Here is a 112,911-nt window from a genome sequence, read left to right on the forward strand (position 1 = left end):
TGCCGAAGCAGGCCGGGGTATCAACATATCTGGCGTTGACTTTTGGCACGCTGTTGAGTTCTCAAGGAACGGACGCTTCCTTTGTACTCACCCTCAGAACACTCTCTGGGGCTTTCCTCCGGGCTTTTCCCTTCGGTCTTGCGTTTCCGACTCTATCAGACTCTTTCGTGTCCGATTCCCGGTCGAAGCGGGGCTGCTTTCCAGTTCTTCGCTTTCGCGTTTCCCTTTCCGGCGGTTCCAACCTTACCAGACTCTTTTTCGTCCCGTTTCCGGTCCGAAATCAAATTCCGGTGGCCCTTGGAATGGCCTTGCCTTTCGGCGTTCGCTACGTTAACCGATTCTCCTGGCAACTCATAATCGAGTCGATGGGATCGAATTACGGGCATGCCAAATTCGCACCCGTCAGGGTGAATCGTAGGTAGTGGTTGGCCGCTTCGGGATGCTCGGGGCAGTCCGATGGACCGTACCGACAGTAGTACCCGTTTCAAGCGGCTCGGGCCACATTAGGCGGCGCCCAAGGGCGAGTCAAGTTGCGCGGCGGCGTGGCACATGGGCCCGGTAAGGGCTCACCGTGGAATCTCCGTCGATCCAGAAGCGCCAGGGGTGTACGGATCCGTCGCCGCCCACGCCGGTGCGTGGGCCGCTGCGTACCTGGTCGCGCGGTGGTGGGGTGCCGTGCAGTACGACGAGCTGGGCGCCGGGGTGGGCGATGGTGTCGGTCCCGTTGAGCGCGCGGTCGATGTCGAGGGCGGTAGCCAGCCGGGCCGGCCCTTTGGCCAGTTCCTTGTCATTGCGGGCCGAGATTCGACGTTTGCGAGTGAGGTCGGCGCCGACCTGGATGTCTCCGGCCCTCAGCAGTACCCCGCTCGCCCTGCCCTCGGGTCCGCACACCAGGTTGAGGCAGTGCCACATGCCGTAGGTGAAGTAGACATACGCGTGGCCGGGCGGTCCGTACATGACGCTGTTGCGTGGGGTGCGGCCTCTGAACGCGTGCGATCCGGGGTCGATCTCGCCGGCATAGGCCTCCACCTCGGTGAGGCGGAGCTCGATGGGGCCTTCGGACGTGGTGCGTACCAGGGTCCGGCCCAGGAGGTCGGGTGCGACCTCCAGTACGGGGCGGTCGAAGAATGCACGTGTCAGCGGCGTACGGTCCAGGCCCTCGATCATGGCGTTCGAGCGTACCGGGAACCGACTGCGGCCGTCGCGCGTATGTAGGGGTCAGAACCAAGGAGGAGTAAACATGGGCTTCAAGCGGCTGCTCGCGAGCATGGGTGCCGGTGGTGCTTCGGTGGAGACCGAGCTGACCGAGCTCAATGTCGTACCGGGTGGGATCGTCCAGGGTGAGGTGCGGGTCCAGGGCGGATCCGTGGATCAACAGATCGAGGGGCTCTCCGTCGGTCTGCAGGCCCGGGTCGAGGTCGAGGGCCAGGACACGGAGTCCAAGCAGGACATCGAGTTCACCAAGCTGCGGCTCGGTGGCGCTTTCGAGGTACGGGCCGGTGCCGTGCACGTCGTGCCGTTCGGGCTCGAAATTCCCTGGGAGACGCCCATCACGATGTTCGCCGGTCAGCATCTGCACGGCATGAACATCGGTGTGACCACGGAGCTGGAGATCGCGCGGGCGCTGGACTCGGGTGACCTGGACCCGATCAACGTGCATCCGCTGCCGGCTCAGCAGGCCATTCTCGACGCCTTCGGGCAGCTCGGCTTCGGCTTCCGCAGCGCGGACATGGAGCGTGGCCACATTCGTGGCACGCGTCAGCGGCTGCCGTTCTACCAGGAGATCGAGTTCTTCCCGCCGCAGCAGTACCGCGGGCTGAACCAGGTGGAGCTGACGTTCATCGCGGACGACCGCGAGATGGACGTCGTCCTGGAGATGGACAAGAAGTCGGGGCTCTTCAGTGAGGGCAGCGACTCGTACCGCTCGTTCAAGGTCGGGCTGAACGACTTCCACGGGACCGACTGGGCGGCATACCTCAATCAGTGGCTCGCCCAGGTCGGCGGCCGGCGCAACTGGCTCTAGGGTCGGTGGGAGACCTGCCGACAGCAGTACAGCGATCAGAAGAGGTGCTGACGTGACCGAGCGGAAAAGGGCGCCGCTGCCGCACGACTTCCATCCCGAGGTGCCGTCGTTCACGGTGGTGAGCGAGGACCTCGCCCCCGGGGCGGTACTGGCGGACGCCCAGGTGTTCGCGGCCGGGAACACCTCGCCGCAGTTGCGGTGGGAGGGATTCCCGGACCGGACCGGGAGCTTCGCCGTGACCTGTTTCGATCCCGACGCTCCGACGGGCAGCGGATTCTGGCACTGGGTGGTCTTCGACATCCCGGCGTCCGTCACGGAGCTGCCGGCCGGCGCGGGGAGCGGGACGTTCGAAGGGCTGCCCGCCGGTGCCGTGCACGTCCGTAACGACTACGGGTCGAAGGACTTCGGCGGTGCCGCTCCGCCGGCCGGAGAGAACCACCGCTATGTCTTCACCGTGTACGCGGTGGACGGCGAGAAGCTCGGGGTCGGCAGCGATGTGTCGCCCGCGGTCGTCGGATTCAATCTGCGGTTCCACACGCTGGCCCGTGCTCAGCTGATCGGCGAGTACACGGGTCCCGTCCAGTAGCCGGTGTGCCGAGAGTTCGCCTGCCGTTTGCCCTGCCCTGGTCTTGGAGAGACCAGGGCAGGGCATTTTTTATTGCGTTGTCCATCACGGCCTGCCCGGCCAGAGTTGATCCGGGCCTGCCAGCGGGCGGGCGCCACACGGGAGGTGGGCGAGATGCGGGACACGCTGGTACTGAACGCGAGCTTCGAGCCGCTGTCGACGGTGACGCTGAACCGTGCGGTGGTGCTGATTCTGCAGGACAAGGCCGTCGTCGAGCAGTCGCACCCCGATCTCCGTATGCGTGGCGCCGCCGTGGACATCCCGGTACCCCGGGTGATCAGGCTCTGCAGGTACGTACGGGTGCCGTTCCGAAGACAGGCCCCGTGGTCCAGAAGGGGCGTGCTGATACGGGACCAGCACCGGTGCGCGTACTGCGGGCGGCGGGCGAGCACCGTCGACCATGTGGTGCCGCGTGCCCAGGGCGGTCAGGACACCTGGCTCAACACGGTGGCGTCCTGTGCCGAGGACAATCACCGCAAGGCGGCCCGGACGCCGGAGCAGGCGGGGATGCCGCTGCTGCGGCAGCCGTTCGTGCCGTCTCCGGCGGAGGCGATGCTGCTGGCGCTGGGGGCCGGCGAGCGGTCGGCACTGCCGGAGTGGCTGGACCGCACCGCGGCGTAGTCGCACTACGCGTGGTGTCGTACTCCGAAGCCCGTCCCCTCATGGGGGCGGGCTTCCATGTGTCAGCGGAGCAGCAGCTGGACGATGGCGACCGTGCCGACCGCGACGACGAGGACGCGCAGGACGGCGGGGCTGAGGCGGCGGCCGACCTTGGCGCCGATCTGACCGCCGAGTGCGGAGCCGACCGCGATCAGTACGACGGCCGTCCAGTCGAAGTCCGCGACGAAGAGGAAGAAGAGCGCGGCGATGCTGTTGACGACGGCGGCCAGGACGTTCTTGACGGCGTTGAGGCGCTGCATCGTGTCGTCGAGCAGCATGCCCATCAGGGAGAGGTAGATGATCCCCTGGGCGGCGGTGAAGTAGCCGCCGTAGACACTGGCGAGCATCAGTCCCACGAAGAGGAGCGGGCCGCCGTCGGAGCGGGCGGGAGTGCCGTTGTGCTCGCGTCGGCGCCGGACCGCTTTGCTGAGGCGGGGTTGCAGGATGACCAGGACGAGGGCCAGGGCCACCAGGATCGGCACGATCGTCTCGAAGGCCGTGGAGGGCAGGGTCAGCAGGAGGGTCGCGCCGGTGAGCCCGCCGATCAGGGCACCGAGGGCGAGCTTGAGGACGCGGCGGCCCTGCCCTGTGAGTTCCTGGCGATAGCCGATGGCTCCGCTGATCGAGCCGGGAATCAGGCCGAGGGCGTTGGAGACAGTGGCGGTGACCGGGGGCAGGCCGGTGGCGAGCAGTACGGGGAAGGTGATCAGCGTTCCCGATCCGACGATCGCGTTGATCGTCCCGGCGCTGACGCCCGCTGCGAAGACGGCGAGTATCTCCCAGGTGGTCATGGCGAAGCCCCCGTGCGTGATCGGTGGTTGGTGCACTGATCATGCACGAGGGCGTGTACGCGTCAGTCGACCGGGGGCTGTTCCCGGCGTTCCTTGCCGGTGTCGAATCCGGGGGCGCCGTTGCCGAGGTTGCCGAAGGCTCCGCTGAGACCCTTGAGGGCGTCGCCGATCTCGCTGGGCACGATCCAGAGCTTGTTGGCATCGCCCTCGGCGATCTTCGGGAGCATCTGGAGGTACTGGTACGAGAGAAGCTTCTGGTCCGGGTCGCCGGCGTGGATGGACTCGAAGACCGTACGGATGGCCTGGGCCTCGCCCTCGGCGCGCAGGGCCGATGCCTTGGCCTCACCTTCGGCTCGCAGGATCGCGGACTGCTTCTCGCCCTCGGCGGTGAGGATCGCGGACTGCCGGGTTCCTTCGGCCTGGAGGATCGCGGCGCGCTTGTCGCGGTCGGCACGCATCTGCTTCTCCATCGAGTCCTGGATGGAGGTGGGCGGTTCGATCGCCTTCAGCTCGACGCGGTTGACGCGGATGCCCCACTTGCCGGTCGCCTCGTCGAGGACTCCGCGGAGGGCGGCGTTGATGTCCTCGCGGGAGGTCAGGGTCCGCTCCAGGTCCATGCCGCCGATGATGTTGCGGAGGGTGGTGACGGTGAGCTGCTCGATCGCCTGGATGTAGCTGGCGACTTCGTAGGTCGCGGCCCTCGCGTCGGTCACCTGGTAGTAGATGACCGTGTCGATGTTGACGACCAGGTTGTCCTGGGTGATCACCGGCTGGGGCGGGAACGGCACGACCTGTTCACGGAGGTCGATGCGGTTCCTGATCGTGTCGATGAACGGAACGACGATGTTCAGGCCTGCGTTGAGCGTGCGGGTGTAGCGGCCGAAGCGCTCCACGATGGCGGCGCTGGCCTGCGGGATGACCTGGATCGTCTTGATCAGGGCGATGAAGACGAGCACCACCAGAATGATCAGGACGATGATGATCGGTTGCATCGTGTTCCTCGTTGCCCTTCGGTTGCCGACTGATCGCGATGATCGAGGTCGAGATCGCGGGAGGGGCCGTATGCCTGAACGGCCCCGTTCTCATGATGATCGACTTCGAGTCTGACAGAACGTGCTCTGTTATGTGGGTGGTTCGGTCACATGACGACTGCTGTGGCACCGTCGATCTCGACGACGTCGACCTGTTGGCCCGGGTCGAAGCTCTGGTCCCCGTCGAATGCGCGGGCCGACCAGATCTCTCCGGCCAGCTTGATCCGGCCGCCGCTGCCGTCGACCCGTTCCAGGACGACGGCCTGACGGCCTTTCAGCGCGTCGATACCGGTGGCGAGTTGGGGCCGGTCGGCACGGTGTCTGGCGGCGAGCGGCCGGACCACGGCGATGAGCGCCACGGAGACCACGACGAATACCAGTACTTGGGCCACGATGTCACCGCCGAGTGCCGCGACGACCGCCGCGGCGACCGCTCCGACGGCGAACATTCCGAACTCGGGCATCGCGGTCAGGACGAGCGGGATGCCCAGTCCCGCAGCGCCGATCAGCCACCACACCCACGCGTCGATGTCCACGTGTTCATGGTAGGACCGCCGGTGCCCTCGCGGACAGGGCGCAAGCGGGCGTCGTGCCCGACAGGTTCCGGCCAGGCCGACTCTCCGAGTTCCCGCATTCCCGAGTTCTACGGGTTTTGGTGTTCTCGGTGCTCTTGGTGTGTTTGGTGCTCTTGGTGTGCTCGGTGCTCTGCGAGTTCTGGGAGTTCTACGAGAGCGGGAGTCCGTGGGCCGTGTAGCGGTCGCCGGTGTGCTCGACGACGAGCGGCAGGCCGAAGCAGAGGGAGAGGTTGCGGGAGCTGAGCTCGGTCTCCATGGGGCCCGCGGCGAGCACCTTGCCCTGGCGGATCATCAGGACGTGGGTGAAGCCGGGAGCGATCTCCTCGACATGGTGGGTGACCATGATCATGGAGGGGGCGTACGGGTCGCGGGCCAGTCGGCCGAGGCGGCGGACCAGGTCCTCGCGGCCTCCGAGGTCGAGTCCCGCGGCGGGCTCGTCGAGGAGCAGCAGTTCGGGGTCGGTCATCATGGCGCGGGCGATCAGGGTGCGCTTGCGCTCGCCCTCGGACAGGGTGCCGAACTTGCGGTCGAGGTACTCGGTCATGCCGAGGCGGTCGAGGAAGGCGCGGGCGCGCTCCTCGTCGACGGCTTCGTAGTTCTCGTGCCAGGTGGCGGTCATGCCGTACGCGGCGGTGAGTACCGTCTGCAGCACGGTCTGGCGCCTGGGCAGCTTCTCGGCCATGGCGACGCCCGCGATGCCGATGCGGGGGCGGAGATCGAAGACATCGGTACCGACGCCGCCGAGTTGCTCGCCGAGGATCCTGGCGGTGCCGGTGCTCGGGAAGACGTAGCTGGACGCGATGTTGAGGAGGGTGGTCTTGCCGGCGCCGTTCGGGCCGAGGATGACCCAGCGCTCCCCCTCCTTGACCTGCCAGGAGACGTCGTCCACCAGAGCGTGTCCGTCGCGGACCACGGATACGTCCACCAGATCCAGTACATCGCTCATGGCGCGTTGTCTCCCCATGCAGTGTTGAGATCGTCGCGTGCCTGTGGGCACAGCTCCCAGGAAAATCTACGCCACCGCAGGAATGCTTCAGGCGCTGGGCCCGTGTGAGGACAGGCCCCCGGTCCGTTCCCTAGGCTGTTCCCATGCTTTCGGAACCACGCTCAGGGCTGCTGGCCGCTTGGGGAAACGCGCTTCTGGCGGGACTTGTGTCGCCGGACGACGCGGCGCTCGCGATTGTCGGGGAGGACGCGGTCCACCGCGTGGAGGGGCTGCCGGGTGAGGCGGAGCCGGTGGGGCTCACGCTGGCGCTCGGGCGGCTGCGGGGTCTGGGGGTGACCGGTTTCCGGGTCGCGCTGCCTGCGCCCGGGCACCCGTTGGGGCTGAGCGGTCCGCCGGAGTTCAATGCGCGGGCGCTGGAGGCCGAGGAGGCGGTGATCGCGTTCGGTGCGCCGTACGGGCTGGTTCCCGAGGTCCGTGAGGTGGGGCCGGAGGGGGATCTGCACGTCGAGGTGGTGTGGCGTTGTCTGCCGGTACGGGAGGCGCCGCCGGCCGATGTGCCGTCGCTGGGCGAGGCGGAGCGGGAGCTCGCCGAGGCGTTGCGGGACGCGACGGCGGTGCTGTCGCGGTTGGATGTGGCCGGTTCCGGGCCGGTGGCGGAGGCGGCGGTGGATGCCTACCGGGCGCGGGCGGAGCGGGGGCGCGAGGTACTGGCTCCGGGATATCCGCCGCGGGCGGTGCGGGTGCTGGAGCTGGCGCAGCGGGTCGGGCTGCTGATCTCGGTGGCGCACGAGAACGGACACGGCGGTGCGGTGAGCGCGTCGGAGATCGCGGCTCGAGGGGAGGCGCTGAGGCCGGTGGAGCGGGTGGCTCGACGGGCGCAGGTTGCCGCGTACAACGCGTATGTGGAGGAGAGGGAACGGGAGAGGTAGGCCGGGCGGGTTCCCCTGCCCGGGTGCCGTCCTGCGTCCTGGTTCGAGAGATGCTCCGCTACGGTGCCGGTCAGCCCGCCGCCCCGTGCCGGACGGCCCAGAGGGCCGCCTGGGTCCGGTCCGAGAGATCCAGCTTCATCAGGATGTTCGAGACATGCGTCTTGACGGTCTTCTCGGAGAGGACCAGCGCTCGCGCGATCTCGCGGTTGGAGCGACCGTCGGCGATCAGGCCGAGCACTTCCCGCTCCCGCTCGGTGAGAGTGCTCCCCCGGCCCGTACCGCTGCTCCCGTCGTCCTGGGCGAGCAGGGCTCCCGCGACCTCCGGCTGGAGCAGGACGTGGCCCGCGTACACCGAGCGGATGGCGCCGGCCAGGGCGTCCGGGTCGACGTCCTTGTATACGTAACCGGAAGCTCCGGCCCGTAGCGCGGGGACCACGGTGCGCTGTTCGGTGAAGCTGGTGACGATGAGGACCTTGGCCGGGTTCTCCAGCTCGCGGAGCTTGCGCAGGGCCTCGATCCCGTCCGTGCCGGGCATCTTGATGTCCATCAGGACGACATCGGGGCGGAGTTCCTCGGTCCTGCCCACCCCTTCCGCACCGTCGGACGCCTCACCGACCACTTCTATGTCGTCCTGCACCTCCAGGAACGTACGCAGACCGCGGCGGACCACTTGGTGGTCGTCGACCAGCAGCACCCTGATGATCTTGTCAGCCACCGGGTACCTCCATCTCGATCGTGGTGCCCTTGCCGGGCGCCGATTCAACGGTGAGCCTGCCGCCGACCCCGCTCGCGCGATCCCGCATCGACACCAGGCCCAGGTGACGGCCTGCCTGCCGGATCGCCGTGGGTTCGAAGCCGCTGCCGTCGTCGGTGATGCGCAGCCGTGTGCCGCTGCCGTGCCGGGCCAGCGTGACGCCGACGTGCCCGGCGCCCGAGTGGCGCAGTGCGTTGTGCAGGGCCTCCTGGGAGACCCGGAGCAGCGCTTCCTCCTGGGCGGCGGGCAGGGCCCGTACGCCCAGGCTCTCGAAGGTGACCCGGGCGGAGTGGGCGCGGTCCAGAACCTGGATCTGGGTGCGGAGGGTGGCGATGAGACCGTCCTCGTCGAGCGCGGCCGGCCGCAGTTCGACGACGGCGGCGCGCAGCTCCTCCACGGCTTCCGCGGCGAGCGCGGCGACCTGGTGGAGCTCCCCCTTGGCGCGGGCCGGGTCGCGGTCGATCAGTGCGGTGGCGGCCTGGGCCGTCAGCCGCAGCGAGAACAGCTTCTGACTGACCGCGTCGTGCAGTTCATGGGCGAGCCGGGAGCGTTCCTCGGCGATGGTGAGCTCCCGGCTGCGTTCGTACAGCCGGGCGTTGGTGAGGGCGATCGCCGCGTGCTGGGCGAGGATCGACAGCAGTTCCTCGTCCTCGGCGGTGAAACCGCAGCTGCCCTCGGGTTTGGGGCAGCGCTTGTTGGCGAGGAAGAGGGCGCCGATGGTCTCGTCGCCGTCCCGGATGGGCAGACCGAGGAAGTCGGACATGTCGGGGTGGGCGAGGGGCCAGCCCTCGAAGCGGGGGTCCTTGCGGACATCGGCCAGGCGCTCGGGCTTCGTCTCGTGGAGCATCGCGGCGAGAATGCCGTGCTGCCGGGGCAGGGGGCCGATGGCCTTCCACTGCTCGTCGCTGACGCCGTCGACGACGAACTGGGCGAAGCCGCCGTGGTCGTCGGGCACACCCAGGGCGGCGTACTCGGCGTCCAGCAGTTCGCGGGCCGAGGCGACGATCGTCTTCAGGACGTCGCGTACTTCGAGATGCCGGCTCATGGCGAGCAGCGCGGCACTCACCGCTGCGAAGCCCGACGGTGGGCGATGGCTCATGGCCTCACCGTACCGGCGGGGTACGGGTGCCGTATCGGCCTGTGGACGGCTGCTGGATAGGGCGCAGGGACTAGGGCCTCTCGTACGCCTGCGCCGCCGTATGCCCGCACCGCCGATTCGCCGCACGCGTACACCGGTGCCCCCGGCATGAGTTCGGAGGCGTCCATCCGCCGGATCCAGAACCGGAGCCTCACACTCCGAATTGCTTGAGCAACCGTCGGTGAGTTTGTTACCCGGTCGATGTGAGGCCGGGCATAGGACGCACATCACTTACGAAGCCTGCTAGTGGATACATAAGCTCCAGATCAGTAGGCATGAGCGCGGGCCGCCACGTTCGAGCGGGGCCGTGATCCACTACCCGGGATCGTACGTCACACCTTTGCCACGCCATTTTGCTGCCGCTAAGAATTGCACTCGTCCGCGACGGAGATGCGAAAACACCGCCTCCCGTCTTCGTCCTCCGTGAGGACTCCCGCTATTCGAAGAGGTACGTCTGCATGTCCGTGTCCAGCATCCCCGGCCGCTGTCGTCGTCTGAACAAGGCCCAGAAGCTCTCCGTCGCGGGAATCTCCGCCGTCGCCGTCGCCTCCCTCTCGTTCTCGCTCGTCCCCGCCAATGCCGAAGGCAATCCCGAGGCCGCGGCCCCTGTGTCCGCCGCCCCCGTGGTCCTCGCGTCGGCCGCCGGTACTCCGCAGGCCAAGGCGCTGCAGGCCAGCCTCATCGAGCAGCACTCCACCGCCGAGAACCTGGTGAAGGCCGCAGACCTCGCGCGGGCCCAGCAGGCCGCCGCGGTCGAGGCGAAGGCACAGGCCGCCGCGAAGGCCAAGGCCGCCGCCGAGGCCAAGGTCAAGGCGCAGGCCGAGGCGCAGGCCCGGGCGAAGGCCGTCGCCGAGCAGCGCGCCGGCACGCAGGCCGCCAGCCGTTCCGCAGTCCGTACCCCGGTCTACGCCAACAACCTGGACGGCTGGATCAGGGAGGCCCTGGACATCATGAAGGCGAACGGCATTCCCGGCTCGTACAACGGTCTGCACCGCAACATCATGCGGGAGTCCACCGGTAACCCGAACGCGGTCAACGGCTGGGACATCAACGCCAAGAACGGCACCCCGTCCTGCGGCCTGCTGCAGGTCATCCGGCCGACGTTCAACGCGTACCACGTCCCCGGCACCTCGTCGAACATCTACGACCCGGTCGCCAACATCACCGCTGCGGCCAACTACGCCGCCGACCGCTACGGCTCGATCGACAACGTCAACAGCGCGTACTGATCGGCTCCGGGCGTCCTCGGACGGCCCGCGGATCCGCATCCGCACACGCCGAAGGGCGGCACCCCTCGCGGGGTGCCGCCCTTCGGCGTTCCGTGCCGGTGGCCGCGCCTACTTGCGCATGACCTCCGGCTCGTGGCGGCGCAGCAGCCGCGCGACTGCGAAACCGCAGACGATGCCGAGGAACAGCAGCACCGAGATGTTGATCCCCCACTGGCTCGCCGAGTGCTCCCACAGCGGGTCCAGGTCGGTCGGGTTCTTCGGGTCCCACGGCGCCATGAGGTGCGAGAGGTCGAGCGTCGTGCCCACACCGGCGATGGCCCAGCGGGACGGCATCAGCCAGGCGAACTGCTCCAGGCCGGGCGACCCGTACACCTGGAAGAGGATGCCGGTGAAGACGATCTGGACGATCGCGAACATGACCAGCAGCGGCATCGTCTTCTCGGAGGTCTTCACCAGCGAGGAGATGACCAGGCCGAACATCATCGAGGTGAAACCGAGCACGATGATCGTCAGGCAGAGCTCGACGGCCGGCGGCATGATCAGGCCCTCTGCCGGCAGCTCACGGGTGGCGAATCCGATGCCGCAGATGATGACGCCCTGGAAGGCCGTGATCACGCCGAGGACGATCACCTTGGACATCAGATAGGCGGAACGGGAGAGGCCGGTGGCCCGTTCCCGTTCGTAGATGACGCGTTCCTTGATCAGTTCTCGTACGGAGTTGGCCGCACCGGAGAGGCACATGCCGACCGCGAGGATCAGCATGATCGTTCCGGCGGGGCTGTTGAACCGGGACGGCGGCTGCGGCGGGGCCAGGCCGAAGTTGGCCGGGATGACCACGCTGACCGCGCCGAGCACGGCGGGCAGGATCACCATCAGGCCCATGAAGCCCTTGTCGGACGCGATCACCGAGAGGTAGCGGCGCATCAGTGTGAACAGCTGAGCTGTCCAGCTCTGCGGCTTCGGCGGTCGCACCTGCTGGGGAGACGGCAGGTGCACGGAGTGCGCGGCGACGGCATCGATGTCCGCCGCGGACATCTGGTAGTGCTGCGAACCGCGCCAGCGGCCCGCCCAGTCGTAGTCGCGGTAGTTCTCGAACGCGGAGAAGACATCGGCCCACGTGGTGTAGCCGAAGAAGTTGAGCGCTTCCTCCGGCGGGCCGAAGTAGGCGACGGAGCCACCCGGCGCCATGACGAGCAGCTTGTCGCAGATCGCCAGCTCGGCCACGGAGTGGGTGACGACGAGGACCGTACGGCCGTCGTCGGCCAGGCCGCGCAGCAGCTGCATGACATCGCGGTCCATGCCCGGGTCGAGGCCGGAGGTCGGCTCGTCCAGGAAGATCAGCGACGGCTTGGTGAGCAGCTCCAGGGCCACGGAGACGCGCTTGCGCTGGCCGCCGGAGAGCGAGGTGACCTTCTTGTCCTTGTGGATGTCGAGCTTGAGCTCGGTGAGGACTTCGAGGATCCGGGCCTGGCGCTCGGTCTCGGTGGTGTCCGCGGGGAAGCGGAGCTTGGCCGCGTACTTGAGGGCTTTGGTGACGGTGAGTTCCTTGTGCAGGATGTCGTCCTGCGGGACCAGACCGATGCGCTGGCGCAGTTCGGCAAACTGCTTGTACAGGTTCCGGTTGTCGTAGAGGACATCGCCCTCATTGGCGGGCCGGTAGCCGGTGAGCGCCTTGAGCAGGGTGGACTTGCCGGAGCCGGACGGGCCGATGACCGCGACGAGCGACTTCTCCGGGACGCCGAAGGAGACGTCCTTGAGGATCTGCTTCCCGCGGTCGACCGTCACCGTGAGGTGGCGGGCGGAGAAGGAGACCTCACCGGTGTCGACGAACTCTTCCAGCCGGTCCCCGACCAGGCGGAAGGTCGAGTGACCGACGCCGACGATGTCGTTCGGGCCGATGAGCGCGGAGCCGGACTTGGAGAGCGGCTGGCCGTTGACGTAGGTGCCGTTGTGGGACCCGAGGTCACGGATCTCGAAGCGGCCGTCGGGCGTCGCGTGGAATTCGGCGTGGTGGCGCGAGACCTGGAGGTCGGAGACGATCAGGTCGTTCTCCAGCGCACGGCCGATGCGCATGACGCGGCCGAGGGCCAGCTGGTGGAACGTGGTCGGGCTGCGGTCGCTGTACACCGGCGGGGCCCCCGCGGCACCGTCGGCCCGGCCCGCGCCGGGCTTTTCGGCCATGACCTGCTGATGCGGGGCTTGGGGTTGCTGGGGCTCCTGGGCCTGCGCGGACTGCTGCTGCGGCTGGGGGGCCTGCTGCCGGCCCTGTTGCGGAGCGGGGTCGGCCGGCTGCGGGCCGGGGGGCTGCTGCGCAGCCGCGCCCTGCCCGCTGTACGCATCGGCCCCCGCAGCGGCGCCGATGCTCAGCCGCGGTCCGTCAGTGGCATTGCCCAGGTGCACGGCGGAGCCGGGCCCTATTTCCAGCTGGTGGATTCTCCGGCCCTGCACATAGGTGCCGTTGGTGCTGCCGTGGTCCTCGATGAACCAATTCCGGCCCCCCCAGCTGATCGTGGCATGCCGCCACGACACCCGGGCGTCGTCGATCGTCAGGTCGCCCTGCGGATCACGCCCCAGGGTGTACGACCTGGACGGATCGAGCGTCCAGGTCCTGCCATTCAATTCCAGTACGAGTTCCGGCACTCCGCGCCCCACTTGTTGTCCCCCGAGTTACCCCCATCGCAGGGGGTCTAGGGATGCTGAACATCGTGGCGAACTATTCCAGGAGCGGTCCCCGATACGAAAGTCGGGCGGGGCGAAGGCCCCGCCGAGACCTGCGGTGTTGCACCGTCGGCCCGGGAGGAGCCGGCACGGAGACCGGCACGGAGACCGGCAGGCGCGCGCGCATGCTCATGGCCCATGAGCAACCGGATCAATCCAGGGTGTCGGTCTCGTGTGCGGCCGCCCGGATCCGTCCACGATCACCCACCGTGCCGACGCACGCCCCGTCCGTCATCGCATGGTGTTCCTGACGGACGCGAGCGGGGCGGCGAGTGGGAGGCAGGCGGGCGACGCGCTGTCCGGTCCTCGGGACGGACCTCCGATGCCTTGGAGCGGACCGATACGGTGGGAACACCATGAGCGCACCTCAGCCACCTCAGCCTTCCCCGTCTCCTGAGTTCCCTGAGTCCCGTCAGGGCACGGACACACCCACCCTTCTCGTGAAGATCTTCGGGAAGGACCGCCCCGGAATCACCGCCGGGCTCTTCGACACCCTCGCCGCCTACTCGGTCGATGTCGTCGACATCGAGCAGGTCGTCACCCGTGGCCGCATCGTCCTGTGCGCGCTGGTCACCGCCCCGACCGCGGGCGGCACCACCGAGGGCGACCTGCGGGCGACCGTGCACAGCTGGGCCGATTCACTGAAACTGCAGGCCGAGATCATCTCCGGTACGGGTGACAACCGCCCGCGTGGCTACGGACGTTCCCATGTGACGGTGCTCGGGCACCCGCTGACCGCGGAGTCGACCGCCGCCATAGCGGCCAGGATCACTTCGACCGGCGGGAACATCGACCGGATCTTCCGGCTCGCGAAATACCCGGTCACAGCGGTCGAGTTCGCGGTCTCCGGCACCGGGACCGAGGAGTTGCGGACGGCACTGGCGACGGAGTCCGCGGGGATCGGTGTCGACGTCGCGGTCGTATCGGCCGGACTGAGCCGCCGGGCGCAGCGGCTGGTCGTCATGGACGTCGACTCGACGCTCATCCAGGACGAGGTCATCGAGCTCTTCGCCGCCCATGCCGGCTGCGAGGGCAAGGTCGCCGAGGTGACCGAGCAGGCGATGCGCGGCGAACTCGACTTCGAGCAGTCGCTGCACGCACGAGTGGCGCTGCTGGCGGGGCTCGATGTGTCGGTGGTGGACAAGGTGCGCACCGAGGTGAGGCTGACGCCGGGGGCCCGCACCCTGATCCGTACGCTGAAGCGGCTCGGCTACCAAGTCGGCGTGGTTTCCGGCGGGTTCACCCAGGTCACCGACGATCTGAAGGAGCGGCTCGGGCTGGACTTCGCCTCTGCCAACACCTTGGAAGTGGTCGACGGAAAGCTCACCGGCAGGGTCGTCGGCGACATCGTCGACCGGGCCGGCAAGGCCCGGCTGCTGCGCAGTTTCGCCGAGCAGGCCGGGGTGCCGCTGGCGCAGACCGTCGCGATCGGCGACGGTGCGAACGACCTCGACATGCTGAACACAGCCGGGCTCGGGGTGGCCTTCAACGCCAAGCCGGTGGTCCGCGAGGCCGCACACACCGCGGTGAACGTGCCGTTCCTGGACACCGTGCTGTATCTGCTCGGCATCACGCGCGAGGAGGTCGAGGCCGCCGACGGTCTCGTCGACTGACGCGCGTCCCCGTACGAGCGCGGCCCCGGGGCGTCCTGGAAACCGCCCGTCCGCCCGGGACCCCGCTCGTACGGCGGCGGGAACCGGACGGCGGCGGGAACCGGACGGCAACCCCATCAGTCGTTGGGGGTCCAGTACTCGATCAGTTTGCCCACTCCGTGCTCCACGCCCTTCCAGGAGCCGGTGAACTCCACGACGGCGAAGGCGGCGGTCGGGAAGCCGCCGCGGTTCATCCGGGCCAGGGCATCGCCCTCGGCCGATTCCGAGAGGGCGTCGGCGACCGCGTGCATCCCGGGGTTGTGGCCGATGACGAGCAGGTCGTGCACATCGTCGGGGGTCTCGTTGATCAGGGCGATCAGTTCGCCGGGAGACGCCTCGTACAGCCGCTCCTCGTACACGGTCCTGGGACGGTGCGACATCTCGTGCACCGCCAGCTTCCACGTCTCGCGCGTCCTCGCGGCGGTCGAGCAGAGGGCCAGATCGAGGACGATCCCGGAGTCGACGAGTTTGCGGCCTACGACGGGGGCGTCCTTGCGGCCGCGCTCCGCGAGCGGCCGCTCGTGGTCGGAGTCCTGCGACCATTCCGCCTTTGCATGCCTGAGAAGGACGATCCTGCGAGGTGTATCGACGCTCATACACCTCAGCTTCGCACGAAATGTGCCGCCCGGCGCAGGGTGTTGACGGGCTTCCGCGGGCTGCGCGGAAACCGTCAGCCGATCACCAGGGCCACGATTCGCTCAAACAACCGGCCGATCGCGGGGTCGGCCGGCGCGGCATGCGCGTCGTCGGATCCCACGATCATCAGCAGGAGCACGGCGAACGCGACCGCGGGCAGCGCGACGGCCCACCACGGCAGCCGGACCTCGATGCTGCCCGTCGCCGGCTGGGTGGACCGGGTGTGCGTAGGGGCCGACATGCCCGCCTCCGTGAGTCGTAGATTCTGATACCCAGAACCTACGGATGCGCGGCCGCCCGCCCCATCCGGCGGCCCACCCACTTCACCCTGACCCTGTCCCCCTAGGGGACGGTGGTGCTAGCCCCACCACCGGTGGCATCGGCCGTCCGCGGCCGCGTGGTTCAGGAAGGCGGGCGGATTCCGGGAGCGGGCGGGTTTCAGGGGGACGCGACCGAGGCGATCACCCCGATGACCACGGTGACCAGCAGCATCGCACCGAGCACGAGGAGGAGCTTCTTCTGACCGTTCTGGGGATTCGGGTCGAGCACAGGAGACATGGCCCCAGTCTCGCATCTCAAGCCTCGTCCTCGATCGTCCGGTCCCGCCCGGCCAGCACCCCGGCCGCCATCTGCGGCACCATGAGGCCCGCCATCAGCGCGATCGGCAGCCCCCAGCCGCCGCTGTGCTGGTGCAGCACGCCGACGAGCAGCGGGCCCGGGATCGAGATCAGGTAGCCGGTGGACTGCGCGAACGCGGACAGCCGGACCACTCCCGCGCCACTGCGGGACCGCATGCCGATCATGGTCAGGGCGAGCGGGAAGGCGCAGTTCGAGATGCCGAGCAGCAGCGCCCAGGCCCAGGCCCCGCCGGCCGGTGCGAGGTAGAGGCCCGCGTAACCGGTGAGGCCGCAGACACCGAGGACGACGACGATCGGACCCTGGTTCCTCATACGGGCGGCGACCCGGGGTATGACGAACGCGAGAGGCACGCCCATCGCCATGGTCACGGCGAGCAGAACACCCGCCGTACCGGCCGAGACCCCCGCGTCACGGAAGATCTGCGGCATCCATCCCATGGTGATGTACGCGGCGGTGGCCTGCAGGCCGAAGAAACAGGCGAGGCCCCACGCGGTACGGCTGCGGGTGATCCTGAGCTCCGGTGCGTCCCGGTGGTGGGCGGCGGGCCGCCCCGGGGCGTCGCGCCGCTCCCGTACCAGCGGAATCCAGGGCAGGATCGCCGCCGCGGCGAGCACGGCCCACATGCCGAGGCCCGCCCTCCAGCTGCCGCCCAGCGCACTGGTCATCGGCACGGTCACGGCGGCGGCGAGGGAGGTGCCGAGGGCCAGGGCCATCGAATAGAGCCCGGTCATGGAGCCGACGCGGTCCGGGAACCAGCGTTTGACGATCACCGGCATCAGCACATTGCTGACGGCGATGCCCATGAGGGCGAGGGCGCTCGCGGCGAGGAAGCCGGCCGTGCCGCCGACGAGCGGCCGGATCGCCAGACCGGCCGTGATGGCGATCATGCCGACGCAGACGATCGCCCCCGGGCCGAAGCGGCGGGCGAGGCGCGGCGCCATGACGCCGAAGACCGCGAAGCAGAGCGGCGGTACGGAGGTGAGGACGCCGGCGACACTGCCACTCATGTGCAGCCCGTCCTGCACCTCTTCGAGGAGGGAGCCGAGGCTGGTGATGGCGGGGCGGAGGTTGAGCGCGGCGAGGACGAGCCCGATGGCGACCAGCCGGAGCAGCCATGGGGAGGTGCTTGGAGTTGTCTGCATCGTCTGCACGGTCTGCGGGGCCCGCGAGTCTTGCGGGTCCGGGGATTTCGCCGGGGTGTCCACTGTGGCGGTGGGGCTCAGGGTCCGGTTCCGGTTCTGTGGCGGGATCTCGTCATCGGGCATGGGGTCATCATAGAATGATGGGATGATTGATTGTCCAATCCTCCGAGTACCGACCTGAGACCATTCATCACCGGGAGAGCACCCCCTTCCCCCTTCTCCCTTCTTCACCCCCTCACTTCTTCACCCCCTCACTTCACCCAGCAACCCGAGCAAGGAGCACCATGGCGCTGACGTCTCCGCGGCGTTCGGCACTCGCCGACCAGGTGATTGCCCAGCTGAGGAATCAGATCACCTCGGGCGAGTGGCCCGTGGGTTCACGGATCCCCACCGAGCCCGAGCTGGTGGAACAGCTGGGCGTGGCCCGTAACACGGTCCGCGAGGCCGTGCGCGCGCTCGCGCACAACGGTCTGCTCGACATCCGGCAGGGCTCGGGCACCTATGTCGTCGCCACCAGCGAACTGGCCGGGGTGATGCACCGCCGCTTCGCCACCGCCGATCCGCGCCATGTCGCCGAGTTGCGCTCCACCCTGGAGTCGTCGGCGGCACGGCTGGCCGCCGCCCGGCGCACCGAGCGGGACCTGAAGCAGCTGGACGCGCTCATGGCACACCGGGAGGAGACCTGGGCCGCGGGCGACGCCGAGGCATTCATCGCGGCGGACGCGACGCTGCACCTGGCCGTGGTCGCGGCCTCGCACAATGACGTACTGACCGGCCTCTACGCCGACCTGGGCGATCTGCTGCGCGACTATCTCAGGGGCGATGTCGGCCAGGAGCTGCGGCCGGAAAACCACGTGGACCACGGCCGGCTGGTCGAGGCGATCCGGGCGGGGGACGCGGAGACGGCGGCGGCCGAGGCCGCCAGTCATACGTTGAGCTGTCTGGTGGACCGGGTGTGAGGGGACGCGCCGGTGGACCGGGAGTGAAGGGGCGCGTCGCGCCGTGCCGCGGAGTACACCGGAGGAGCGTCGAAGGAGACGTCAGACGGAACCCTGGATCCGGTGGGTGATCCAGACCGAGCCGACTTCCTTCCAGCAGCGGTCGTCGAGCCGCACGGTCCGGCCCGGCCCCACGTCGACCGGGGCGGTGTCCCCGTCTATGTCCCACCAGCGGCCGCACTCGGTGTGCAGCTGCACGCGGTCGGTGGAGGGGTAGGGGTTGTGGCAGTAGGCGACGACCCGGGAGCCTCGGACCGACGTCCGGCATTCGGATCCGGCGGGGCCGGGCACGGGAGCGTCGGGCGCCGATGCCCCGGCCCCGGCCCGCCCCGCCGTGGACAGGGCGGATATGCCCACGGGAGCGACCAGTCCGGCCATGAGCACGGAGGCCGCCGGCAGGGCCCAGGTTCGGCGACGGGTGGAGCGCACAGCGACCTCCTCCCCGCAGCCTGACCGAAAGTCCGGTTCCACCACATTCTGCGGTGAGTCGACCATCTTTTCGACTTGAGCGGGCCGAGGCCGGGCGCAGACGTACGACGGCCGCGTACCGCCTGCTCAGAAGCGGTACGCGGCCGTGTCACAGCCTGTCGTACGGGGTCAGGCACCCATCATGTGCACGCCGCCGTCGACGTGGATGATCTCCCCCGTGGTCTTCGGGAAGAAGTCCGAGAGCAGGGCGACGACGCCGCGGCCGGCCGGCTCCGGGTCCGCCATGCTCCAGGACAGCGGGGAGCGGGTGTTCCACACGTCCGCGAGCTCGGAGAAGCCCGGGATGGACTTCGCGGCCATCGAGCCGATCGGTCCGGCCGAGATGAGGTTGCAGCGGATGTCGTCCTTGCCCAGGTCGCGGGCGAGGTAACGGGAGGTGGCCTCCAGCGCGGCCTTGGCCGGGCCCATCCAGTCGTACTGCGGCCAGGCGAACTGCGCGTCGAAGGTGAGGCCGACGATCGAGCCGCCCTCGCTCATCAGCGGCTTGCAGGCCATGGCGAGCGACTTCAGCGAGAACGCCGAGACGTGCATCGCGGTGGACACGGACTCGAACGGGGTGTTCAGGAAGTTGCCGCCGAGCGCGTCCTGCGGCGCGAAGCCGATGGAGTGCACGACGCCGTCGAGCGAACCGAGCTCGTCCCGGACCAGGCCGGCGAGGCGGTCCAGGTGCTCGGCGTTGGTCACGTCCAGTTCGATGACCTTGGCCGGCTTCGGCAGCTTCTTGGCGATGCGCTCGGTCAGCGTGGGCCGCGGGAAGGCGGTCAGGATGACCTCGGCGCCCTGCTCCTGGGCCACCTTGGCGGTGTGGAAGGCGATGGACGACTCCATCAGCACACCGGTGATGAGGACGCGCTTGCCGTCGAGAATTCCACTCATGGTGATCAGTGACCCATGCCCAATCCGCCGTCAACGGGGATGACGGCTCCAGTGATGTACGACGCGTCGTCGGAGGCGAGGAAGCGCACCGCGGCGGCGATCTCCTCGGGCTGCGCGTAGCGGCCGAGCGGCACCTGGGACACGATGCCCTTGCGCTGCTCCTCGGTGAGCACCTGGGTCATGTCGGTGTCGACGAAACCGGGTGCGACGACGTTGAAGGTGATGTTCCGTGAGCCGAGTTCACGGGCCAGCGACCGGGCGAAGCCGACCAGACCCGCCTTGGAGGCGGCGTAGTTCGCCTGCCCGGCCGAGCCGAGGAGCCCGACGACGGAGGAGATGAGGACGACGCGGCCCTTCTTCGCGCGCAGCATGCCGCGGTTGGCACGCTTGACGACCCGGAAGGTGCCGGTGAGGTTGGTGTCGAGTACGGACGTGAAGTCCTCCTCGGACATCCGCATCAGCAGCTGGTCCTTGGTGATGCCGGCGTTGGCGACCAGTACCTCGACCGGGCCGTGCTTGTCCTCGATCTCCTTGTAGGCCTGCTCCACCTGTTCGGCGTCGGTGATGTCGCACCGGACGGCCAGAACGCCCGCCTCGGTGAGGATCTGAGGGGGCTCGCCCGAGCGGTACGTGATCGCGACCTTGTCGCCGGTTTCGGCAAAAGCGCGGGCGATGGCGAGGCCGATGCCCCGGTTTCCTCCGGTGACGAGAACCGAGCGGCTCAACGGATCACCCTTTCGATAGCGGTCTGGTACCTCGAAAATCTATCGGTACCACCCGCTCCGAGAGCAATCGGCCCCTTACAGCGCCTTCCCCCGGGCGCTGTGGGGTTCCTACAGTCGTGTACTCATCGACCGGTCGCCGGTCCGCCGGGCGCGCTCCACCCGACGGGACAGCAGCGGCTCCCGTCCCACTCGGGTCGGGCGGCTCCCGGACGCACCCACCGTCACACGGCGACGGTCACCGGGGTGGTCGGGGCCACCTCTCTGTTGGTGATGACGAGCAGCAGATCACCGACGGTCGCGTCCGGCCCCAGGCCCAGTGCCGAGACAGGGCGTGCGCCCGGCACCTCGCGTGCGGTGACGGGCGTCAGGTGCAGTTCGTTCTCCCGGCCCTGGTAGGCGAGGATCACCGCACTCTCGTCGCTGCTGATGCGTGCCGCCACTTCGTCCAGCCGGTCCGGCAGTACGGCACAGATGACAGTGAGCCGCTGGCGCTCGGCCCTGGGGAACGCGGAGATCATCTCCAGCACGCCCGGCGCGGAAAGCGTGCCTTCCAGGAGCTGGGCGACGGCGGCACGGTCGCCCGAGCGCTCGTCCTCCGGCACGGCATCGACAAAACGCACGATCGGTAGCCCGTCGTCGAGCACCTGCTGCCAGCGCGGCAGCATGAAGTCGATGTGCAGGGCGTCTTCCCGGGTCGCTCCGGCGTCGCCGACGCTCTCACCGATCCCGGCCAGCCACGCGTTGACCTCGGCCCAGCGCCAGACGAGGGAGCGCCCGACCGTACCTTCCGGATCGGGGAACGCCCGGGCGTCATGACGCCGTTCGCCGTTCACCCATTGGAGGATGTTCTGACGGCTGCGGCCTGTCCGATCGGCGATGTCGGACGCTCCGACCAGATCCGGATCCAGCCGCAGCAGCCGCAGCGAGGGCAGTTCCTGGTGCAGCCGGACCACCAGGCGGTGCGCGGCGTCGATGGCACTGTCACCCGCCTCGGACACATCGAGCAGATGCTTGCCCCGATGGCGGGTGAGCAGCCCGTCGAACTCGTCGAAGATGATGCCGACCGCCACATCGTCGTCCACACCTACGCCGTCCACGACGAAGAGAAACTCGTATTCCATCGCGCCCTCGATCCCCCTTGTCCGTGCCTGCACAAACCTCCGCGCCAGGGTTCGCCACCCTCGTGAGGGCAGACTTACCCAGCACGGGTACGTTGTCAAACGACAACACCACTGCCGAGGGTGCGGCGCGGATCCCCCTCGGGGAGCGGGCAGAGCGCCGCGCGCCGTGCGATCCGGCGTGCCGCGCGACCCGCATTCGCTGCCGTACCGGGCACCGGGATGGTCAGACAGCCCCCTTCGGCACACGGGCAGTACAGCCGGGCCCAGTGCCCCTCCTTGCGCAATGTCCACCCGCCACTCACGAGCCGCTTGAGGACTTCTCGAATCTCTTTGTCCTGGTGATCCGCCGGTGACATATCGCGCCCGACCATCCACCATCTCCCCAACACTCGCCGCCGTCGCGCTAGTTGACTGTCAACTCGGCGTGACCGAGAGACTACCCCGCAGGGCTGACAATCGACGAAATCGCACGTCATTGCGGCAATTGGCCTCACCTTCGATCAATTACAGCCGCCACCGGACCCGCTGCCACCACGGGGCTCACCCGGCAGGGCAGGGGACCCGGCACCGGATCTGCTTGCCGATCGATGACCGGACCACGTGCCAGCCCGGCGCGAGCAGATCCAGCAGTGCGAGGCCACGGCCGGCCTCGGCCTCCGCGTCGTCCAGCGCGATGCCGCGACGGCGTGGAACGGTACGGGGGTCCGGGTCGTGGACATTGACCGCGACCCCGAAGGCCGCGGCGTACACCTCCACCACCACAGGCACGTGATCCCCGCAGGCCCGGACGGCGTTCCCGACGAGCTCCGACACGACGAGCTGCGCGGCGTCGGCCACGTCGCCCTGCACGCCCAGTTCGGCCAGAGCCTTGGCCGTGAGCTCACGCACGGAGCGGAGATTCGGGCCGGAGGCGCTGATGTGCGCCGCGAAGCCGCGACTCCGGCGGCGCACGTAGTACCCGACGGCGGGTGGCGGGGACTGCGGGTCGTGGTCTTCCTCGTCGGCCATGCCGAACATGACGCCTCCAGCCTGCGGCGCGGGGCCGCGGGAAGTTCCAACTTCCACTACACCGGGCAATTACGTTTGCACGGTGCGTGGCGATGAGTAGTGATGGTGCATGTCACCCACCCCGGGTCGCAAGTTTTCTACCTCCTTCGGTTATGACTTCCCGAAAGGCAGTCAGCACCGCCAACTGCTGAGGTATGACTGCGACATGCCCAACTCTCCCCTGGTACCGACCGTCCGGCGCCGACGCCTGGGATCCACGCTCAGACGCCTGCGGAACGGCGCAGGTCTGACCCTCGACGAGGCCGCTGTCGCCATGGGCTGGAAAGGCCCGAAGCTGTCGAAGATCGAGAGCGCCAATCAGGCCATCAGGCCCGGTGATGTCGCAACGCTGCTCGCGGTCTACGGGATCAACGATCCGGAAACGCTCAACGCCCTGGACAATCTGGCCAAGGACGCCGGCAAGAAGGGGTGGTGGCAGACCTACAGCGGAATCGTGTCCCCTGCCTACGCCGACTACATCTCGCTGGAGTCGGACGCCTCGCAGATCTGCGAATGGTCGCCACTGGTAATCCCGGGTCTGTTGCAGACCGCTGCGTACGCGCGCGAGAACATCGCGGGAATCACAACTTTCCGCACCGCCGACGAAGTTGCGGCACTCGCCGAGGTGCGGCTGGCCCGGCAGTCCGTGCTCACCCGGCCGGGAAGGCCGTTGGAGCTGTGGGCCATCATCCACGAAGCCGCGCTCCATCAGCGGTTCGCCGTCCGCCCCGCCACCATGCGCGACCAATTGCGACGCCTGCTCGATGCGGCGGAGATGCCCAACGTGACCATCCAGCTGATGCCGTTGGACTCCACTGCGCACCCCGGAGTCGTGGGCGGCTTCAGCATGGTCGGTTTCCCCGGCCCTGCCCCGGACGTGGTTCTGCTGGAAAACCTCAGCGGAGAGACCTACCTTGAGGGCGAAGAAGCGTCGCCCTTCGCGAAGGCGTTCGAGCGGATTCGTGCCACGGCGCTGTCCACGGAGGACTCGGTCGCACGCATAGCTGAGATGGAAGAAGGCCACAGGAAGTGAACGCGCCCGAAACGGAGCTGTTCGGACACGACCTCTCGAAAGCGGCCTGGCGCAGGTCCTCCGCCAGTGGAGCCGAGAACAACTGCGTAGAAGTCGCCAACCTCCCCGGAGGGGCAACCGCCGTACGCGACTCGAAGGACCCCGCACGCACCCCCCTGCGGTTCAGCGCCCCGGGGTGGGCCGCGTTCAGGGCGGGCGTGATCGACGGCGACCTCTGACCGGCCGGGGCGGCTCGCCCGGGAGACCTGCTCGCGGCCCGCGCCGAACCGGGTGACGGGCCCGGCGTGCTCGTCCGGGAAACCTGTGGCCGGTCGCCCTCGTCGCACGACATGGTTCACTGCGGACACATGCCGAAAAGACGGAGTACTACATGCCTCATGAGGTAGATCAGTCGTTCCTGGCCCTGCCGCTGCGGGCCCTCGCCGATGCGGCGCTCGCCCGCGCGCGTGCACTGGGGGCTGTCCATGCCGACTTCCGTTTCGAGCGGGTGCGCAGCGCGTCCTGGCGGCTGCGGGACGCCCGGCCCGCCGGGACCTCGGACACCACCGACCTCGGGTACGCGGTGCGTGTGGTGCACGGCGGGGCGTGGGGGTTCGCGTCGGGCGTGGATCTGACGATGGATGCCGCGGCGAAGGTGGCCTCGCAGGCCGTCGCCCTGGCGAAGCTGTCCGCGAAGGTGATCGCGGCGGCCGGGTCCGACGAGCGGGTCGAGCTGGCGGACGAGCCGGTGCACGGCGAGCGGACCTGGGTCTCGGCGTACGACATCGATCCCTTCGACGTACCGGACGAGGAGAAGGCAGGGCTGCTCGCCGAGTGGAGCAGCCGGCTCCTGGGCGGGGAGGGGGTCGCCCATGTGGACGCCTCGCTGATGACCGTCCACGAGAACAAGTTCTACGCGGACACGGCGGGCACCGTCACCACCCAGCAGCGGGTTCGGCTGCATCCGGAGTTCACCGCGGTCGCCGTGGACGGCACCACGGGTGAGTTCGACTCGATGCGGACGATCGCCCCGCCGGTGGGCCGCGGCTGGGAGTACCTGACCGGGACCGGCTGGGACTGGGACGACGAGCTGGAGCGGATTCCCGGGCTGCTGGCCGAGAAGATGCGGGCGCCGAGCGTCGAGGCGGGCACGTACGACCTGGTCGTCGACCCGTCCAACCTCTGGCTGACCATCCATGAGTCGATCGGCCACGCCACCGAGCTGGACCGGGCGCTGGGGTACGAGGCGGCGTACGCCGGGACCTCGTTCGCCACCTTCGACCAGCTGGGGAAGCTGGCCTACGGCTCCCCCGTGATGAATGTGACGGGCGACCGCACCGCCGAGCACGGGCTCGCGACCGTCGGCTACGACGACGAGGGTGTCGAGGCGCAGTCCTGGGACCTGATCAAGGACGGAACACTCGTCGGATACCAGCTGGACCGGCGGATCGCGAAGCTGACGGGTCTGGGCCGGTCCAACGGCTGCGCGTACGCGGACTCGCCGGCCCACGTCCCCGTCCAGCGGATGGCGAACGTGTCGCTGCGGCCGGAGCCGGGCGGGCTGTCCACGGAGGACCTGATCGGCGGGGTGGAGCGCGGGATCTATGTGGTCGGCGACCGGTCCTGGTCCATCGACATGCAGCGGTACAACTTCCAGTTCACCGGTCAGCGGTTCTTCCGCATCGAGAACGGCAGGCTGGCCGGTCAGCTGCGCGATGTCGCGTACCAGGCCACGACGACGGACTTCTGGGGCTCGATGGAGAAGGTCGGCGGCCCGCAGACGTATGTCCTGGGCGGCGCCTTCAACTGCGGCAAGGCCCAGCCGGGCCAGGTCGCGGCCGTCTCGCACGGCTGCCCCTCCGCCCTCTTCCGGGGCGTGAACATCCTCAATACGACGCAGGAGGCCGGACGATGAACAGTCACCACGGAACCGGCCGAGGGTCCGGCCCGCGGCGCAGCCGCAATCGGATGCAGTGTCCCCCGGGACAGCACAGTCTCAATACGACGCAGGAGGCCGGACGATGAGCCGCGTCAGCAAGCCGCACGAGATCGTCGAGCGGGCGCTCGAACTGTCCACCGCCGACGGTTGTGTGGTCATCGCCGACGAGGAGTCGTCCGCGAATCTGCGCTGGGCCGGCAACGCGCTCACCACGAACGGCGTGACGCGGGGGCGGACCCTGACCGTCATCGCGACCGTCGACGGTGCGCAGGGCACCGCGTCCGGCGTGGTGTCGCGGTCCGCGGTCACCGCCGACGATCTGGAGCCGCTGGTCCGGGCCGCCGAGGCCGCCGCGCGCGGGGCCGGTCCTGCCGAGGACGCACAGCCGCTGGTCAGCGGGGTTCCCACCTCGCCCGACTTCACGGACGCACCCGCCGAGACGGGCTCGGACGTCTTCGCGGAGTTCGCCCCGGCGCTCGGTGACGCCTTCGCCCGGGCCCGGTCCGGTGGCCGTGAACTGTACGGCTTCGCCCACCACCAGCTGACCTCGACGTACCTCGGTACGTCGACGGGGCTGCGGCTGCGCCACGACCAGACGAACGGGACGCTGGAGCTCAACGCCAAGTCCCCCGACCGGTCGCGGTCGACCTGGGCGGGCCGCTCGACGCGCGACTTCAAGGACGTCGACCCGGCCGAGCTCGACGCGGAGCTGGCGCAGCGGCTGCGCTGGGCGGAGCGCCGGATCGAGCTGCCCGCCGGGCGGTACGAGACGCTGCTGCCACCGACCGCCGTCGCCGATCTGCTGATCTACCAGCTGTGGTCGTCGACGGCCCGGGACGCCGCGGAGGGCCGGACGGTGTTCTCCAGGCCGGGCGGCGGGACGAGGCTCGGCGAGATGCTGTCCGAGCTGCCGTTGTCGCTGCGCAGCGACCCGCACGCACCGGGCCTGGAGTCGGCGCCGTTCGTGATCGCCCATGCCTCCGGGGACGGTGCCTCCGTCTTCGACAACGGGCTGCCGCTGACGTCGACCGACTGGATCCGGGACGGCAAACTGGAGCATCTGACGACCACCCGGCACACGGCGGGGCTGACCGGGATGCCGGTCGCGCCGGCGATCGACAACCTGGTGCTCGACGGCGGGGGTGAGCGGTCCCTGGACGAGATGGTGGCCGCCACGGCCGGCCGCGGACTGCTGCTGACCTGCATGTGGTACATCCGGGAGGTCGATCCGGCGACGCTGCTGCTGACCGGGCTGACCCGCGACGGGGTGTATCTCGTCGAGAAGGGCGAGGTCGTCGGCGAGGTGAACAACTTCCGGTTCAACGAGTCGCCGGTGGACCTGCTGTCGCGGGCCGCGGAAGCGGGCCGTACGGAGAAGACACTGCCGCGCGAGTGGGGCGACTGGTTCACCCGGGCCGCCATGCCCGCGCTGCGGATCCCGGACTTCAACATGAGCTCGGTGAGCCCGGGCGTGTGACCCGCCTAGACTTGCTGTTGCCATTCGACGCGCACCCAGAGGAGAGAAAGAACCGTGACGGACATCGTCGACGAGCTGAAGTGGCGTGGGCTGTTCGCCCAGTCCACTGATGAGGACGCACTGCGCAAGGCTCTCGCGGACGGTCCCGTCACGTTCTATTGCGGCTACGACCCCACCGCGGCGAGTCTGCACGTCGGCCACCTGGTGCAGGTGCTCACCATGCGCCGGCTCCAGCGGGCCGGTCTGCGGCCGCTCGCCCTGGTGGGCGGGGCCACCGGTCAGATCGGTGACCCGCGGCCGACCGCCGAGCGCACGCTGAACGACCCGGAGACGGTCGCCCACTGGGTGTCCCGGCTGCGGTCCCAGATCGAGCCGTTCCTGTCCTTCGAGGGCGAGAACGCGGCGGTCATGGTGAACAACCTGGACTGGACCGCGGGCATGTCCGCGATCGAGTTCCTCCGGGACATCGGCAAGCACTTCCGGGTCAACAAGATGCTGACCAAGGACTCCATCGCCCGGCGGCTGGAGTCCGACGAGGGCATCAGCTACACCGAGTTCAGCTACCAGCTGCTCCAGAGCATGGACTACCTGGAGCTGTACCGGCGCTACGGCTGCACCCTCCAGCAGGGCGGCAGCGACCAGTGGGGCAACCTCACCGCCGGTCTCGACCTGATCCACCGCCTGGAGCCGGGTGCCGAGGTGCACGCGCTGGCGACCCCGCTGATGACGAAGGCGGACGGGACCAAGTTCGGCAAGTCCGAGAGCGGGGCCGTCTGGCTCGACCCGGCGATGACGACGCCGTACGCGTTCTACCAGTTCTGGCTGAACGTGGACGACCGGGACATCTCCCGGTACATGCGGATCCTCAGCTTCCGCAGCCCCGAGGAGCTGGCGGAGCTGGAGAAGGTCACCGAGGAGCGCCCGCAGGCCCGGACGGCGCAGCGCGCGCTGGCCGAGGAGCTGACGACGCTGGTGCACGGCGCCGATCAGTGCGCCGCGGTCATCGCCGCGTCGAAGGCACTCTTCGGCCAGGGCGAGCTCGGCGGGCTGGACGAGGCAACGCTGAGCGCCGCGCTGTCCGAGGTGCCGCACGCGCGGGTCACCGAGCTCGGCCCGCTGGTGGACCTCCTGGTGGAGGTCGGCCTGGCACCGAGCAAGTCGGGCGCCCGCCGCACGGTGAAGGAGGGCGGTGCGTACGTGAACAACGTCAAGGTCACGGACGGCGAGAGCGCACCGGCCCGCGAGGAGTTGCTGCACGGGCGCTGGCTGGTGCTGCGCCGGGGCAAGAAGAACCTCGCCGCCGTCGAGGTCACCGGCTGATCCCCGGAGAACGGACATCGGCACTGTGGCCGGGCACGCGTGACGCGTGTCCGGCCGCGGTCGTGTGGTGGCCCGGGACACACTTTCCGCCCGGGCTCGGGACTCCGCTCCGTTCAGGCCTTCTGTCTGCTGCCGCGGAACGACGTCCACAGCATGTCGCCGAGACCGACGATGACCACCGCGCCGATCAGCTGGAGCAGATGGCGTGTCCAGTCGATGCCCTTGGTTTCGTTGACACCGATCCAGGTGGCTACGGCATTGCCGAGGACGCTGCCGAGGATCCCGAAGATCGTCGTCAGCCAGAGTGGGATGCTCTGTTTGCCGGGCAGGATCGCCCTCGCGATCACACCCAGCACCAGGCCCACGATGATTGCCCACAACCAGCCCATGTCGCCTCCTCGTGCGACGCGATGTCGCGCATGTGCGCCCAGTCTCGGCCCGGGGGCCGTATGCCGCACGCCGGCCGCGTCCGTATGCGCGGTGCGGCTCGCGATCGCACGAATGCGGCGCGCCCCGGTCTCGAAGCCGTCGGACACCGGGCGTACCGTGGATGCGATCCGGTCCGGGGAGTGTCCGGTGCGGGAATGCGGGCATGCGGGAATGCGGGAATACGGAAATACGTTCTCCCCCGATCTGTGAGGTGCTGGGGGAAGGGTGGTGGAGATGTGATGCGGAAGCAGAGCGATGCCGAGGTCTTCCGGATCACGGGGGCGCGGCAGGGGCTCGCGGACGATGTGCGCGGCAGGCAGCGGCGCTATGTGATCTCGATGTCCGTCCGGACGGTTTCGGTGGTTCTGGCCGCCGTGCTGTGGAACGTCGAACGGTATGTCGCGATCGTCGCGCTGGCGCTCGGGGTTCTGCTCCCGTACGTGGCGGTGGTCATCGCCAACGCGGGCCGGGAGAACACTCCTGCGCTTCCTTCGACGTTCGTCCCGACGCCGATGCGGCCGGTGCTCGACGCCGCGCCCGTGGCAGATTCCGGCCCGGAGGCCGACGGGGCGCGGCGCACCGGGGGATCGGCGTGAGTGACGGGAAATCGGCATGAGCACAGCTGAGGCCGCACCGCATCCAGGGGTCGCGAAAACATCAGGTCAATCATGAAGTTACGTGCACCGCGCCCCGGTCTGCGTGACATACTTCGAAAGCGCTCCGTATCCCCCGTCGGAGCGACAGACCGACGCCGGGCAGCTCCCCCCGTGGCTGCCCGGCGTCGTTTTTTATCCGGCTTTCCTCCGGCCTTCCTCCGGCCTTTCCGGTTCGGCTCCGGTGCTCATTCCTCGTGCGACCGGCCCGCGTGGTCAGTGCACACGCTGACCTAGGGTTGAGTCCGTGAACTCCCCTGACTCCGCGGCCGAGAGCGCTGCCGCCGTACCCATCTGTTCCGCCAAGGGCTGCCGGGCCGATGCCGTGTGGGTGCTGGCCTGGAACAACCCGAAGCTGCACGCCCCGGAGCGCCGTAAGACGTGGCTGGCCTGCGAGGAACACCGGGAGCACCTCGCCTCGTTCCTGGACCTCCGGGGTTTCCTCAAGGATGTCGTGACCCTGGCGGAGTGGGAGTCCGGCCGACCGGGGTCGGAGAGTCCCTAACCGCCGATCGCCGACATCGGCCGGTCCGGCTGCAGGAAGGACGGGTCGTCCAGACCGGATCCGGCCTTCTTCCCCCACATCGCGAGCGTCCAGATCCGGGCGATCTCCTCGTCCGGTGCGTCCGAGCGCAGGGCGCCGCGCAGATCGGTCTCCTCCCGGGCGAACAGGCAGGTGCGCACCTGGCCGTCGGCGGTGAGCCTGGTCCGGTCGCAGGCTCGGCAGAAGGGGCGGGTGACGGAGGCGATGACGCCCACGCGGTGGGGGCCGCCGTCGACGAGCCAGCGCTCGGCGGGGGCGGAGCCGCGCTCCCCGTCGTCCTCCTCGGTGAGGGTGAAACGGGTGCGCAGGGACTGGAGTATGTCGCCTGCCGTGATCATGCCGTCGCGCTTCCAACCGTGCTGTGCGTCGAGCGGCATCTGCTCGATGAAGCGGAGCTCGTATCCGTGCTCGACGGCCCAGGCGAGCAGGTCGGGGGCCTCGTCGTCGTTGAGCCCCGGCATCAGGACGGTGTTGACCTTGACCGGGGTGAGGCCGGCGTCGTGGGCGGCTTCGAGGCCCGCCAGCACGTCGTGGTGACGGTCGCGGCGGGTGAGTGTCCTGAAGGTGCCGGGCCGCAGGGTGTCCAGCGAGACGTTGACCCGGTCCAGGCCGGCGGCGCCGAGTGCGGCCGCCGTGCGCTGCAGTCCGATGCCGTTGGTGGTGAGCGACATCCTGGGGCGCGGGCTCAGTGCCGCGCATCGCCCGACGATGGAGACGAGCCCGGGGCGCAGGAGCGGCTCACCACCGGTGAAGCGGACGTCGGTGATGCCCAGCCGGGTGACGGCGATGCGGACCAGCCGGACGATCTCGTCGTCGCTGAGCAGATCGGGCTTGGCCAGCCATTGCAGGCCCTCTTCCGGCATGCAGTACGTGCACCGCAGATTACAGCGGTCGGTCAGCGACACGCGCAGGTCGGTGGCGACCCGGTCGTAGGTGTCGATGAGCATGTGGGCCCCCTCCCTGGTTGTTTCCCGGCTGCCTTGTCCGGCCTTCCGGGCCGACTCCTCCGAGACTACGCGAGTCCTGTGACATCGCAGGGGCTCGTATGACACGAGGAGCGGCCCGGCCGCGTCGCCGGACTCTACGACGCGGCCGGTCCGTACCCGGTCCTCCTCGCTCAGTGTGCTCCGACGCCGGTGAGGGACTTGACCTCCAGCTCCGCGTACTTGCCCCGGTCCGGCTCCTCCTTCGAGAGGAGGGAGCCGATCCAGCCGAGCAGGAAGCCCAGCGGGATGGAGATCAGGCCCGGGTTCTCCAGCGGGAACCAGGCGAAGTCGACGCCCTTGAACATCGACGTCTTCGGGTTGCCGGAGACGACCGGCGAGAACAGCACCAGGATCACCGAGCTGACCAGGCCGCCGTAGATCGACCACAGCGCGCCCTGGGTGGTGAACCGCTTCCAGAAGAGGCTGTAGAGGATCGTCGGCAGGTTGGCGGAGGCGGCGACGGCGAAGGCGAGCGCCACCAGTCCGGCCACGTTCATGTCGCGGGCGAAGGCTCCCAGGACGATCGCGACCGCGCCGATGAGGACGGTGGCCCAGCGGGCGGCCCGCATCTCCTCCTTCTCGGTGGCCTTCCCCTTGCGGATGACGTTGGCGTAGATGTCGTGCGCGAAGGAGGACGAGGAGGCGAGGGTGAGCCCCGCGACGACGGCGAGGATGGTGGCGAAGGCGACGGCCGAGATCACGGCCAGCAGCACGGCGCCGCCGGTGGAGCCGACCCCGCCGAGGTACTCGGCGAGCTGCGGGGCGGCCGCGTTCCCGGCCGGGTTCTTGGTCTTGATCTCGTCCGGGCCGATCAATGCCGCGGCGCCGAAGCCCAGCGCGATGGTCATCAGGTAGAAGGCGCCGATGATGCCGATGGCCCAGTTGACCGACTTACGGGCGGCCTTGGCGGTCGGCACCGTGTAGAAGCGGATCAGGATGTGCGGGAGACCGGCGGTGCCGAGGACCAGGGCGATACCGAGGGAGAGGAAGTCCAGCTTGGAGGTACCGGTGGCGCCGTACTTGAGTCCGGGCTCCAGGAACGCCGCTCCGTGGCCGCTCTTCGCTGCGGCCGTGCCCAGCAGGTCGGAGATGTTGAAGTCGAACTTCAGCAGCACCAGGAAGGTCATCAGGAGGGCACCGGCGATGAGCAGCACGGCCTTGACCATCTGGACCCAGGTGGTGCCCTTCATGCCGCCGATGGTGACGTAGACGATCATCAGCACGCCGACCAGGGCGACAATGAGGATCTTGCCCGCGTCGCTGGTGATGCCGAGCAGCAGCGAGACCAGGACGCCCGCGCCCGCCATCTGCGCCAGCAGGTAGAAGATCGAGACGACGATGGTGGAGACGCCGGAGGCGGTCCGGACCGGGCGCTGCCGCATCCGGTAGGCGAGGACGTCGCCCATCGTGTAGCGGCCCGATTTACGCAGCGGTTCGGCGACCAGCAGCAGGGCCACCAGCCAGGCGACGAGGAAGCCGATGGAGTACAGGAAGCCGTCGTAGCCGAAGAGGGCGATGGCTCCGGCGATCCCGAGGAACGAGGCCGCCGACATGTAGTCACCGGAGACCGCGAGCCCGTTCTGGAACGCGGTGAACTGCCGGCCGCCGGCGTAGAAGTCGGAGGCGCTCTTGGTCTGCCGCCCGGCCCAGACGGTGATGCCGAGGGTCGCGGCGACGAACACCGCGAAGAGCGTGATGATCAGCGGCCGGTGCTCGGTGGTCGAGGAGGCGGCCAGCTGGAGGGCGGCGTGCGGGTGGTGAGCGGCGCTCATGCGTCGGCCTCCATACGGGACTTGATGGCCTCGGCCTTCGGGTCCAGCTTCGCGGCCGCGTGGCGCGAGTAGAACCAGGCGATGAGGAATGTGGTGACGAACTGGGCGAGGCCGAACACGAAGGCCACGTTGATGTTGCCGTACACCTTGGCGCCCATGAAGTCGCCCGCGTAGTTGGACAGCAGCACGTACAGCAGGTACCAGAGGACGAAGGCGATGGTCAGCGGGAAGGCGAAGGAGCGGTACGTGCGGCGCAGTTCGCCGAACTCCCCGCTCTCCTGCGTCGCGATGAACGCCTCGGTCGTGGGTTCGGCGGGGCGGGTGTCCGTACTGACCTCGGGCGGCGGTGCATCGGTAGCCACGGAATCTCCTCGCGATGCGGGTGCGGTGGTGGGAACGGTGGATTTCACTGGGCGGAACCTCGGTGTCGGGGGTGGTGGTGCGCCTCCCCTGACAACGGCACGGACGGCGCGACGAAGCGGTTCACCGCGGCTGCGCACTTCCCGAAACCGCCTTCGCGCTCCCGTCCGGACGAACCCGGTGCCCCGAACTCATTGATCAAAAGGGCTGATCAGCGATAACTTCACTCGTCATGTACGCGACTTGGCACACTCCGTGCCCGGTCGCCCGGCACGGATGATGTGGAGACCCCATGGCTCATCTGGGATCCAGACGGACGCGCGCGCTGACGCTGCCCGTCGGACTGGCACTCACGGCCTCGCTCGGCTTCCTGCCGACGGGGGCCGCCTCTGCCGCACCGGCGGACGCACAGTCCACGGCGGCGGTGTCGGCCGACGGTCCGAAGCTCTCGTACGTGATCAACACCCGGAGCGGTCACGGGACCGTCAAGCGGGTGGAGAAGGCGATAGCCGAGGCCGGTGGCACGGTGGTGGTCGCCTATGAGCAGATCGGCGTCGTCGTCGCCCACTCGCAGAACCCGGACTTCGCGAAGTCGATCCGCCGGGTCAAGGGCGTCGATTCGGCGGGAGCCACCCGCACCAACCCGATCGTCCCGCAGGCCACCACGGACATCGGCGTCGAGCAGCCGCTCACCGCCGAGCAGGCGCGGAGCGCCGCGGCGGAGGCGACGGCGGACCAGGATCCGATGGAGCCCCTGCAGTGGGATCTGCCCGCCATCAAGGCGGACCAGGCGCACCAGAAGACGCTGGGCAGCAGCAAGGTCACGGTCGGTGTCATCGATACGGGCGTCGACGACACCCACCCGGACCTCGCGCCGAACTTCTCCCGCGCGGCCTCGGCGAGCTGCGTGTCCGGCGCGCCGGACACGACGGACGGCTCCTGGCGTCCGAAGACCGGCGAGAGCGACCACGGCACGCATGTCGCGGGCACCGTCGCCGCCGCGAAGAACGGCATCGGGGTCACGGGGGTCGCGCCGGGCGTGAAGGTCGCCGGGATCAAGGTGGCGAACCCGGACGGCTTCTTCTACACCGAGTCGATCGTCTGCGCCTTCGTCTGGGCCGGCGAGCACGGCATCGACGTCACCAACAACAGCTATTACACCGACCCGTGGATGTTCAACTGCAAGAACGACCCCGACCAGGGCGCCCTGGTCGAGGCCGTCGCCCGCGCCACCCGGTACGCGGAGCGCAGGGGCACCGTGAACATCGCCTCGGCCGGCAACAGCAAATTCGACCTGGCCTCCGACGCGATCGACGACACGACCAGCCCGAACGACACCCCGGCCGTGACCCGGACGATCAACCCGCGCGAGTGCCTCGACATCCCGGCGATGCTGCCGGGCGTCGTGACCGTCTCCGCCACCGGCGCCAAGGGGCTGAAGGCCTCGTACTCGAACTACGGGAACGGCGTCATCGACGTGGCCGCCCCGGGCGGTGACTCGACGGTCTACCAGACGCCCGCACCGCCCGCCACGAGCGGTCTGATCCTGTCCACGCTGCCGGGCGGCGAGTACGGCTACAAGGCCGGTACCTCGATGGCCTCCCCGCATGTCGCGGGTGTCGCGGCCCTGATCAAGTCGACGCACCCGCACGCCTCCGCGGCCGCGGTGAAGGCGCTTCTGTCGGCCGAGGCGGACGCCACCGCGTGCGGCGCGCCGTACGACATCGACGGCGACGGCAAGATCGACGCCGTCTGCGAGGGCGACAAGAACCGCAACGGCTTCTACGGGGCCGGTGTGGTGAACGCGCTGAACGCGGTCCGCTGGTAGGAACGCGACGCAGTGGGCGGGGCCGGACTCACCGGCCCCGCCCGCCGTTCTTGCGCGGCCTCGTACCGGGCCCGGTTGCTCGCCACGCTCGGGCTGCCCGCGGACAGACCGACTGGTCGCGCCCGCCCGGCCCGCTGGGAGCGGACGCGACCGCCTGGCTCACGGCTTGATGAGCACCTTCAGCGCCGTGCGCTCGTCCATCGCCCGGTAACCGGCGGGGACGTCGTCGAGGCCGATGGTCAGGTCGAAGACGGGCGACGGGTCGATCGTGCCGGACAGCACGTCGGGGAGCAGTTCCGGAATGTAGGTGCGCACGGGGGCGACACCGCCGCGCAGGGCGATGTTCCGGTCGAACATGACGCCGAGGTCCAGTCCGGTGCCGCTGCCGTGCGGCACGCCGACGTACCCGATGGAGCCGCCGTCGCGGGTGATCCCGACGGCGGTGCGCATCGACTGCTCGGTGCCGACGGCCTCGATCACGGCGTGCGCGCCCTCGCCGCCGAGCAGTTCCCGTACGGCCTCGACGGCCGCCGCGCCGCGCTCGGCGACGACGTCCGTGGCGCCGAAATCGCGGGCGATGTCCGTGCGCGCCCGGTGGCGGCCGAGCGTGATGATCCGCTCGGCGCCGAGCCGCTTGGCGGCGAGGACACCGCACAGTCCGACCGCTCCGTCACCGACGACCGCGACCGTGCTGCCGGGCTTCACGCCCGCGCCGACGGCGGCGTGGTGTCCGGTGCCGAGTACGTCGGACAGGGCCAGGAGCGCGGTGAGCAGGTGGTCGTCGGAGGCCGCGGCGGCGGGGAGCTTGACCAGCGTGCCGTCGGCGAAGGGGACGCGCACGGCCTCGCCCTGCCCGCCGTCGGAACCGGCCGAGCCCCAGAAACCGCCCTGCGGGCAGGAGGTGGTCAGGCCCTCCGCGCAGTACGTACAGGTGCCGTCGGACCAGACGAAGGGGGCGACGACGAGGTCCCCGGGGGCGAAGCCCGCCACTTCGGAACCCGCCTCCTCGACGATCCCGAGGAACTCGTGCCCGATCCTCTGACCGGGCTGCCGGGCGGACTCACCGCGGTAGGCCCACAGGTCGCTCCCGCAAATACAGGCCCTCAGGACGCGCAGCACCACATCGGTGGGCTGCTGGACCGACGGGTCCGGCACCTCCTGCACGCGTATGTCGTGGGGGGCTTGGATGACAGTGGCGCGCATGGGCGGTGGTCCTTGCAGATTTCAGGGGCTGGTACCCCGCTCACGGTACGCCACACGGGTGAAAACAAGCCGTTTCGCACCAGGTGCGAGCGCTCCGACGGTCAGCAGGAACTGCGCGGCGACGTAAGTGAGCATGACCCAGAAGTCGGGCGCGGGCAGCTGCGGCCAGTCGGCGATACCGGTGGCGATGAGCGCGTCGGAGAGCAGGAAGAGCGCCCCGCCGGCGGCCGCGTACCGGCCGAGGGTGCCGGCCCGGTACGCCATCGCCGTGAGCAGCAGGCTGTAGCCGGTCATCGGGATCCGCATGTCCGCCGGCAGCCCGTTCCAGAGCAGCGCCACGAAGGTGGCCAGCACGGCCGCGTACCCGGCCCCGGCGAGCAGCGGGCTCCGGGCGCGTCCGAAGAGCCACAGATAGCAGACGTGGCCCACGGCGAAGGAGCTCATCCCGACGAGGAAGGCGGCATCGGAGTCGGCCAGCAGCAGGGTGTCGCCGCCCCAGCCGAACAGGAGCGCCGCGACGAGCAGCCGGGGGCCGCGCCGGGCGGCGGCGTACCCGGCCAGCAGCGGCATCAGCAGGGGCTTGGCGACGAGGTGGGCGGCCGGGATGCCGGCGAGGACACCGAAGAGGTCGACGGCACAGGCCACGAGGAAGGCGACGAGCAGCGGGCGTACGAGACGGGCGCGCCGGTCCATGGCGGCATCGGTGCCCGTGACGGCATCGGCGCTCATCCGGTGCGCTCCTGGACGGGGAGGGCGGTACGGGCGGCTGTCTTGGCGGGCTGCCAGCCGGGCCCGCGGAAGATCCGCCCGGCCCGCTCGCTCCAGTTGCCCGCCGCGCGCACGTCGCGGGCGATGGCGGCGTACTCGTGGGTGGCGACGCGGAGGGGGTTGAACGTGTCGATGTTCTTGGTGAGGCCGAACACGGGCCGCTCCGTCTCGGCGGTGAAGGACCCGAAGAGCCGGTCCCACAGGATCAGGATGCCGCCGAAGTTCCGGTCCAGGTAACCGCCTTGCGACGCATGGTGCACCCGGTGGTGGGAGGGCGTGTTCAGTACGTACTCGAAGGGCCTGGGGAGTGTGCCGATGCGTTCCGTGTGCACCCAGAACTGGTAGACGAGGTTCGCCGACGAGCAGAACGCGAGCGCGGCCGGATGGACACCGCAGGCGATGAGCGGTACGTAGAACGGCCAGACGGTCAGCGACGTCCAGGGCTGGCGCAGCGCGGTGGAGAGGTTGAACTTCCGGCTGGAGTGGTGGACCACGTGGCAGGCCCAGAGGATCCGGATGACGTGGTGGCCGCGGTGGGACCAGTAGTAGAGGAAGTCCTGCGCGAGCAGCATCAGCGGGACGGTCCACCACAGCACGGGGACACGGAGCGGGGTCAGCTCGTAGACGGTGGTGTAGATCGCGACGATGGGCACTTTCCACAGCAGGTCGAAGACCAGGCTGCCGAGCCCCATGGTGATGCTGGTGACGGCGTCCTTGGCCTCGTATCCGGCCGCTTCCTCGTCGGGATGGAAGTGGTGGAGGGCCATTTCGAGGACGGTGAGCAGGACGAAGGCCGGTATGGACCAGAGCACGACATCGGGCAGGTTCGGCGGCATGTAAGCACCGTAGAGCCGCAGGTCGGCCGGGGCCAGACGTTGTTACCAACAAGTATGCGAGACATGGTGTCAGCAGTCTTTGGTGAGTTCTGCCAACGCGGGCGTCGTGCGATCCCTGCGCCGGAGCTTCGGTGGGAGAGGAACTACCGTGCAGGGTCTGGAAGTTGCGATGCTTCGACGGGCCACGACGGTGATCGGCACGGTCACCAGGTCGCTGGTGACGCCGAAGCCCGGCGCGGGCCTGGTACCGGACCCGGTGTGCGACGCGCTGCTCGTACCCCTCCCGGCAGGCTTAGAGCCTGTCTTTTATGGGCTGAGTAGGTTTCGTTCGGTGATGCTCTCGGGTCGTTTCACGGTTTTGCCCACGTCGTAGCGTGTGGCGGGGTGCCGGTTCTTCGAGCCGGGAGGCCGTCCGGGACCGGGGCGTGAGGGTTTGGGTGCACGGGCCGGACAAGCGAGGTGCGGGCGGAGGTTCCTGAACCCCCGGCGGACCCGGGCCGGGGTGAGCCTGCCGGGCTCGGTCGGCCTCTCCCAGGGGCGGCGGAGGTCGGCCGCGGCCTGGCGGAGAAGCCGGATCTGGGTGTGGGCGGCGATGACGAGCCATGTCCAGCGTTCGCCGGACTCGGGGTACGGATCTTCGGGCGGGTCCAGCCGAGGGTCTGTTTCATCAGCCGGAATGTGTGCTCCAGGTCGAATCTCCTCAGGAAGGCCTGCCAGCGAAGGTCGACGTCGGTGCCGGTCATACCAGTCTTGGAGGACCACAGCCAGACCGGCAGTGGGTCTCCGCCGCCGGGCAGGTGGTCGACCTCTAGGCGGATCAATGTGCCTTCGATGATGGGGGGTTCGCCGTCGTGGCCGATCCAGGCCGAGCGAGTGGTCAGCCGCGGGTGGATCCGGTCCCAGGCCATGGCCTGTGCGGTCCCGTAGCGATCGGCGACCTGCGTCGTCGCCGCGTCCGGCTCGCCCCAGGTCTCCGGTTTGGCGAAGCGGAACTCCTTGCCGTGCTTGGGCGGGCGCCCACCCTGCGGCGGGGAGATCCACGGCACCGGGACCGGCTTGCGCATCACCCGGTCCGAGCGCATCCGCCCGAGGACCTCCACCGGCAGCCCGCGCAGGAGGTGGGCCATGCGCGGGGCGTCGTAGCCGGCGTCGAAGACGACCAGGATGTCGCGGTCGCCGAAGTGCCAGCGGCCCATCTCGATCAGGTCCGTGACCACCCGTCGGACCTGGGCGGCGGTGACCTCGGCGACGTCGTCGGCCGGCCCCAGACGGACGGCATCCAGGAGCTGGCACCAGGACGTCTGGCCCGATTCCAGAGCGGCGACGAATGAGTACGGCCAGCCGGGTATGAACTGGTCCGAGGACCGGCCGTTGCGACCGTAGACATGACAGAACAGGCGGTCCGCGCTGGTGGGGGCGTCGGGGCGGAGCCAGTGGCTGATGTCGACCGCGAGGACCAGGCGCCCGTCGGCGGCCCCCGGCATGGGCAGGCCCGCCAGCACCTGCCGCAGCCGGGCCACGTCCACGTTCCCGTTGTTCAGGGCGTCGTACATGGTGCCGCGCCCGCGCCGGTGCTCGGCCACCAGCGTCAGATCCACCGGCGCCCTCACCGGCCCGTCCGCACACAGCAACGCGTCCATCAACTCGAACAGTTCGTCCCCGCGCGCTGTCAGGCAGTCGAATAAGTCGTCCCGGAAGCGTGACGCTTTCGCGAACGCTTCCCCGGGACCGGTGTCAAGCAGCAGACTCACCCTCACGGCCTTCGTCTTGATCAGTGCACCTTGGTGGAGCACATGATCAGACGAAGGCCGCCTCTACGTCCGGCGAACACCCAGGTGAGCGGCCTAGTTCGAGGCCCATTTCGACACCGGACCCTCCGCCATGCCGACAGCTGGGGATGACGTCAGCCAGCAAACCGGCCGAAATCCTATGCGTTCACCGTGCCTTGCACGAATCGCCGAAGGTGCGCACGCACGGCGTCAGGCTGCTCCAGCCAGGGCTCGTGCCCAGCGCCCTCGATCCGCGTCAGTGGAAGATCGAGCCGGAGCGCAAGTGATGCAAGGGCCGACACAGGGCGGGGATCGTCGGCCCCACCGAGGAGTTCCGTTCGCGCGGGCAGGCACGCGCGCAGTTCGGCCAGATGCGCATCGAGCGGGTCCGCACGTCCTTCCCTGCCAAGTTCGCCATTCATAGTCCAGTTGACGGGGCGACGCCGCCGGGCGCCCTGGGCGGCCCACTGCCACCCGCGTTCGGGATCGGCGTGGTCGGTGAACCAGGCCAGCGTGAGCAACTCGACTTCCTGTTCCTCCGTGCGGTCCGGCAACTCCTCCAGAGCGCGGAGCCGCTCCTGCTGTGCTGCGGACATACGGCGATCGCGCTCCGCTCGGTCCCCGGAGCGCCAATCACCGACGAACGGCCCGCACATCAGCAGCATCGCGGCAACCCGGTCAGAGTGCGCCAGGCAGAACCGGCTCGCCAGGTTAGTGCCGTAGGAATGTCCAATCAGCACGGCCTTGGACACGTCCCATGCGTCGAGCAGCTCAGCGAGATCGTCGACATGCCGGGCCAGGGAATGGGGCCCCTGCCACGGCGACCGGCCCGTGCCACGCTGGTCGTACCGGTACACGGGAACAAGGTCCGCGACCATGGCGGCGACATCGCCCAGGTAGTCCGGCAGACCCGGACCTCCATGGAGCATCACCACAGGCGGCCACCGGGTGGTGTCTCCCAGCGCCATCCAGCGCAACTGCGCCTCGTCCGTCATCGACACGAGGCCCTGCGTCTCCATCGAGGTCACCGCGGAGAACCTACCGGCCTCGCTGAGGCTCCGCCAAAGGTTAAATAACAAGCGTACGTCCAGCAGTCCGGGCGTCACCGCAGCTCAGAAGGGATGTGAACGATGTAACCGGACGTCAAGCTCAGGGGAGCCAGCCGGTGGAAGTCCGGCCCGGGGAGACGCCAGGGTCCCTGGTAGCTGACTCCCGGCGTCACTCGAAATGGTGGCGTCGAAGTGGAGTGACAAGCGCCCTTCGGGGGCGTGCGACTGGCCAGTCCGCAACATGAAGTGAAGCCTGCAGCGTCGTCATTTAACCCCCGCCTTCGGGTGGGCCAAGGAGGAGCCGAGCCTGTGCTTGTTTGGCGAAGGCCATGGAAGGCGATCTCGGACCTGGAGCGGTCGCCGAGGAACCTCCCGGCGTAAGGGGCGTGGAATGGTCGGACGGTTGTCCTGGGAACTGGAGAGGGCCTCCTCGGCACCGGGTTTGCGGCCCGGGAAGCGTGGCTCGCCTATAACCGGAGGAACCGGGAAATGACGAGCTGTCGAGAGGCAGTCGGAGGGGGTCGTAGTAGTGGTGATCGGCGGGACAACACAACCCGCTGGGAGCGAAGGGCCCCTGCTTCATCGATGCGATTCGCGAACATGGAGGGACCCGGATGAGTGCCGTTTCGGCTAGTTCCATCCGCCGGGAGGAAGGCGTCGCACGACCGGGCGGCCGTTCTCTGGACAAGGTCCGAACCTTGCAGCGGACGCTTTACCGCTGTGCCAAGCAAGAACCCGAACGCCGGTTTCATGCCCTGTATAGCCATGTCCACCGCATGGACGTTCTGCGGCGGGCGTGGGCCGGTGTGTGTGCGAACCGAGGTGCCCCCGGCGTGGACGGTGTGACTGTCGACGCGGTGGCGGCCTTGGGGGTGGATGTGTTCTTACAGGACCTGGCGGAGAAACTGCGGACGTATACGTATCGTCCGTCGGTGCTGCGGCGGGTCCAGATTCCCAAACCGGGGCGGCCGGGGGAGTTCCGGCCGCTGTCGATTCCCACCGTGGCGGACCGGGTGGTGATGACGGCCGCGAAGCTGGTCCTGGAACCGGTCTTTGAGGCCCAGTTCACCGAGGCGAGCTACGGATTCCGGCCCAAGCGGTCCGCGATCGACGCGTGCGAAGCAGTGCGCGTCGCAGCGAATCAGAGGCGGGAATGGGTTTTCGAGGCTGACATCCGGGACTGCTTCGGGACGATCGACCACGATGCGCTCATGGCCCAAGTGGCCCGGCACGTGGTGGACCGTTCGATGCTGAAGCTGATCCGGACGTGGTTGCGGATGGGAGTCCTGGAAGGCGGAGTGACCTCCCCGACCGGGGCGGGAACCCCACAGGGCTCACCGATCTCACCGCTGCTGGCGAACATAGCCCTGCACGTCCTCGATGAGGCGTGGCAGGACGAGGGCCGCCGGCTGGGAGTGTTGGTGAGGTACTGCGATGATTTCGTGGTCCTGTCGCCGACAAGACACCGGGCCGAACAGGCAAGGGAGTTGGCGGCACGAGTGCTCGGACAGCTCGGGATGCGATTGCACCCGGACAAGTCCGGCATTGTCTGTCTCGCACGAGGTGGACAGGGCTTCGATTTCCTCGGCTTCCACCACCAGAAGGTGGAGTCGTGGAAGTGGCGGGGCAGGTTCTACCTGCGTCGCTGGCCGTCGGTCAGAGCTATGCGAGTGCTGCGGGAGAAAGTCCGTGCGGCCACCGCTGTCTCAAAGACCGAACGGCCAGTTTCCGCTGTGGTCGCCGATCTCAACCCGGTCCTGCGGGGCTGGGCAGCGTACTTCCGTAATGGGAACTCTGGGCGGAAGTTCAACGCGATCGACGGCTATGTCCACGAACGGCTGGCCATCTTCACCAGCCGGAAACACGGCCAGGCGGGCCGGAATTGGGCCACCCGATACACCTATGGGTGGGTCACACGGCTCGGGGTCTACCGCCTCACCGGAAACGTACGCTGGGTAACGGCGCATGCCAGTCGGTGAACGATGTCGGAAAGCCGTGTGCGGGAGAACTGCATGCACGGTTTGAAGTGGCGGGGGCTGGAAACGGAGCGGAAGCCACCGCGCCAGTCCCCGACCCTACTCAGCCCCGTCGCGGCACCAGCGCGCTCAGACCCCCGCCGCCCCCAGCAACTCCCCCGCCGCATAAGTCACCGCCATCGCCAGCGCTCCCCCGCCCATGTTCCGCAGCACCGCCCGCCACGGCGTCGCCTCCCCCAGGCGGGCGCTCCACCAGCCCGTCAGCGCCAGCGCCGCCAGTACCGACAGCACCGTCACGAGCAGCCGCACCGGCTCCGGGGGCAGCACGATCGCCAGCAGCGGAAGCAGCGCGCCGACCGTGAAGGCCAGGAAGCTCGCGCCCGCCGCGTGCCAGGGGTTCGTCAGCTCGTCCGGGTCGATGCCCAGCTCGACCACCGCGTGGGCGCGCAGCGCATCGCGTTCGGTGAGCTGGAGGGCGGCCTCGCGGGCGACTTCGCGGCTCAGACCCTTGCCCTCCAACAGGCCGGTCAGCTCGACGAGTTCCGCCTCGGGGGCCTCCGCCAGCTCCTGCTTCTCCGTCGCCAGTGCGGCCCTCTCCGAATCACGCTGGGTGGAGACCGATACGTACTCTCCCGCCGCCATCGACATGGACCCGGCCAGCAGTCCGGCCAGGCCCGCGGTGAGCAGGGTGCCGCGGTCGGCGGTGGCACCGGCCACGCCGACGACCAGGCCCGCGGTGGAGACCACACCGTCGTTGGCGCCGAGGACCGCGGCGCGCAGCCAGTTCAGCCGCGCGCCGAGCCCGTTGCCGTGCGGTTCGTCATGCGTCTGGATATCCGTCACCCGGGGATGGTCTCACCCGGGCCCGTCACCAGACGCGTACCGACCCGCCCGGCGCGAAGGCGGGGCTGGTCGCGTCGGCCGGGACCTCCTTCAGGGGTACGGCGATCTCGTCCACCGTCGGGCCGACGACCGCGGCGACACGGTCGAGGGCCTTCAGGTCGAAGCCGTAGACGCGGGCGGCGTTGCCGCCGGTCATCGCCGCGATCTCCGCGGGCGGCAGGCCCGCGTACGCGATCCGCAGGCCCTCCCGGGAGTACGGCGCGGTCCCCTCGTCGTGCGGGTAGTCGCTGCCCCACATGATCTTGTCGAGGCCGATCCGGTCACGCAGCGGCACCTCGTGGGGCCGCATGAAGCTGGCCCCGACGTAGCAGTTGTCGCGCCACACCTCGCCGGGGCTCGCGCCCATCGAACCGGCGAGCCCCGCACCGAACTTGGACTCGGCGGTGGACGCCCGGGTCGCCGTCGCCACCAGCCTTCCGTGGTAGTAGTCCAGCATCTCGACGACACCCGGGATCCAGCCCGAGCCCTGTTCGGTGAGGACCAGCTTCAGCCCGGGGTGGCGGCGGAAGGCCCCGCCGAAGATCAGGTGCCACAGCGCCCGGTGGGAGAACCAGGTCGTCTCCACCATGAAGACGGCGCGGGCCGCCGGTTCGACGCCGAGCGGTGGGGAGGCCGAGCCGCCGTGGTGGTTGACCGGGACATCCAGTTCCGCGCAGACCGCCCAGAGCGGGTCGTACACCTGCGAGTACAGCTCGGGAATGCCGGAGCCGGGCGGGGCACCGGGCAACAGGATGCCGCCGGTCAGGCCCGCCTCCTTGGTGCGGCGGACCTCGCGTACGGCCTCCTCCGGATCGTTGAGGAGGATCTGCGCGACGCCCGCGCGCCGGCCCGGCGCCTGCGCGCAGAAGTCGGCGAGCCAGCGGTTGTGGGCGCGCAGCCCGGCCCAGCGCTGTTCGTACTCCGCCTGCGACGGCGCGGGCGCCATCAGGGCGGCGGAGGGGAAGAACGGGGGGATGGTGTTGGGGAAGACGACCTCCGCGACGACGCCGTCCGCCTCCAGCTCCGCCACGCGGCGTGCGGAGTTCCAGTTGCGGTCGGCGGTGTCGGCGAGGAGGTCCTCGTACGGATTGACGTAGGCCGCCGCCCACCCGTCGAAGTCGTCGTGGTATTTCGTCTCCAGGTAGGGCCGGTAGTCGAGGAGGTCGGCCCCGGCATGGCAGTCGGCGGAGATGACGGTGTAGTGCTGTGTGCGGCGGTCCATCAGCCGGCCCCCAGGACCGGGAAGTCGTGGTCGGTCAGCCAGTGCCGGCCCACTTCGCGCGATCTGGCCCAGGACGCCTCGACCGCCGTCTGGTCGGCGCTCTGGCCCAGGTCCTCGGGTACGGGGCCGATGCGTTCGGCGATCGGGGCGAGCTTCGCCGTGTCGAACCCGAACACCTCGGCCGCGGCGAGGCCCAGCATGCGGCGGGTCTCGGCGACGGGGATGTCGTGGAAGGTGTCGCGCAGCCACCGGGCGGTGTCCGGCCATGTGCCTTCGGGGTGCGGGAAGTCGCTGCCCCAGAGGATGTTGTCGACGCCGATCTCGTACCGCTGGGCGAGTTCGCGGCGTTTGGTGTTGGTGGCGCAGATGAAGACCTGGCGGTCGAGGTACTCGTGCGGGGGCCGCTTCAGTTCGGCGAACGGGGAGAGTTTCTTTCCGCCGTGGGCGCCGAGGTAGAGCCGGTCCATGAACCAGAGGAGGTTCGGCAGCCACCAGCAGCCGGACTCGGCGACGCCGAACCTCAGCCCCGGGTGGCGTTCGAAGGCGCCCGACCAGAGCAGGAACCAGAGCGGCCTCGACGGCCACCAGGTGACCTCGGAGACGTAGATCCCGAGGTGGTCGCCGTACTCGTGGCGCGGCGCCGCACCGGAGTGGGTGACGACCGGCATGGCCGTCTCGGCGGCGGCCGCCCACACGGGGTCGTAACGGCGGTCGTGGTACGGGGCCCTGTCCACCCACATGGAGGGGATCATGAGCGCGCCGAGTCCGGATTCCTTCGCCCGGTGGATCTCCGCGACGACCCGGCCGACCTCGCCGGTGACGGGCAACAGGGCCACTCCGCAGTGGCGTTCGGGGTTCTGCGAGACGAAGTCGGCGAGCCAGCGGTTGTGCGCCTGCGCGCCCGCCATGCCCAGTTCCGGGTCCTGGTCGCCGGAGAGTCCGAGGCCGACGCCGAACGGGGCGGCGGTCCGGCTGTCGACGGCGTCCGCGTCGGGGAAGACGACCTCGGCCGCGACTCCGTCGCCGTCGAGCTCCTTGAGACGCTGAGCGGCGTCCCAGCCTCCCCTCAGCCCCTCCTCGTTCTCGTGGAACCATCGGTCGGCGAAAGCCTCGTTGCGCACACCGAGGCGGGTCATCTCCTCACGGCGGCGGTCGCGTCCGGCGAGGAAGTCGTCGAAGTCCCGGTGGAAGCGGGGGTCGAGGTAGGGCCGGTACTCCTCGGTGGGCAGCCCGGCGTGGCAGTCGGAGGAGATGATCAGGTACGGGTCGTTCATCCGGTCGTTCGTCCGGTCGTTCATCTGCCCGCTCCTCAGTCGAGTATGAAGCTCTCCAGGTACGACGGGTCGGCCCGGTCGAGCATCGACTGCGACCTGGCACGGATCTGCCGGTCGCTGTGCTCGCTCTCCGGCAGCATCCAGAAGCGGTCGGCGCGTATCCCGTCCACGACCGTCGCGGCGACGTCCTCCACAGGGGTGAACTCCACCTCGTGGCCCGCCGCCCGCATCGCGGACTCCCACTGGTCGAGGCTGCGGTACGGGGTCCTGCGCGGGCGCTCCTTGGCGTACCGCTGGGGCCGGTTGCGGTGCGACTCCCACAGTCCGGTACGGAGCATGTGCGGGCCGGGGAAGAGGACCGAGGCGCCGACCGCCGCGCGCTCCGCCTTCAGATGCGCGTAGAGGGACTCGGTCATGGTGACGACGGCGGACTTGGTGACCGCGTACACGGAGGCGGTCGGCAGCGGGGCGATCCCGCCGTCGCCGGACGAGGTGTTGACGACATGGCCGGGGCCGCCGTCCGCGAGCATGCGCGGCACGAACGCCTGGATGCCGTGGAAGACACCCCACACGTTGACCGCGAAGGCCCATTTCCAGTCGTTGGGCTCGTGCTCCCACATCCGGCCCTCGGCCCCGGAGCCGACACCGGCGTTGTTGCACAGCACGTGCACGGCGCCGAAGGTGTCGTACGCGGCCTCGGCCAGCGCCTGCACGGAGTCGCGTTCGCCGACGTCGACGGCCCGGGCCAGCACCCGCGCACCGTCCCGGCGCAATCCGGCGGCCGCCTCGTCGAGCGCTCCCTCCTCCACGTCGGCGAGGACGACGCGCAGCCCCTCGGATGCGAACCTGCGCGCCATCGCGAGGCCGATGCCGCTCGCGGCGCCGGTGACGACGGCCACCTGCCCCTCCTCCAGCCTCATCGGACGCTCCCCTCCGGCGGGCCGTCGTGGATCTGCTGCGGGTCGTCGTAGCGCTGGTGGATGTACGGCAGCAGCGCCTCGGCGCTCACCCGCTCCACGGCCCTGCCCCGCTGGTCACTGGTCTTCTCGCCGATGGTGAGCTCGACCAGCCGGCGTACGGGGAGGTCGGCGACCGGGTCGTACACCGACTCGCGCAGCACCACGTCGCCCGAGATGCGTTCCAGCCGGCGGACCTTCTCGCGGCGGGTGCAGTGGATCAGGACGGGATCGCAGTCGAAGCCCCCGCCGTCCACCGCGGGCAGGAACTTGAAGTAGAAGTCGAGCTTGTCGACCGGTTCGGGCAGGGGGAGCGGCCCGTCGACCGCGCCCCGCACCTCGACGAACGCGATGCCGTGCCGGGCGAGCGCGGCCCGGACGACGAGGCCGTCGCGTTCGACCGTGACCTCGCCGAGCTTCTTCGGTTCGCCGAACACCTCGCGGCCGCCGGTCAGCGCCCGTTCATGAGTCATCGGCATGACGAGCGGATACCAGCCCTCGTGCCCGTCGTGGACGGCGGCCACCGCGACGGAGCCGGCGCCGAGCGGATAGCCCGGGAGCTGGACCGTGCTGATGGCGGCCCGGACCAGCGGGCGTCCGGCGGGTTCGAGGGGTGGCGGGAGGACGGCCGCCACCGCGTCGGAATCGCTCTCCCAGAGGGCCATCACGCCGGTGGACCAGATGTCGGGGAGTGTGGAGCGGGCCGCGCGGGCCGCCTCGATCTCGGCCTCGGTGCGCGCGCCGTACCGTACACGTGCCATGCCGTACCACCCTTCTCGGTCGTCCGTGAATCGGTTCTCCGTGTCGGGTTCTCCGTGCCCGGGTTCTCGTCGCCGGGTTCTGTAACACAGTTACACCCATGCCGATGAAGGGTAAATAGGCGTGCACGTAACGGAGTCCGGGAATCAAGGAGCGCTGTGGCCCGATCGTCGTTGACCCGTGAAGAGATCCTGGACACCGCCGCGGCGCTGGTGAAACGGCACGGCCCGCAGGCCCTCACCATGCGCGCCCTCGCCGCCGGACTGGGCACCGCGGTCACATCGATCTACTGGCACGTCGGCAATCGTGAATCGCTCCTGGACGCCCTCGTCGAGCGCACCGTGCGGGAGATGGGCACCCTCCGCCCGGCCGGCCGGACCCCGGCGGCCCGCATCGTCTCCGTCGCCCGCGGTCTGCGCCGTGAACTGCGGGCCCGGCCGCATCTGATCGCGATGGTCCACGAACGGGGGCTCACCGAGCGGATGTTCCTCCCCGCGCAGCAGGCCCTCGTCCACGAGGTGCACGCGGCGGGGCTGCGCGGGGCGCGGGCGGCGGCGGCGGTGCGGGCGGTGCAGTTCCAGACCGTCGGCTTCCTGCTCGTCGAACGCAACCGTGAGCGGTCCCCCGTCCAGTCCCCCGGCGAGGGCGAGCTGTGGGCCGCGTCCACCGCGGACGACGACCCGGCGCTGGCCCGTGCGCTGGCCCGGCCCGCCGACCCGGACCGGCTGTTCGCGGACTCCGTGCGGGCCCTGGTGGAGGGGCTGCTGGCCGGCCCCGTACAACAGGTGTCCCGCCCCGGAACCCCCGCGCCGGGGCGGGAGACGGCCGAATAGGAGACTGTCGGTCGCGGCCCGTATTCTCTGTGACCATGCTCGACGACCGCCAGACCGCAGCACCGTGGCCGACCGCCTACCCGCAGGGGTACGCGGTCGTCGACGTGGAGACCACCGGACTCGCACGGGACGACCGGATAGTGTCCGCCGCCGTGTACCGCCTGGACGCGCAGGGCAATGTCGAGGACCACTGGTACACCCTCGTCAATCCGCAGCGCGATCCCGGTCCCGTCTGGATCCATGGGCTGACCAGCGAGGTCCTCGAAGACGCTCCGCTCTTCCCGGAGGTCGCCGCCCAGCTGTCCGAGCGGCTCGCGGACCGCGTGCTCGTCGCGCACAACGCGGCTTTCGACTGGTCGATGCTGGCCCGGGAGTACGCACGGGCCTCCGTCACCGCCCCCGTCGAGCAGCGGCTGTGCACCATCGCCCTCTCCAAGGAGCTGCGGCTGCCGCTGCCCAACCACAAGCTGGAGTCGCTGGCCGCGCACTTCGGAGTCGTGCAGCAGCGCGCCCACCACGCGCTGGACGACGCCCGGGTCCTGGCGGAGGCGTTCCGGCCGAGTCTGCACGCGGCGGCGCGGGGCGGGGTGCGGCTGCCGTTGCTGGAGTGCCTACCGCTGACGGAGTGGTCGGACTCCCCGGTCACCCCGCGGATCGGCCGTCAGCCTTCGTACGGTCAGGGCAGCTGGCGGCCCTCGCGCAAGCGTCCGGCCTGCCCGTATCCGAACCCGGGACGGTACGAGAAGGACAAACCCCTCATGCAGGGCATGCGGGTGGCGTTCTCCGGCGACACCTCCATCGACCGCGAGCTGCTGGAGGACCGGGCCGTGGAGGCCGGGCTGCATGTGGCGACCAGCGTGTCCCGGCTGACGAGTCTGCTCGTCACCAACGACCCGGACTCGGCCACGTCGAAGACGGTGAAGGCGAAGTCGTTCGGGACACCGGTCCTGGACGAGAGTGCGTTCACCCATCTGTTGCGCGATGTGGCACCGGCTCCACAGCGGGCCGCACGGTCATCGGAGTGAACCGGGGGCGACTCGCCCGCCCGCCGCTCGCCCGCCGCCGCCCCGGCGTCCCACCCTGTGGCGCATGGCACGTTGTGAGGTTTGCGGAAACGATTACGGCATGTCCTTCGAGGTGCACGCACAGGGCGCGGTGCACGTCTTCGACTGCTTCTCCTGCGCCATTCACCGCATGGCACCCATCTGCGAGCACTGCCGGGTCCAGATCATCGGCCAGGGCGTCGAGGTCGACGGCCACTGGTTCTGCGGCGGTCACTGCGCCCGCGCCGAGGGGAGGGTGGGCATCATCGACAAAGTCTGAGCACCGGCCGCCGCACTCACTTCCCCCACCCCTGCGCGATGCACCCCATGACGCAGTTGTACCGTCATGGGGTGTACCGCTTCCTGTTGACCCGACAGTGGCTGATCCTCGCCCTCCTCTCCCTCGTGCTGATTCCCACGATGGTCGAGCTGGGCTTCTGGCAGCTGCACCGGCATGAGCACAAGGTCGCGCAGAACTCCCTGATCTCCCGCAACCTCAAGGCGAAAACGGTCCCGGTCGCCTCGCTCACCTCCCCGGGCCACACGGTTCCGCGCTCCGACTACTGGCGCACGGTGACGGCCACGGGTACGTACGACACGGCACACCAGGTGGTCGTACGACGCAGGACCTCCACCGACGACCGGATCGGCGTCCATGTGCTGATCCCGCTCGATCTCAAGGGCGGCGGCACGGTCCTGGTCAACCGCGGCTGGGTGCCCTCCGCCGACAGCCAGCGTGCTTTCCCCGACGTACCAGCCGTACCCAAGGGCGAAGTGACCGTGACCGGGCGGCTCAAGGCCGACGAGACGACGGGCGCCAGCGGCATCAAGGACATCTCGGACCTGCCGGACCGCCAGGTGATGCTGATCAACAGCGCCCAGGAGGCCAAGAGGCTCTCCCGGCCGGTACTCGGCGGGTACATCGAGCAGACCGGACCCGAGCCATCCAACGGCTCACCGGAACTGATCGCCGCCCCCGACGACGAATCGATCGGTCCGCACATGGCGTACGCCGTGCAGTGGTGGCTGTTCGCCGCCGGGGTGCCGGTGGGCTTCGTGGTGCTCGCCCGCCGGGAGAAGCGCGACCGGGTGGAGGCCGCGGCCAAGGCCGCCGCCGGGGAGCAGGACTCCTCCCGGCCGAAGAACCCCGAACAGCCGGAACAGCCGGAGCCCGCGACGGCCTGACGCCGTCCGCGCCGGGGTGCCGTCGTACCGGAGCGGCCGGGGCGCCGACGTGACGCCTGCTCCTCATGGGACTGGGCTGCTTAGCGATGCCCATGTTCGGGAACACGCCAGAACGTGACCCCAAGCATCGAGGACTATGCCCTCATCGGCGATCTGCAGACAGCCGCCCTGGTCGGCAGGAACGGTTCTGTCGACTGGCTCTGTCTGCCCCGCTTCGATTCGGGCGCCTGTTTCGCGGCCCTGCTCGGCGACGAGGACAACGGCCACTGGCGGATCGCCCCGCGGGGTGCCGACACCTGCACCCGGCGCGGCTACGCGGGTGACTCCCTCGTCCTGGAGACGTACTGGGAGACCCGTACCGGCACGGTCAAGGTCATCGACTTCATGCCGCAGCGCGACCGGGAACCCGATGTCATGCGGATCATCGAGGGCATCAGCGGCACTGTCGAGATGAGCTCCGTGATCCGGTTGCGCTTCGACTTCGGCTCGGTCGTGCCCTGGGTGCGCCGCTCGCAGGGCCACCGGGTGGCGGTCGCGGGGCCGGACTCGGCCTGGCTGCGGAGCGAGCCGCCGGTCAAGACCTGGGGCCAGCAGTTCTCCACCTGCTCGTCGTTCACCGTCTCCGCGGGCGAACGGGTGGCGTTCGTTCTGACCTGGCACCCCTCGCACTCGCCCCGTCCCGAACTCGTCGACCCGTTCGAGGCGCTGGAGAGCACCCTCGCCGACTGGTCCGAGTGGTCCGCGCGGTGCAGGTACCGCGGCCCGTACCGGGAGGCGGTGATCCGCTCGCTGATCACACTGAAGGCGCTCACCTTCGGCCCGACCGGCGGCATCGTGGCGGCTCCCACCACCTCGCTGCCCGAGGAGATCGGCGGCGTACGGAACTGGGACTACCGCTTCTGCTGGCTACGGGACTCCACACTCACCCTCGGCGCCCTCATCTCGGCCGGCTATCTGGAGGAGGCCGCGGCCTGGCGGGACTGGCTGCTGCGGGCCGTCGCCGGGGACCCGGCCGACCTGCAGATCATGTACGGCCTGGCGGGCGAGCGCAGGCTGCCCGAGTCGGAGCTGTCCTGGCTGCGCGGATACGAGAACTCCGGCCCGGTCCGGATCGGCAACGCCGCGGTGCGCCAGCGTCAGCTCGATGTGTACGGCGAGGTCATCGACTCGCTGCGGCTCGCGCGCGAGGCCGGCCTGGACGACAAGCCGCACGCCTGGAATCTGCAGCTCAGCCTGCTCGGCTTCCTGGAGTCCACCTGGCGCGAGCCGGACGAGGGGCTGTGGGAGATCCGCGGCCAGCGCCGCCACTTCGTGCACTCCAAGGTGATGGCCTGGGTCGCCGCCGACCGTGCCGTACGCACCCTGGAGAAGAACCCCTCGCTGGCCGGCGACCCCGACCGGTGGCGGACGATGCGGGACGCCGTGCACCGGGAGGTGTGCGAGAAGGGGTTCGACCCGGTGCGGAACACCTTCACGCAGTCCTACGGCTCCCGGAACCTGGACGCCGCGACACTGCTCATCCCCCGGACCGGGTTCCTGCCGCCGGACGATCCCCGGGTGATCGGGACGGTCGACGCGGTCCGGGAGGAGCTGGGCAGCGGCTGCCTGGTCCGCCGCTACAGCACGGACGGCGTCTCGATCGACGGGCTGCCCGGCAGCGAAGGAGCCTTTCTCGCGTGCTCCTTCTGGCTGGCCGACGCCCTGCATCTGACCGGGCGCGACGACGAGGCCCGCGATCTCTTCGAGCAGCTGCTGGCGCTCCGTAACGATGTGGGGCTGCTCGCCGAGGAGTACGACACCGTCGGGCGTCGGCAGGTCGGCAACTTCCCGCAGGCGTTCAGCCACATCGGACTGGTGGGCACCGCCATGGCCCTGGCCGGGGAGGACACCCTGGAGCCCGGCGCGGCAGGATAGGGCCCATGGATCTGGGACTGAAGGACCGCGTGTACATCGTCACCGGAGCGACCCGGGGGCTGGGCAACGCCACGGCCCGGGCGCTGGCCGAGGACGGCGCGAGGGTGATCATCACCGGGCGGGACGAGCAGCGCGTCGAGGCGGCCGCCGCCGAACTGGGGGCGGCCGCCGTCGGCCTCGCCGCCGACAACGCCGACCCCGCCTCGGCCCAGCGTCTCGTCGACCGTGCGCACGAGCGGTTCGGGCGGCTCGACGGCATTCTCATCAGCGTCGGCGGACCGGCGCCCGGCTTCCTCGCCGACAACACCGACGCGCAGTGGCAGTCGGCCTTCGAGTCGGTGTTCCTGGGTGCGGTACGTCTCGCCAGGGCCGCGGCGACCGCGCTCGGCGAGGGCGGGGTCATCGGTTTCGTGCTCTCCGGCTCCGTGTACGAGCCGATCGCCGGGCTGACGATCTCCAACGGTCTGCGCCCCGGCCTGGCCGGTTTCGCCAAATCCCTGGCCGACGAGCTCGGCCCCCGGGGCATCCGGGTGGTGGGCGTGCTGCCGGGCCGGATCGACACGGACCGGGTGCGTGAGCTGGACGCGCTCTCGGGCGATGCGGAGGCATCCCGCGCAGCAGGTGAGTCGCGTATTCCGCTGCGGCGGTACGGCACGCCGGAGGAGTTCGGCCGGACCACGGCGTTCCTGCTCTCGCCCGCGGCTTCGTATCTGACGGGCATCATGGTGCCGGTCGACGGCGGCTTCCGGCACGGTTTCTGAACCGGCCCGGGCTCGCTTCGCGCCGTCGGACGGACATACGCCCCAAGCCCGTCCGACGGACCGTCAGCTCACCCTTTCCGCACGGTGCCTGACCGCTCTCAGCCGCACCTCGGCCGGCAGTTCGGCCAGCCCCGCCGAGTCCCGCGCATGGGCCAACGCCCCGTCGGCGAGGCGGCCGAGCGCCTCGTCCGGCGCCGCGTGCGGCTCCATCAGCAGACGAATCCTGGCGTGCGGCGAACCGCGGCGGCCGGTCAGCCCGACCTGGGCGCGGGCCACTCCGTCCAGGGTCCCCGCCTCCTGGGCGAGCACCCCTTCCAGGGCCCGGCCCCGCAGCACCGCGCCCTCGCCGTCGCCGCTGTCCACCAGCACCTCGGCGAGGCGGGCACGACGCAGTTGGGCCAGCAGCCACCACAGGGCGAGGACGACCACGACGGCCAGGACCGCGATCACCGTCGGCCACCACCATCCCTCGCCGCGCCAGCGGTCCCGGCCGGCCGCGCCGAGGAGGACATCGCCCTTGCCGTACCAGGGCCACCAGGACGGTACGGCGAGGCCGAGTCCGGCGGCGAGCACCGCGCCGCCGACGCAGATCAGCACCAGCCCGGCCAGGCCGAGCAGCACCCGGTTGACGGTCCTGAGCAACGGGCTCACCCCCTCTTCGCCGGACGGCGGACCTGCACGGACAGGCTCGGCGGCCTGGCCAGCCCCAGTTCCCTGACGGCGGCCCCGAGCACGGTGTCCAGATCGGCCCGTACGTCGTCGAGCTCACGGAAGTGCGACACCGCGCGCACCCCGGCTCTGCCCCGGCGCATCCGGACCCGTACCGATTGCACACCGGACACCTCGACGGCCCGGTCGCGCAGCACCAGCGCCGCCGCGGTCCGGTCGAGACCGGCCCGTACACCGGGACGGTCGCGGCGCATCGGCAGCAGGGCGCGGAGCCCGGGGGTGAGGGCGAGCACCAGCAGCCAGATGCCGATCGCCGGCGCGGCCGCCGCGCCGGCCAGTACCCAGACGTCGTCCAGCGGACGGTCGGCGAGTTCGGCGGCGAGCACGCGGCGCCACCGCATCGCCGGACGGCCGGCCCGTACCGCCGCCACGTCGTAGAGCAGCAGGCCGGTGCCGCCGAGGACCACCAGCGCGAGCACCGCGGCGGGGATGCGGCGCGCGGACCAGAAACGGCCCGGCCGGCCGTCGCTCTCCGCTTGCGCGGGCACCGGATCGTACGCGGCGGACGAGGCGGGCTCGTCGGGTCCGAGCGCCTCCCCCCGTTCGGCGGGCGGGGCGGCGGGCAGCCGCCCCGTGCGGTGCTCCGGGTCGTGGGGCCCGGTCATCGGGTCCTCCCCTGTGCCGCGATGCCCGCTCCCCTCGGATACAGGCGCTCGACCTGTACGGCGACCTCCGGCACGTCCATCCCCGCCAATGCCCTCACCCGTTCGGCGACATGCCGGCGTACCCCGCCGCACTGGCGGCCGATGTCGGTGGGATATCCGAGCTCCAGACTCACCCGCACCCGGGCGGCGCCACGGTGCACCGTGACCGTGGCGCGTGGCGAGACGCCTTCCTCCGGCGGCTCGTCGATCGCCTCCTTCGCCGCTTGTGCGGCGATCTTCGCGACCACCCGGTCGGCGATCCGGGTCTCTCCGCGCGCACCGGCCGCGACCCGCCCGCTCACCCCCGGCACCACCGTCACCGCCGCCGGTCGCCGCGTTCGCGACCCCGGAAGAAGTAGCCGGGTTCCAAGTCGCCCTCCAGGAACCGGCCGGCGACGAAGCCGACCGCCCCCAACGCCGCCACCAGGAGGAAGGCCCCGAATCCGCCGAAGTACCCGGCGAATGCGAGCGCCATGCCGGCCACCATGCCGACCACCGCCATGCTCATCGTGCGCTCCTCGACTGGCTCGGTTCAAAGGCCCACGGATTCCCGGGCCTACTGAAGACGTGGTTCGGACTGGTCCTCGTCGTCGGCCTCGTCGGGCAGCTTCACATCGCTCACCGCGATGTTGACCTCGACGACTTCCAGGCCGGTCATCCGCTCGACCGCCGCGATCACGTTCAGCCGTACATCACGGGCGACATCGATGATCGAGACGCCGTAGTCGACGACGATTTCGAGGTCGAGTGCGGTCTGCGACTCGCCCACTTCCGCCTTGACCCCACGGGTGACGGATTTGCCACCGCCGGGGACCCGGTCGCGCACCGCACCGAACGTGCGTGACAGACCGCTGCCCATCGCATGGACACCGACCACATCACGTGCTGCCATTCCCGCGATCTTCTCGACCACACCGTCGGCGATGGTCGTGCGGCCACGGGTCGCGGGGTCTCCCCCGCCGCGTTTGACGAGCGGGCTCGATTCCTTGTCGGCGTGCTCGGAACGGTTCCGCTGGGGGGTCTCGGTCATCGCCATTCTTCCCTTCGGGGCAGGTTTGGACCTCCTTGCCCACATTAAGTGCGCTTGCCCCGTCTCGCGCCGTGGATGCGGCAGGCCGAGGGAATGACGACGGCCACCGGGCGGGCTCGAGACCGGGACCGGGACCGGGACCGGGACCCGTCCGGCGGTCGGGGGCGGAACCGGCTCCCGATCAGAGGTCACCCGACAGGCTCTCAGTCGGTGATGCCTGCCAGGTCGCGCAGACGGCGCCCCTGCGCGGCGCGTTCGGCGATGCGCTGCTCCTCGTAGCCGCGGGAGACGGCACCACCGAGCAGCGCCTTGGTCTCCACGACCGCGTCGCGCGGGGCGGCGAGCAGTGCGCCGGCCAGGTCACGGGCCGCCGCGTCCAGCTCGTCGGCGGGGACCACGAGGTTGGCGAGGCCGGTGCGCTCGGCCTCCTCGGCGTGCACGAAGCGGCCCGTGGCGCAGATTTCGAGCGCGCGGGCGTACCCCACCAGGTGCACCAGGGGGTGGGTGCCGGTGAGGTCGGGGACCAGGCCGAGGCTGGTCTCACGCATGGCGAACTGCACGTCCTCGGCGACGATGCGCAGATCGCAGGCGAGGGCGAGCTGGAAGCCGGCACCGATCGCATGCCCCTGGACGGCCGCGACCGACACGATGTCGTTGCGGCGCCACCAGGTGAACGCCTCCTGGTACTCGGCGATGGTCGCGTCGAGCTCGGGCTCCGGGCCACGCGCCATATCGAGGAAGGACGGCTCACCGTCGAACCCCTCAGGGGTGAACGCCTGCCGGTCGAGGCCCGCGGAGAAGGACTTGCCCTCGCCACGGAGCACGACGACCCGCACGCTGCCGGGCAGTGCCCGTCCGGCCTCGGTCAACGCCCGCCACAGAGCGGGGGACTGAGCGTTGCGCTTGGCCGGATTGGTGAGGGTCACCGTGGCAACCGCGTCGTCGACGGTGAGCCGTACGCCGTCCTTGTCGAGCACAGAGTCGTACGAGGTCATGGGGCGCCTCCGGATCGGTTCAGTCAGCATGTGGAGCTAAGTGACTGAACAGTAACCACCCGGTCGACCTCATGGTCGGCCGGGTGGCCACCGCCGTAACCGGTGAGCCCCGGGACGGGCCCGGACGAGCCTGCCCCGATCCGCCGAAGGCCGTCAGGCCGTGGCGGCCTTCTTGCCCCGTGTCGCTCCGCCGCGTCCACGCAGCGTTACTCCGGACTCACTGAGCATCCGGTGGACGAATCCATAGGAGCGGCCGGTCTCTTCGGCCAACGCCCGGATGCTCGCACCGGAGTCGTACTTCTTCTTCAGGTCTGCCGCGAGCTTGTCGCGCGCGGCGCCGGTAACCCGGCTGCCCTTCTTCAGAGTCTCGGCCACCCGTGCCTCCTCATGGGAAGTGCGCTCTGGACTCTCATGATCACCCCTCGCGGGCTTCCTGGCCACCCATTCCGCAAGGTCCGCGCAAGCGGATTCCCGCCCGGACAGCGGGCCGACCCGACCGGAATCCCGTAATCCGTGGGGCTGCGGGGGTTGGCGGGAAGAGTCGCGGGGTGAACCACCAGGTCAGGGCCACACGGGGATGACGGGCCCCAAATGGGTGCGCCCGGCAGACATCTGCCGGGCGCCGCGCCGAGGTACGAGACGTACTCACGCAGATGAGGGATCACGCATGGGCCGAATGATCCATACGGAGTGGATCAGACGGTGGCCGTACGGGGATCAGGCCAGCGCCACCAGGTCCTGGTAGTCCGCGCCCCACAGGTCCTCGACACCGTCCGGCAGCAGGATGATGCGCTCCGGCTGGAGGGCCTCGACCGCCCCCTCGTCGTGCGTGACAAGGACGACGGCGCCCTTGTACGTGCGCAGCGCGCCGAGGATCTCCTCGCGGCTGGCCGGGTCGAGGTTGTTCGTCGGCTCGTCCAGGAGCAGCACATTGGCGGAGGAGACCACGAGGGTCGCCAGCGCGAGACGGGTCTTCTCGCCGCCGGAGAGGACTCCGGCCGGCTTGTCGACGTCGTCCCCGGAGAAGAGGAACGAGCCCAGCGTCTTGCGTACGTCGACGAGATCGAGATCGGGCGCCGCGGAGCGCATGTTCTCCAGGACGGAGCGGTCCGGGTCGAGGGTCTCGTGCTCCTGGGCGTAGTAGCCGAGCTTGAGTCCGTGGCCCCCGACGACCTGGCCGGTGTCGGGCTTCTCGGCGCCGCCGAGAAGCCTGAGCAGCGTGGTCTTGCCCGCGCCGTTGAGGCCGAGGATGACGACCCGGGAGCCCTTGTCGATGGCGAGGTCCACATCGGTGAAGATTTCGAGCGAGCCGTACGACTTGGACAGCCCCTCCGCCATCAGGGGGGTCTTGCCGCACGGCGCGGGCTCGGGGAAGCGCAGCTTGGCCACCTTGTCGGAGACCCGGACCGCCTCCAGACCGGAGAGCAGCCGCTCGGCCCGCTTGGCCATGTTCTGCGCGGCGACGGTCTTGGTGGCCTTGGCGCGCATCTTGTCGGCCTGCGAGTTGAGGGCCGCGGCCTTCTTCTCGGCGTTCTGCCGCTCGCGCTTGCGGCGCTTCTCGTCGGCCTCGCGCTGCTGCTGGTAGAGCTTCCAGCCCATGTTGTAGATGTCGATCTGCGACCGGTTGGCGTCGAGGTAGAAGACCTTGTTGACGACCGTCTCGACGAGCTCGACGTCGTGGGAGATCACGATGAAGCCGCCGCGGTAGGTCTTGAGGTAGTCGCGCAGCCAGACGATCGAGTCGGCGTCGAGGTGGTTCGTCGGCTCGTCGAGCAGCAGGATGTCGGCGTCCGAGAACAGGATGCGGGCCAGCTCGACACGGCGGCGCTGACCGCCGGAGAGCGTGTGGAGCGGCTGTCCGAGCACCCGGTCGGGCAGGCTGAGCGCGGCGGCGATGGTGGCGGCCTCGGCCTCGGCGGCGTATCCGCCCTTGGTGAGGAACTCCGTCTCCAGGCGCTCGTACTTCTTCATCGCCTTCTCGCGGGTGGCGCCCTTGCCGTTCGCCATCCGCTCCTCGTTCTCCCGCATCTTGCGCAGGATCTCGTCGAGACCGCGGGCGGAGAGGATGCGGTCGCGGGCGAGTACGTCGAGGTCGCCGGTGCGCGGGTCCTGCGGCAGATAACCGACCTCGCCGGAGCGGGTGATGGTGCCGCCGACGGGGCTGCCCTCACCGGCGAGGCACTTGGTGAGGGTGGTCTTGCCCGCTCCGTTGCGGCCGACGAGGCCGACGCGGTCGCCCTTGGCGATACGGAAGGAGGCGGACTCGATGAGGATCCGGGCGCCGGCGCGCAGCTCGATGGCGGAAGCGGTGATCAAGGTAAAACTCCAGGGCGGGTGGACGGCGGACGGACGGCTACGGACTCACGACTCGACGCCGTTTACTCACACACAGGGAGATTTGCCATACGGCTCATTCTACTGGCGGTGTGCAACTGCTTTTGCGGCCGCCGATCACCTCGCCGGCACGGGCGGACATCCGGGACGGCCTCGACGCGGCGGCCGCGGCCGGCGACGACCGGATCCAGGGGAGGTTCCAGGGCCGGGTCGCACCGGAGTCCTGGACGCACGGCTCGGCCGCGCGGCGCCGGCCGTGGTTCACCACGGGCTTCCGCAGCGGCGACATGACCGACCGCAACACCTTCCGCTGAACCGGGCCACTGTCGGCGGCCGATGGAAGACTGAGACGCAGATCACAGAGATCGCAGAAACGGGTCACACAGTACGAGAAGGGGTGAGCGTCATGGCAGGCGCACCGGCCGGCGTTCCGACGATCTATCCGACGATTCTGTACGACGACGCGAAGGCCGCGATCAGGACCCTGACGGAGGGCCTCGGCTTCAAGCAGGAGGCGGTGTACGAGGGCGAGAACGGCCAGGTCCTCCATGCGGAGCTGTCCTGCGGCAACGGCAGGGTGATGCTCGGCTCCAAGGGCCGCGAGGGCGTCTTCGCCGAGGCGATGCGAGGGGCGGGCCCCGCCGGTGTCTACGTCGTGGTGGACGAGGTCGATGCGCACCACGCCCGGGCCGTGGAGCACGGGGTGGAGATCCTGATGCCGCCCACGGACCAGGACTACGGCTCGCGCGACTACATGGCGCGCGACGGGGAGGGCAATGTGTGGAGCTTCGGGACGTACGCACCCGGGTCGGCGGACTGACCGGACGGACGGCCGGCGGCACGGGCCGGACGGCGGCACGGGCCGGCTGACGGACACTCGGCCGGACGGGCTCCGGGGGGTCGGCCCCCGTCCGGCGTGGCCGTACGCGCTACGCGCCGCCCGTGTGCACCTGGAACGCGGCCCGGCGCACCGCTTTGGCCAGCGCGGGGTCCGGGTGCGCGGCGGCCAGGGCCACCAGGACCTGCACGGTGCGCGGGTGGCCGACGGCCCGCACCTCGTCCAGCAGCGCCGGGACCGTGCCCTGGACGGCCGAGTCGAGATGGCGGACCAGCAGGCCGGTCTCGCCGTGGTCGGCGACGGCCGCCGCGGTGTCGACCCACAGCCAGGTGGCTTCCTCCCGGCTGAGCACGTCCTGGGCGTCCTCGGGGTCGGCTCCCTCGTACTCGGCCAGCCAGAGCAGCGCGTAGGCGCGCAGCGAGACGTCGTCGACGACGGAGCGCACCTCGGGTTCCGCCGGGGCGCCCACGACCCGGAGTGCTTCGAAGGCGAGCCCGCGCAACAGCGCGTCCTCGCCGCGGGCCACGGCGAGGAGTTCGGCGACGGCGCTGCCGACGGGGCGGGCGGCGAGCCAGGCGCGGTATTCGTCGCGGGCCGGGCCGGGGGTGAGCCGGGCGCAGCCGAGCAGCATGTCGGCGGCGGACTGCTCGATGTTCCCGGCGGGGCTCTGGGCGGCGACGCAGATCTGTTCCAGCTTGACCCAGACCGCCCAGTTTCCGAGCGGGGTGAGGGTGGCGTGCCCGGCGCCGAGGGTGAGCGCGCCGACGGCGGCCAGCCCTTCCAGGGCCCAGTCGAGAAGAAGGGCGACCAGGGCGGCGGGGTGTGCGGCGGGGGCGGATTCGACCGGTACGGGCCGCGGCTGCGGTCCGTAGGGCACCTCGCAGCGCTCCTCGTGGAGTTCCGCGACGCGCTGGCCGAGCAGGTCCAGGAGGGCGGGCACGGTGACCGGGCCGGCCGAGAGCTGGAGGAGGGAGAGCACCTGGGGCACGGCCTCGACGGCCTCGGCGACCGCGGTGGACTCGATGCCCTCGGGCGCGGGATGGACGAGGGACCAGGCGTCGAAGAGCGCCACCCAGCCGCGGAGCACGGCGGAGTCGTCGCGGCCCCAGGCGCGCAGCCGCCAGCCGGGGCGTGCGGTACCGCCGTGCAGTTCGACGAGACCGGCGAGGCGGGCCCGGTCCCAGCCGGAGCGCACCTGGGCCGGGGACAACTCCAGGGCCGTCGCGGCCCGTTCGAGAGCCTGGGCGGCCGGCGGTGGAGCGCCGGGGATCGGGCCGTCGGCTGCCCAGTGGGCGATCCGTACGGCATCGGCGAGGACCGTCCTGGCCTGGCGGGCCAGTTCGGCCCGGGGCGGGGTGCCCTCCGGGGGGCGGGGGGCCGGCCTGGTCCGCCGGGTGGTCACGGCCTTGCGAGCGGTGGCAATGGGTCGCGGGCGGACAAGTCGCAGCCTGGAGTCGCGCGGAGTACGGGACGTCACGGGGAGCAGTCTTGCCCCTGACGGCCCGAAAGCCCAAACGGAACCCGAATTCGCGGGGACAAGGGCGTCGGCCGAGGTCCGGAACCAATCGGCCGATCCCTCGCAACAGGTCACATCAGGGGCGTGAGGAAGCGGCGCAGGGCCTCTTCGTAGTGGGCCGGGTCGGCATTCCACATGGCCGCATGCGGAGCCTGCGGTACGGCGTGCAGGGAGACCAGGTCCGGGCGGCGGGCGGCCAGCTCGCGGGACGGCTGCCAGGGGGCCAGGGTGTCGTCCGGGCCGTGGAAGATCAGGGTCGGGGCGCGCAGCTCCGCCGCGAGGGAGCCGTCCAGGAGCCGGGCACCGCGCAGCCCCGTCTGCCCCTGGGCGGCACGGACGGCGAGCGGCAGCAGGGCGGCCGGGATCCCGCGGGCGACGGCCAGGGCGCGCAGCGTGGTGACCCAGTCCAGGACCGGGGAATCGAGGACGAGACCACGGATCCGGTCGCGCAGCGCGGAGTTGACGGACGCGTGCAGTGCCATGGAGGCGCCGGTGGACCAGCCGTGCAGGACGACCCTCTCGGCTCCGTACCGCACGGCGAAGCGGATGGCCGCGTCCAGATCACGCCATTCGGATTCGCCGAGGTGGGCGAGACCGTCCGGGGAACGGGGGGCTCCGGCGTCGCCCCGGTAGGCCAGGTCGAGTACGGGCAGGTGCAGGTCGTCCAGGAACCCCATGACGTTCAGGGGGTGTTCCCTGGTGGTGCCGAGGCCGTGCACGGTGATGACCCAGGTGGTGCGGGCGCCGGGCAGGAACCAGGCGGGCAGCGCGCCGAGTTCGCCGGGGATCTCGACTTCCCGGTGGGCGAGGCCGAGGGCCGAGGAGGGGTCGCCGCTGTACAACTGCGGCGTGATGCGGACCTTGGCACCGGGTTCCAGGCTGCCGCGGTCGACCCGCTCCAGCCGGCGGACGACGGTGTCGGGGGCGTGATGGGCGTGTTCGATCACCGGGCCGACGACGGCGTGGACGTCGTCGCCCACGAGCCCGTACCTGCCGGGCCGCAGGGCCGCGAGGGAGCGGGTCAGGGTGATCTGTCCGGCGGCCGTGGCGTGCACGGTGAGCCTGCGGTCGGCCGGGAGCGGTCGTCCGGACGGCGTCCTGAGTGCGGCGTCGCTGGCGTACCGGCCGGCCGCGACAGCTGCCGCACCGACGCCGAGGATCGTGGTGACGGCCGCTGCCGTGACTGTTGCCGGGCGCACCGCTCCAGTGTCGTGGGGTGTGCCGCACTCTGCCACCGGACGGGACCGTCCGGTGGCGGGGAGGCGGGGGGCGGGCCGGCCGTACCGTCAGCCGGGTTGCCCGTATCCCTTCAGGGCTTCCTGTACGTCGCACAGCTGGGCCGGGGAGAGCAGGTTCGGGGTGTGTCCGGGCACGGAGCTCGCGGTGAGCCAGAGCCGGCAGAGCCATTCCAGCTGGGCGGTCCTGTCGTACGCCTCGTCCAGGGTGGCTCCGTAGGTGACGGTTCCGTGGTTCTGGAGCAGGCAGCCCGTCCGGCCGCGCAGGGCGGTGAGCATGTTCTCGGCCAGTTCCCCGGTCCCGTAGCGCGCGTAGGCCGCGACCCGGACGGAGCCCCCGAACATGGCGACGGCGTAGTGGACCGGGGGGACCTCGGGGACCAGGGTGGAGACGGCCGTGGCATGCACCGCGTGGGTGTGGACGACGGCGGCCGCCCCGCTGTTCCGGTAGACCGCGAGGTGGAGCGGGAGTTCGCTGGTCGGCGCCAGTGCGCCGAGGACGCGGTTGCCTTCCAGATCGACGCCGACCGCGTCCTCGGGGCCGAGCCGGTCGTACGGCACTCCGCTCGGGGTGACCAGGACCGTCCCGCCGACCCGGGCCGACACGTTTCCCGAGGTCCCGACGACGAGGCCGTCCGCCGCCGTCCTGCGGGCGGTGGCGACGACACCCTCCCAGGCCCGTTCGATCGCGTCCCGCTGCTGATCGCTCATGCGGAGATCCTGTCAGCCCGGAGGGCGAACGGACACACGGTCGGCCGATATGTGACCGTCACATAGAAGAGGTGACCGTCACATATCGGAGAAGTTCGCCACAGGGGTGCCGAGCAGCCGAAAGGCGGCCTCACAGGGCCCATCCCGGCCCGTACCGCCCCCGGGCGGCAACCGGAGGAGAAACAGAGCGGCCCGACTCCGTTTGGAGTCACCACAGTGACCCATCCAGTTCATCTTCCGTTCACTCAGGTTGCCTACGGTCCACGTGCCAATGACGTCGAACGATTGCCTGGGTAAATGGAACACATCACGCTGCTCCTCGCGATTGTGATCGTGACAGCTCTAGTGTTCGATTTCACAAACGGTTTCCACGACACCGCCAACGCGATGGCGACCACCATCTCGACCGGCGCACTCAAACCGAAGACAGCGGTGGCCATGTCCGCCGTTCTCAACCTCGTCGGCGCGTTCCTGTCCGTGGAGGTCGCCAAGACGATCTCCGGCGGGATCATCAACGAGGACGGGCTGCGGACAGAAGTCATCTTCGCGGCACTCGTCGGCGCCATCCTGTGGAATCTGCTGACCTGGCTGGTCGGACTGCCGTCCAGCTCCTCGCACGCCCTGTTCGGCGGCCTGATCGGCGCGGCGGTGATGTCGGCGGGCTGGTCGTCGGTCAACGGCGGCACCGTCGTCACCAAGGTGCTGCTCCCCGCGGTCGCCGCCCCGATCGTCGCAGGTCTGGCCGCGCTGCTGGCCACCCGGCTGACGTACCGGATCGGCGGGAAGATCCGCAACGACGCCCAGGAGAAGGCCACCGCAAAGGGCTACCGTGCCGGTCAGATCGCCTCGGCCGGACTGGTCTCCCTCGCCCACGGCACCAACGACGCGCAGAAGACCATGGGCATCATCACCCTCGCGCTGGTCACCGGTGGCGTCCTGCACCCCGGCTCCAACCCGCCGGTCTGGGTCATCGTCTGCGCCGGTACGGCCATCGCGCTCGGCACCTACCTGGGCGGCTGGCGCATCATCCGCACCATGGGCAGCGGCCTCACCGATCTCAGGCCGCCGCAGGGCTTCGCCGCCCAGACCAGTGCGGCCACGGTCATCCTGGCCTCCTCGCACCTCGGCTTCTCCCTCTCCACCACCCAGTCCTGCTCCGGCGCCGTGATGGGCGCGGGCCTCGGCCGCCGGGGCGGCGTGGTCCGCTGGTCCACCGCCACCCGGATGTTCGTCGCCTGGGGCCTGACCCTGCCGGCCGCGGGCCTGGTCGGCGCGGGCGCGGAACTCCTCACCAAGCAGGGCACCTGGGGCGTCGTCGTCGTCGCGGTGCTGCTGGTCGCGGGCTCCGGGACGATCTGGCTGGTGTCGCGCCGCAAGCCGGTCGGCCACGGCGACGTCGCACCGACGGGCGGCGACGCCGAGCCCGCGGGCGTCGTCACGACGGCCATCGCCGCCGTCATCCCGCCGCCCACCGTGGCGCAGGCGACGGCCCAGGACCTCAAGACCACCATTCCGGCCCCGGCCGGGACCACTCCGGACCCGGCGCGACCCGCCACCGTCTAGGCCGTCCGCCCGGACCCGGCCGTCCGTCCGTCTAAGGATTTCAGCATGAAAATCGACTGGGCAGCCCTCGGCTCCGTCTTCGGCGTCTCCCTCGTCGTCACCGTCGCGCTGGTGGGCCTCTTCACCCTGGGCATCGTCGGCCTCTCCAAGCAGCCCGAACCGGCGGCACAGGGCGGCTCCGGCGGCTCGCTGCTGCTGGCCCGCGCCGGCGCGTACGTCTGCTTCGCGCTGTGCGCCGCGGCGGTCGCGTACGGGATCTATCTGATCGTCGCCTGAGCACTCCCCCGCCCACTCCCCCGTCGGGCCGGACACCCCTGGTGTGTCCGGCCCGTTGTGGTGTGCCCCGGCCCGGTGTGGGCCTCAGCACACTGCGCCGTCGCAGGTCAACGGCAGGTTGACGGGCGATCGCAGAGCGTGGTGGACTGCCGGAGCCAATTACGGCGACAGCAGAGGAAGCCGGTGCGAATCCGGCGCGGTCCCGCCACTGTCACCGGGGAGCAGTCCCCCACACCGGAAGTCACGGCGCGCGCGAGCGGGCTGGAAGGCCGGGGGAACTGCGGATCCGGGAGCCAGGAGACTCTCGTCGCCGGTCACGTCGAACCAGGGCGCGGACCCTGAGTGAGGACATATCGCCATGCCTGGCTGCCGTGCGTCCGTTGCTGTGGCGCTCTCGTCGAGAGCCGCCTGTACGAAGGTCCTCCGAGGCGCGTCGGCCGGTTGAGCCGTGCGTGCCGATCGCATCTTCGCGTACGGCGCCACGGCCGGTCTGATCGGCGATCTGCTGCTCGGTGACCCCCGCAGGGGGCATCCGGTCGCCGCCTTCGGGCGGGCCGCGGCGGGCGTCGAGCGCCGTCTGTGGCGCGACCACCGCGGGTGGGGCGCGCTGCACACCCTTGTCTGCGCCGGAGGCGCCGCGGGTGGTGCCGCGCTGATCACCCGTGCCGTGCGCGGCCGCCCCGCCGCCTCCGTCGCGCTGACCGCGGCCGCCACCTGGTCCGTCGTCGGCGGTACGTCCCTGGGGCGTGAGGCCCGGACCATCGGCGCCGCCCTGGCCGCCGGTGACATCGAGCGTGCCCGCGAGCGGCTGCCGCATCTGTGCGGGCGGGACCCGCACTCCCTCGACGGGCCGCAGATCGCCCGTGCCGTGGTGGAGTCGGTGGCCGAGAACACCTCGGACGCCGTGGTCGGCGCCCTGGTGTGGGGCGCGCTGGCCGGTGTGCCCGGGCTCGTCGGCTTCCGGGCCGCCAACACCCTCGACGCCATGGTCGGCCACAAGTCGGCCAGGCACCGTCGCTACGGCTGGGCCTCGGCCCGTCTCGACGACCTCGCGGGTTGGCCGGGTGCCCGGCTCACGGCCCTGCTCGCGGTGGCCGCCGGCGGGCGGCCACGTGGCGCGGTACGGGCCTGGCGGGCCGACGCGGCCAAGCACCCGAGCCCCAACGCGGGGCCGGTGGAGGCCTCGTTCGCGGGTGCGCTCGGCGTACGGCTCGGCGGGACCCTCGCATACGGCGGCCGGGTCGAGCACCGTCCCGTCCTGGGCGGGGAGACGGGCCGGACGGTGGAGACCGAGGACATCGAACGCGCGGTACGGCTGTCGCGCCGGGTGAGCGCGCTGGCCCTCGGCGTGTGCGTGGCGGGACGGCTGGGCGCGGGCCTCGCCGCACGGCGGATCGCGGGCCGCCGGGCCGCGGGAACCCATGGGGCAGGAACGCGCATCGCAGGACGGAGACGGACATGAGCGGCGGACTGCTGGTCGCCGGAACCACCTCGGACGCGGGCAAGAGCGTCGTCACGGCAGGCATCTGCCGCTGGCTCGTGCGCCGGGGCGTGAAAGTGGCGCCCTTCAAGGCGCAGAACATGTCGCTGAACTCGTTCGTCACCCGCGAGGGTGCCGAGATCGGCCGCGCCCAGGCCATGCAGGCACAGGCCGCCCGGGTGGAGCCGACGGCGCTGATGAACCCGGTCCTGCTCAAGCCCGGCGGCGACCGCTCCAGTCAGGTCGTCCTGATGGGCAGGCCGGTGGGCGAGATGAGCGCCCGCGGCTACCACGGGGGCCGGCAGGAAGCGCTGCTCTCCACGGTCGTGGACTGTCTGGAGCAGCTTCGGGGCACGTACGACGCGGTGATCTGCGAGGGGGCGGGCAGTCCGGCCGAGATCAATCTGCGGCGCACGGACATCGTGAACATGGGCATCGCCCGGGCGGCCCGCTTCCCGGTCGTGGTCGTCGGCGACATCGACCGCGGGGGCGTCTTCGCCTCGTTCTTCGGTACGACCGCGCTGCTCGACGCCGAGGACCAGTCGCTGATCGCTGGGTACCTCGTCAACAAGTTCCGGGGTGACGTGTCGCTGCTGGAGCCGGGCCTGGAAATGCTGCGCGGGATCACCGGGCGGCAGACGTACGGGGTGCTGCCCTTCGCCCACGGCCTCGGCATCGACGAGGAGGACGGGCTGCGGCCCGCTTTCAAGAACGGCACTGCGCTGCGCGGAGCCGTACGCGAATCGGTCGTCGCGCCGCCGTACGGCGACGAGGTGCTGCGCGTCGCGGTGTGCGCCGTGCCCCTGATGTCGAACTTCACCGACGTGGACGCGCTGGCCGCCGAACCGGGCGTCGTCGTCCGGTTCGTGGACCGCGCCGAGGAACTGGCCGACGCCGACCTCGTCATCGTGCCGGGCACCCGCGCCACCGTGAAGGCGCTGTCCTGGCTGCGCGAGCGCGGCCTCGCCGACGCCCTGGTGCGACGCGCCGCCGAGGGCCGGCCGGTCCTCGGGATCTGCGGCGGCTTCCAGATCCTCGGCGAGCACATCGAGGACGAGGTGGAGTCGCGGGCCGGGCAGGTCGACGGCCTCGGCCTGCTGCCCGTACGCGTCCGCTTCGCCCGCGAGAAGACTCTCGCCCGTCCCGTCGGCGAGGCGCTCGGCGCCCCTGTCGAGGGGTACGAGATCCACCACGGCGTCGCCGCGGTACACGGCGGGGAAGCGTTCATCTCCGATGACCAAGGACGCAGCCTCGACGGATGCCGGGCCGGCGCCGTGTGGGGCACCCACTGGCACGGCTCGCTGGAGAGCGACGCGTTCCGCCGCCGCTTCCTCACCGAGATCGCGCGGACCGCCGGCCGGCGCTTCGTCCCCGCCCCCGACACCTGTTTCGCCGCGCTGCGCGAGGAACAGCTGGACCGCCTCGGCGACCTCATCGAAGAACACGCGGACACCGACGCGCTGCTGCGGCTCATCGAGTCGGGCGCGCCGTCAGGACTTCCCTTCATCGCCCCCGGAGCACCTGGAGCACGCGCATGAACGCCCCTATGAGCACCGTGCTGTTGTTGTCGACCGCCGACACGGATCTCCTCGCCGCGCGCGCCTCCGGCGCGCCGTACCGCATCGGCAACCCCACCCGCGTCGACGCCCGCGAGGAACTCCCCGCACTGATCGAGGGCTCCTCCGTCGCCGTCGTCCGTCTCCTCGGTGGCAAGCGCGCCTGGGAGGACGGGCTGGCCGTCCTCAAGGCGTCCGGCATCCCGACCGTGCTGCTGGGCGGCGAGGCCGTCCCGGACGCGGAGCTGATGGCCGAATCGTCCGTACCGGCCGGTGTGGTCGCCGAGGCGCTGCGCTATCTCGTGGAGGGCGGCCCCGGCAACCTCGCCGAGCTGGCCCGCTTCCTCTCCGACACCGTCCTGCTGACCGGCCACGGCTTCGCCGGGCCGCAGAAGATGCCCGAGTGGGGCCTGCACGGCGACCGCGCGTTCATTGAGGGCCGCCCGACCGTCGGGGTGCTCTTCTACCGGGCGCACCAGCTGTCCGGGAACACCTCGTTCGTGGACGTCCTGTGCGACGCGGTCGAGGCCCGTGGCGCCAACGCCCTGCCGGTGTACTGCGGTTCGCTGCGCGGCGCGGACGCCGGTCTCTACGAGCTGCTCGGCAGGGCGGACGCCCTGGTCGCCACGGTTCTCGCGGCGGGCGGCACCCGCGCGTCGGACGCCTCCGCCGGGGGCGACGACGAGGCCTGGGACATCGGCGCGCTCGCCGATCTGGACATCCCCGTGCTCCAGGGCCTGTGCCTGACCTCGTCGCGCGCCGCGTGGGAGGCGTCGGACGCCGCCCTCTCCCCCATGGACGCCGCGATGCAGGTCGCGATCCCGGAGTTCGACGGCCGGCTGATCACCGTCCCGTTCTCCTTCAAGGAACAGGGCCCGGACGATGTGCCGGTGTACCGCGCCGACCCCGAACGCGCCGCGCGCGTCGCCGGAATCGCGGTGCGCCACGCCGTCCTCGGGCACCGGACGAACGCCGAGAAGAAGCTCGCCCTCGTCTTCACCGCCTACCCGACCAAGCACTCCCGCGTCGGCAACGCCGTCGGCCTGGACACGCCCGCGTCCGCGGTACGGGTCCTGGACGCCCTGCGCGACGCCGGTTATGGAGTCGACGGGCACCCCGACAACGGCGACGAGCTCATCCACCGCCTGATCAACGCCGGTGGCCACGACGTCGAGTGGCTGACCGAGGAGCAGCTCGCGGCCGCCCCCGCGCGCGTCCCGCTCGCCGACTACCGGGCCTGGTTCGACACGCTGGCGCCAAAGCTGCGCGACTCGATGCTGGAGCACTGGGGCGAACCGCCGGGCTCGCTGTACGTGGACGGGGACGAGATCGTCCTCGCCTCGCTCCAGTTCGGGAATGTGGTGGTGCTGATCCAGCCGCCGCGCGGCTTCGGCGAGAACCCGATCGCGATCTACCACGACCCGGACATGCCGCCGTCGCACCACTACATGGCGACGTACCGCTGGCTGGAGAACTCGTTCGGCGCGGACGCCGTCGTCCATATGGGCAAGCACGGCACGATGGAGTGGCTGCCGGGCAAGGGCCTCGGCCTGTCCGCCGGGTGCGGCCCCGACGCCGTACTCGGCGAACTGCCGCTGATCTACCCGTTCATCGTCAACGACCCGGGCGAGGGCACCCAGGCCAAGCGGCGTGGGCACGCCACGGTGGTGGACCATCTGGTGCCGCCGATGGCGCGCGCCGACACCTATGGCGACCTGGCCAAACTGGAGCAGCTGCTCGACGAGTACGCGCTGGTCAGCGATCTCGATCCGGCGAAGGCCCCGTCGGTGCGGGCCCAGATCTGGACACTGGTGAAGGCCGCCGAGCTGCACCACGACCTCCATGTCGACGAACAGCCGGGCGATGACGACTTCGATTCGTTCGTCATGCACATCGACGGCTACCTCTGCGAGATCAAGGACGTCCAGATCCGGGACGGCCTGCACGTCCTGGGCGGCGGTCCCGTCGACGAGGCGCGGGTCAACCTGGTGCTGGCCGTGCTGCGCGCCTCCCAGGTGTGGGGCGGAAGGGCGAACGCGCTGCCGGGGCTGCGGGCGTCGATCGCCGAGCACTTCGGTCTCGGCGAGAAGGAGTTGCTGGCCGAGCCGGGTGCCGCGGTGAAGGTGCCGGTCGAGCTGACCGAGCTGGTCGACGGCCCGGCGCGCACCGGTGCGGACGCGATCGACCTGCTGGAGCGGCTGTGCCGCCGACTCGCGGAGGGCATGGAGGAGCGCGGCTGGGACACCGCGGCCGCGCCGGGGCTGGTGCGGGAGGTCCTGGGCTGCGAACTCCCGGATGCCGTGGCCGTGCTGGGCTTCGCGTGCGAGGAGGTCGTACCGCGGCTGGCCCGGACGACGGACGAGATCGACCACATCCTGCGCGCCCTGGACGGCGGCTTCGTACCGGCCGGCCCGTCCGGATCGCCCACCCGCGGCCTCGTCAATGTGCTGCCGACCGGGCGCAACTTCTACTCGGTCGACCCGAAGGCGATTCCGTCCCGGCTGTCGTGGGAGGTCGGGCAGTCGCTCGCCGACTCCCTGATCGCCCGGTATCTCGCCGACACGGGCGACTACCCGAGGTCGGTCGGTCTGACCGTGTGGGGCACCTCGGCCATGCGTACGCAGGGCGACGACATCGCGGAGATCCTGGCGCTGCTCGGCTGCCGGCCGGTGTGGGACGACGCGTCGCGCCGGGTGACCGGCTTCGAGGTCGTGCCGGTGAGCGAGCTGGGCCGCCCGCGCATCGATGTGACCGTGCGGATCTCCGGGTTCTTCCGGGACGCGTTCCCGCATGTGGTGGGGCTGATCGACGACGCGGTGCGGACGGTGGCGGAGCTGGACGAGCCGGCCGACGCCAACTACGTCCGGGCGCACGCCGATGAGGACACGGCGGTCCATGGCGACCGGCGACGGGCCACGGCACGCGTCTTCGGGTCCAAGCCGGGGGCGTACGGAGCGGGGCTGCTGCCGCTGATCGACGCCCGGAACTGGCGGTCGGACGCGGATCTGGCCGAGGTGTACGCGGTCTGGGGCGGTTACGCGTACGGGCGCGGGCTCGACGGGCGGGCGGCGCGCGGCGACATGGAGACGGCGTTCCGGCGGATCGCGGTGGCGGCGAAGAACGTCGACACGCGCGAGCACGACCTGGTCGACGCGGACGACTACTTCCAGTACCACGGCGGCATGGTCGCCATGGTGCGGCATCTGACCGGCGAGTCGCCCGAGGCGTACGTCGGCGACAGTGCCACGCCGGACCAGGTGAAGACGCGGACGCTGGGCGAGGAGACCCACCGGGTGTTCCGGGCGCGGGTGGTGAACCCGCGGTGGATGGCCGCCATGCGGCGGCACGGCTACAAGGGCGCCTTCGAGATGGCCGCGACCGTGGACTACCTGTTCGGGTACGACGCGACGGCGGGCGTCGTCGACGACTGGATGTACGAGAAGCTGTCGGCGGAGTACGTCTTCGACCCGGAGAACCGGGAGTTCATGCAGAAGTCCAACCCCTGGGCGCTGCGCGGGATTTCGGAGCGGCTGCTGGAGGCGGCCGAGCGGGGGCTGTGGGCGGAGCCGGACCAGGAGACCCTGGAGCGGCTCCGGCAGACCTACCTTGAGATCGAGGGCGACCTGGAGGGAGAGGAGTGACCTCTTCGCATCCCCGCGAGTGCGGGGAGCACCGCAGCTGCGGCCGCGGCTCGCCCTCGCCGGGAGGACCATCCCCGCATGTGCGGGGAGCAGGTTTCGATCACGCGGTCCCACAGCTCGGACATGCGTCACGCTGCCACAAGTCATCCGAAGGAGTGATCGTCGTATGAGCACGCCCTATCCGTTCACAGCCGTCGTCGGACAGGACGACCTGCGGTTGGCTTTGCTGCTGAACGCGGTGTCACCACAGGTGGGCGGCGTTCTCGTACGAGGGGAGAAGGGGACCGCGAAGTCGACTGCGGTCCGGGCATTGGCCGCGCTGATGCCGGAGATCGAGGTCGTACCCGGCTGCCGTTTCTCCTGCGACCCCGCGATCCCGGACCCATCGTGCCCTGACGGGCCGCATGAGCCCCGCCCCGGGGCACAGCGCCCCACTGCGCTCGTCGAACTTCCGGTCGGCGCCTCGGAGGACCGGCTGGTCGGCGCCCTCGATATCGAGCGGGCGCTCGCGGAGGGGGTCAAGTCCTTTGAGCCAGGCCTGCTCGCCTCGGCGAACCGCGGGATCCTGTACGTCGACGAGGTCAATCTTCTCCATGACCATCTCGTCGACCTGCTGTTGGACGCGGCCGCGATGGGCGCCTCGTACGTCGAACGCGAGGGTGTCTCCGTACGGCATGCGGCGCGCTTCCTGCTCGTCGGGACCATGAATCCCGAGGAAGGCGAGTTGCGACCCCAATTGTTGGACCGTTTCGGGCTGACTGTGGAGGTCGCGGCCTCGCGGCAACCGGAAGAGCGGGTGGAGGTCGTACGGCGACGGCTCGGGTACGACGACGATCCCGACGTTTTCGCCGCGCGTTGGGCGGACGAGGAGGACGCCGTACGCCAACGGATCGTGGCGGCACGGGCGTTGCTGCCGTCGGTGCGGCTCGGGGACGGGGCGTTGCGGCAGATCGCGGCCACCTGCGCGGCCTTCGAGGTCGACGGGATGCGCGCGGACATCGTGATGGCGCGGACGGCCACCGCGCTGGCCGCCTGGGCGGGACGTACGGATGTGCTGGCCGAGGACGTCCGGCAGGCCGCTCTGCTCGCGCTCCCCCACCGGCGTCGGCGCAACCCCTTCGACGCGCCGGGCCTGGACGAGGACAAGCTCGACGACACGCTGGAGCAGAACAGCGGCCAGGACGACGACCCGGACCCGGACGGCCCCGGTGGCGGCGGCCGGCCCCCGCAGGGCGACGGGCCCGGCACGCCGCCGCAGCCCGGGGGCGAGGCCGATGACACGCCCGCGCAGTCCGTGCCCGAGCAGGGGCAGGGGCAGGGGCAGCAGTCCTCCGGAGGCGGTGAGCAGCAGCCGGTACGGGCTGCCGAGCCGTTCCGTACGAGGATGCTGAGCGTGCCGGGTCTGGGCGAGGGCGCGGCGGGGCGACGGTCCCGGGCACGCACCGAGCACGGGCGTACGACCGGTGCGCGGCGTCCGCAGGGCGCCCTGACCAAGCTGCATCTGGCGGCGACCGTGCAGGCCGCCGCCCCGCATCAGCGGGCGCGGGGGCGGTCGGGGCGGGGGCTGGTGGTCCGGCGGGACGATCTGCGGCAGGCGACCCGGGAGGGGCGCGAGGGGAACCTCGTGCTGTTCGTGGTGGACGCCTCCGGGTCGATGGCCGCCCGGCAGCGGATGAGTGCCGTGAAGGGAGCCGTCCTTTCGCTGCTGCTGGACGCGTACCAGCGGCGGGACAAGGTCGGGCTGGTCACCTTCCGGGGCAGGGACGCCGAGGTGGTGCTTCCGCCCACGTCGTCGGTGGACGCGGCGGCGGCGCGGCTGGAGATGCTGCCGACCGGCGGGCGCACGCCGGTGGCGGCCGGGCTGTTGAAGGCCCATGAGGTGCTGCGGGTGGAGCGGCTGCGTGATCCTTCGCGGCGGCCGTTGCTGGTCGTGGTGACCGACGGGCGGGCGACCGGGGGGCCCGAGCCGGTGGCGCTGGCGTCGCGGGCGGCGCGGCTGCACGAGGCGGAGGGCATCGCGTCCGTCGTCGTGGACTGCGAGTCGGGGCCCGTACGGCTCGGGCTCGCGGGCGCCCTGGCACGCGATCTCGGCGGCACCGCCGTGACGCTCGACGCGCTGCGGGCCGACTCGATCGCCGGTCTGGTCAAGGACGTTCGGGGAACCGGCAGGAGGGCCGCGTAATGCCGCAGGGACAGCCGGCCACCGTGCCGGACGACGGGCTCACCACCCGTCAGCGCCGTAACCGTCCGCTGCTGGTGGTGCACACCGGCATCGGGAAGGGGAAGTCGACGGCGGCCTTCGGGCTCGCGCTGCGCGCCTGGAATCAGGGGTGGCCGATCGGCGTCTTCCAGTTCGTCAAGTCGGCGAAGTGGAAGGTAGGCGAGGAGAACGCGCTGAAGGTCCTCGGGGCGAGCGGCGAGGGCGGCTCCGTCGCCTGGCACAAGATGGGCGAGGGCTGGTCGTGGGTGCAGCGCGACAGGCAGCTGAACAACGAGGAGGCGGCGCGCGAGGGCTGGGAGCAGGTCAAGCGCGACCTGGCCGCCGAGACGTACCGGCTGTACGTCCTCGACGAGTTCGCGTACCCGATGCACTGGGGCTGGGTCGACACCGACGAGGTGATCGAGGTGCTGCGGAACCGTCCCGGTACGCAGCATGTGGTCGTCACCGGGCGCAACGCGCCGCCGAAGCTGGTGGAAGCCGCCGATCTGGTGACCGACATGTCGAAGGTCAAGCACCCGATGGACGCCGGTCAGAAGGGTCAGCGGGGCATCGAATGGTGAGGGGACCGCGGTGAACGTTCCGCGTCTGGTGATCGCCGCGCCCTCCTCGGGGAGCGGCAAGACCACGGTGGCCACGGGGCTGATGGCGGCCTTCGCCGGGCGGGGCCTCGCCGTATCCGCGCACAAGGTCGGGCCCGACTACATCGATCCGGGGTATCACACCCTGGCCACGGGGCGGCCGGGCCGCAATCTCGACGCCTACATGTGCGGTCCGGAGCTGGTCGCTCCGCTGTTCGCGCACGGGGCGCTCGGCTGCGATCTGGCGGTCGTCGAGGGGGTGATGGGGCTGTACGACGGGGCTGGAATCCAGGCAGGGCACGAAGCGCTCGGGCAGGGTGGTGGCGGGCGACGGGCCGGGCAGGGCGAGCTGGCGTCCACCGCCCAGGTCGCGAAGCTGCTGCGGGCGCCCGTGGTGCTGGTCGTCGACGCGTCGTCGCAGTCGCGGTCCGTGGCCGCGCTGGTGCACGGGTTCGCCTCGTGGGATCCGCAGGTGCGGATCGGCGGGGTGATCCTCAACAAGGTGGGCTCGCAGCGGCACGAGGTGCTGTTGCGGGAGGCGCTGGACGAGTCGGGTGTGCCGGTGCTGGGGGTGCTGCGGCGGGCGGAGCGGGTGGCTGTGCCGTCACGGCATCTGGGGCTGGTGCCGGTGGCCGAGCGGCGGGGCGACGCGGTGGACGCTGTCGCGGCGATGGCGGACCGGGTGCGGGCGGGGTGCGACCTGGACGCGGTCATGGCGTTGGCGCGGTCGGCGCCCGCGGTGCCGGGTGAGGTGTGGGACGCGGCGGAGGCGGTGGGCGGCGTCCGCGACGGGGCCGGTCCCCGGCCCGGAAGGGTCGCCGTCGCGGCCGGGGCCGCGTTCACGTTCTCCTACGCCGAGCACACCGAGCTGCTGGCCGCCGCCGGGGCCGAGGTCGTGCCGTTCGATCCGTTGCGGGACGAGGCATTGCCCGAGGGCACGCGCGGGCTGGTCGTCGGGGGCGGGTTCCCCGAGGTGTACGCCCCCGAGCTGTCGGCCAACGAGCCGTTGCGCAAGGCCGTCGCGGAGCTGGCGGCCTCGGGGGCCCCGGTGTCCGCCGAGTGTGCGGGGCTGCTGTATCTGGCGCGTTCGCTCGACGGGCTGCCGATGTGCGGGGTCCTCGACGCCGAGGCACGGATGTCCGAACGGCTGACGCTGGGCTACCGGGAGGCCGTGGCGGTCTCCGACAGTGTGCTGGCGGTGCCCGGGACGCGGGTGCGCGGTCACGAGTTCCACCGGACCGTGCTGGAGCCGGGCGCCGGGGCCGCACCGGCGTGGGGCCTGCATCAGCCGGAGCGGCGGGTGGAGGGGTTCGTGCAGCGGGGCGTGCACGCGAGTTATCTGCATACGCATGGGGCTTCGGCGCCCGGCATGATCCGCCGATTCGTTGAGAGGTGCAAGGGATGAACCACGGTCTCGGTACGAGCAGGCTGGTCGGTGTCGGCGTGGGCCCCGGTGACCCGGAGCTGGTGACCGTCAAGGGTGTGAACGCGCTGCGGGATGCCGCGGTCGTCGTGGTGCCGGTGATGGACACCGGTGAGCGGGGGCGGGCGGAGGCGACCGTGCTGCACTATGTGGCGGCCGAGAAGGTCGTGCGTGTGGTGTTCGCGCTCAATGAGCGGACGGACCGGGCACGCCGGGAGGCGGCGTGGGACGCGGCGGGCGAGCGGGTCGCCGCGTTGCTGCGTACGCATGGCTCGGTGGCGTTCGCGACGATCGGCGACCCCAATGTGTACTCGACGTTCACCTATCTCGCGCACACGATAGGTGAGCTGCTGCCGGGGACGGCCGTGGAGACCGTGCCCGGGATCACGGCCATGCAGGATCTGGCCGCCCGCAGCGGTGCGGTGCTGACGGAGGGCACGGAGCCGTTGACACTGGTGCCGGTGACGGCGGGGGCCGCGGCGCTGAAGGAGGCCCTCGAAGGTCCCGGGACGGTCGTCGCGTACAAGTTCGGCCGGCTGGCCGCGGAGGTGGCCACGGCGCTGCGGGAGACGGGCCGTACCGAGGACGCGGTCTGGGGTTCCGCGCTCGGGCTGCCCGAGGAGTCGATCCGGCCGGCGGCGGAGCTGGCCGAGGGGCCGTTGCCGTATCTGTCGACGCTGATCGCGCCCGCGCCGCGCGACGGCGGGCGGGGCGGGAAATTGTGAGCTGCCCGGGTGCGGCGCGGTGGTCAGTCCGCGATGCCCACGACCAGCCAGATGAAACCCACCCCGGCCACCGTGCACAGCAGCGTGGAGCGGGCCGGGTGTTCGTGGTGTGCCTCGGGGAGGATCTCGGCGGCGGCGAGGTAGAGCAGTACGCCGCCGAAAAAGCCGAGGTAGCAGCCGAGCGGTTCCTCCGGAAGGGTGAACAGCAGCGTCGTCGCGGCGCCCACGAGCGGTGCCAGGGCATCGGCGAACAGCATGAGCAGGGCCTTGCGGCGGGCGTTCCCGTACAGGCTGGTGATCGTGTAGGTGTTGAAGCCGTCGGCGAAGTCGTGCGTGATGACGGCGAGGGCGACGGCGGCTCCCATGCCCGCACCCACCTGGAAGGCCGCGCCGAGCGCGACGCCGTCCATCAGGCTGTGGCCGACCATCGCCGCCGCCGCCGTGAGTCCGACCTGCGGCACCCGCTCCTCGCCCGCGCCGTGTGCCGCCTGGCGCACCGCGAGCAGACGCTCCACCAGATGGGCGGCGAGGAAGCCGCCCACGAACAGCAGCAGGGCGGCGGGGACGCCGAAGACGGGCTCGCCCGCGGCGTCGACCGCCTCCGGCAGCAGGTCCAGGCCGACCACTCCGAGCATCAGTCCGCCGGCGAAGCCGAGCACCAGATGGCGGCGGTCGGTGACGCGTTGGGCGGCCCAGCCGCCGGCCAGGGTCATCAGGAACGCGCCGAGCGCGACGAACACCGCCATGCGCTCTTGCTAGCCGATTGAACCGGGTGCGCGCATCTCAGCGCGCACCGCCAGCTGTTCCACCGTTCCGTCCCCCTGTCCCGTTTAATATCCCTTTTCCCGAAAGGACCCCGCCCCATGTCCGAAGCAGTCGACGCAGCCGGCGCGGCCGGCGCGCCCACCCGCGGCAGAGTGACGTTCGTCGGTGCCGGCCCCGGCGCCGCCGATCTGCTGACCTTCCGGGCGGCGCGGGCCATCGCGGATGCCGACATCGTCATCTGGGCGGCGAGCCTGGTGCAGGCGGAGGTTCTGGAGCACGCCCGGGAGGGCGCGGAGGTCCTCGACTCGGCGCAGATGTCGCTGGAGCAGGTCGTCGCCGTGTACGAACGCGCGGCCGCCGAGGGGCTGAAGGTGGCCCGCATCCACTCCGGCGACCCGGCGCTGTGGGGCGGTACGCAGGAACAGGTCGACCGGTGTGCCGGGTTGGGAGTGGCGGTCGAGATCGTGCCGGGGGTGTCGTCGTTCTCGGCGGTCGCGGCGATCGCGCAGCGGGAGCTGACGATTCCGGAGGTCGCGCAGTCCGTGATCCTGACCCGTCTCGGCGGCGGCAAGACGCCGATGCCGCCGGGTGAGGAGGTACGGGAGTTCGCGCGTCACGGCACGACGATGGCGCTGTTCCTGTCGGCGGCGCGATCCGGGCAGCTCACCCAGGAGCTCCTGGAGGGCGGTTATCCGACGTCGACGCCGGTCGTGATCGCGTACCAGGCGACCTGGCCGGAGGAGCTGATCCTGCACTGCACGATCGAGACGCTGGAGGAGACGGTCAAGGAGCACAAGCTCTGGAAGCACACCCTCTTCCTGGTCGGTCCGGCGCTGTCGGCGTCCGGGACGCGTTCGCACCTCTACCACCCGGGGCACTTCCACGGTTTCCGCAAGGCCGACAAGGCGGCGCGGGCCCAGCTGCGGGCCCAGCGGTCCGGCTCGTGACCGGGATCTCCCACGCCGGGACCGCCGCGCCGATCCTGGTCCTCGGTACGGGGACGGGCGAGCCGCTCGGTCAGGAGGCCCGTCGGGCGCTGGCCTCGGCCACGCTGGTGGTCGGCGCCCGGCGTCATCTGGAAGCCGCGGAACCATCGGCGCGGACCGGGCGGACCGGGCGGGCCGAGCGGGCCGAGCGGGCCGAGCGGGCCGAGCGAATCGTCCTCGGTCCGCTGGCGCCCGCGCTCGACCGGATCGCGGAGCACGCGCCCGGTAACGGGGCGCGGGTCGTCGTGCTGGCCTCCGGCGACCCCGGGTTCTTCGGGATCGTACGGGCTCTGACGGAGCGTTTCGGGGCGGCCGCGCTCGATGTGCGGCCGGGCGCACCGTCCGTCGCGGTCGCGTTCGCCCGGCTCGGGCTGGCATGGGACGACGCGGTCGTGGTCAGCGCGCACGGCCGCGACCCGAGGACCGCGGTGAACGTGTGCCTGGCGCACCCGAAGGTGGCCGTCCTGACCGGGCCCGGGGCCGGGCCCGCGGAGCTGGCGGCCGGGCTGGCGCACGGAACCGAGGGGCGCACCCTGGTCGTCGCGACGGCGCTCGGCGATCCGGAGCGGGAGCGGGTCGAGCGGCTGACTCCCGCCGAGGCACTGGCCCGTGACTGGCCGGATCCGGTGAGTGTGGTGCTGTGCCTGGACGAGTCCCGGGTGCTCTCCCCGGTACGGACCGTCGCGGGAGCGGCGGCCGGGCCCGGCCGGTGGGCGCTGGACGAGGCGGAGTTCGAGCACCGCGACTCGATGATCACCAAGTTCGAGGTGCGGGCACTGGCGCTGGCCCGGCTGGGTCCGCGCACCGGGGACCTGGTGTGGGACATCGGTGCGGGTTCGGGTTCCGTGGCGGTGGAGTGCGCGCGGCTCGGCGCGGCCGCCGTCGCCGTGGAGAAGACCCCGGACGGGATCGGCCGGATCAGGGCGAACGCGGCCGCGCACGGGGTGTACGTGCACGCGGTGCACGGCTCCGCGCCCGCCGTGCTCGACGGTCTGGGCGAGCCGGACGCGGTGTTCATCGGGGGCGGCGGGCGTGAGCTGCCCGCCATCGTGGCGGCGTGCGCCCGGCGTGCGCGGCGCTCGGTGGTGGTGGCGCTGGCGGCGCTGGACCGGGTGCCCGAGGTGCGTGCGGCGCTGGCCGGTGCCGGGCTCGTGCCGGAGGGCGTGCTGCTGCAGTCCTCCCGGCTGGCGCCGCTGCCCGGTGAGGTGACGCGGCTCGCCGCGACCAACCCGGTCTTTCTGCTGTGGGGCACCCGCCCCGCGGTTCGTGCAAGTGAAGGAGCAACCCAGTGATCGGCCTGATCTCCGCCACGGCGGCGGGCACCGTCGCCCGCGACCGGCTGGCCGCGGCCTGGCCCGGCCGCACCGCGGTCTACGAGGGACCGGTGCGCGAGGCCGTGCAACGGGCCTTCGCCGAGTGCGAGCAGCTGGTGTGTTTCCTGGCGACGGGGGCCGTGGTGCGGCTGCTCGCGCCGGTGCTGTCGGACAAGTCCTCGGACCCGGGTGTCGTCTGCGTCGACGAGGCGGGCCGCCATGCGGTGGCGCTGCTCGGGGGGCACGGCGGCGGGGCGAACGCGCTGGCCGAGGCGGTCGGTGAAGTGCTGGGCGCGGCGCCGGTCGTGACGACGGCGACCGATGCGACGGGGGTGCCGGGGCTGGACATGCTGGGCCTCCCGGTGGAGGGCGATGTCGCGGGGGTGTCGCGCGCGGTCCTCGACGGGTCTGCGGTGGAGCTGCGGGCGGACGCGGTGTGGCCGTTGCCACCGTTGCCGCCGCATGTGTCTCCGGGTGCCGAGGGGCCGGCGGTGCTGCATGTCACCGACCGGGTCGTGGAACTCGGGGCGCGGGCGGCCGTGTTGCGGCCCGCGTCGCTCGCCGTCGGGGTCGGTGCGTCGAGGAACGCGCCGGTCGAGGAGGTCGTCGGGCTGATCCGGGACACCCTGGACGAGGCCGGGCTGTCGCCGCTGAGCGTCGCGGAACTGGTGACGGTCGACGCGAAGGCGGACGAGCCGGGGATCGTCGGGGCCGCCGCGCGGTTCGGCGTACCGCTGCGGACGTACACCGCCGACGAGCTGGCCCGTATCGAGGTGCCCAATCCGTCGGAGGCCCCGCTCGCCGCCGTCGGAACGCCGTCCGTCGCGGAGGCCGCGGCGCTCGCCGCGGGCGGCGAACTCCTCGTGCCGAAACGGAAGTCGGCCCCTGCGGGACGGGCCGCGATGGCCACCTGCGCCGTGGTGCGCCGCGTCCCGCGCGGACGGCTGGCCGTCGTCGGTCTCGGACCGGGCGCGCGTGATCTGCTGACCCCGCGGGCCCGCGAGGAGCTGCGGCGGGCCTCGGTGCTGGTCGGACTCGATCAGTACGTCGACCAGATCAGGGATCTGCTGCGGCCCGGCACCACCGTCCTGGAGTCGGGGCTCGGCGCCGAGGAGGAGCGGGCCCTCACCGCGGTCGCCGAGGCGCGCAAGGGGCATGCGGTGGCGCTGATCGGCAGCGGTGACGCGGGGGTGTACGCGATGGCGTCGCCCGCGCTCGCCGAGGCCGGCGCCGACATCGATGTGGTGGGTGTGCCGGGTGTGACGGCCGCGCTGGCGGCTGCCGCGATCCTGGGCGCCCCGCTGGGCCACGACCACGTGTCGATCAGCCTCTCCGATCTGCACACGCCGTGGGAGGTCATCGAGCGCCGGGTCCGGGCCGCGGCCGAGGCCGACATCATCGTGACGTTCTACAACCCGCGCAGCCGGGGCCGCGACTGGCAGCTCCCGAAGGCCCTGTCGATCCTGTCCGGTCACCGGGAGCCGACGACCCCGGTCGGGGTGGTACGCAACGCCTCGCGCCCGGACGAGAGCAGCCGGGTGACCTCGCTCGCCGCCCTGGACCCGGCGACGGTGGACATGATGACGGTCGTGACGGTCGGCAACACCGCCACCCGGGAGATCGCGGGCCGCATGGTGACACCGCGCGGCTATCGCTGGCAGTCGGCCACCGCGGCACGGGGAGGAGCCAAGTGAACCGGCCCTGGGAGAGAACGGTGCACCCCATCGAGCAGGAGTCGTTCCGGCGGCTCCGCGCCCGCCTGGACACCTCGCACTTCGCCCCGCTGACCCGGGCGGTCGTGGAGCGGGTCATCCACTCCGCGGCGGATCTGGCGTACGCGACCGATCTGGTCTGCGACGAGGCGTCGCTCGTCGTCGCGCACGCGGCGCTGCACGCCGGTGCGCCGGTCGTCACCGATGTGGAGATGGTCGCGGCGGGCATCACCCGCCGCGAGACCGTGTGCCGGCTGAAGGAGGCCAGGTCCGGTCCCGGGCTGACCCGTTCGGCACATGCGATCCGGCTCGCGTACGAGCAGGTCGGGCCCGGCGCGATCTGGGTGATCGGGAACGCGCCGACCGCGCTGGAGGAGCTGCTCGTCCTCGATGCCGCGCCCGCCCTCGTCATCGGGCTGCCGGTCGGTTTCGTCGGCGCGACCGAGTCGAAGGCGGCGCTGCGCGAGAGTGGTCTGCCTGCCGTGAGCAATGTGTCGGAGAAGGGCGGCTCGGCCGTCGCCGCCGCCGCCCTCAACGCCCTGCTGTACCACCCCGTACCGTTCCTGGGCAGTGAGCGGGAGTGAGTTCCGCACACTGGCACGCCCCGAACGGTTTTGGGCGCACTGGTCGTCCGCTTTCGCATCCCGGGCGGCGACACGGATCGTGTCCGTGGTCCGAGCCGGGCGGGCGGAGTCCCTCACGACCTGGCCATATGGATACGGCCAGAGGCGACGGGGAGGCCCTGAACCATCTCGCTGGTGGAGCAGGGGCCCCGCACGCTGGCACCGTGCCCGGCGTCCCAGATCGCACGGCAACGCTACCCCGACCGGCCCAGTGCATCGCAAGGCTGCAAGCCGACCATCACACGATCGAGCTAAAACGACCTCACACACGCTCCCTAATCAGCAGTTGCGAACCCCCCACGAGCACCGAGGAGAACCTGTGACCACCCCGACCGCCCCGTCCACCCCGACCGCCCCGCCCAACCAGCCCAACCAGCCCGCACTGCTCGTCGCCGGCCACGGCACCAGGGACGAGGGCGGGGCCGCGGCGTTCCGTGGCTTCGTGACGGAACTGGGCGAGCGCCACCCCGGACTGCCCGTGGCCGGCGGCTTCATCGAGCTGTCCCCGCCGCCGCTCGGCGACGCCGTGACCGAGCTCGTCGGGCGAGGTGTCCGGCGGTTCGCCGCCGTACCGCTGATGCTGGTGTCGGCCGGGCACGCCAAGGGGGACATTCCGGCGGCGCTGGCCCGTGAGAAGGAGCGCCACCCCGGCATCTCGTACACCTACGGCCGCCCGCTCGGCCCGCACCCGGCACTGCTGCGGGTGCTGGAGCGCCGGGTCGACGAGGTGCTGGGCGACACCGACCGGTCCGAGGTGACGGTGCTGCTGGTGGGGCGCGGTTCGACCGACCCGGATGCCAACGCCGAGGTGTACAAGGCGGCGCGGCTGTTCTGGGAGGGCCGCGGTTACGCGGGGGTGGAGACGGCGTTCGTGTCGCTCGCGGCGCCCGACGTACCGTCCGGTCTCGACCGTTGCGTGAAGCTGGGTGCCAGGCGCATTGTTGTTCTGCCGTACTTCCTCTTCACCGGCATCCTGCCGGACCGGGTGCGTCATCAGACCGAGGAATGGGCCGGCGCCCACCCGGAGCAGGATGTCCGCGCGGCCGAGGTCATCGGTGGGGCCGAGGAACTGTTCGACCTGGTCATGGAGCGCTACCGGGAGGCTGTCGAGGGCGATCTGCGGATGAACTGCGACTCATGCGTGTACCGAATCGCGCTGCCGGGCTTCGAGGACAAGGTGGGGCTGCCGCAGCAGCCGCACTTCCACCCCGACGACGACGGCCACCATCACCACCACCCCCACGGCGGTCATGCACACTCCCACTGAAAGTCCCGACGCGACAGGCGCGGGCACGCACGATCTGCGGCACCACGGTGACGCGGAGGTACGGGGACGGGGCCGGGATCTGACCGATCTCGCCGTCAACGTACGGGCCGATACGCCCCCGGACTGGCTGCGGGCGCGTATCTCCGCGTCGCTGGGCGCGCTCGCCGCCTACCCGGACGGCCGTCCGGCGCGGGCGGCGGTCGCGGCGCGGCACGGACTTCCGGTGGAGCGCGTGCTGCTGACGGCGGGTGCGGCGGAGGCGTTCGTACTCATCGCGCGGGCGCTGCCGGCCCGCCGTCCGGTCGTGGTCCATCCGCAGTTCACCGAACCGGAGTCGGCGCTGCGCGCGGCCGGGCACGAGGTGCGGCGGGTGCTGCTGCGCGCCGAGGACGGTTTCCGGCTGGACCCGGCAGCCGTGCCCGAGGACGCGGATCTGGTCGTGGTCGGCAATCCGACCAACCCCACGTCGGTCCTGCATCCCGCGGCCGCGCTGGAGAAGCTGGCGCGTCCGGGTCGGACGCTGGTGGTCGACGAGGCGTTCATGGACGCGGTGCCGGGCGAACGCGAGGCGCTGTGCGGGCGCATGGACGTCCCCGGGCTCGTGGTGCTGCGCAGCCTCACCAAGACCTGGGGGCTCGCGGGGCTGCGGATCGGTTACGTGCTGGCCGGCCCCAAGACGGTCCACGCGCTGGAGGAGGCGCAGCCGCTGTGGCCGGTGTCGTCCCCGGCCCTGGCGGCGGCCGAGGCGTGCATGGAGCCGCGGGCCCTCGCCGAGGCGGCTGCCGCGGCGGAGCGGATCGCGGTGGACCGGGCCCATCTGATAGCGGGGCTGCGGGAGTTCGCCGAGGTGCGGGTGGTGGAGCCGGCCGAGGGCTCGTTCGTCCTGATGCGGCTGGAGGGGGCCGCCGAGGTGCGGGAGCGGCTGCGGGCGCTGGGGTTCGCAACGCGGCGTGGAGATACGTTTCCGGGGCTGGGCCCGCAGTGGCTGCGGCTGGCGGTACGCGACCGCGCGACGACCAACCGCCTCCTTCAGGCACTCGACCAGGCGCTGCAGACGCTGACCGCGGCCACCCGCTGACGGGGCGGCTCGCGGGGAGCGGCGTTCGGGCACGCGGCCGCCGCTCCCCGCTCTCCCGTCAGCCCTGGGCGCGACGCCTGGCCACGACCGTCGCCCCGGCGCCCACCGCCAGCAGCAGGGCCGCGCCGCCCGCGATGTACGGCGTCGCGGAACTGCCGCCCGTCTCCGCGAGGCTGGAGTCGGTGGCCGGGGCGTGACCGGTACCGGTCTGGGGCTTCACACCGCCGCCCGTGCCGCCGCCGCTGCCGGAGGTGTTGGCGCCACTGGTCGAACCGCCGTTTCCGGAACCGCCGTCACTGGAACCACCGCCGGTCGAACCGCCGTTTCCGGAGCCGCCGTTGTCGCCGCCGCCCGTCTCCGCTCCCTTCGGCGTCTCGCAGGTCGCCTCGGCGAGCGTGACCTCACCCAGCACCTCGGCGACATTGAGCTTGAGCGGGTTGACGGAGACCTTCAGCTGGAGTGCGGCCGCCGCCGCGGTGCGCGAGGTGGTGTGCGTCTTCGACAGGTCGAGGGTGACCTCGCCGACGCCCGGCACCTTCACCTCTGTGGTGCCGCCCGCGGTCAGGGTGATCCGCTTGCCGAGGACCGACACGTGCCCCAGCACGTTCGACTCGGCGACCGGCTTCCTGCCCACCTCGCAGACCGCCTTGGAGGTGACCTTCTCGACCTCGATCAGGGGGAGCGACGGCAGTCCGGGCAGATGGACCGAGGCCTTCGCCAGATTGCTGTAGCCCTCGGCCTTCTGCTTGGCTACGGTGGCCCTGGCGGTGGCCACATCGGCGCTCAGCACGCTGAACGGCTGCCCGTTGTCCACCCCGTCGAGCCGCACGCTCAGCGCGGTCCGGTCGGCACTGGCGGGTGCCTGCACTTCATTGAGCGTGGCCTTGAGCGGCACCTCGATCGTCTTGTTCAGGAGCGAGACGTCGAGTGCGGTACGGAGCACGACCGCGCTCGCCTTCCCGTCGCCGGTGGTCGTGGTGGTCGCGGTGGCGGCGTGCGCCGGGACGGCGGCCAGCAGGGCGACGGGAGCGACGGCGACCGCCAGGGCGGCCAGGCGGAAGGTGTTGCTGTTCAAGATGGTGGAACCCCCACAAGAGACATGGAGCCACCGGCGCCGTCCAATGGGGGACATCGCGAGCGCCGGTGACCTCGACCCCGAAAGCTTTACGCACGGAGGGTGAACCGGCAGACACCTGACGTGAGTTCACCCCAAAGGGGGGTTTTCGCGCCTGTATTCGATTATCTCGGGACGTTCGTTCCTCGGAGTCACCCGATCCGCTGAACGCGGGCGGCACATGGGCCGCCCGCGCCGGGGTGCCCGCAAAGGTGCCTCAGCGAGGAGGCAGCGAAGCGGTAACCGCCTGTCAACAGAGCGCACCGGGCCGGGAAGCGGACCGGTGCGCCGCGCTCAGCCGATCACCCGCCCGTTCAGCACCACCCGTCGCGGCGCCGCGAGCACCCGCACGTCCGCCCGCGGGTCCTCGTCGTACACCACCAGGTCCGCCGGGGCGCCCTCCTCCAGCACCGGCCGTCCGAGCCACCGGCGCGCACCCCAGGTCGTCGCGGACAGCGCGTCCAGGGCCGGGATGCCCGCCTTCACCAGCTCGGCGACCTCGTCCGCCACCAGCCCGTGGGCGAGCACCCCGCCCGCGTCGGTGCCGACGAAGACCGGAACCCCGGCGTCGTACGCGGCGCGCACGGTGTCGTAACGCCGCTCGTGCAGCCGTCGCATATGGGCCGACCAACGGGGGAACTTCGCGTCGCCGCCCGCCGCGAGCGAGGGGAAGGTGGCGATGTTGACCAGGGTGGGGACGATCGCCACACCACGCTCGGCGAAGAGCGGAACGGTGTCCTCGGTGAGTCCGGTGGCGTGCTCGATGCAGTCGATCCCGGCCTCGACGAGATCGCGCAGCGAGTCCTCGGCGAAACAGTGCGCGGTGACCCGGGCACCGAGCCGGTGCGCCTCGGCGATGGCCGCCTCGACCGCCTCGCGCGGCCAGCAGGCGGCCAGATCGCCCACCTCCCGGTCGATCCAGTCGCCGACCAGCTTCACCCAGCCGTCGCCGCGCCGTGCCTCCTGGGCGACGTACGCGACCAGTTCGTCCGGCTCGATCTCATGGGCGTAGTTCCGGGTGTACCTGCGGGGCCTGGCGATGTGACGGCCGGCCCTGATGATCTTCGGGAGGTCCTCGCGGTCGTCGATCCACCGGGTGTCGGCCGGCGAACCGGCATCCCGCAGCAGCAGCGCACCCGCCTCGCGGTCGGCGAGGGCCTGCTTCTCACTGGTCGCCTCGTCGACGGCGCCGTGGAGGTCGAGCCCGACGTGGCAGTGGGCGTCGACCAGCCCCGGCAGCACCCAGCCGGTGACGGTCACCGCCCCGTCCGCGCCGGCCGGCCTCCCGTACGAGATCCGCCCGTCGACGACCCAGAGCTCGTCCCGGACGTCCTCGGGCCCGACGAGCACCCGCCCCTTCACGTGCAGCACCTGAGGTGCCCTGCGATCACTCATGACAGCACTGTACGAGGCACCGTTCGACGCCCTGGGTACGCTTCGACGGAAGCACCGTCCACATACGCGGCACCGCACAGCAGCGCACCGCCCCCGACCCGTCCCGCACCGCCCCGGCCCGTCCCGACCTGAAGAGAGCACCACCGTGACGCACCCCTTCCTCGACCTCGCCCCGCTCACCGCCGCGCATTTCGCGGCCGTCGAGAAGCGGGTGGCCGGCCTCCTCGCCACCGAGCAGGACGTCGTCATCATGCAGGGCGAGGCGCTGCTCCCCCTCGAAGGCTGCATCCGGGGCGGCGCCCGGCCCGGCTCGACCGCGCTGAACATCGTCACCGGGCCCTACGGGCAGACGTTCGGGAACTGGCTGCGGGACTGCGGCGCCCATGTCGTCGACCTGGCGGTCCCGTTCCACACGGCGGTCACCGCCGACCAGGTGGCCCGGGCACTGGCCGAGCACCCGGAGATCGACTTCGTCTCCCTGGTCCACGCGGAGGCGGCGACGGGCAACACCAATCCGGTCGCCGAGATCGGTGAGGTGGTCCGTTCGCACGGGGCGCTGTTCATGCTGGACGCCGTCGCCTCCGTGGGCGCGGAGCCGTTGCTGCCGGACGTGTGGGGCGTCGATCTCTGCGTGATCGGCGCGCAGAAGGCGATGGGCGGCCCGGCCGGGGTGTCCGCGGTGTCGGTGAGCGAGCGGGCCTGGGAGCGGATCGCAGCCAACCCGCAGGCCCCGCGCCGCTCGTACCTCTCGCTCCTGGACTGGAAGGAGCGCTGGATCGACGGCGGCCGCAAGGCGCTGCTGCACGCCCCCGCCCAGCTGGAGATGCTGGCGCTGGAGGCCTGCGTGGAGCGGATCGAGGCCGAGGGCCTGGATGCGCTGATGGCCCGGCACGCCTCGGCGGCCGCGGCGACGCGTGCGGGCGCCGTGGCGCTCGGCGGCGGCCTCACCCCGTATGTGCACGAGGCGGGGGAAGCGGCGCCGGTCGCGACGACGCTGCGCACCCCGGTGGGCGTCGACGCGGCGGGGCTGGTCGCGCGGGCGCTCGCGGCCGACCCGTCGCTGCCGCTGATCGCGGGCGGGGGTGCGCTGGCCAAGGAGATGATCCGGGTCAATCACTACGGTGTGGATGCGACGCGGGGCACGGTGCAGTCCTCGCTCGCGGCTCTGGGGGCGGCGCTGGCCGATGCGGGCCGGCAGGTCGACTTCGAAACTGCCCGCAAAGCCGTTTCGGAAACCTGGCCGAGCGAATAGATCCGGGCCGGAACGTCAATATTCCATAAATGCGGGGAGCTGCTGGATTTCGAGCAGCTCCCCGCATTCTTCTGCCCGCTTTCCCGGACCCTAAACACCCAGATTTCCAGGACGCCCACGCAACCCCGATCCATGCAATTCCGTTGCTTCGCACGAGAGTTACGACCTTGTGACCGACTCCACATCACGCCCGTTATGCCGGATAAATTGCACCCAAAATAGAGGAAAATGCGACGGGATCATGTCGGGGTTCGCGCCTGCGTGATAACACAGCGGACCGTTCCACCCAACCCTTCACGTCGATGCAATTTCCAAATTTGCTGGGTAAATTCAATTTGCATGACCGCCGCACCAGCAGATTTTGCACGTGCCCGAAGCGAATTCCTCACCATCGACACCCCACGAGTGGAGGACGGAGCCGCGATCTGGCGCATCGCCCGCGACTCCGAGGTCCTGGACCTCAACTCCTCGTACAGCTACCTGCTGTGGTGCCGTGACTTCGCGGCCACCTCCGTGATCGCCCGCGACGAGACCGGCGAGCCCGTCGCCTTCGTGACGGGGTACCTCCGGCCCGACCGCCCCGACACGCTCGTCGTCTGGCAGGTGGCCGTCGACCGGGGCCACCGCGGGACCGGCCTCGCGGGAAAGCTCCTGGATGCGCTGACCTCGCGGGTCGCGGCCTCACAGGGCCTGGCCTCGGTCGAGACGACCATCACCCCGGACAACACCGCGTCGGACCGGCTGTTCACCTCCTACGCGCGGCGCCATGACGTGGCCCTGGAGCGCGAGGTCCTCTTCGACGGCGGGCTGTTCCCCGAGGGAACGCATCAGCCCGAAGTGCTGTACCGCATCGGCCCGTTCCACGCCTGAGCGCCCAGGCCGAACCGCTCCGGGCACGTCGGCCGCTGCCACACCCGAGCGGCCCGGCCCGTGCCACGCCTGAGCGCCCCGGCACACCCGCACCGCCGCCCGTCACACACACCCCCCTCAAGCAGGAGAATCCCTGTGACCATCACCCCGCCCGCGCTGAGTGTCTTCGAGACCCTGGAGTCGGAGGTACGGAGCTACTGCCGCGGCTGGCCCGCCGTGTTCGACCGTGCGCAGGGCGCCCGTCTGACCGACGAGGACGGCCACAGCTACCTCGACTTCTTCGCCGGTGCCGGATCCCTCAACTACGGCCACAACAACCCGGTGCTGAAGCGCGCGCTGATCGACTACATCGAGCGCGACGGCATCACCCACGGCCTCGACATGGCCACCACCGCGAAACGGGCCTTCCTGGAGTCCTTCCAGAACAACGTGCTGCGTCCGCGTGACCTCCCGTACAAGGTCATGTTCCCCGGCCCGACCGGCACCAACGCCGTCGAGGCGGCGCTGAAACTGGCCCGCAAGGTGAAGGGGCGGGAATCGATCGTCTCCTTCACCAACGCCTTCCACGGCATGTCACTGGGCTCGCTCGCCGTCACCGGCAACGCCTTCAAGCGGGCCGGGGCCGGCATCCCGCTGGTGCACGGCACCCCGATGCCGTTCGACAACTACCTCGACGGCCGGGTACCCGACTTCCTCTGGTTCGAGCGGCTCCTGGAGGACCAGGGCTCCGGCCTCAACAAGCCCGCCGCCGTGATCGTCGAGACGGTGCAGGGAGAGGGCGGCATCAATGTGGCGCGCCCCGAGTGGCTGCGGGCCCTGTCCGATCTGTGCCACCGCCGCGACATGCTCCTGATCGTCGACGACATCCAGATGGGCTGCGGACGCACGGGGGCGTTCTTCTCGTTCGAGGAGGCGGGCATCACCCCCGACATCGTGACCCTGTCCAAGTCCATCAGCGGCTACGGACTGCCCATGTCGCTCTGCCTGTTCACACCGGATCTGGACATCTGGGGACCGGGCGAGCACAACGGCACCTTCCGCGGCAACAACCCGGCGTTCGTCACGGCCGCGGCCGCGCTGGACGCCTACTGGGCGGACGGCCAGATGGAGAAGCAGACCCTGGCCCGGGGCGAGCAGGTCGAGCAGGCGCTGCTCTCGATCTGCGACGAACACGCCCGGCTCGGTGCGCAATTCCGGGGCCGTGGCCTGGTCTGGGGCATGGAGTTCACCGACCGGGCGCGCGCCGCCGCGATCTGTGCCCGCGCCTTCGAGCTGGGTCTCCTCGTCGAGACCTCCGGCCCGCGGAGCGAGGTCGTGAAGCTGCTGCCGCCGCTGACCGTCACCCCCGAGGAGCTGGACGAGGGCCTGCGCACGCTGGCCCGCGCGGTCCGCGAAACCGTCTGACCAACCGCCCGCCCGTCCCGGGGCCATCCCGTCCCGGCCGGGCACGTACCGAAACACCGCCGCAGAGAGAAAGGCACCGACCCACCGTGATCGTCCGTTCGTTCAGTGACATCGAGAACACCGACCGGCATGTGAAGGCCGCCTCCGGAACCTGGGAGAGCAAACGCATCGTGCTCGCCCAGGAGAAGGTGGGCTTCTCGCTCCACGAGACCACCATGTACGCGGGTACCGAGACGTCGATGTGGTACGCGAACCACATCGAAGCCGTCCTGTGCGTCGAGGGCGAGGCCGAACTCACCAATGACGAGACCGGCGAGAAGCACTGGATCACCCCCGGCACGATGTACCTGCTGGACGGCCACGAGCACCACACCATGCGGCCGAAGACCGACTTCCGCTGTGTCTGCGTCTTCAACCCTCCGGTCACCGGACGGGAGGAGCACGACGAGAACGGTGTCTACCCGCTGCTGACCGAGGAGGGCTGAACCATGACCACCGATGTACGCACCGATCCGTACCCCACCCGCGGCGCCGCCGAAATGATCACTCCCCGCCAGGACCCGGTCATCTGGTCGGCACCCGGTGCGCCGGGACCGGTCGCCGTGAAGGATCTCCAGGGCTTCGAGCGCGACGGCTTCCTCACCGTCGACCAGCTGATCACACCGGACGAAGTCGCCGTCTACCACGCCGAACTGGACCGGCTGATCGCCGATCCGGCGGTGCGGGCCGACGAGCGCTCGATCATCGAGCCGAAGTCGCAGAAGGTGCGCTCGGTCTTCGAGGTCCACCGGATCAGCGAGGTCTTCGCCCGGCTGGTCTCCGACGAGCGCGTGGTGGGCCGGGCCCGCCAGATCCTGGGATCGGACGTGTACGTCCACCAGTCCAGGATCAATGTCAAGCCGGGCTTCGGTGCCTCGGGGTTCTACTGGCACTCGGACTTCGAGACCTGGCACGCCGAGGACGGCCTGCCGAACATGCGGGCGGTGTCCGTGTCGATCGCGCTGACCGAGAACCACGACACCAACGGCGGGCTGATGATCATGCCCGGTTCGCACAAGTCGTTCCTCGGCTGTGCGGGCGAGACACCGAAGGACAACTACAAGAAGTCCCTGAAGATGCAGGACGCCGGCACGCCGTCCGACGGGGCGCTGACGAAGCTGGCCGACCGGCACGGCATCAAGCTCTTCACGGGCAGGGCGGGTTCGGCGACCTGGTTCGACTGCAACTGCATGCACGGCTCGGGGGACAACATCACCCCCTACCCGCGCAGCAATGTCTTCATTGTCTTCAACAGTGTGGAGAACACCGCCCAGGAGCCGTTCGCGGCACCGGCCCGGCGTCCGGAGTTCATCGGGGCGCGGGACTTCACACCGGTGGGCTGAGAGCTGCCCCACCCCGGGCGGGACAGCCGGGCGGGGTGGGGCGACGACGGTCGTCCCACCCCCTCCCGCTGCCCGAATTGGCTGGACCACGACGACCCCAGCGGCGACAGTGTGGGCCATGACTTCACTCGTACGTCACATCACGATCGACTGCGCCGACGCCTACGAACTCGCCGGCTTCTGGTCCGGGGTGCTCGGAGCGCCTCTCTCCGATGACGACGCCCCCGGCGATCCCGAGGTGCTCGTCGAAACCCCCGGCGCCGCGCTGCTGTTCATCTCGGCGCCGGAGCCGAAGAGCGCCAAGAACCGTCTGCACCTGGACATTCAGCCGCAGGACCGCACCCGGGACGAGGAGGTGGAACGGCTGCTCGGGCTGGGCGCCACCCTCGTGGCCGACCACCGCAAGCCGAACGGACGGGGCTGGGCCACGCTCGCCGATCCGGAGGGCAACGAGTTCTGTGTCGAGTGCGGTGCGGCGGAACGGGCCGCGCTGACCGGGACCCGGCTGCCGGTCACCGCGGACGACGTGACCACCGCGGTCCGCCTCGCGGTGGACGCGCTCCAGCAGTCCCCGGCGGACAACTGGCAGGTCCCGGCCGGTTCGCTGGAGTGGGACTGCTGGGAGACCGCGGAGCACCTGAGCGACGATCTCTTCTCCTACGCGACCCAGCTGGGCCCGCGACGGCCGCCCCTGGACACGTACGTCCCGTACCGCTGGAACACCGACCGCGAGGGCGGTCCGATGAACGCCGTCTTCGCGGACCGGTCGGCCGGCCCGGCGGGGCTGCTCCGGACGCTGGAGGCGAGCGGGGCGCTGCTCGCGGCAATGGTGCGGACGGCCTCGCCCGAGGTCCGCTCGTACCACTCCTACGGGGTGTCCGACCCGGAGGGCTTCGCCGCCATGGGCATCGTGGAGACCCTGGTGCACACGCACGACCTCGCCGCGAGCCTGGATGTCCCCTGGACGCCGCCCACCGGTCTCTGCGACCGGGTGCTGGCCCGGCTGTTCCCGGACGCCCCGAAGGACGCCGACCGGTGGACCGTCCTGCTCTGGGCCACCGGCCGCGCCGAGCTGCCCGGCCGGCCGAGGGTCACGTCGTGGAAGTGGCACAGTGCGCCGCCGGCCGGGGCAGGCCGGGAGTAGCGGCCCGCAAACGGGCGCGAGCGGCCGTTGCGGGGTGCTGCGACGGCGCGGCTCCGGAGCGGGCCGGGTACGACGGCGGGGCCCCGGAGCGGGCCGCCGGCCCCGGGCACGTCGTCGAACGGGTCAGAGTTCCGCGTCCAGGAAGTCCGGCCACACCGTGCCCTCCGCGCCCCCGTCGGGCCGGGGCAGCGGCATCTCCGCCCAGATGACCTTTCCCTGGGGGGTGTAACGGGTGCCCCAGCTCTCGGCCAGTCGTGCGACGAGGAACAGGCCGCGGCCCCCTTCGTCCATCGCGGCGGCGTCGCGCAGATGGGGTGAGGTGCTGCTGCCGTCGGCCACCTCGCAGGTCAGGGTGCGGTCGTACAGGAGTCGTACGGTGACCGGCGCGGAGCCGTAGCGGATGGCGTTGGTGATCAACTCGCTGAGCAGCAGTTCCATGGCGAACGCGAGCCCGGGCAGGCCCCAGTCGTCGATCTTCTCGGCCGCGGCGGCACGCATCCCCGCCACGGCGGCGGGATCGAACGCCACGCCCCAGTCGGCGACATGGTCGGGCGGGATCGCCCGTGTCCGGGCGATGAGCAGGGCCACGTCGTCCTTCGGCCGACTGGGCAGGAGCTCGTCGAGCACCGCCTGGCAGCTCTCCTCCGGCGACCGGTCGGGGTGGCCCGCCAGGACCCGGCGCAGCAGCTCGATCCCCACGTCGATGTCCCGGGTACGGTCCTCGATGAGCCCGTCGGTGTAGAGGACGAGCTGCGTGCCCTCCGCCACCTCCAGTTCCGCCGTCTCGAACGGCATGCTGCCCAGGCCCAGGGGCGGGCCGGCCGGCAGGTCGGGGAAGGACACACTGCCGTCGGGGCCGACCAGTGCGGGCGGGGGATGCCCGGCCCGTGCCACGGCGCAGCGGCGGGAGACGGGATCGTAGATCACGTACAGGCAGGTGGCTCCTATGATCCCCGGGTCGGCGGTGGTCTCCGCCTCCTCCTGGTCGATGCGCCCGACCAGGTCGTCGAGGTGCCGGAGGATCTCGTCGGGCGGCAGGTCGAGCGTGGAGAAGTTGTGCACGGCCGTGCGCAGCCGTCCCATCGTGGCGGCCGCGTGCAGGCCGTGTCCGACGACATCCCCGACGACCAGTGCCACCCGGCTGCCCGGGAGCGGGATCACATCGAACCAGTCGCCGCTCACCCCGGAGACGGCGGGCAGGTAGCGATGCGCCACCTCGAGCGCGCTCTGTTCGGGCAGGGCCCGCGGGAGCAGGCTGCGCTGCAGAGTCGCGGCCACGACGTGCTCACGGGTGTAGCGGCGGGCGTTGTCGATGCTGACGGCAGCCCGGGCGACCAGTTCTTCGGCCAGGGACCGGTCGTCCTCGTCGAAGGGCTGGGGCTTCTCGGAGCGCCAGAAGCTGGCCATGCCCAGGATGACGCCCCGTGCCTGGAGGGGCACGGTGAGGAGCGTGTGGATGCCGCTGTCGATGATCATCCGTGCCTGCTCCGGGTCCTGGGCGAGCCATCCGGATGCGGTGGACAGGTCGGGCACCAGCACCGGCCGGCCGGTGGCGAAGGCCCGTGCCTGCGGCGTGGAGGGGAGAAAGTTGATCAGGTGACCGACTTCGTAGAAGGCATGATCGTCCCGGATGCCGTGTACAGCGGCGCGGCGCATGTCCGTGTCCGCACTGGTCGGCTCGTCCCCGCGGAGGACCGGGTCGGCCAGATCGACGGTGACGAAGTCGGCGAGCCGGGGGACCGCGATCTCGGTCAGTTCCTCGGCCGTGGCCACCACATCGAGGGTGGTACCGATGCCGAGGCCGGCGTCGTACAGCAGGCGCAGCCGCTCGCGGGCGTTCTCCGCCCTGCCGGACAGCGCCCGCAGCTCCGTGGAGTCGCGCAAGGTCGCAACCGTCCCCCGGGGGCCACCGTGACGGTCCGTGGGCCGCTGGTTCACCGCGAGCAGCCGGCCCCCCGCGAGGTGCACCTCGTCCGTGACCGGGCGCCCCGAGGCCAGCAGCTCCGCCATGTCGGAATCGAGGCCGGGCAGGTCCCGGATATGCCGCCCCTCGGCGTCGAGCGGCAGATCCAGCAGCCGTCTGGCCTCGTCGTTGGCCAGCAGCAGTCGGCCGCCCTTGCCGATGATGAGCACGCCTTCGCGCACGGCGTGCAGCACGGCGTCGTGATGCTCGTACATACGAGTCATCTCGGCCGGGCCGAGACTGTGGGTCTGCCGCCGCAGCCGTCTGGTCACCAGCGCCGTCCCGCCCGTGGCCACGGCGAGCGCGGCCACTCCCGCGCCGAGGATGATCGGAATCTGCCGTGCCACCACCCCGGCCACGTTCTTGACCTTCATGCCCGCGGCCACCAGGGCCACGACCTTGTGCGCGCGGTCCTGGACGGGGACTATCGCCTGCACCTCTCTGCCGAGCGGGCCCTTGACGCTCTCGGTGTACACATGGCCGGCCAGCGCCGGCCCGATGGTGAGGACGGCCTTCTTCCCGATCAGTTCCGGCCGGGGATGGGTGTAGCGGATCCCTTTCGTGTCCGTCACCACGATGAAGTCGACACCGGCCGCCTTCCGCCCTGCCTCGGTCAGCGGCTGGAGCACCCTGGAGGGATCAGGGGTCTTCAGCGCGGCCAGCAGGCCCGGTGAGTGGGCGAATGTCTGCGCGACGGCCACGCAGCGGTTTCGCGCCTCCGCGCTGCTGTCGCGCCGGGACTGCACGACGAGCGCCAGCATCGCAGCGACCACGAGGAGCACGACCACAGCCACCTGCAGGGCGAAGACCTGGCCTGCGAGACTCCGGGGGTACTTACCCATGAGTGACCGAATCTTTGCGCTCCGGAATCGGCCGAAACGATTGACCACAGTGCCCTTTGTAACACTGTGCGGTCGTATGTGCGTGCGGTCGGGGGCCGCTCGGGACGGGAGCGCGCGACTGCGCCGACGACGTTCCGCCGACGGTGTGACACGTCCGCCGCTGCCCCGGCCCCGCCGACCGCCGGGCCGTCCCGGTCGAGGCCACCGACGACAGCTGCGCCCGGCACGTGGACGTCGAGCGGGCCTGGACGAATCCGCAGGAGCACACCCTCGCCGGACTGGACGCGGCCGAACGCGATGAGCCGGCCCGGCTGCTCGCCGAGGTCGAGGAGAACCTCTGCCGGGAGGCCGAGGGCTGCTCCGGGCGGCGCCGATCCCCCTGCCTCCCCGGCATCCGCACGGGTTCAGCCGGAGAGCACGTCCAGGGCCCGGTCCACATCGGCCTCCGTGTTGTACAGGTGGAAGGCCGCGCGCAGGCTCCCCGCCCGGTTCGCGACCACCACCCCGGCCCGCGCCAGCTCCGGCTCCCGCCCGCCGAGTCCGGGCACGGCGACGATCGCCGACTCCCCCGGCACCGCCTCGTGCCCCAGCCCGGCCAGACCCGCCCGCATGCGGGCCGCGAGCCCGGTGACGTGGGTGTGGACGGCGTCGATGCCGACCTCGCCCAGCAGCGCGAGGGAGTGCTCGGCACCGTGGTACGAGAGGAAGGCGGGCGGTTCGTCGTAGCGGCGGGCGATCGGGGAGAGCCGCTCGACCGGGCCGTACGTACTGTTGCGTGGGTCGTCGGAGGCGACCCACGCCGCGAAGACGGGAGGAAGGGTGCGCTGCGCCTCCTCGGTGACGGTGAGGAACGACGTACCCCGCGGGCAGAGCAGGAACTTGAAGCCGCCGGTGACGGTGTAGTCGTACGCCCCGGCGTCCAGCGGAAGCCAGCCGGCCGCCTGGGTGGCGTCGAGCAGCATCCGGGCGCCGTGGGCGGCCGCCGCCGCGTGTACCGCTTCGAGATCGACGACCTTGCCGTCGGCGGACTGCACGGCCGAGAAGGCGACGAGCGCGGTGCCGGGCCGTACCGCGTCGGCCAGCCCGTCCAGCGGGGCATAGCGCACCCGGAGATCGCCACGGACCGCGAACGGGCTCACGACGGAGCTGAACTCCCCCTCGGGCGCCACGATTTCGGCCCCGGACGGCAGCGAGGCCGCGACCAGCCCGACGTGCACGGAGACCGAACTGCCGGTGGCGACCCGGTCGGCGCCGACCCCGACGAGGCGGGCGAAACCGGCCCGGGCCGCCTCCACCGCCTCGAAGTCCCCGGAACCGGCCCTGCGGCCCGCGGCGATCGCCTCGGCGAGCTCCTTCACCGCGTCCACGGAGCGGCGGGGCAGCAGCCCGCAGGTGGAGGTGTTGAGGTAGGTGGTCTCCGGCGCGAACTCGCCGTCCACCGAACGGCTGAGCGAAGTAGTCTCCATGGGCCCAGCCTGCGGTGCCCTCGCCCCGAGGTCAATGAGCGATACGAAGGGCCGAGGGCGACGGCCCGGCGGTACTCCGGGCGCTCGCTCCGCAGCCGCCCCACGCGGGCATGACGTCTGTCCGGACGGCTCAGGAGCCGCTTCCGTTCTGCGGGACCTCACAGGCACCGTCGGCGTCGCACGCCGCCGCGTCCCCGCCGATCACGGTGAGCGGCCGGTCCTTCCACGCCTGTTCGAGTGCCTGGGCGAACACCTCGGCGGGCTGGCCGCCGGAGATGCCGTACCGCCGGTCGAACACGAAGAACGGCACGGCGTTGGCCCCCAGCTCGGACGCCTCCCGCTCGTCGGCCCGCACCTCGGCGGCATACGCCTGCGGGTCGGCGAGAACGGCGCTCGCCTCCTCGCCGTCGAGCCCGGCCTCGACGGCCAGCTCGACCAGCACGTCACCGTCGAAGACGGAGCGCTCCTCGGCGAAGTTCGCCCGGTAGGCGAGACTCAGCAACTCGTCCTGGCGGCCGCGGTCCTTGGCGAGGTGGAGCAGTCGGTGGATGTCGAAGGTGTTGCCGTGGTCACGACCCTCGGTGAGGTAGCCGAGCCCTTCGGACTGCGCGTTGGCCGCGACGTTCGCCTCCATGGCCTGCGCCTCTTCACGGGTGCGCCCGTACTTCTGCGCCAGCATGTCGATCACCTGCGCGGTGTCCCCCTTGGGGTACGCGGGGTCGAGCTCGAAGGACCGGTGCACGACCTCGACCTCGTCGCGGTGGGCGAACCCCGCCAGGCCCTTCTCGAAGCGGGCCTTCCCTATGTAGCACCAGGGGCAGGCGATGTCGCTCCAGATCTCGACGCGCATGTCTCTTCTTTCTTTCCGTGTTCCCGTAACGACGGCTCAGGCGGCGCGGAGCCACTGTCCGCTCCCGTGGTCAACGTGCGAGCGGACTCCCTCATTCCCCGGTTCGGACCACGACGGCCCCGACCGGCGCCCCGGTCGGCCCGGTGGAGGAGGAACGGTGCGTGTTCGGGGTGGGGCCGAGGCGGCGCCGGAGGTGCCGGCCCGTCGAGCCGGACACGTCCCTGCTCCCGACATCCCCGCCGGTCCTCTCCCGGCCGGCACCGGCCCGGCTATTCCGCGGTGCTGAGTTCCCAGAACCGGAAGACGGTCGATGTGTCCAGACAGTTCTGCAGGCCCCGGACGCTCTCGTGGGCGACGGCGTACTGCTTGCCCTGCCAGAGCGGCAGGAGCGGCAGCTGGCTCGCCACGATGTCCTGAAGCTTCATGAACTCCTGCCGGGTTTCCGCACGATCGGTCATGGACGAGGTCTTCGGGATGATCCGGTTGGTTATCTCTCTGTTCTCGAAGTTGTTCGACAGGACGTTGCCCTTGCCGAAGAACGGCTGGGTGAAGTTGTCGGGGTCCGGATAGTCCGGTACCCAGCCCTTGACGTAGACGCCGTACTTGCCGTCGGCGATGTCCTTCTCGTACTGGTCGAACGGGACGGACTTCATCCCGGCGTCGAAGAGTCCGCTCTTGTTCAGCTGATCGGCGATGGTCCGCAGTTCGTCGTCGGTGGCGGGCCCGTAGCGGCTCGGGGTGGACCAGAGGGTGAGTTTCACCTTGTCGGTGATGCCGGAGTCCCGCAGGGCGGCCCTCGCCTGTTGCGGCTGCGGGCTGTCGCCGTAGGTGTCGAAGAAGGAGGTGCCGTGGCCGGTGATGCCGACCGGGACGATCGAGTACAGCGGTGCCGCCGTGGACTGGTAGACCTGGCTGACCAGGGAGTTGCGGTCCACGAGATAGGCGATGGCCTTGCGCACGGCGAGCTTGCCGACCACGGGATCGGCAACGTTGAAGACCATGTGCTGGACTTCGGCGCTGTTCCCCTGGACCACCTCGATGCCGTCCTTCTTCGCGGTGGCCGAGGCGTCCAGGGCGGCTATCGCCTTGGCGGTGAGGCCACGGTAGGCGATGTCGACCTTGCCCTTCTCCAGGGACGTCCTAAGGGCCTGCTGGTCGCCGTTGAAGAGCCGCAGCGTCACGCCGGTGTTCTTCACCTCGGCGTTTCCGTGGTAGCCGGAGTACACCGAGAAATCGGCTTTCGACTTGTCGATGGAGTCCAGCTTGTAGGGACCGGAGCCGACCGTCTTGCCGCCCTCCAGCAGGCTGTCCTCGGGATAGACATGACGGTCCACGATGGAACCGGCGCCCGATGCGATCTTGCTGGGAAATATCGCGTCCGGCACCTTGAGACGGAAGACGACGGTCTTGTCGTCCGGTGTCCTGATCGACGAGATGGTGGAGAGCAGCGGCGCCGGGCCCGCCGGGTCGTTGATCTTGATCGCCCGGTCGAAGGAGTACTTGACGTCCGCCGATGTGAGGCTGTTGCCGTTGCTGAACTTCAACCCGCCACGCAGGGTGCAGGTGTAGGTCGTGCCGCCGTCCGAGAAACTGCACTCCTCGGCGGCCTCCGGCACCGGGATGGAGCTTCCGGGCGGGAAGCTCAGCAAGGACTGGAAGACGTTGTTGAAGAGCAGCCAGGACCCCGGGTCGTACCCCGCGGCCGGGTCCGTCGCCAGGATGCCGTCGGACATCCCGACGACCATTCTGTCCTCGGACTCGAACGGCCAGATCTCATCCTGGGAGCCGCAACCCGTCAGCAGCACCATTGCCAACCCCCCTGCGAACAGGGCGCTCGACCGCCTCGTACGAACCTTCACAGAACGTGCCTCATACCTTTCGGCCGGCCCCCTGGGTGTCCCCCGACGACCGGATCGGTTCAGGAAGTGCTGCGAACGCCGCGACCGTCCGGAACTGCCGGCCCGGCCGGGCGCGATGGTGCGGACCGAACAGCCTGCCCGTACTCGATGTTCACCAGGAATTCCATGGGCGGGAACTGGCTGCCAATTTTCCAGCCGGTGAACGAAAAGGGGCAGGTCATGGTCGGTCTCTTGGTGCCGCGAACAATCTAGTAGTACACCGTGTTGTGCGAGGGCACATCGTGCGCCAAAAAATCTCGCGCAGAGCCGGTACTGTTGGCCTGGTATGCCTGGTATCGGATCATGGTGGCCGAGCCGACCGGTCCGCTCGTCATCCCGCCGGGCCGATCGGTGAACAACCCCGGAGGGGCAGTACACGGGCCTCGCGGGTCGCCTCCCGGGAAAACGCGGCTGCCCAACGGCCGCGGTTTCCCGTCCCGTTCCATCGCCGTGTCGTCGAGGCCGAAAATCGTCGAATCATCAACGGAACGGCCTTACCCCTGGGGCCCGTCAGCGGCCATGGGCGCCTTGTGGACGTCGGTCGGCACCTGCGAAATCCGGACGTGTGCGTAGTGTACGCCGTGACCCGGACATAGGACACGTACGGGAGTTGATCGACGAACACCGGCGAAGTGGGCAGGCCCCGCACGGCCGTTCAACGGGCCGCGCGTCCCCCGGTGTCCTCGGATCTTCCCGGCTCCCGCCCTCGCGCTCACCGATGCCGTCACGGCCGAGTCGCCGGCCCCGGACCTGCCACCGGCCGATCGCCTCGCGCGCGATGGCCGGTTCGCGAGAACTGGGCCCCCCGCACAAGCTTCGCCATCGCTCAGGGCTGTCCCGTAACCCGTGGCGGGCGCACGACGACAGCTGCTTCCCCAAGCTCTCGGCTGCGCGCTGATCCACCAGGGATTACGGGACAGCCCTCAGGGTGCGTTGCGCAGCTTGAGAATGTATGTCGCGGTCAGCGCAACGGCACGGTCTTCGTCATGTGACAGATCTGCGAGGGCACGTGACGTCGTGATCCCCGGGATGTCCGCGAGCGCCTGTGTCAGCCGTCGACGTGCAGACGACCCGATTGCGCCGTGGGCGAGGCGGTCGACGAGCCCGGTAGCGATCTGATCCGTCAACGCGGGATCACTCGCCAGCGTGCTCAGTGCATCGGCTGCGTCGGTGTCGTTCCTCCCCTCGACGACCATGCCGACGAGCGTCGGGACCGCGTCGGCCACTCCACGTGCCCCGAGCGCCAGAGCCGCGTACCCACGGACCACGATGTCGGGGTTCGTCAGGGCGTCCCGCAGCAGTGCGGTCGCCTCACCGTTCGGAATCTCCGCGATGGACCGGACCGCACGTTTGCGCACCTCGGCCTCGGGTGAGCCGAGGCCCTCCGCCAGCAGTGCCGGTCCGTCCTCGCCCGCTTGCGCCAGAGCCCAGCGAAGGGCTCCGGCGACGTTCGGGTCCGGCTCGCTCAGTACGGCATCGACCAGTGCTCCCACCGGCACGGGAACGTCCTCGGTCGCGGACAGGGCCGCGCGCTGCCGCGCCCCCGCGCTCTTCGACCCCAACGCCCCAAGGAGCGCGACGATCTGGAGGACGTCCTCCCAGCCGGCGGGTTCCGCGGCACCGATCCGGCGGAGTCGCGTGAGCAGCTCCGTCTCCGCCGCGATGCGGTCTCGCGTCTGGCGGATGAGGTCGTCGACGAGCTCCGCGGGCGCGAAGCCGGGGTCATCGAGTGCGCGCCCGACGTCGCGCAGCGACAGCCCCAGTGACCGCAGGCTCTCGATGTGGAGGATGCGCCGGATGTTCTCGCCGGAGTACTCCCGATAGCCGGAGTCGGTACGGCCCGTCGGCCGCACCAGGCCGAGCGATTCGTAATGCCTGAGCATGCGGGTGCTGACCCCGGACCGTCGCGCGACATCACCGATCAACACGGGCTACCGCTCCTCCTGGCCGTCCCCGCCGAGGGCCACGATGCGCTTCGCCTCCTCGATCGCGAACTCGAATCCGGCATCCGGGTCGCGCCACAGCCGTTCCGTGGCGATCGCGTGCGCGCGCACGCGAGGGTCGAGAGCCGTCGTCGCGGCGCCCAGTGCCGGTAGCATCACCTCCCCGAGCGCGATCAGCGCCCGGCTGAGACTGAGTTGCGTCTCGCGTTCGCCGCGCCCGAGCTGTGTCGCCAACACTACGGCCAACTCGTGCTCCTCGCCTTCGGGCACCAGCACGATCGCTGCCCGCCAGGCGCTCCGTGCCACCTCGTCGTCGGCGTCGGACAGCAGCGCCGGTGTGATCGCCGGCCACGCCTGCCGATCTCCGATCTTGGACAGCGTGTGCAACGCCTGGCTCCGTGCCTGCGCACGCTCCGAGCGGACTTCGCCGAGAAGCACCGGGACCGTCATCGATCCCGCGTGGCGGGTGAGTGCCCAGGTCAGCATTTCGCGCACATAGAACTCGGGCTCGATCGCGCATCGCTCGATGAGCTTGCCGATGAACCCCGGGGCCGGGGCGGTGCCGACCGCCAGCGCTGCCCGCATCCGGACCGACGAGCTGGTGCTCTCCAGCCCCTGGAGAGCACGCATCGTGTTCGTGTCCTCTTTCGGCATGGCCATCAGGACCACCTCCTCGGCCACAGTGAAGACCTTGTCACCGTGTCAAGGTCAAGCGGAGCCAGGTCGGGAGACGGCCCGGCAGCCTCGGCCCGCCGAGTCCGGTGCTTGTCACGTTCACCGTGCTCGTGAGCGGAGAGTGGGACTCCCCCGCCTTCTCCTGCTCGGCGTGGTCGTTGCCGGCGAGCGCGTCGCAGCTGCGAAACGGTTCAGCTGCCGTCGCGCAGATCGGCGACTCCCGTCGTACGGAAGGCGATCCGGTCGAAGGCCGCCTCGCAGCCCTCGCCCGTCGGTGACTGGACCAGGAAACCGATCGACGCCTCGGCCGCCCGTTCCGGTTCGCCGAGGGTGAAGACCCGGACGAAGGTCCACTTCTCGCCGTCGGGTGAGGCGTGGAAGGCGAACGCGTCGCCCGTGCGGCTGAGGCGGAGCCAGCAGCTGTCGCCGTCCACGACGAAGGAGTTGACGTCGTCGGAGTGGCCCCGGGTGACGACCGTGCACACGGTGGGGAGGTCCGGGGAGAGTTCCAGGCAGATCTTGGCCCACTCCCGTTCCCCGACGTGGAGGTAGAGCACTCCGGCGTCGAAGGCGGCGGCGAAGCCGACCCGGACCCGGGCCATCAGCTGGAAGTCGCCCCGGGGTGCGGGACCGAGGAGGCGGGGTGCGTCGCTCGCGGAATCGAGGGATTCGCCGCCCGGTGGTACGAAGCGGTCCTGACGGGCGCCCGCCCGGCCGGTCAGTACGCCGTTCTCGTACGTCCACTCGGCCTCGGGGCCGAACGGGTTCAGCGCAAAGGGGAGTTCGGGGAGGTGCGGGGTCATGCGCGTCGGCCGTCCACTCGGCGGGGCAGGTTCAGGGGGTTGTCCTCGCGGAGCTCCGGGGGGAGCAGGGCCTCGGGGGTCGTCTGGTAGGTGACCGGGCGCAGCCAGCGTTCGATCGCGGTGGCGCCGACCGAGGTGGAGGTGGAGGTGGTGGCCGGGTAGGGGCCGCCATGGTGCTGGGCGGGGGCGACGGCGACGCCGGTCGGCCAGCCGTTGACGAGGACCCGGCCGGCCAGCGGGGTGAGGGCCGCGAGGAGTCCCGGGGCATCGGCGTCCGCGCCGTCCGCGGCGATCTGGAGGGTGGCGGTGAGATTGCCGGGGAGCCGGGAGAGGACGGCGGTGATCTCGTCCTCGGAGGCGTAGCGGGCGACGACCGTGACCGGCCCGAAGCACTCCTCCAGGAGCGCGTCGTGGGGGCCCTCGGTGGTGAGGAGGTGCGCCGGTACGGTGAGGAAACCGGCCGAGACGGTGTGGTCGCCGCCCGCGCCGGGGGTGACCGGGGCCTCCACACCGGGGAGTTCGGCCCGTTCGCGTACGCCCGCGACGAAGGCGTCGCGCATCCGGTGGTCGAGCAGGACGCCGGCCTCGGCGTCGCTGACCGCGTCGGTCAGGGACTTCAGCAGCCGGTCGCCGGTCTCGCCGGCCGGGGCCAGGACGAAGCCGGGTTTGGTGCAGAACTGGCCCGACCCCATCGTCATGGAGCCCGCGAGCCCGGCGCCGATCTGCTCGCCGCGCTCGGCGGCGGCCGCCTCGGTGACGACGACGGGGTTGAGGGAGCCCAGTTCGCCGTGGAAGGGGATGGGCACGGGGCGGGCGCCCGCCGCGTCGAACAGGGCGCGGCCGCCGCGTACGGAGCCGGTGAAGCCGGCGGCGGCGACGAGCGGGTGCTTGATCAGCTCGATGCCCGCGTCGAAGCCGTGCACCAGGGTCAGCACGTCCTCCGGCAGGCCCACCCGGGCCGCTGCCCGGCGCAGTACGGAGGCGCACAGTTCGGAGGTGGCGGGGTGGTCCGGGTGCGCCTTGACGACGACCGGGCAGCCGGCGGCCAGTGCGCTGGCAGTGTCGCCGCCGGGGACGGAGAAGGCGAGCGGGAAGTTGCTGGCCGCGTAGACGGCGACGACGCCGAGCGGGATCTTGTAGCGGCGCAGGTCGGGCCAGGGCGGGGTCCTGGTGGCGTCCGCGTGGTCGATGTGGATGTCGAGGAAGGCGCCCTCGTCGACAACCTCCGCGAAGGCCCTCAGCTGGGCTGCCGTACGCGCGAGTTCACCGGTGAGCCGGGCCGGGCCGAGTGCGGTCTCCGCGTCGGCGGCCTCGACGATGTGCTCCCCGGCCCCGGTGAGCAGCTCGGCGGCCGTACGCAGGAACGCGGCGCGCACGGTGCGGTCGGTGAGCGATGCGCGCACCGCGTGGGCGGCCCGGACCGCACGGTCGACCTCCTCCGCTGTAGCCTCCACCGCAACCTGCTCACGCGGGTTCCCGGTGCGGGGGTCGACGCTCCAGACTGGTGCTGCTGCCACCGTGATTCCTTCCGCTCCGCTGCCGCACATCAGAAGTAGTTCGGTATTCTGAACATAGTTCCTGTTCGTGAATATGCGGCGACTCTATTTCCGGGTCTTCGGTGTTGGCAAGGAGTCGCCGACTCCCAGGGGGCGCAGTATTTCGCAGATGGGCTGGAAAGGGCGTAGGACGATGTCGGCTGCCGAGTCTGGTGGGGCACAGGTCAAGTCCGCTGTGCGGACGGTGGAACTGCTCGAATACTTCGCCGGGCAACCCGGCATGCACTCGCTCGCGGCGGTGCAGGAGGCCGTCGGCTACCCCAAGTCCAGCCTCTACATGCTGCTGCGCACGCTGGTGGAGCTGGGCTGGGTGGAGACCGACGCGACCGGCACACGGTACGGGATCGGCGTGCGGGCCCTGCTGGTCGGCACCTCGTACATCGACGGTGACGAGGTCGTCGCGGCCGCCCGTCCGACCCTGGACCGGCTCTCCGACGACACGACGGAGACCATCCACCTGGCCCGCCTCGACGGGACGAACGTGGTGTACCTCGCCACCCGGCAGTCCCAGCACTATCTGCGCCCCTTCACCCGCGTCGGCCGCCGGCTGCCCGCCCACTCGACCTCGCTCGGCAAGGCGCTGCTGGCCACCCACAGCGACGAGCAGGTCCGCAGGATGCTCCCGCAGACGCTGCCCGCGCTGACCGAGCACACCATCACCGACCGCGAGAAGCTCATCGAGGAGCTTCACCTCATCCGCGAGCAGGGGTACGCGGTGGACCGCGAGGAGAACACCCTCGGGCTGCGCTGCTTCGGCATCGCCGTCCCGTACCGCACCCCCGCCCGCGACGCCATCAGCTGCTCGGTGCCGGTCGCCCGGCTCACGCCCGCGCACGAGCAGATGGTGAAGGACGCGCTGTTCGACGCGCGCGACCGCCTGACGCTCGCCACCCGGAGGCTCTGAATCATGCAGGTTTCCCTGCGCGAGGTGCGCGACGGCGATCTCTCGCTGTTCTTCGCGTTCATGTCCGACCCGGAGTCGGTCAGGACGGCCGCCTTCACAGTTGAGGATCCCACCGACCGGCGCGCGTTCGACGCCCACTGGCGGCGCATCCTCGCCGACGGTTCCGTGGTGATGCGGACGGTGGTCGTGGACGGCGTGGTGGTCGGCAACGCCGGGGCGTACGGGCCCCCGGGCGACCGCCAGGTGACCTACTGGATCGACCGGGCGCACTGGGGCCGCGGGCTCGCGACGGCCGCGCTGCGCGCACTGCTCGACGCCGTACCGGAACGCCCGCTGCACGCGCGGGCCGCGGCCGACAACGCCGGCTCGCGCCGGGTGCTGGAGAAGTGCGGGTTCGCCGTCACGGGCAAGGACCACGGGTTCTCGCACGCCCGCGGCGAGGACACCGACGAGCTGCTGTTCACCCTGCCGGAGTGAGCCGGGACATCCCCGGCCTCACATGAGGAATCGGTGAGAAGCGGCACAACCGGGAACACCGCGCGACGCCCCGCTCGTCCCTCCCGTGGGATGAACAAAACGATCAGGCACGCCTCGGTCTTCTGTCTGCTGCTGGTCCTCGCCCTGCTGGTGCGGGCGACCTGGCTGCAGGCGTACCAGGCACAGGCGCTCGCAGACAACGAACACAACCGGCGGAAGACCATCGCGCAGTACGCGCAGCCGCTCGGGGACATCATCGTGGCCGGGAACCCAGTCACCGGATCGGAGAGGACGACGGGCGGCGACCTCGCGTACAAGCGCACCTACACACAGGGCGAGCTCTACGCGGCCGTCACCGGCTACAGCTCGCAGGCGTACGGTGCCACGCAGCTCGAAGGAATCTACAGCCATGTGCTGGACGGCACCGACGACCGGCTGAAGAACCCGATGGACATGGTGACGGGCAAGCAGGCGGCCCCCGGCAACGTCCTGACGACGATCGACCCCGATGTGCAGAAGGCGGGGTACGAGGCGCTCGGCAACGACAAGGGCGCGGCGGTCGCGATCGACCCGAAGACCGGGCAGATCCTGGGCGTGGTCTCCACCCCTTCGTACGACCCGTCGAAGATCAGCGGAACGACGGACGGCGACGCCTGGCAGAAGCTGCTCGACGACAAGGACAAGCCACTGGTCAACCGCGCGCTGCGGCAGCCGCTGGCACCCGGTTCGACGTTCAAGCTGGTGGTGGCGGCCGCGGCACTGGAGGACGGGCTGTACGGCTCCGTCGACGAGCGCACGGACAGCCCCAATCCGTACACCCTGCCCAACACCAGCACCGTCCTGAAGAACGAGAACCCCTCGGCCCCGTGCGAGAACGCCACGCTGCGCACCGCTCTCCAGTACTCCTGCAACAACGTCTTCGCGAAGGTCGCCGCCGACCTCGGCCAGGACAAGGTCAGGGCGATGGCGGAGAAGTTCGGCTTCAACACGGAGAAGCTCGATATGCCGGTCCGGGCCTCCGAGAGCGTCTATCCGTCCGGCATGGACAAGCCGCAGACGGCGCTCACAGGCATCGGTCAGTTCGAGGTCACCGCAACACCGCTGCAGGTCGCCATGGTCTCGGCCACCCTCGCCAACGGCGGCGAACTGGCCGCACCGCACATGGTGTCCGAGGTGACGGACTCCAAGGGCAACAGCCTCCAGGACTTCGCCGACGGGGACACCGAGCGGGTCGTCTCGCAGTCCACCGCGGAGCAGTTGCGCAGCGCAATGGTGACCGTCGTCGAGAAGGGCACCGGCAGCAACGCCCGGATCCCTGGGGCCGAGGTGGGCGGCAAGACGGGTACCGCGCAGAACGGCGTGGACAACAGCAATACCCCGTACGCCTGGTTCACCTCGTACGCGAAGGACAAGTCCAGCGGCAAGGAGGTCGCGGTGGCGGTGATCGTCGAGGACTCGGGCGCGGCCCGTTCGGAGGTCGGCGGCAACAGTCTGGCGGCGCCGATCGCCCAGAAGATGATGAAGGCGGCACTCAAGGGGTGAGCGCAGGCACACGTCGTACGCCTCCCGGGCCATGGCGGCGCCGGCCATGCGCACGAAGACACGACGCGAAGAAGCCGGAACGGGCCGGTATGTGTCGTCAACGCTTCTGACAGGAGCCGCGCGGACATCCGGCATGTGCCGTACACCCGGTGCCGGGTCCACGGGCGCGGCCGGGAAGGGGTAGGGCATCCGCCCGATGCCGCCGGCCGTCCTCAGTCACCAGCCTGAACAGGTGACGAAGGCACGGGCCAGGAGGGTGGCGGTGGGTTCCATGACGGGGTCGGCGACGGTGCGGGTACTGCGGGACCGCACGGCGGGACTGTTTCTGGCGGCGGTCGTCGTCTCCGGTTTCGGGACGTCCGCGATGTGGCTCGCGGCCGGGGTCTGGGTCAAGTCGCTCACCGGCTCGGACAGTCTGGCGGCGCTCGCCGTCTTCGCCATGTGGCTGCCGGTGCTGGTCGGGCCCGCGCTCGGGGCGATCGCCGACCGGATTCCCAGGAAGCCGCTCCTCGTCCGGTCGAACCTCGTCATGGCGGTGCTGCTGGCCTCACTGGTCGTGGTCGATTCAGCGGGGCGGGTCTGGATCCTCTTCGCCGTGCTCGTCCTGTACGGAACGAGTTTCGTCCTGATGGAAGCGGCCGAGTCCGCGCTGGTCGCCGGGGCCGTCGACCCCCGGCTGCTGGGCGATTTCAACGGGCTGCGGATGCTGGCGAACGAAGGCATGAAGCTGCTGGCGCCGCTGACCGGCGCGGCGCTCTACGCCCGGTTCGGGGGCGGCGCGGTGGCACTGCTGGACGCGGTGTCGTTCGCACTGGCGGCCGGGGTCTGCGCGCTGCTGCCGGCCCGGGAGCCGACCGCGGCCGCTCCGGCCGACAAGTGGGGAGAACTCGCCGCGGGTGTACGGCAGTTGTGGGGGTCGCCGTTGCTGCGGCCGCTGGTGCTCGCGGGCTCGGTGACGATGCTGTGCGCGGGGCTGAACGGAGCCGCGGTGTACGCCGTCGTCGATGACGGTCTCGGGCGCTCCCCCGCGTACGCGGGTGTGCTGTACGCCGTGCAGGGTGCCGGGTCCGTCGCCGCCGGGCTGCTGGCGGGGCCGTTGCTGCGGCGGCTGCCGGAGCGGGTGTTCACGGCGGCCGGGATCTCCCTGTTCGCGGTGGCGGTGGGGGCGCGGGCGCTGCCGTACGACGCGGTGGCGCTGGCGGCGAGCGCGGCCATCGGGATCGGTCTGCCGTGCGTGCTGATCGCCGCGATGACGGCGGTGCAGCGGGAGACTCCGGACGCCGTGCTGGGCCGTACCACCGCGACCGCCAACACGCTGATGATGGTGCCGAACGCGGTGGCGCTGGCGCTCGGCGCGGGGCTGGTCGCACTGGTGGACATCCGGGTGCTGCTGCCGGTGACCGGCGCGGCGGCGCTGCTGACCGCTGCCCTGCTGGTCACGGGCCGGCGAACGGCGTCTCCCCCGCTCGAACAGGATCGAGAGCCCCGGGACGTCTGACGGACGCCCCCCACCGGCCCGGCGCCTTCACCGGCCGAGGCGCGACAGTGCTCCGGCGACGGTCCTGAGGTCCGGGCCGGAGGCCAACCCGGCGTGGTACAGGCGCAGTTGGTTCGCGCCGAGCGATGCCGCGTGCGCAGCGTCCCGCTCCAGCGTGGCGGGGCCGCCACCCATCCCCGTGACCACGGTGAAGTTGGCCGCGAGCACGCCCCCGCGCCCGGCGAACGGGCCGAGGACGGCCTCGCGCGCCGCGTCGCCGCCGGTGCAGGGCAGCACCACACCGTCCGCCACGGACAGGATGTGCTCCGGGTCGACACCGACGTTGGCGCCACAGCGGTACGGGGCGGGGTCGGCGTGCAGCAGCACCTGGAAGCCCGGCTCGGCCGCCGCCCGCACCGCGGCGACCGCGTCCTCCTGGAGCCTACGGGCGACCCGGACACGCCACTGGAGAGTGGCGGCGGCGAGGTCGGCGCCGAGCAGCTTTTCGATGCCCGCCCACCCGGCCTCCGGGGAGCCGGCACCGGACCAGGCCGGGTCGAGTGCGCGGCGTACGGCTGCGGCCAGCTCGTCGCCGTCCAGGCCGTGCTCGGCGTATCCGGTCCGGCAGTCCGGGCAGAAGCAGAGCGACATCAGATACTGTGCCGCGTCCCCGAGCCCGACGCCCGCGATCTTGTCGTGGGCGTGCAGATGCGCGAAGCCGTACCAGCCGCAGGATTCCAGCTCCGTGCCCCGCGCCCCGTCCCGTACCGCCGCCTCCGCCGCCAGAGCGACCAGGTACGCGCCCACCGCGGGCCGGGCGATGCAGGGCGCCCACGGATAGCGGTCACCGTAGGCATTGACCACCGAGGTGGCCGGATACTCGGCGCCCATCCGGGAGTTGTGCGCGAGGACCACCCAGGTGTGCACCTCCAGGCCGGCATCGGTGAGGGCCTGTGCAGCCTCGGCGTACGGATCGTCCGAGGCCACCCAGGACTGTTCGTACGGACGCAGCTCGCGCCCCGCCCATCGTGCGGCGTCCGGCGGGTAGAGCACCGCGGCGTGCTCGGCGGTGACGATGCGGCGGCCGGGGTGGCGCGGGGTCAGCGCCCGGGTGGAGTGGTAGGCGGCGGCGAGCGTCACCTGCCGGACGCCCAGGTCCGCGACGCGGGCGGCCGCGTCCGGGTCACCGACGACGTCCCACGGGTAGAGGAAGGCGGAGGTCTTCATCCGTGCCGCTCCTGCCCGTACTTCTCCAGCAGGGCGCGGCCGCGCGCGATGATCCCGGTGAGCTCCTCGATATGGGCGGCGGGAGGCTCGCCGAGCGGGGTCCGTACCTCGCCCACGTCCAGACCGCCCAGCCGGACCGCCGCCTTGACCAGCGAGACCGCGTAGCCGCGGCCCTTGGCGCGCAGTTCGACGAGCGGCCGGTAGAAGTGGTCGAGGAGCGCGCCCACCAGGTCGTCGTCGCCGGAGTCCAGCGCCCGGTAGAAGGCGAGCGCGATATCGGGCGCGAAGGCGAAGACGGCGGAGGAGTAGAGCCTGACGCCGATGCCCCGGTAGGCGAGGCCGGTGAGTTCGGCGGTGGGCAGCCCGTTGAAGTACAGGAAGTCCCGGCCGGGCCGTTCGGTACGGACGGCGCTGACGATGCGCTGCATCAGATCGAGGTCGCCGTGGCCGTCCTTGAGGCCGATGACACCGGGTGTCCCGGCCAGCGCGACGACGGTCTTTGGGGTGAAGACGGCGTTGTCCCGCTGGTAGACGATCGTCTCCAGGCCGGTGGCCGCGGCGAGCGCCGTGTAGTGGCCCAGCAGTCCCGCCTGGTCGGCGACGACGAGATACGGGGGCATGGCCAGGAGCCCGTCCGCACCCGCCTCCTCCGCGAGCCTCGCGTACTGGATCGCGAGCGCTGTGCCGTACCCGGCGCCCGCGACGACGGGCACCTCTCCGGCGGTCTCCTCGACGGCCGCGGCGACGACGAGGCGGAACTCCTCCGGTGTCAGCGCATGGAACTCACCGGTGCCGCAGCAGGCGAAGACGGCCGCCGCACCCGCGTCGATGCCGGTCCGCACATGCGTGCGGAAGGTGTCGAGGTCGACGGCGCCGTCCGGTCCGTACGCGGTGACGGGGAAGAAGAGCGGCCCGGCGACATGGCTGAGTCGGGCGGCAAGAGGGGCTGAGGTCACGGGCGCTCCCTGAGCAGATTCAGGCGTGCACAATTATGATCGGCGTCCATATTCATGAACGCCCACACGCTAAGGCAGTCGCCCTGCGCAGGTCAAGACGATGGCCCGCGACCCGTCCGAGCCCGGCGACGGAGATTCCGGCACCGAATGGGCGCTGGAGGCGGAAGCCGCCGCCCCCGCCGGAGAGGGCCCGACGCTTGACGTGATACGACCGGACTTCTTAGCTTGTCCATGCATATGAATGCAGTCCATGGAGTTGGCACCCGTGTGCACGCGCCACACGTGCCGCAGAGCCCCTGCCGGGTGCGCAGCTCGCGCACTATCGCCCATGTACCGAGGAGATCCGCGTATGCCCGCTCCCCGCACCGTCCTGCTGACCGGCGCCGCCGGCGGCCTCGGCACCTTGATGCGCGGACTCCTGCCCGCGTACGGCTACGAGCTCCGCCTCTTCGACGCCGTTCCCGTGGAGGGCGAGCCGGACGCGGTCACGGCCGACCTCGGTGACAAGGAGGCGCTGCGCGAGGCCGTGCGGGGTGTCGACGCGGTCATCCACCTCGCGGGCATCTCCCTGGAAGCCTCCTTCGACAAAATCCTGAAGGCGAACATCGAGGGGACGTACAACCTTTACGAGGCCGCGCGCCAAGAGGGGGTGCGGCGCGTCGTGTTCGCCTCCTCCAACCACGTCGTCGGCTACACCCCCCGCCCGCTCCCCGGCGATCCGCTGATCCCCATCGACGCCCCGCGCCGCCCCGACACCTTCTACGGCCTGTCCAAATCCTTCGGCGAGGACCTCGCCCAGCTGTACTGGGACCGGCACGGCATGGAGACCGTCTCCGTGCGCATCGGCTCCTGCTTCCCGGAGCCGACCTCCGTACGGATGCTCTCGGTATGGATGAGCCCGGAGGACGGCGCCCGGCTCTTCCACGCCGCGCTCACCGCCGAGGACGTGCGGCACACCGTCGTCCACGGCTCGTCCGCCAACACCCGGCTGTGGTGGGACCTGACGACGGCACGCTCGCTCGGCTACGAGCCCAGGGA

103 protein-coding genes, 3 pseudogenes and 1 riboswitch (1 of these 107 only partly in view) are annotated in these 112,911 nt (G+C 70.7%); of the genes and pseudogenes, 51 read left to right on the forward strand and 55 right to left on the reverse strand.

Features of this window, described 5'->3' with window-relative positions; all coding sequences use genetic code 11:
• Nucleotides 1-525: 525 nt before the first annotated feature.
• Nucleotides 526-1,167, reverse strand: coding sequence for a DNA-3-methyladenine glycosylase (locus ACF08M_RS02885; RefSeq protein ID WP_392183456.1), 642 nt, complete (start codon nucleotides 1,165-1,167; stop codon nucleotides 526-528).
• 73 nt (nucleotides 1,168-1,240) lie between these two features.
• Between ACF08M_RS02885 and ACF08M_RS02890 the strand changes: the two genes are divergently transcribed.
• From ACF08M_RS02890 to ACF08M_RS02900, 3 genes are all read left to right on the forward strand, one after another.
• The gene (locus ACF08M_RS02890; protein WP_392183457.1) at nucleotides 1,241-2,023 is read left to right on the forward strand and encodes a sporulation protein; all 783 of its coding nucleotides are present in this window, start codon (nucleotides 1,241-1,243) and stop codon (nucleotides 2,021-2,023) included.
• 52 nt (nucleotides 2,024-2,075) lie between these two features.
• Nucleotides 2,076-2,609, forward strand: a complete 534-nt coding sequence (locus ACF08M_RS02895; RefSeq protein WP_392183458.1) for a YbhB/YbcL family Raf kinase inhibitor-like protein — start codon at nucleotides 2,076-2,078, stop codon at nucleotides 2,607-2,609.
• 153 nt (nucleotides 2,610-2,762) lie between these two features.
• The gene (locus ACF08M_RS02900; RefSeq protein WP_093895792.1) at nucleotides 2,763-3,269 is read left to right on the forward strand and encodes an HNH endonuclease; all 507 of its coding nucleotides are present in this window, start codon (nucleotides 2,763-2,765) and stop codon (nucleotides 3,267-3,269) included.
• A gap of 62 nt (nucleotides 3,270-3,331) precedes the next feature.
• Here ACF08M_RS02900 and ACF08M_RS02905 read toward each other — a convergent pair whose 3' ends face one another.
• The 4 genes from ACF08M_RS02905 to ACF08M_RS02920 all read right to left on the reverse strand — a co-directional run bounded on the left by ACF08M_RS02905 (nucleotide 3,332) and on the right by ACF08M_RS02920 (nucleotide 6,651).
• Nucleotides 3,332-4,099, reverse strand: a complete 768-nt coding sequence (locus ACF08M_RS02905) for a sulfite exporter TauE/SafE family protein (RefSeq protein ID WP_392183459.1) — start codon at nucleotides 4,097-4,099, stop codon at nucleotides 3,332-3,334.
• A gap of 62 nt (nucleotides 4,100-4,161) precedes the next feature.
• Complete coding sequence (locus ACF08M_RS02910) at nucleotides 4,162-5,091, reverse strand: SPFH domain-containing protein (RefSeq protein WP_392183460.1); 930 nt, start codon at nucleotides 5,089-5,091, stop codon at nucleotides 4,162-4,164.
• Nucleotides 5,092-5,237: 146 nt separating this feature from the next.
• A complete protein-coding gene (locus ACF08M_RS02915) occupies nucleotides 5,238-5,666 on the reverse strand; it encodes an NfeD family protein (RefSeq protein ID WP_392183461.1) in 429 nt (142 codons plus the stop codon).
• Nucleotides 5,667-5,853: 187 nt separating this feature from the next.
• On the reverse strand, nucleotides 5,854-6,651 hold the full coding sequence (locus ACF08M_RS02920) for an ABC transporter ATP-binding protein (protein WP_392183462.1): 798 nt from the start codon (nucleotides 6,649-6,651) through the stop codon (nucleotides 5,854-5,856).
• A gap of 143 nt (nucleotides 6,652-6,794) precedes the next feature.
• Between ACF08M_RS02920 and ACF08M_RS02925 the strand changes: the two genes are divergently transcribed.
• Entirely contained in the window at nucleotides 6,795-7,580 is a 786-nt protein-coding gene (locus ACF08M_RS02925) for a hypothetical protein (RefSeq protein WP_392183463.1), read from the forward strand.
• Nucleotides 7,581-7,650: 70 nt separating this feature from the next.
• Here ACF08M_RS02925 and ACF08M_RS02930 read toward each other — a convergent pair whose 3' ends face one another.
• Both ACF08M_RS02930 and ACF08M_RS02935 read right to left on the reverse strand, forming a co-directional pair.
• Nucleotides 7,651-8,295 (reverse strand): response regulator, encoded by a 645-nt coding sequence (locus tag ACF08M_RS02930; protein WP_392183464.1) that lies wholly within the window; start codon nucleotides 8,293-8,295, stop codon nucleotides 7,651-7,653.
• Nucleotides 8,288-9,433: a GAF domain-containing sensor histidine kinase gene (locus ACF08M_RS02935; RefSeq protein WP_392183465.1), complete on the reverse strand. Its 1,146-nt coding sequence runs from the start codon at nucleotides 9,431-9,433 to the stop codon at nucleotides 8,288-8,290. Before ACF08M_RS02935 ends, ACF08M_RS02930 begins: the two co-directional genes overlap by 8 nt.
• Nucleotides 9,434-9,930: 497 nt before the next feature.
• Here ACF08M_RS02935 and ACF08M_RS02940 point away from each other — a divergent pair, with 497 nt between their 5' ends.
• Nucleotides 9,931-10,701: a transglycosylase SLT domain-containing protein gene (locus ACF08M_RS02940; RefSeq protein ID WP_392183466.1), complete on the forward strand. Its 771-nt coding sequence runs from the start codon at nucleotides 9,931-9,933 to the stop codon at nucleotides 10,699-10,701.
• A gap of 108 nt (nucleotides 10,702-10,809) precedes the next feature.
• On the opposite strand, the gene ACF08M_RS02945 is transcribed toward ACF08M_RS02940, so the two are convergent.
• A complete protein-coding gene (locus tag ACF08M_RS02945; RefSeq protein ID WP_392183467.1) occupies nucleotides 10,810-13,353 on the reverse strand; it encodes an FHA domain-containing protein in 2,544 nt (847 codons plus the stop codon).
• A 422-nt stretch (nucleotides 13,354-13,775) separates the two neighbouring features.
• On the opposite strand from ACF08M_RS02945, the gene serB reads away from it, so the two are divergent.
• A complete protein-coding gene (gene serB, locus ACF08M_RS02950; RefSeq protein ID WP_392183468.1) occupies nucleotides 13,776-15,032 on the forward strand; it encodes a phosphoserine phosphatase SerB in 1,257 nt (418 codons plus the stop codon).
• 116 nt (nucleotides 15,033-15,148) lie between these two features.
• Here serB and ACF08M_RS02955 read toward each other — a convergent pair whose 3' ends face one another.
• The 4 genes from ACF08M_RS02955 to ACF08M_RS02970 all read right to left on the reverse strand — a co-directional run bounded on the left by ACF08M_RS02955 (nucleotide 15,149) and on the right by ACF08M_RS02970 (nucleotide 17,611).
• Nucleotides 15,149-15,667: a SixA phosphatase family protein gene (locus tag ACF08M_RS02955; RefSeq protein ID WP_392183469.1), complete on the reverse strand. Its 519-nt coding sequence runs from the start codon at nucleotides 15,665-15,667 to the stop codon at nucleotides 15,149-15,151.
• Between the two features lie 74 nt (nucleotides 15,668-15,741).
• The gene (locus ACF08M_RS02960; RefSeq protein WP_392183470.1) at nucleotides 15,742-15,948 is read right to left on the reverse strand and encodes a hypothetical protein; all 207 of its coding nucleotides are present in this window, start codon (nucleotides 15,946-15,948) and stop codon (nucleotides 15,742-15,744) included.
• Nucleotides 15,949-16,145: 197 nt separating this feature from the next.
• On the reverse strand, nucleotides 16,146-16,256 hold the full coding sequence (locus ACF08M_RS02965) for an SGM_5486 family transporter-associated protein (protein WP_392183955.1): 111 nt from the start codon (nucleotides 16,254-16,256) through the stop codon (nucleotides 16,146-16,148).
• A gap of 26 nt (nucleotides 16,257-16,282) precedes the next feature.
• The gene (locus ACF08M_RS02970) at nucleotides 16,283-17,611 is read right to left on the reverse strand and encodes a CynX/NimT family MFS transporter (protein ID WP_392183471.1); all 1,329 of its coding nucleotides are present in this window, start codon (nucleotides 17,609-17,611) and stop codon (nucleotides 16,283-16,285) included.
• Between the two features lie 161 nt (nucleotides 17,612-17,772).
• Between ACF08M_RS02970 and ACF08M_RS02975 the strand changes: the two genes are divergently transcribed.
• The gene (locus ACF08M_RS02975) at nucleotides 17,773-18,447 is read left to right on the forward strand and encodes a FadR/GntR family transcriptional regulator (RefSeq protein ID WP_392183472.1); all 675 of its coding nucleotides are present in this window, start codon (nucleotides 17,773-17,775) and stop codon (nucleotides 18,445-18,447) included.
• 81 nt (nucleotides 18,448-18,528) lie between these two features.
• Here ACF08M_RS02975 and ACF08M_RS02980 read toward each other — a convergent pair whose 3' ends face one another.
• The 5 genes from ACF08M_RS02980 to ACF08M_RS03000 all read right to left on the reverse strand — a co-directional run bounded on the left by ACF08M_RS02980 (nucleotide 18,529) and on the right by ACF08M_RS03000 (nucleotide 22,714).
• The gene (locus tag ACF08M_RS02980; protein ID WP_392183473.1) at nucleotides 18,529-18,915 is read right to left on the reverse strand and encodes a hypothetical protein; all 387 of its coding nucleotides are present in this window, start codon (nucleotides 18,913-18,915) and stop codon (nucleotides 18,529-18,531) included.
• 168 nt (nucleotides 18,916-19,083) lie between these two features.
• Nucleotides 19,084-19,851 carry an enoyl-ACP reductase FabI gene (gene fabI, locus ACF08M_RS02985; RefSeq protein ID WP_392183474.1) on the reverse strand — a complete coding sequence of 256 codons (768 nt, stop codon included), beginning with the start codon at nucleotides 19,849-19,851 and terminating at the stop codon, nucleotides 19,084-19,086.
• A gap of 5 nt (nucleotides 19,852-19,856) precedes the next feature.
• Nucleotides 19,857-20,576 (reverse strand): 3-oxoacyl-[acyl-carrier-protein] reductase, encoded by a 720-nt coding sequence (fabG, locus tag ACF08M_RS02990; RefSeq protein ID WP_392183475.1) that lies wholly within the window; start codon nucleotides 20,574-20,576, stop codon nucleotides 19,857-19,859.
• Nucleotides 20,577-20,797: 221 nt separating this feature from the next.
• Entirely contained in the window at nucleotides 20,798-21,697 is a 900-nt protein-coding gene (locus tag ACF08M_RS02995) for a helix-turn-helix transcriptional regulator (RefSeq protein ID WP_392183476.1), read from the reverse strand.
• A gap of 540 nt (nucleotides 21,698-22,237) precedes the next feature.
• Entirely contained in the window at nucleotides 22,238-22,714 is a 477-nt protein-coding gene (locus ACF08M_RS03000) for an ATP-binding protein (protein ID WP_392183477.1), read from the reverse strand.
• 196 nt (nucleotides 22,715-22,910) lie between these two features.
• Between ACF08M_RS03000 and ACF08M_RS03005 the strand changes: the two genes are divergently transcribed.
• The 5 genes from ACF08M_RS03005 (at nucleotide 22,911) to tyrS (ending at nucleotide 28,492) form a co-directional block, all read left to right on the forward strand.
• Complete coding sequence (locus ACF08M_RS03005) at nucleotides 22,911-23,777, forward strand: helix-turn-helix domain-containing protein (RefSeq protein ID WP_392183478.1); 867 nt, start codon at nucleotides 22,911-22,913, stop codon at nucleotides 23,775-23,777.
• Entirely contained in the window at nucleotides 23,774-23,995 is a 222-nt protein-coding gene (locus ACF08M_RS03010) for a DUF397 domain-containing protein (protein ID WP_392183479.1), read from the forward strand. Before ACF08M_RS03005 ends, ACF08M_RS03010 begins: the two co-directional genes overlap by 4 nt.
• A 152-nt stretch (nucleotides 23,996-24,147) precedes the next feature.
• Entirely contained in the window at nucleotides 24,148-25,671 is a 1,524-nt protein-coding gene (locus tag ACF08M_RS03015) for a TldD/PmbA family protein (RefSeq protein WP_392183480.1), read from the forward strand.
• Between the two features lie 106 nt (nucleotides 25,672-25,777).
• The gene (locus ACF08M_RS03020; RefSeq protein ID WP_392183481.1) at nucleotides 25,778-27,172 is read left to right on the forward strand and encodes a metallopeptidase TldD-related protein; all 1,395 of its coding nucleotides are present in this window, start codon (nucleotides 25,778-25,780) and stop codon (nucleotides 27,170-27,172) included.
• A 54-nt stretch (nucleotides 27,173-27,226) separates the two neighbouring features.
• The gene (tyrS, locus tag ACF08M_RS03025; RefSeq protein ID WP_392183482.1) at nucleotides 27,227-28,492 is read left to right on the forward strand and encodes a tyrosine--tRNA ligase; all 1,266 of its coding nucleotides are present in this window, start codon (nucleotides 27,227-27,229) and stop codon (nucleotides 28,490-28,492) included.
• 113 nt (nucleotides 28,493-28,605) lie between these two features.
• On the opposite strand, the gene ACF08M_RS03030 is transcribed toward tyrS, so the two are convergent.
• Entirely contained in the window at nucleotides 28,606-28,881 is a 276-nt protein-coding gene (locus ACF08M_RS03030; RefSeq protein ID WP_392183956.1) for a GlsB/YeaQ/YmgE family stress response membrane protein, read from the reverse strand.
• A 279-nt stretch (nucleotides 28,882-29,160) separates the two neighbouring features.
• Between ACF08M_RS03030 and ACF08M_RS03035 the strand changes: the two genes are divergently transcribed.
• Nucleotides 29,161-29,517 carry a DUF3099 domain-containing protein gene (locus tag ACF08M_RS03035; RefSeq protein WP_392183483.1) on the forward strand — a complete coding sequence of 119 codons (357 nt, stop codon included), beginning with the start codon at nucleotides 29,161-29,163 and terminating at the stop codon, nucleotides 29,515-29,517.
• A gap of 304 nt (nucleotides 29,518-29,821) precedes the next feature.
• Entirely contained in the window at nucleotides 29,822-30,079 is a 258-nt protein-coding gene (locus ACF08M_RS03040) for a hypothetical protein (protein WP_392183484.1), read from the forward strand.
• On the opposite strand, the gene moaA is transcribed toward ACF08M_RS03040, so the two are convergent.
• From moaA to ACF08M_RS03055, 3 genes are all read right to left on the reverse strand, one after another.
• Nucleotides 30,076-31,065, reverse strand: coding sequence for a GTP 3',8-cyclase MoaA (gene moaA, locus ACF08M_RS03045; protein WP_392183485.1), 990 nt, complete (start codon nucleotides 31,063-31,065; stop codon nucleotides 30,076-30,078). The two genes, ACF08M_RS03040 and moaA, sit on opposite strands and share 4 nt — an antisense overlap.
• A gap of 170 nt (nucleotides 31,066-31,235) precedes the next feature.
• Nucleotides 31,236-32,876: a cation acetate symporter gene (locus ACF08M_RS03050; RefSeq protein WP_392183486.1), complete on the reverse strand. Its 1,641-nt coding sequence runs from the start codon at nucleotides 32,874-32,876 to the stop codon at nucleotides 31,236-31,238.
• Complete coding sequence (locus ACF08M_RS03055) at nucleotides 32,873-33,238, reverse strand: DUF485 domain-containing protein (protein WP_392183487.1); 366 nt, start codon at nucleotides 33,236-33,238, stop codon at nucleotides 32,873-32,875. The genes ACF08M_RS03050 and ACF08M_RS03055 overlap by 4 nt, the downstream gene beginning before the upstream one ends.
• A 290-nt stretch (nucleotides 33,239-33,528) precedes the next feature.
• On the opposite strand from ACF08M_RS03055, the gene ACF08M_RS03060 reads away from it, so the two are divergent.
• Complete coding sequence (locus tag ACF08M_RS03060) at nucleotides 33,529-35,064, forward strand: S8 family serine peptidase (RefSeq protein ID WP_392183488.1); 1,536 nt, start codon at nucleotides 33,529-33,531, stop codon at nucleotides 35,062-35,064.
• Between the two features lie 159 nt (nucleotides 35,065-35,223).
• Here ACF08M_RS03060 and ACF08M_RS03065 read toward each other — a convergent pair whose 3' ends face one another.
• From ACF08M_RS03065 to ACF08M_RS03085, 5 genes and pseudogenes are all read right to left on the reverse strand, one after another.
• Nucleotides 35,224-36,267: a zinc-dependent alcohol dehydrogenase family protein gene (locus ACF08M_RS03065; protein WP_392183489.1), complete on the reverse strand. Its 1,044-nt coding sequence runs from the start codon at nucleotides 36,265-36,267 to the stop codon at nucleotides 35,224-35,226.
• Between the two features lie 21 nt (nucleotides 36,268-36,288).
• The gene (locus ACF08M_RS03070) at nucleotides 36,289-36,996 is read right to left on the reverse strand and encodes a lysoplasmalogenase (protein WP_392183490.1); all 708 of its coding nucleotides are present in this window, start codon (nucleotides 36,994-36,996) and stop codon (nucleotides 36,289-36,291) included.
• Nucleotides 36,993-37,871 carry a sterol desaturase family protein gene (locus ACF08M_RS03075; RefSeq protein ID WP_392183491.1) on the reverse strand — a complete coding sequence of 293 codons (879 nt, stop codon included), beginning with the start codon at nucleotides 37,869-37,871 and terminating at the stop codon, nucleotides 36,993-36,995. The genes ACF08M_RS03070 and ACF08M_RS03075 overlap by 4 nt, the downstream gene beginning before the upstream one ends.
• A 306-nt stretch (nucleotides 37,872-38,177) precedes the next feature.
• Nucleotides 38,178-39,622 (reverse strand): annotated as a pseudogene (locus ACF08M_RS03080) (NF041680 family putative transposase).
• A 176-nt stretch (nucleotides 39,623-39,798) separates the two neighbouring features.
• Nucleotides 39,799-40,659, reverse strand: a complete 861-nt coding sequence (locus tag ACF08M_RS03085; protein ID WP_392183957.1) for an alpha/beta fold hydrolase — start codon at nucleotides 40,657-40,659, stop codon at nucleotides 39,799-39,801.
• 806 nt (nucleotides 40,660-41,465) lie between these two features.
• Here ACF08M_RS03085 and ltrA point away from each other — a divergent pair.
• The gene (gene ltrA, locus ACF08M_RS03090; protein WP_392183958.1) at nucleotides 41,466-42,668 is read left to right on the forward strand and encodes a group II intron reverse transcriptase/maturase; all 1,203 of its coding nucleotides are present in this window, start codon (nucleotides 41,466-41,468) and stop codon (nucleotides 42,666-42,668) included.
• Between the two features lie 126 nt (nucleotides 42,669-42,794).
• Here ltrA and ACF08M_RS03095 read toward each other — a convergent pair whose 3' ends face one another.
• Genes ACF08M_RS03095 through ACF08M_RS03115 form a run of 5 tightly spaced genes read right to left on the reverse strand, consistent with a single transcriptional unit; the run spans nucleotide 42,795 to nucleotide 47,760 of the window.
• Nucleotides 42,795-43,508 carry a VIT family protein gene (locus tag ACF08M_RS03095; RefSeq protein ID WP_392183492.1) on the reverse strand — a complete coding sequence of 238 codons (714 nt, stop codon included), beginning with the start codon at nucleotides 43,506-43,508 and terminating at the stop codon, nucleotides 42,795-42,797.
• Nucleotides 43,509-43,533: 25 nt separating this feature from the next.
• Nucleotides 43,534-44,769, reverse strand: a complete 1,236-nt coding sequence (locus tag ACF08M_RS03100; protein WP_392183493.1) for an amidohydrolase family protein — start codon at nucleotides 44,767-44,769, stop codon at nucleotides 43,534-43,536.
• On the reverse strand, nucleotides 44,769-46,067 hold the full coding sequence (locus ACF08M_RS03105) for an amidohydrolase family protein (protein WP_392183494.1): 1,299 nt from the start codon (nucleotides 46,065-46,067) through the stop codon (nucleotides 44,769-44,771). Before ACF08M_RS03105 ends, ACF08M_RS03100 begins: the two co-directional genes overlap by 1 nt.
• 11 nt (nucleotides 46,068-46,078) lie before the next feature.
• The gene (locus tag ACF08M_RS03110) at nucleotides 46,079-46,963 is read right to left on the reverse strand and encodes an SDR family NAD(P)-dependent oxidoreductase (RefSeq protein WP_392183495.1); all 885 of its coding nucleotides are present in this window, start codon (nucleotides 46,961-46,963) and stop codon (nucleotides 46,079-46,081) included.
• On the reverse strand, nucleotides 46,960-47,760 hold the full coding sequence (locus tag ACF08M_RS03115; protein WP_392183496.1) for an acetoacetate decarboxylase family protein: 801 nt from the start codon (nucleotides 47,758-47,760) through the stop codon (nucleotides 46,960-46,962). Before ACF08M_RS03115 ends, ACF08M_RS03110 begins: the two co-directional genes overlap by 4 nt.
• A 156-nt stretch (nucleotides 47,761-47,916) precedes the next feature.
• Here ACF08M_RS03115 and ACF08M_RS03120 point away from each other — a divergent pair, with 156 nt between their 5' ends.
• The 6 genes from ACF08M_RS03120 (at nucleotide 47,917) to ACF08M_RS03145 (ending at nucleotide 53,494) form a co-directional block, all read left to right on the forward strand.
• The gene (locus tag ACF08M_RS03120) at nucleotides 47,917-48,591 is read left to right on the forward strand and encodes a TetR/AcrR family transcriptional regulator (protein ID WP_392183497.1); all 675 of its coding nucleotides are present in this window, start codon (nucleotides 47,917-47,919) and stop codon (nucleotides 48,589-48,591) included.
• 29 nt (nucleotides 48,592-48,620) lie between these two features.
• A complete protein-coding gene (locus tag ACF08M_RS03125) occupies nucleotides 48,621-49,616 on the forward strand; it encodes a DEDDh family exonuclease (RefSeq protein WP_392183498.1) in 996 nt (331 codons plus the stop codon).
• Nucleotides 49,617-49,680: 64 nt separating this feature from the next.
• A complete protein-coding gene (locus tag ACF08M_RS03130) occupies nucleotides 49,681-49,914 on the forward strand; it encodes a hypothetical protein (RefSeq protein ID WP_389989957.1) in 234 nt (77 codons plus the stop codon).
• A gap of 71 nt (nucleotides 49,915-49,985) precedes the next feature.
• A complete protein-coding gene (locus tag ACF08M_RS03135) occupies nucleotides 49,986-50,819 on the forward strand; it encodes an SURF1 family protein (protein ID WP_392183959.1) in 834 nt (277 codons plus the stop codon).
• Nucleotides 50,820-50,933: 114 nt separating this feature from the next.
• Nucleotides 50,934-52,733: a glycoside hydrolase family 15 protein gene (locus tag ACF08M_RS03140; RefSeq protein WP_392183499.1), complete on the forward strand. Its 1,800-nt coding sequence runs from the start codon at nucleotides 50,934-50,936 to the stop codon at nucleotides 52,731-52,733.
• Nucleotides 52,734-52,738: 5 nt separating this feature from the next.
• Entirely contained in the window at nucleotides 52,739-53,494 is a 756-nt protein-coding gene (locus ACF08M_RS03145) for an SDR family oxidoreductase (RefSeq protein ID WP_392183500.1), read from the forward strand.
• 63 nt (nucleotides 53,495-53,557) lie between these two features.
• Here ACF08M_RS03145 and amaP read toward each other — a convergent pair whose 3' ends face one another.
• The 8 genes from amaP to abc-f form a co-directional block, all read right to left on the reverse strand.
• Nucleotides 53,558-54,136 (reverse strand): alkaline shock response membrane anchor protein AmaP, encoded by a 579-nt coding sequence (gene amaP / locus ACF08M_RS03150; RefSeq protein ID WP_392183960.1) that lies wholly within the window; start codon nucleotides 54,134-54,136, stop codon nucleotides 53,558-53,560.
• Nucleotides 54,137-54,141: 5 nt separating this feature from the next.
• Nucleotides 54,142-54,828 carry a DUF6286 domain-containing protein gene (locus ACF08M_RS03155; RefSeq protein ID WP_392183501.1) on the reverse strand — a complete coding sequence of 229 codons (687 nt, stop codon included), beginning with the start codon at nucleotides 54,826-54,828 and terminating at the stop codon, nucleotides 54,142-54,144.
• The gene (locus ACF08M_RS03160; protein WP_392183961.1) at nucleotides 54,825-55,178 is read right to left on the reverse strand and encodes a hypothetical protein; all 354 of its coding nucleotides are present in this window, start codon (nucleotides 55,176-55,178) and stop codon (nucleotides 54,825-54,827) included. The genes ACF08M_RS03155 and ACF08M_RS03160 overlap by 4 nt, the downstream gene beginning before the upstream one ends.
• A 5-nt stretch (nucleotides 55,179-55,183) precedes the next feature.
• A complete protein-coding gene (locus tag ACF08M_RS03165) occupies nucleotides 55,184-55,375 on the reverse strand; it encodes a hypothetical protein (protein WP_392183502.1) in 192 nt (63 codons plus the stop codon).
• 48 nt (nucleotides 55,376-55,423) lie between these two features.
• The gene (locus tag ACF08M_RS03170) at nucleotides 55,424-55,897 is read right to left on the reverse strand and encodes an Asp23/Gls24 family envelope stress response protein (protein ID WP_392183503.1); all 474 of its coding nucleotides are present in this window, start codon (nucleotides 55,895-55,897) and stop codon (nucleotides 55,424-55,426) included.
• 203 nt (nucleotides 55,898-56,100) lie between these two features.
• Nucleotides 56,101-56,892, reverse strand: coding sequence for an enoyl-CoA hydratase/isomerase family protein (locus tag ACF08M_RS03175; RefSeq protein ID WP_392183504.1), 792 nt, complete (start codon nucleotides 56,890-56,892; stop codon nucleotides 56,101-56,103).
• A gap of 153 nt (nucleotides 56,893-57,045) precedes the next feature.
• Entirely contained in the window at nucleotides 57,046-57,267 is a 222-nt protein-coding gene (locus tag ACF08M_RS03180; RefSeq protein WP_018518904.1) for a helix-turn-helix domain-containing protein, read from the reverse strand.
• A gap of 342 nt (nucleotides 57,268-57,609) precedes the next feature.
• Nucleotides 57,610-59,208, reverse strand: a complete 1,599-nt coding sequence (abc-f, locus tag ACF08M_RS03185) for a ribosomal protection-like ABC-F family protein (RefSeq protein WP_392183505.1) — start codon at nucleotides 59,206-59,208, stop codon at nucleotides 57,610-57,612.
• 125 nt (nucleotides 59,209-59,333) lie between these two features.
• Between abc-f and ACF08M_RS03190 the strand changes: the two are divergent.
• Nucleotides 59,334-59,540 (forward strand): annotated as a pseudogene (locus tag ACF08M_RS03190) (neutral zinc metallopeptidase); the annotation flags it as partial.
• 92 nt (nucleotides 59,541-59,632) lie between these two features.
• Nucleotides 59,633-60,046 (forward strand): VOC family protein, encoded by a 414-nt coding sequence (locus tag ACF08M_RS03195; RefSeq protein ID WP_392183506.1) that lies wholly within the window; start codon nucleotides 59,633-59,635, stop codon nucleotides 60,044-60,046.
• Between the two features lie 109 nt (nucleotides 60,047-60,155).
• On the opposite strand, the gene ACF08M_RS03200 is transcribed toward ACF08M_RS03195, so the two are convergent.
• From ACF08M_RS03200 to ACF08M_RS03210, 3 genes are all read right to left on the reverse strand, one after another.
• On the reverse strand, nucleotides 60,156-61,466 hold the full coding sequence (locus ACF08M_RS03200; RefSeq protein ID WP_392183962.1) for a hypothetical protein: 1,311 nt from the start codon (nucleotides 61,464-61,466) through the stop codon (nucleotides 60,156-60,158).
• A 185-nt stretch (nucleotides 61,467-61,651) separates the two neighbouring features.
• Nucleotides 61,652-62,779, reverse strand: coding sequence for an alpha/beta hydrolase (locus ACF08M_RS03205; protein WP_392183507.1), 1,128 nt, complete (start codon nucleotides 62,777-62,779; stop codon nucleotides 61,652-61,654).
• Nucleotides 62,780-62,866: 87 nt separating this feature from the next.
• Nucleotides 62,867-63,526 carry a class II aldolase/adducin family protein gene (locus ACF08M_RS03210; RefSeq protein ID WP_392183508.1) on the reverse strand — a complete coding sequence of 220 codons (660 nt, stop codon included), beginning with the start codon at nucleotides 63,524-63,526 and terminating at the stop codon, nucleotides 62,867-62,869.
• Between the two features lie 297 nt (nucleotides 63,527-63,823).
• Here ACF08M_RS03210 and ACF08M_RS03215 point away from each other — a divergent pair, with 297 nt between their 5' ends.
• The 9 genes from ACF08M_RS03215 (at nucleotide 63,824) to cobI (ending at nucleotide 76,989) form a co-directional block, all read left to right on the forward strand.
• Nucleotides 63,824-65,089 (forward strand): anion permease, encoded by a 1,266-nt coding sequence (locus ACF08M_RS03215; protein WP_392183509.1) that lies wholly within the window; start codon nucleotides 63,824-63,826, stop codon nucleotides 65,087-65,089.
• A gap of 45 nt (nucleotides 65,090-65,134) precedes the next feature.
• Nucleotides 65,135-65,365 (forward strand): hypothetical protein, encoded by a 231-nt coding sequence (locus ACF08M_RS03220; RefSeq protein ID WP_351198662.1) that lies wholly within the window; start codon nucleotides 65,135-65,137, stop codon nucleotides 65,363-65,365.
• Between the two features lie 172 nt (nucleotides 65,366-65,537).
• Nucleotides 65,538-65,669: riboswitch (cobalamin riboswitch) on the forward strand.
• A 144-nt stretch (nucleotides 65,670-65,813) separates the two neighbouring features.
• The gene (locus tag ACF08M_RS03225; RefSeq protein ID WP_392183510.1) at nucleotides 65,814-66,827 is read left to right on the forward strand and encodes a cobalamin biosynthesis protein; all 1,014 of its coding nucleotides are present in this window, start codon (nucleotides 65,814-65,816) and stop codon (nucleotides 66,825-66,827) included.
• Nucleotides 66,824-68,383, forward strand: coding sequence for a cobyric acid synthase (locus ACF08M_RS03230; protein WP_392183511.1), 1,560 nt, complete (start codon nucleotides 66,824-66,826; stop codon nucleotides 68,381-68,383). Before ACF08M_RS03225 ends, ACF08M_RS03230 begins: the two co-directional genes overlap by 4 nt.
• A gap of 8 nt (nucleotides 68,384-68,391) precedes the next feature.
• Nucleotides 68,392-72,042, forward strand: coding sequence for a cobaltochelatase subunit CobN (cobN, locus tag ACF08M_RS03235; protein ID WP_392183963.1), 3,651 nt, complete (start codon nucleotides 68,392-68,394; stop codon nucleotides 72,040-72,042).
• A 166-nt stretch (nucleotides 72,043-72,208) separates the two neighbouring features.
• Nucleotides 72,209-74,224, forward strand: coding sequence for a putative cobaltochelatase (locus tag ACF08M_RS03240; RefSeq protein ID WP_392183512.1), 2,016 nt, complete (start codon nucleotides 72,209-72,211; stop codon nucleotides 74,222-74,224).
• A complete protein-coding gene (gene cobO, locus ACF08M_RS03245) occupies nucleotides 74,224-74,823 on the forward strand; it encodes a cob(I)yrinic acid a,c-diamide adenosyltransferase (RefSeq protein WP_392183513.1) in 600 nt (199 codons plus the stop codon). Before ACF08M_RS03240 ends, cobO begins: the two co-directional genes overlap by 1 nt.
• Nucleotides 74,824-74,833: 10 nt before the next feature.
• Nucleotides 74,834-76,246: a cobyrinate a,c-diamide synthase gene (locus ACF08M_RS03250; protein ID WP_392183514.1), complete on the forward strand. Its 1,413-nt coding sequence runs from the start codon at nucleotides 74,834-74,836 to the stop codon at nucleotides 76,244-76,246.
• Nucleotides 76,243-76,989, forward strand: coding sequence for a precorrin-2 C(20)-methyltransferase (gene cobI / locus ACF08M_RS03255; RefSeq protein WP_392183515.1), 747 nt, complete (start codon nucleotides 76,243-76,245; stop codon nucleotides 76,987-76,989). The genes ACF08M_RS03250 and cobI overlap by 4 nt, the downstream gene beginning before the upstream one ends.
• A gap of 23 nt (nucleotides 76,990-77,012) precedes the next feature.
• On the opposite strand, the gene ACF08M_RS03260 is transcribed toward cobI, so the two are convergent.
• Entirely contained in the window at nucleotides 77,013-77,735 is a 723-nt protein-coding gene (locus ACF08M_RS03260; protein ID WP_392183516.1) for a ZIP family metal transporter, read from the reverse strand.
• Between the two features lie 117 nt (nucleotides 77,736-77,852).
• Between ACF08M_RS03260 and cobM the strand changes: the two genes are divergently transcribed.
• The 6 genes from cobM to cobC all read left to right on the forward strand — a co-directional run bounded on the left by cobM (nucleotide 77,853) and on the right by cobC (nucleotide 84,733).
• A complete protein-coding gene (gene cobM / locus ACF08M_RS03265; protein ID WP_392183517.1) occupies nucleotides 77,853-78,701 on the forward strand; it encodes a precorrin-4 C(11)-methyltransferase in 849 nt (282 codons plus the stop codon).
• 5 nt (nucleotides 78,702-78,706) lie between these two features.
• The gene (gene cbiE / locus ACF08M_RS03270; protein ID WP_392183964.1) at nucleotides 78,707-80,032 is read left to right on the forward strand and encodes a precorrin-6y C5,15-methyltransferase (decarboxylating) subunit CbiE; all 1,326 of its coding nucleotides are present in this window, start codon (nucleotides 78,707-78,709) and stop codon (nucleotides 80,030-80,032) included.
• Nucleotides 80,029-81,747 (forward strand): precorrin-3B C(17)-methyltransferase, encoded by a 1,719-nt coding sequence (cobJ, locus tag ACF08M_RS03275; protein ID WP_392183518.1) that lies wholly within the window; start codon nucleotides 80,029-80,031, stop codon nucleotides 81,745-81,747. Before cbiE ends, cobJ begins: the two co-directional genes overlap by 4 nt.
• A complete protein-coding gene (locus ACF08M_RS03280) occupies nucleotides 81,744-82,349 on the forward strand; it encodes a precorrin-8X methylmutase (protein WP_392183519.1) in 606 nt (201 codons plus the stop codon). The genes cobJ and ACF08M_RS03280 overlap by 4 nt, the downstream gene beginning before the upstream one ends.
• A gap of 358 nt (nucleotides 82,350-82,707) precedes the next feature.
• Nucleotides 82,708-83,655: a sirohydrochlorin chelatase gene (locus tag ACF08M_RS03285; protein ID WP_392183520.1), complete on the forward strand. Its 948-nt coding sequence runs from the start codon at nucleotides 82,708-82,710 to the stop codon at nucleotides 83,653-83,655.
• Entirely contained in the window at nucleotides 83,639-84,733 is a 1,095-nt protein-coding gene (cobC, locus tag ACF08M_RS03290) for an Rv2231c family pyridoxal phosphate-dependent protein CobC (RefSeq protein ID WP_392183521.1), read from the forward strand. Before ACF08M_RS03285 ends, cobC begins: the two co-directional genes overlap by 17 nt.
• Before the next feature lie 58 nt (nucleotides 84,734-84,791).
• On the opposite strand, the gene ACF08M_RS03295 is transcribed toward cobC, so the two are convergent.
• Both ACF08M_RS03295 and ACF08M_RS03300 read right to left on the reverse strand, forming a co-directional pair.
• Nucleotides 84,792-85,808, reverse strand: coding sequence for an SCO1860 family LAETG-anchored protein (locus tag ACF08M_RS03295; protein WP_392183522.1), 1,017 nt, complete (start codon nucleotides 85,806-85,808; stop codon nucleotides 84,792-84,794).
• Nucleotides 85,809-86,141: 333 nt separating this feature from the next.
• Entirely contained in the window at nucleotides 86,142-87,242 is a 1,101-nt protein-coding gene (locus tag ACF08M_RS03300; protein WP_392183523.1) for an amidohydrolase family protein, read from the reverse strand.
• Between the two features lie 145 nt (nucleotides 87,243-87,387).
• Between ACF08M_RS03300 and ACF08M_RS03305 the strand changes: the two genes are divergently transcribed.
• The 6 genes from ACF08M_RS03305 (at nucleotide 87,388) to ACF08M_RS03330 (ending at nucleotide 93,294) form a co-directional block, all read left to right on the forward strand.
• The gene (locus tag ACF08M_RS03305) at nucleotides 87,388-88,494 is read left to right on the forward strand and encodes a pyridoxal-phosphate-dependent aminotransferase family protein (protein ID WP_392183524.1); all 1,107 of its coding nucleotides are present in this window, start codon (nucleotides 87,388-87,390) and stop codon (nucleotides 88,492-88,494) included.
• A gap of 405 nt (nucleotides 88,495-88,899) precedes the next feature.
• Nucleotides 88,900-89,364, forward strand: a complete 465-nt coding sequence (gene ectA / locus ACF08M_RS03310) for a diaminobutyrate acetyltransferase (RefSeq protein ID WP_392183965.1) — start codon at nucleotides 88,900-88,902, stop codon at nucleotides 89,362-89,364.
• A 135-nt stretch (nucleotides 89,365-89,499) separates the two neighbouring features.
• Nucleotides 89,500-90,768 (forward strand): diaminobutyrate--2-oxoglutarate transaminase, encoded by a 1,269-nt coding sequence (gene ectB / locus ACF08M_RS03315; protein WP_392183525.1) that lies wholly within the window; start codon nucleotides 89,500-89,502, stop codon nucleotides 90,766-90,768.
• An 86-nt stretch (nucleotides 90,769-90,854) separates the two neighbouring features.
• Nucleotides 90,855-91,253, forward strand: a complete 399-nt coding sequence (locus ACF08M_RS03320) for an ectoine synthase (RefSeq protein ID WP_351078947.1) — start codon at nucleotides 90,855-90,857, stop codon at nucleotides 91,251-91,253.
• 3 nt (nucleotides 91,254-91,256) lie between these two features.
• Nucleotides 91,257-92,150, forward strand: coding sequence for an ectoine hydroxylase (gene thpD / locus ACF08M_RS03325; RefSeq protein ID WP_392183526.1), 894 nt, complete (start codon nucleotides 91,257-91,259; stop codon nucleotides 92,148-92,150).
• Nucleotides 92,151-92,268: 118 nt separating this feature from the next.
• The gene (locus ACF08M_RS03330) at nucleotides 92,269-93,294 is read left to right on the forward strand and encodes a VOC family protein (RefSeq protein ID WP_392183527.1); all 1,026 of its coding nucleotides are present in this window, start codon (nucleotides 92,269-92,271) and stop codon (nucleotides 93,292-93,294) included.
• A gap of 123 nt (nucleotides 93,295-93,417) precedes the next feature.
• Here the strand turns inward: ACF08M_RS03330 and ACF08M_RS03335 are convergent, their stop codons facing one another.
• Nucleotides 93,418-96,099 carry a SpoIIE family protein phosphatase gene (locus ACF08M_RS03335; protein ID WP_392183528.1) on the reverse strand — a complete coding sequence of 894 codons (2,682 nt, stop codon included), beginning with the start codon at nucleotides 96,097-96,099 and terminating at the stop codon, nucleotides 93,418-93,420.
• Nucleotides 96,100-96,248: 149 nt separating this feature from the next.
• On the opposite strand from ACF08M_RS03335, the pseudogene ACF08M_RS03340 reads away from it, so the two are divergent.
• Nucleotides 96,249-96,467, forward strand: a pseudogene (locus tag ACF08M_RS03340) (MarR family transcriptional regulator); the annotation flags it as partial.
• A 36-nt stretch (nucleotides 96,468-96,503) separates the two neighbouring features.
• Here the strand turns inward: ACF08M_RS03340 and ACF08M_RS03345 are convergent.
• The 7 genes from ACF08M_RS03345 to ACF08M_RS03375 form a co-directional block, all read right to left on the reverse strand.
• Nucleotides 96,504-97,565, reverse strand: a complete 1,062-nt coding sequence (locus tag ACF08M_RS03345; RefSeq protein ID WP_392183529.1) for an aminotransferase class V-fold PLP-dependent enzyme — start codon at nucleotides 97,563-97,565, stop codon at nucleotides 96,504-96,506.
• Between the two features lie 130 nt (nucleotides 97,566-97,695).
• Nucleotides 97,696-98,415, reverse strand: coding sequence for a DsbA family oxidoreductase (locus ACF08M_RS03350; protein WP_392183530.1), 720 nt, complete (start codon nucleotides 98,413-98,415; stop codon nucleotides 97,696-97,698).
• Nucleotides 98,416-98,684: 269 nt separating this feature from the next.
• Nucleotides 98,685-100,274: an ABC transporter substrate-binding protein gene (locus ACF08M_RS03355; protein WP_392183531.1), complete on the reverse strand. Its 1,590-nt coding sequence runs from the start codon at nucleotides 100,272-100,274 to the stop codon at nucleotides 98,685-98,687.
• Nucleotides 100,275-101,236: 962 nt separating this feature from the next.
• Complete coding sequence (locus ACF08M_RS03360; protein ID WP_392183532.1) at nucleotides 101,237-102,241, reverse strand: MerR family transcriptional regulator; 1,005 nt, start codon at nucleotides 102,239-102,241, stop codon at nucleotides 101,237-101,239.
• A 3-nt stretch (nucleotides 102,242-102,244) separates the two neighbouring features.
• The gene (locus tag ACF08M_RS03365; RefSeq protein ID WP_392183533.1) at nucleotides 102,245-102,916 is read right to left on the reverse strand and encodes a HEAT repeat domain-containing protein; all 672 of its coding nucleotides are present in this window, start codon (nucleotides 102,914-102,916) and stop codon (nucleotides 102,245-102,247) included.
• A 206-nt stretch (nucleotides 102,917-103,122) separates the two neighbouring features.
• A complete protein-coding gene (locus tag ACF08M_RS03370) occupies nucleotides 103,123-103,734 on the reverse strand; it encodes a DUF1349 domain-containing protein (protein WP_392183534.1) in 612 nt (203 codons plus the stop codon).
• A complete protein-coding gene (locus ACF08M_RS03375; RefSeq protein ID WP_392183535.1) occupies nucleotides 103,731-105,251 on the reverse strand; it encodes an aldehyde dehydrogenase (NADP(+)) in 1,521 nt (506 codons plus the stop codon). Before ACF08M_RS03375 ends, ACF08M_RS03370 begins: the two co-directional genes overlap by 4 nt.
• 172 nt (nucleotides 105,252-105,423) lie before the next feature.
• On the opposite strand from ACF08M_RS03375, the gene ACF08M_RS03380 reads away from it, so the two are divergent.
• The 4 genes from ACF08M_RS03380 (at nucleotide 105,424) to ACF08M_RS03395 (ending at nucleotide 109,711) form a co-directional block, all read left to right on the forward strand.
• Nucleotides 105,424-106,194, forward strand: a complete 771-nt coding sequence (locus ACF08M_RS03380; RefSeq protein ID WP_392183536.1) for an IclR family transcriptional regulator — start codon at nucleotides 105,424-105,426, stop codon at nucleotides 106,192-106,194.
• 3 nt (nucleotides 106,195-106,197) lie between these two features.
• Nucleotides 106,198-106,671, forward strand: coding sequence for a GNAT family N-acetyltransferase (locus tag ACF08M_RS03385; RefSeq protein ID WP_392183537.1), 474 nt, complete (start codon nucleotides 106,198-106,200; stop codon nucleotides 106,669-106,671).
• Between the two features lie 90 nt (nucleotides 106,672-106,761).
• Nucleotides 106,762-108,213 (forward strand): peptidoglycan D,D-transpeptidase FtsI family protein, encoded by a 1,452-nt coding sequence (locus ACF08M_RS03390; RefSeq protein ID WP_392183538.1) that lies wholly within the window; start codon nucleotides 106,762-106,764, stop codon nucleotides 108,211-108,213.
• A gap of 271 nt (nucleotides 108,214-108,484) precedes the next feature.
• Nucleotides 108,485-109,711 (forward strand): MFS transporter, encoded by a 1,227-nt coding sequence (locus ACF08M_RS03395; protein WP_392183966.1) that lies wholly within the window; start codon nucleotides 108,485-108,487, stop codon nucleotides 109,709-109,711.
• A gap of 27 nt (nucleotides 109,712-109,738) precedes the next feature.
• On the opposite strand, the gene ACF08M_RS03400 is transcribed toward ACF08M_RS03395, so the two are convergent.
• A complete protein-coding gene (locus tag ACF08M_RS03400) occupies nucleotides 109,739-110,917 on the reverse strand; it encodes a hypothetical protein (RefSeq protein WP_392183539.1) in 1,179 nt (392 codons plus the stop codon).
• Nucleotides 110,914-111,873, reverse strand: coding sequence for a 5-dehydro-4-deoxyglucarate dehydratase (locus ACF08M_RS03405; RefSeq protein ID WP_392183540.1), 960 nt, complete (start codon nucleotides 111,871-111,873; stop codon nucleotides 110,914-110,916). Before ACF08M_RS03405 ends, ACF08M_RS03400 begins: the two co-directional genes overlap by 4 nt.
• Nucleotides 111,874-112,222: 349 nt before the next feature.
• On the opposite strand from ACF08M_RS03405, the gene ACF08M_RS03410 reads away from it, so the two are divergent.
• On the forward strand, nucleotides 112,223-112,911 hold the 5' portion of the coding sequence (locus ACF08M_RS03410; protein ID WP_392183541.1) for an NAD-dependent epimerase/dehydratase family protein. Its footprint extends 121 nt past the window's final position; only the first 689 of its 810 coding nucleotides appear in the window; it begins with the start codon at nucleotides 112,223-112,225; its stop codon lies off the right edge, out of view.

Origin of the sequence: Streptomyces sp. NPDC015032 (genome assembly GCF_043080425.1) — a bacterium.
GTDB lineage: Bacteria > Actinomycetota > Actinomycetes > Streptomycetales > Streptomycetaceae > Streptomyces.

Coding starts and splice junctions, on each gene's coding strand:
- ACF08M_RS02885 (WP_392183456.1), bottom strand. CDS start 1,167: ATGATCGAGGGCCTGGACCGTACGCCGCTGACACGTGCATTCTTCGAC.
- ACF08M_RS02890 (WP_392183457.1), top strand. CDS start 1,241: ATGGGCTTCAAGCGGCTGCTCGCGAGCATGGGTGCCGGTGGTGCTTCG.
- ACF08M_RS02900 (WP_093895792.1), top strand. CDS start 2,763: ATGCGGGACACGCTGGTACTGAACGCGAGCTTCGAGCCGCTGTCGACG.
- ACF08M_RS02905 (WP_392183459.1), bottom strand. CDS start 4,099: ATGACCACCTGGGAGATACTCGCCGTCTTCGCAGCGGGCGTCAGCGCC.
- ACF08M_RS02910 (WP_392183460.1), bottom strand. CDS start 5,091: ATGCAACCGATCATCATCGTCCTGATCATTCTGGTGGTGCTCGTCTTC.
- ACF08M_RS02920 (WP_392183462.1), bottom strand. CDS start 6,651: ATGAGCGATGTACTGGATCTGGTGGACGTATCCGTGGTCCGCGACGGA.
- ACF08M_RS02925 (WP_392183463.1), top strand. CDS start 6,795: ATGCTTTCGGAACCACGCTCAGGGCTGCTGGCCGCTTGGGGAAACGCG.
- ACF08M_RS02935 (WP_392183465.1), bottom strand. CDS start 9,433: ATGAGCCATCGCCCACCGTCGGGCTTCGCAGCGGTGAGTGCCGCGCTG.
- ACF08M_RS02940 (WP_392183466.1), top strand. CDS start 9,931: ATGTCCGTGTCCAGCATCCCCGGCCGCTGTCGTCGTCTGAACAAGGCC.
- serB (WP_392183468.1), top strand. CDS start 13,776: ATGAGCGCACCTCAGCCACCTCAGCCTTCCCCGTCTCCTGAGTTCCCT.
- ACF08M_RS02955 (WP_392183469.1), bottom strand. CDS start 15,667: ATGAGCGTCGATACACCTCGCAGGATCGTCCTTCTCAGGCATGCAAAG.
- ACF08M_RS02960 (WP_392183470.1), bottom strand. CDS start 15,948: ATGTCGGCCCCTACGCACACCCGGTCCACCCAGCCGGCGACGGGCAGC.
- ACF08M_RS02970 (WP_392183471.1), bottom strand. CDS start 17,611: ATGCCCGATGACGAGATCCCGCCACAGAACCGGAACCGGACCCTGAGC.
- ACF08M_RS02975 (WP_392183472.1), top strand. CDS start 17,773: ATGGCGCTGACGTCTCCGCGGCGTTCGGCACTCGCCGACCAGGTGATT.
- fabI (WP_392183474.1), bottom strand. CDS start 19,851: ATGAGTGGAATTCTCGACGGCAAGCGCGTCCTCATCACCGGTGTGCTG.
- ACF08M_RS02995 (WP_392183476.1), bottom strand. CDS start 21,697: ATGGAATACGAGTTTCTCTTCGTCGTGGACGGCGTAGGTGTGGACGAC.
- ACF08M_RS03000 (WP_392183477.1), bottom strand. CDS start 22,714: ATGTTCGGCATGGCCGACGAGGAAGACCACGACCCGCAGTCCCCGCCA.
- ACF08M_RS03005 (WP_392183478.1), top strand. CDS start 22,911: ATGCCCAACTCTCCCCTGGTACCGACCGTCCGGCGCCGACGCCTGGGA.
- ACF08M_RS03015 (WP_392183480.1), top strand. CDS start 24,148: ATGCCTCATGAGGTAGATCAGTCGTTCCTGGCCCTGCCGCTGCGGGCC.
- ACF08M_RS03020 (WP_392183481.1), top strand. CDS start 25,778: ATGAGCCGCGTCAGCAAGCCGCACGAGATCGTCGAGCGGGCGCTCGAA.
- ACF08M_RS03030 (WP_392183956.1), bottom strand. CDS start 28,881: ATGGGCTGGTTGTGGGCAATCATCGTGGGCCTGGTGCTGGGTGTGATC.
- ACF08M_RS03035 (WP_392183483.1), top strand. CDS start 29,161: ATGCGGAAGCAGAGCGATGCCGAGGTCTTCCGGATCACGGGGGCGCGG.
- moaA (WP_392183485.1), bottom strand. CDS start 31,065: ATGCTCATCGACACCTACGACCGGGTCGCCACCGACCTGCGCGTGTCG.
- ACF08M_RS03050 (WP_392183486.1), bottom strand. CDS start 32,876: ATGAGCGCCGCTCACCACCCGCACGCCGCCCTCCAGCTGGCCGCCTCC.
- ACF08M_RS03060 (WP_392183488.1), top strand. CDS start 33,529: ATGGCTCATCTGGGATCCAGACGGACGCGCGCGCTGACGCTGCCCGTC.
- ACF08M_RS03065 (WP_392183489.1), bottom strand. CDS start 36,267: ATGCGCGCCACTGTCATCCAAGCCCCCCACGACATACGCGTGCAGGAG.
- ACF08M_RS03070 (WP_392183490.1), bottom strand. CDS start 36,996: ATGAGCGCCGATGCCGTCACGGGCACCGATGCCGCCATGGACCGGCGC.
- ACF08M_RS03075 (WP_392183491.1), bottom strand. CDS start 37,871: ATGCCGCCGAACCTGCCCGATGTCGTGCTCTGGTCCATACCGGCCTTC.
- ACF08M_RS03085 (WP_392183957.1), bottom strand. CDS start 40,659: ATGGAGACGCAGGGCCTCGTGTCGATGACGGACGAGGCGCAGTTGCGC.
- ltrA (WP_392183958.1), top strand. CDS start 41,466: ATGGACGTTCTGCGGCGGGCGTGGGCCGGTGTGTGTGCGAACCGAGGT.
- ACF08M_RS03100 (WP_392183493.1), bottom strand. CDS start 44,769: ATGGACCGCCGCACACAGCACTACACCGTCATCTCCGCCGACTGCCAT.
- ACF08M_RS03105 (WP_392183494.1), bottom strand. CDS start 46,067: ATGAACGACCGGACGAACGACCGGATGAACGACCCGTACCTGATCATC.
- ACF08M_RS03110 (WP_392183495.1), bottom strand. CDS start 46,963: ATGAGGCTGGAGGAGGGGCAGGTGGCCGTCGTCACCGGCGCCGCGAGC.
- ACF08M_RS03115 (WP_392183496.1), bottom strand. CDS start 47,760: ATGGCACGTGTACGGTACGGCGCGCGCACCGAGGCCGAGATCGAGGCG.
- ACF08M_RS03130 (WP_389989957.1), top strand. CDS start 49,681: ATGGCACGTTGTGAGGTTTGCGGAAACGATTACGGCATGTCCTTCGAG.
- ACF08M_RS03145 (WP_392183500.1), top strand. CDS start 52,739: ATGGATCTGGGACTGAAGGACCGCGTGTACATCGTCACCGGAGCGACC.
- ACF08M_RS03155 (WP_392183501.1), bottom strand. CDS start 54,828: ATGACCGGGCCCCACGACCCGGAGCACCGCACGGGGCGGCTGCCCGCC.
- ACF08M_RS03165 (WP_392183502.1), bottom strand. CDS start 55,375: ATGAGCATGGCGGTGGTCGGCATGGTGGCCGGCATGGCGCTCGCATTC.
- ACF08M_RS03170 (WP_392183503.1), bottom strand. CDS start 55,897: ATGACCGAGACCCCCCAGCGGAACCGTTCCGAGCACGCCGACAAGGAA.
- ACF08M_RS03175 (WP_392183504.1), bottom strand. CDS start 56,892: ATGACCTCGTACGACTCTGTGCTCGACAAGGACGGCGTACGGCTCACC.
- ACF08M_RS03195 (WP_392183506.1), top strand. CDS start 59,633: ATGGCAGGCGCACCGGCCGGCGTTCCGACGATCTATCCGACGATTCTG.
- ACF08M_RS03210 (WP_392183508.1), bottom strand. CDS start 63,526: ATGAGCGATCAGCAGCGGGACGCGATCGAACGGGCCTGGGAGGGTGTC.
- ACF08M_RS03215 (WP_392183509.1), top strand. CDS start 63,824: ATGGAACACATCACGCTGCTCCTCGCGATTGTGATCGTGACAGCTCTA.
- ACF08M_RS03220 (WP_351198662.1), top strand. CDS start 65,135: ATGAAAATCGACTGGGCAGCCCTCGGCTCCGTCTTCGGCGTCTCCCTC.
- ACF08M_RS03230 (WP_392183511.1), top strand. CDS start 66,824: ATGAGCGGCGGACTGCTGGTCGCCGGAACCACCTCGGACGCGGGCAAG.
- cobN (WP_392183963.1), top strand. CDS start 68,392: ATGAGCACCGTGCTGTTGTTGTCGACCGCCGACACGGATCTCCTCGCC.
- ACF08M_RS03240 (WP_392183512.1), top strand. CDS start 72,209: ATGAGCACGCCCTATCCGTTCACAGCCGTCGTCGGACAGGACGACCTG.
- cobO (WP_392183513.1), top strand. CDS start 74,224: ATGCCGCAGGGACAGCCGGCCACCGTGCCGGACGACGGGCTCACCACC.
- cobI (WP_392183515.1), top strand. CDS start 76,243: ATGAACCACGGTCTCGGTACGAGCAGGCTGGTCGGTGTCGGCGTGGGC.
- ACF08M_RS03260 (WP_392183516.1), bottom strand. CDS start 77,735: ATGGCGGTGTTCGTCGCGCTCGGCGCGTTCCTGATGACCCTGGCCGGC.
- cobM (WP_392183517.1), top strand. CDS start 77,853: ATGTCCGAAGCAGTCGACGCAGCCGGCGCGGCCGGCGCGCCCACCCGC.
- cobC (WP_392183521.1), top strand. CDS start 83,639: ATGCACACTCCCACTGAAAGTCCCGACGCGACAGGCGCGGGCACGCAC.
- ACF08M_RS03300 (WP_392183523.1), bottom strand. CDS start 87,242: ATGAGTGATCGCAGGGCACCTCAGGTGCTGCACGTGAAGGGGCGGGTG.
- thpD (WP_392183526.1), top strand. CDS start 91,257: ATGACCACCGATGTACGCACCGATCCGTACCCCACCCGCGGCGCCGCC.
- ACF08M_RS03330 (WP_392183527.1), top strand. CDS start 92,269: ATGACTTCACTCGTACGTCACATCACGATCGACTGCGCCGACGCCTAC.
- ACF08M_RS03335 (WP_392183528.1), bottom strand. CDS start 96,099: ATGGGTAAGTACCCCCGGAGTCTCGCAGGCCAGGTCTTCGCCCTGCAG.
- ACF08M_RS03345 (WP_392183529.1), bottom strand. CDS start 97,565: ATGGAGACTACTTCGCTCAGCCGTTCGGTGGACGGCGAGTTCGCGCCG.
- ACF08M_RS03350 (WP_392183530.1), bottom strand. CDS start 98,415: ATGCGCGTCGAGATCTGGAGCGACATCGCCTGCCCCTGGTGCTACATA.
- ACF08M_RS03365 (WP_392183533.1), bottom strand. CDS start 102,916: ATGGCCATGCCGAAAGAGGACACGAACACGATGCGTGCTCTCCAGGGG.
- ACF08M_RS03370 (WP_392183534.1), bottom strand. CDS start 103,734: ATGACCCCGCACCTCCCCGAACTCCCCTTTGCGCTGAACCCGTTCGGC.
- ACF08M_RS03380 (WP_392183536.1), top strand. CDS start 105,424: ATGTCGGCTGCCGAGTCTGGTGGGGCACAGGTCAAGTCCGCTGTGCGG.
- ACF08M_RS03385 (WP_392183537.1), top strand. CDS start 106,198: ATGCAGGTTTCCCTGCGCGAGGTGCGCGACGGCGATCTCTCGCTGTTC.
- ACF08M_RS03390 (WP_392183538.1), top strand. CDS start 106,762: ATGAACAAAACGATCAGGCACGCCTCGGTCTTCTGTCTGCTGCTGGTC.
- ACF08M_RS03395 (WP_392183966.1), top strand. CDS start 108,485: ATGACGGGGTCGGCGACGGTGCGGGTACTGCGGGACCGCACGGCGGGA.
- ACF08M_RS03400 (WP_392183539.1), bottom strand. CDS start 110,917: ATGAAGACCTCCGCCTTCCTCTACCCGTGGGACGTCGTCGGTGACCCG.